Here is a 115343-nt window from a genome sequence, read left to right on the forward strand (position 1 = left end):
AAGACAATCGCTGATTTAATCACCATATCTAAGTTAGAATTGATAACGGAATCTTTTAAATGGTCTAAATCTAGGTTAAACTGTAAGTGAGTCATTTTATTTCCTCTTTTCATTGTTTATCGTCGCTGAAAACAGTGTTGCCAAGAGTGAATAAAATGACTCTTTCTTTTTACACAATTATATGGACTTTATCCAATAGCCGGAAATTCTCCGCCTATGATTTCTCAACCCTACACGAAAATCAACAATGAATAATAACCAGAGCCTTTAATAAAATAAAAACGCTATATAAGACACAAGGCAGCCTTATTTAGCGTTGTAAATCCTATTTGACCTTTACAAACGTATCAAAGAACTCCTTTCTTTTTCCATCATCGCCAAGAATAGGGTTACTAAATTTCTCATGCCATGTTCTTTCCTCTACACTTAGTTCCTCTACCTTAAATCCTAAATAGTCATTGACCTCTTTACGATCTAAATCCACGGAATATGTTTTCCCGCCATAAGGTAAAACCATTGAAGTGGAGTCTAAATCAGGAAATTGACGCAGCAGCCTTACATTTTCACCTACAAAAATCTTTTCAATTGCATCTCCTGTTTCAAAATACCCTTTGTACTCTTCCTCTGTTAATGGGCTGTCTGGTTTAGCTTGTTTAAATTCATCATAAGAGCCGTAAAATTTTATTAAACCTTTGTTTTCTGTGACTGAAATTGTTTTAATAAAAGTACGACCCATAATATTTTGGGCGTACGCTTTAAATGCTTCTTCATCTACAGTTTTCGTATTTTCTTCCTCTTTCACTTCTGTTGTATCTTCTCCGCCGCCAAAAATGGCATAAACGATAATAACAGCAATAACCCATACCCACCACTTTTTATAAAATGGTTTTTTTACTTTCTCTTTTTTACCCAATATGTACCACCCCCTCCAATTTATAAACATCTTTATTTTGCCATTTTTAGAAAAAATTATGAATATACGTAACTGTATTTAGTACCTTTTATTTTACTCTTTGACAATCTTTATCGATGAAATGCCGCGAAAAAAAAACAGACGTTACTCCTTGCTGGAATTACGTCCGTTGTTAAAGATGTTCTTTATTACATTTTATGATGTTTGCGTGCAGGGGCAGAATGTACCTATACACAAGAAAGAAAATAGGAATACTAAACAGATGGTTCCAATGAGTAAGCTTCATATACCCTGCCTTTGCCACCGCCCATTCAATTAAGAAAGAAAGAACTGTAAATATAATAGCCAATTTCCATTTATGATCTCTTTTAAAATAATTCAAATAAATAACTGAGAGTGATGAAGGAACGAAGTTGTATGTGATAAATTCACCTATTCCTACAATATTTGGGTCACCGAAATCAACCAAATCTAAATACTTTGCAAAGATGCTATCCGACACCCAAGTGGCAAAGCCAATCACCCCTATGGTAATATAAAGCTCTCTCCAACTGATCTCCTTCTTAGGCATGAGAAGAGCATATGCTAATAATACAATCCCAAGTAAAACTGGCAGCCAAAGTCCCTTTGCGTTTAGATCTAAACTCTTAATAATCGACTCCATAAGAAATCCCCCAACACAAGTTAATAATAATAGGGTTTCCAAATTAAAGTAAATTACAAAAAAAATCTGCTTTGTTTGAAATACCTTAAACTTTGTCGGGGATGAATAGAAAAATGACCACTGTTATGTTACAGTGGCCAAGAATGATAGTATTTTTCTATTCTAATGCTGCTTTGACTTCTTCTACCATAGATTGTGTTGAAGTAATCCCATTTCCTGCGATGTACCAGTTCACTGCGTCTAAGTATACAATCTTTCCATTTTTATACGCATTTGTTTTCTGTACTAGCTCATTTTCGATGGTTTCTTTGGCTCCTACTTCCCCGCCAACTGCGGCAGATCGGTCGATAACAAAGAGAACATCTGGATTTTTTTCTAAGATATATTCAAACGTGACACTTTGACCGTGCTGTGAAACTTCAAGGTTTTCGTCGACTGCCTTGAAACCAAACACATCATGCACAAATCCATAGCGTGAACCTGGTCCATAGGCACTTACTTTTCCTTCATTCGCCAATAAAATTAATGCTTTGCTGTCATCTGCAGAAGCTTCTTTATTTAGCGTTTCAATGCTTGCTTTTAACTCATCCATTTTAGAATTAAGCACGTCTTCCCTTTCAAAAACCTCAGCTAAGAGCTTGAAATTCTTTTCAAGGGAGGACATGTAGTTTGCATAATCTACTTCTACAAACACCGTTGGAGCAATTTCTGCAAATTGATCATATAGCTCTGCTTGTCTTCCTGAAATGAAAATAACATCTGGCTGTAATTCGTGCAGCGCTTCAAAATCAGGTTCTTTTAAGCTCCCGACATTCGTATATTCAGAACCTGCGTATTTCTCCAAAGTCTTTGGTACGATTGCTTGTGGAAGAGCTGCTATTTCAACACCAAATGTATCCAATGCGTCAAGTACTCCAAAGTCAAAAACAACTACTTTCTTAGGGTTCTTCTCAATGGTAACCTCTCCGTATTTATGAGTGATTGTGACTTCTTTTGTTTTTTCTTCTGTTTTTTCTCCTTCAGAACCTGAAGATTTGCTGGTTTCCTCTGTGCTGCCGCAAGCAGCTAACAATAAAATCAATGTGAACATAATAGATATAAAACGTAGTTTTTTCATCCTTTTCGTCTCCTTTTTAATGAAATTTAACCAAAATACTTATGTACAGTCGTTGTGTATCGACCATTCTAGCTGGTTAGAAAAATCTATCTGTCTACCAAATAATTCTATATCAGCCCCTCTTTATTTTCATTCTAGTTGAAAATGATTATCATTATCACAATTAATATAATATATTTTCAGACAAATCATGTCAATAGGTAATTGAGAACTATTTTCATCTAGTCCTTAGGGCAGATCTCACGACTTATATTATAGTTAATGCCGGCCACAAGATATGTCTCCACAGCTCCGCAAATAAAAAAAGGGTGTGCTAAGCACAACCCTTTACTGACTTTTCCAATTATATTATTATATGAAAAATTAGCTTTCGGCAGAAACCCACACCAGCCTATTTTCCCGCAAACTCCCAATGAATTTCATTTGAAGTCAAACCATCACCAAATGCGAGGTGGTATTCTTTGTCTTCTAAGGCATCATAGACGATTTTCATTGTAACGGTTTGATTTGGTTCGATGAATTCTACTTCGTCTGTAATATGAACGGCAATTGCATAGATTTCTTCATCAGATAATGGGATTACTCTGCCATCACTATAAACAATTGAAGAAGTCTCAATAGCCTTGTCAGAAACATTTTTAAAGTGAATGGTTGCTTCGATTAGTTTTCCGTAGCTAGAGGTCTTTCCTTCAATACTGTCGATAAAATCGACACTTTCAGGAGTAACTTCATAGCTTCCGATAGTAGATTTAATTAATCCTGTTTCACCCATTTTCAGGTACTTAATCTCGTCACTTGGGCTTACTTCTGAATCACTGCTCTCGTCTCCGTCCTCTTTGCCAGAGTCAGTTGTTGTACCTTCACCGTCTTTTTCTGTTCCTGTTTCTTCGGTTTTTGTACCTTCATCTTTAGATTTAGAACCTTCACTATCCTTTGAACATGCTGCTAATAAAGAGAATACTAGTATGGCTGCTAGTAAGAAGTATAGTTTTTTCATTTGTTACCATCCTTTACGCTTTTATTAGATTAGTAAAAAAATCTCTTAAGCCTTTTCGGTCCAATGCTATCTTTTGTAATAACATCGCAGAAATATTATCTGCAGCGTCCTTTTGTTGATTGGCCAGTTCCACCAGCTCATCCGTGATCGACTGTAAATTTACTTTTTTACTTGTTCGACTTAGAATGAGATTTTCGATACTAGAATCAGAAAAAAGAGAGTAAAAACCATCGCTGCAAAGTAAGAAAATATCTCCTTCGTTACTATAACCTTCCTGAACAAATACATCAAGACCGGGTTCGATGCCCAAACATTGCAACAGGACATTTCTCCTAGGGTGCACTCTTGCCTCTTCTCTGTTTAACCGGCCCTTTTGGACCTCTGTCTCTACCCATGAATGATCATGAGTAAGTTGAATCATTCCTTCTAGATTACTAGAGTTTACAGGTTTTTGATTACACGCATTTTCAGTTAATACTTGAGTCGGCAAGCATTGATCACTGAGCGGCTGTGTAATCTCATAGGCATATTCACTCATTTTACGAGTTGAGCAAATCTTTTTGGCAGAAATCTGATAGATTCGACTGTCTCCTACGTGACAGATACCAAATTGATTTTGGTGGAATAGAATGACAGATAAGGTGGTTCCGGCCATCACTCCATCCTGATAGCTTATCTGGATTAACTCCTCATTGATTTCAAAAAAAGCAGCTTTTAAGCTTTCGATACTCGCAGATAGAGATAACCTTCCACTTACGATGTGAGTAATATTTTGATCCCACCATTGTTTAATCTTAGAAATAGCCAATTCACTTGCCTTATCGCCTGCTTGGTACCCGCCCATACCGTCAGCCATTAGGGCAATCGCATAATCCTGCCCTTTACCTTGAGTAGAATAACGAAAAAATGATCGATCCTCATTGACCTTTTTTACAGGACCAACATGTGTTGACAACCCATATTCCCAAACACTTTTCATGTTGTTTTAGAAACCTTTACGAAAGGTATATTGTTGTTTAGCAATGGTAATCAGATCTTGGTCTTTTAATGGGTAGATGGTATGAGGGACAAGTTTTTGATCATTCAGTTTCGTTCCGTTACTAGAGTTTAAGTCTCTTATTCCATATTCCCCGCTCTTCAAAACAATTTCAAAATGTGTCCGCGACACTCCATTCACTTGTATCGTATAGTCACACGTGTCAGGGTTTCTGCCAAAGATAAAAGCTTCTTTATCAATGGTCACTTTTTGAATGCCCCCCGGTTGATTCAGTTCAAGGTAAGGGTACGGTTTGCTCTGACTATTTACATCCGATAGAAGTACAGTAGCCGCTATTTCTTCTTTTACCACATTGGGCTTCGATAATAACGTTGTTTGATTTTGCAGGTTTTGATAATACTCATCAGGATTTTGATACAGCACCTCATTGGAAAGAGTCCCATCTTGTGAGCTGCTGCTTGCGATTTCTTTTGGTACGGCGTCATTATTTTTAGTCTTCTTGCTTTTCTTTTGTTTTGCTACTTTCTCTTTTTTCTTCCCTTTGGAGTGTTCACTATCTTGCTCAGTCGTACTTCCTGGCTTAATAATCGCTAGGATAATAAAGGCAAGATCAACCGTTAATATGGATAATCCACTAGAAATGAATAGTAAACCTTCACTAGGATTGTCTATATACATTTTCCAAATTAGGGCTATGACTAAAATGGATGCAGAAATCGTAATGAACTTGACCCTTTCTGAAGACATTTTAGCGTTCCCGCTTTTTACAGCAGCATCCGAAACCTTAACCTGCTTTTCATTAATAGGCTTACCGGGTGCTGCAACCTTTTTCTTGCCAAACGCAAGCTTTGGTTGTTTGTGACTACTCATAGAAGGGTTTACTGGCTGCTGTACAGGCACCCTTTCCTCCTGCGCTGGAATGTTTTTGTCATATTGAGGAGTGTGATTGTAGCTGCCAGCAGTATGAATATGCTTATCCAGAAGCATACGCAGTTGATCCATTTTGAAATCAGAACGTTTCAGGTAATTTAAGATTTCCTGAAAGCCATTCCCTGTTAGATTCGTGACATTACCGATAAGGTGAATCATTAATTCTCGAAATTCATCTTGAAAAGCGGGTTTAGAATGAATTTCTTTTAGGGGAATATACATAAAACGCATGTCGTCAAAACTATTTCTTACATAAATAAAATCACTGTTAATGACAAACTTACTTTCGTCCAGCAAGTATTCTTTGCTTTCTTCCAATTTCATTAAGATCTTATTCAGTAATTCGAAGAATTCTTTCGCACTAATCTTCCTGTTTTGAATGTAACTAGATAAAGGCTGCAGACCCGTAACCTGATAATGTAAGGTTACATCTAAATTAATTTCTTCCATTTCTAAAGGTATTAATAAAGGAATCGAATTAGCCTGAATCATTTTGACAGATAAATCATCTAATTCCTGACTAGTAATGGAAGGTTTATCTTTATAAACTTCAATAAATGTATTTTGACCACTTTCATATTGTCGGTAGTCTAAAGAATAAAGCTTGCTCACTAATTCTCCCCCTCCTTTTTATAAAATGACATAATAATAGGTTGTAATCATTCCTGGAATTACGGCGTACATGAATGGAAAGGTTAATGCCTCTTTTTTCTTGTACTCCTCTAATACCTCTTCTTTAGTAGAAGAACTCTTTAATTCTAGAATCTTATAAAAAACACCCAGCATCCGTCTGAAAAAGTCTCTTCGAAGAATTAACAGTACGAGACCAATCAATCCTGCATAGATGACAGAGTACATAATTCCGTATAGTGTAAACTCAATTCCAGAAAATGCACCAATGGCTCCAAATAGTTTTACATCTCCGGCACCAATGGCTTTGAATAAATATAGAATTAACATAAGAACAAATCCAGCCGCGAGCCCGATAACAGAAAATATCAGTCCATTTATACCATTTAACACAACATGGAATAGTAACCCCAGCACCGCCCCGCTTACAGTTAACCAATTAGGGATTCTCCCGAATCTTCCATCAAAAAATAAGGCAGTAAGCAGGAAAATGATGAATGGATAAAAATATAAAGCCATAAGGTCAATCCTTTCTACTTTCCAATCCAAACATGCTCATAGGCTTGTTTTTTTATTTCTAACTGTTTTTTTACAAATGGCAGGGGAAGGTCAACTTTATAGGTTACTTCCATCCCAAAGTAAGGAGAGCCATTACTAGTTAACAAATTCGGCAATTCTACCTTTGTAACTTTCAAGTCCTCTTCGTTGGATATATTCACATCCATGTAGTGGAGAACTAAGGGTTCAAATGCAGCTGCTGCTCCACCGGTAAGCGGGATTCCTGAGTTAAGGAGCTCTTTCAATTTATCAAAAGGTATGTTGTAGTATTTTCCAATGGAGGAATTAAACATTCCGCTCAGGAGTCCTACATTACTATCCACTTTTGCCTTCATATCTTTGGCAGTATCTGCGTAATACTTAAATTGCTGCCCCACATGCGTGCCTTCAAAAGCTGTTTTGGCCATATCGTTAATCACAACCACTGGGTACACATGTGTTGCAATCTGTTTTGTTGCTTCCGCCGTAGCATGGTCAACGGCTCCATCGTAGATACCTAACTTGACCATACTCGTTAGAAAGATAACAAATAAAAGGAATATGGGGAGGACTAAGGAAGCCTCTACAATAATACTTCCGTTTTCTTTTTTGAGTAGTAACAACTTTTATCCTCCTCCTTAATAAGAAAAAGCACCCTTTTTCGTAAATTCAAAACGGTCCTTATCCACTACTTGACCATTTAGTACGCCTGTCTTTCCTAAGAAATCTGCAACTCCTGGCAAGAACCACAAATCAACCGAGCTTGTTACCTCGCCTACAGCCTGAACAGGCCGCTTTGATAAATCCACTCCCGTTTTAAAATCCGTAACGGCTTGAGTTCGCATCATTTTATTTTCATGTTTTCCATTCGTTAAGAGGAAGAATCGGATATGGTCTCGATAACTAACCATAAATTCAGCTCCAAACTTACCGAATTTTTTTGCAATGAATGGCGGGAAAAACTCAGTTGTTCTGCCCATATCCGTCATCAATCGCATGTCCCTTACTGTACCTGTTAGGGCTGCTGCAACAGCTACAATAAAGATTAAAGCAGGATGTCCTAATGCTTTTGTTGCTGGATCCATTAATTGGCTGACCATATGCATTGCAAAACGCATACCGAATAACTGTGAATAAGCGGCCGCATAGTTGGCATAGGCCATCGGGAATCCATAAATAATGTATTCTACTTCTTTTTTAGCAAAATAATAGGATTCTTTATTGGTAATCGAATAAGGTTCACCAGTAGTGAAATTTCTCAACACATACTCATTAAAATAGATTTCATCTCTAAAGGAATAAAGGCCCTTACTGATAGAACCCATGATGGCATCCATAATACCCATGGCGGAATCAGCGGCTTTATTATAATCGTCTAAATCTACCTCTGCCGCTTTCGCCTCAGCAATACCATTATTTACGCTTTGGTATGCTAAAAACTTATCATGGACTGCTTTATAAATGGCATCTTGCTCCGCTAAATCGGCGACCATACCAACAGCCTTATCATGCTGCTCTTTTGCAGCATCCATTTCTTTTTCAGCTGCCTTTTCTTTTTCATCCTTTTGGTTCTGTTCCGATTCAGACAATCTTTGCCTGTTCGTCATAAAATTACTGTGGAAGGCTAACACACTTGGCTTGGCAGCATTATAGCTATCAGCAATGTCATGGATTCCAATTAATCCTGCCCCTAATTTTGCAACAAGCGTATCCGCTTTTTCCCAATTTAGCTCCCCATTAAAAGCATTTTTAATCGAAGTAGCATTCAATGCTACTTGGTCAACATCATCACTAGCTTGGGATAATAAGTCTTTCCACTTGGTCATAATTTTGGGGTCATAGTACATTTCTGTCAGGTTAATTCCCTCAGTAGATCTGCCTCTGCTTGCTACTTCCTGATCTACCAAACTCTTAATTTGGTCGTTTTTCTCAATGGCAATATTTAATTGTTGAACTGCCTTTGATAATTGGTTATTGGCAAGATTTTGAAAGTGCTTCTCCACTTCCCCTGCCAATTTCATAGAATTCTTTTTATAGTCATCCACTAATTTTTTCAGATCGGCGATTTGCTGTTCTATTTCCTTTATCTCTTCTTCTCTTTTCTTCTTCTCTTCTTCTGTCTCCCCTTCAGGAGCCTTCTCTTTTTCCTTTAATTCCAGCTTTTTAATGCCAATCTCACCAACGGCCAATGCTAGGATATCCAACTGAGCAATAATATCCTGTAGGACTTGGATTACCCCTAATGCCTTCCAATTTTGCTCATTCGCTGGTACATCTTTTCGGGATGTGGTAATCTTGTCGGCCATATCTTTGTTTTCGATACTTGTTTTGATTTGACCAATCAGGGTTTCCACCTGATCTAACGCCTTTTCCCTATCGTTATAAAGTGGTTCTACCTGACTCATTACATCAACAAAAGCTGAAGCTCCTGCCACATCTTGCTGCAATTTATCCATATTAAATTTTTCAAGAATAATCTTTGTATATTCAATAGGAGCAATATACTTCATATTTTGCAAGACTTGTTCTTCGTACACATCGAGATTCGCTAGTGTGAAATCCGCTCCAGACTTCGCTACAGAAGAACTCTCTAATTTAGTATCGACAAATTGGAAGTCTGCATCTTTGACGTCTAGATTTTTCTTGACTACATCCTCAAAGATTTTCTTCGGATCTTCCTTCATCCCATACAGTCCGTATGGAAGAAGTGTTTTATCAAAGGCAGCCATGGCTGAGCGTACACCTGTTTTAACCGCACGCTCCGTTTGTTTTTCAGCAATAAAAATTCGGGCGTAATCAATTAAAACCGCATTAAAGATAAATACAACTAAAATAATTAAAATCAGAAAGATGGAAACAACACCCTTTTCAGATTTAAAAAGAGTTTTCAAATATATCCCTCCGTACTACTGGAAAACGCCTTATTTTTACTTGCCTCCGCCAGTTTGTTCATTGGCCTTTTGGCTGTTAAGGATTTGTACATTTCCTTGTAATTCTTTTGCATAAACCTTGATTAGTTCGACAGTACGGATAAACTCAACTGGGTCAGTGATCGTTGCACTTGCTTTGACTTTTACATCGCTGCCAAGAAGTTTTTCAACGAAATTTGGAAAAGGGAGCTGCTTATTCAACTCAACATACACTCTTTTTTCGGCAATATCGTTTTCATAATAGACTTTACCCGATACCGAACCAGATAGGGCAGAACCAGTAATCTTAGAAAGCTTTCTACTGACAAGGTCACCGCCTGAACCTGAGCCAAGCGTAACGGCAGAATTTGATCCGCCGCTTCCAATTAACTGACCAAGTAATTGATCATCCGTTAAACGCCAATATAGACCATCACTTGCGCCTGGTGAATCTAATTCACCTGTCACAATATCCATATGGCTATTTGTCCACACATACGAAATTCGGTTTGCAGCCTTATTGGCATAAGAATATAATTGGACATTTTCATAGATATAGATACTTAAATATAAGATCCCTATAATAATGAAGAAAATAATCGGAAAAATAAGGGAAGCTTCAATAACAAAACTTCCCTTATCATTATGTTTTAGCTTTTTAATGAAAGGGCATAACATCGATATAACCCTCTTTCTTTTTAAAGAATACTTTTGTTTTATCTACTTTAACAAGTCATCCATTTTATCATTGTTACTCTTGAAGATCTTTTCAACCATTGAGGTAATTTGGTCTCTAAAAATGAGTGCTAAGCCAATAATTACGGCAAGAATTAATAGGATTTCTACAATTCCAAGACCTTCCTCATCGTTCCAGAACTTCTTAACCATTTCTTTTACCTTTTTCATTTTTACTTCCTCCTCTAATCTCTCTAGATTCTATATATTTACATCATGGACATCGCCGGGTACCCAATAATAACGAGTACCACGATAAAGATGATAACCATTGGAAAAACTAGTTTTGTTGAAGCTTGCTCACCACGTATTTTTGCAACGGTCTTCCGTTTTTCCCAGAGTTCACGTGATAAGTGCCTTAAAGATATAATCAGTTCACTGCCTCGTTTGTAGTTTAATAGAATCGTAGAAGTTAAGACAGAAACCTCCTGCACGCCGCAGCGCTTATTAAACTGCTCCATAATTTCTGCAAAATTACCATTATTATTAATCCCTGCCGCTACTTCTTTTAGTTCACGATACAAGGGATGTGTATTAGCATCTTTTCTTTGACTTACGGTTCTTACAATCGCCTTTTCGATATTAGAGCCGGCATTCGCCAAGAGAATAACCTTACTAACAAACTCCGGTAACTCTATGATAATATCTTCTTTTCTCTTCTTGATTTTATCGTCAAGCTGTTTATTGAGTAAGATGGGTAATAGAATGGCTAATACCAATCCAAAGACAATCATTTCGAACCCGCCATCGGCAGCCCCAAATAGAGCGCTAAACAATAAACAAACAAATGAAATAGAGATGAGTTCAGCAATATGCATTTTCGTAAACCCAGGACCGCGGCGATAGTCATAAACTTGAATCACTTTTTGATTCACGCCTGTAATTTGACTAGAAAAGCGTTCAATAATTTTTAATTTATCAATCATCGAAAGCGCCATCGGGGCAAAAACAGTAAACTTAAAATCAGCCTTATATTCTTCGATAAATTCCTTATAGTTCTTTCTGCCACTTACATAAAAGGCTAAAAAGATAATCAATAAAACCCCTAGGTAAATATAGATTCCTAGCATAACTCACACCCTAATATCCATAATTTTTCGAAGCACCCAATAAACAAAACCCAAGACGGCAATACAAGCAGTCATGATAACCGGTCCAGCTCCAGGGAATTCGTACAATGGATCCATGTATCCATTTCCTGCAAATGACATAAAGGCGATAATCCCTAATGGCGCCAGAATTAAAACGTTAGACTCTAGCTTTTTCCCAGAGACTAGGATTTGTATTTCTTGCTGTACTTCTAGTTTTTCACTAATAATGGTGGACGTTCTGCTAATAATTTCTACAAGGTCTCCACCCGTACTCGTACTCGTAATGAATACGTCGGAAAAATTCGTAATATCATCGCTATCGGCTCTGTCACTGAAATCCTTGATTGCACTTACAATATTATCGCCGTTTGCAATTCTTCTATTGATGAGTTCTAATTCACGGATGATGTATGTATTCGGGTCCGGATATAATAAACGAAGGTCTTTTACAATTTCCTTAAAAGCCTGATCAACCGATTTTCCTGCAGAAAGGGCGGAGGAAAGTGAAAAGAGCATTTGTTTAAATTGCAATGTCAGTTCCCTTTTTCTTTTATCTCTGAGTTGTACTCTTCTAATCTTAGTAAAGTAGAATCCTAGTAATGAAAAAATTGCGGCAACGATTACATTCATATAAAAGAGATAGCCTACTAGGAAACAGAAAAATGCGCCAACTAAAATAGCTGTTATTTTTTCATTTTTTGACAAGTGATATACAGAGTAATCAATAAGTTCCGGGCTGTTACTCTTTTTTATATTTAAATCAGACGAACTCGTTTCTTTTGACCCGGCATCACTATTTTTTTTACGTTTATCCATCAAGACAAAGATTAATCCGGTTATGCTCACTGCTGCTACAGCAAAAATAATGATTTCCATCTATCCACTTCCTCTAGTACTTTAAAGTATCAGGGTTAATACCTGCCATTTTTAGTTTGAAATCATGGATGATTTTATTACCTGTGGGCTGTAAGCTTCCAATCACTTTCCCGTCCACTTCACCTTCTTCAATAAATTCAAACAAGGGATTCAGTTGAATTTCTCCATTCACAACATCCAACACTTCACTGATGGCAATTACTTTTCTTGATTTATCCCGCAAACGCCCTAAATGGACCATGATGTCAATCGCAGAACTGATTTGTTTGCGGATTACCTGTATGGGAAGGGCTGCCCCGCTCAATACCATGGTTTCTAAACGACTTAACATATCTACAACGGAATTGGCGTGTCCGGTGGATAAGGAGCCATCATGACCAGTATTCATTGCTTGCAGCATATCAAGGGCCTCTGGACCCCGTACCTCACCCACAACAATTCGGTCTGGCCGCATACGGAGAGAGGACTTGATTAAATCACGAATATTGATTTCCCCTTTCCCCTCGGTGTTGGCATTACGTGTTTCCATGCTTACTAGGTTGGGGACATTCTTAATTTGTAATTCGGCAGAGTCCTCGATTGTAATAATCCGTTCGTCCTTTGGGATAAAGTTGGACAACACATTCAGGAAGGTTGTTTTACCGGAACCTGTTCCGCCGCCAATAAAGATGTTTAATTTAGCCATAACCAATTTTTCAAGGAAATCTGAAACCTCCTGCGGCAATGCACCCCATTTAATAAGATCTTGGATGGTGACCGGTTTCTCTGGGAATTTACGAATCGTCATGGTTGGCCCTTTAAGGGCAATAGGAGGTAACACGACGTTAACACGTGAACCATCGAGCAATCTCGCATCGACAATCGGACTGCTTTCATTGACAATACGATTGACTTTACCTACAATTCTTTTGATAATTTGATCCAGCTTTTCTTCACTTTCGAATGCAACTTTTTCTTGATAGACTCGACCGTCTCGTTCAACGAAGATTTCCTTATGACTATTGATCATAATCTCGGTAATGGAAGTGTCATCAATTAAAGGCTGGAGAACATCAAGTCCGCGCAGTGTCGCATAGATACGGTTGATGAGCTGAAGTTTCTGCGTGGCCGTCATGTAGGCCTCTTTGGAAAATTCCAGCACTTTGCTTTCTACTAACTCAAATACCTTTTTGTCTCCATCTTCACCATCAAATCGATCTGTTGAAGTGATGATATCGTGAATTTCCCCTCTTAGCTTTTCTATTTGGCTTTCATCAATCAACTAAGACACCTCTATTTTTCTCTAAAAGCTTTTGGTATAACTTATTTATTTGGTCATTATAAAAGCGATGTGAAGTAAGTGAGTCACCATCGCCAATTGTCTTCCATTCCGAAACATAAGGCAGTTGATAATTGATTTCCAACCCATATTCTAATAATGGGGAAGGAATATTATTTTCACCTAAGTATTTATTAAGAATAAACTCAACCTTAAATTGAAAATCATCATCTTGAAGAATCCTTTTATACCCTTCAAGAGCAGACTTTGACTTATGGAAACTTTGGACATCTAACACAAGCGGCCATAACGTTACGTGGCTCAACTTTAAGCTGGCAAGCACCCGCTCATCTAGGGATGAGTCTAGATCGATGATAATATAATCGTAAACTCCTCGGTTCTTCAATGAAGTGAGAATATTCCCGATATCTTTTTCGGTTGTATCATAGATTTCTTCTGGGCGGGATTGGATATTAAAGTAATCCACAGTGTGACCATCTTTACGAATCAAGGTCTCCAGTTTCGTATCCAATTGCTCACCTTTTGCTTTTGAAAAATAAAAAACCTCAGAAGAATCGGCTACTCCTTCAGTATCAAAGAACAATGGCAATGAACTTACTAGTTCTAGATTAAAATAAAAAACACGCTGCCCCTGACTTGCAATGCAGCGTGATAAATTAACTGCTATTGTTGTTTTACCTGAACCGCCAATGGGAGAATACACAGAAATAATCTTTGCAGAAGCATTAGATGACCGTGTAATTTTCTCGACTTTGTTTTGTTCATAAAACTCTGCTAAGGCATTAGTTAATAACATCGTTAAAGGTTGATATTTTAATAATGCTGTGTGGGACTTATATTGGTCCGTTTGAGTTTCGGAAAGGACGATAAGTGTTTCTATCCTTGAAGTATCGAGAGGGATTAATTCTGGCGTGGTTAGTAAGATATTGGTTTTTGATTTTCCTTGCAAATATGTATTCAAATCTGATTCATTGTCAAAATATTTTACTGCAAGCTGACTGCTAAAATCAGATGTTCGTATGAAACTAGAAACAGATTTTATATAGTTTAGATCATTGTCTGCAATGATTACGCTGACTCTACTCATAACAACCCCCAAATTAGCCTTATATCAATGATATGTTTATAGAATTAGATAATGTTTAGTATTTTAGCTATACCGCCAATGATAAGAACAGCAGATAAAACACCTAATAGCACTGCGATACGCACGGACGTTTTTTTATCCACATTCACCCTCCTAAGCAACCAAAATGCATAAGTACATTATAGTATTATTACATTCTCATGTCTCTAGTCCCGAACTCCTAGTTATTTCCATGAATTTTTATTTCACTATACTATTTTTCCTATTACATTTTTAATAGGCTAGAGAAGAAAAAATTAAGCTGTGTTAAATGGTCTGTTGATTTGCACTCCAGGCACTTCGCTTTCCGCGGGCGGTCCGGGAAGCCTCCTCGGCGCTAAAGCGCCTGCGGGGTCTCCCCAGACCCGTCCTCCCGCAGGAGTCTTCGTGCCTTACGCGCAAATCAACAGAGTGCCAATACCAACATTCGCGTTTAACACAGCCAAAAATTAAAAGAATGCACTCGAAACTGAATTCGAGTGCATTTCTTTTTTGTATACTATTCTTCTACTGGCTGTTTTTTCTGTTTGCGGTAGACAAAAAGTCCTGCTAGTGCAATACCTAATCCACCTATCCCTCCGAGAGATCCTGCGAACAGCGGTGTATTGTTGTACCAGCGAACTAAGAAGTTGGTTGATACGATTAGCTCATTAACTCCTTTTGTAAGTTCGTTTCCTGCCGCATCGACAGCAACAATCTTAACCTCTTGTTTCTCGTTAGAATTCGGGATACTGAAAGTGAAGTTCTCCCCATTTTCTTGGTGCTCTACTTTTTTATCATTCAAGTAGATGGCTGCACCTTCAAGAACCAGGTTATCCTTTATGGAGATGGTTACATCTTTGTTGTCCACTGGATATTGTTCGCCACTTTCAATATCGATTGGAACGATAACCGGTTTCGTTTTGTCGATACCGAATGAAATTTCTGCTTTTTTCGTTTCATCAATGTTTTCATTGATATTTCCAGCAGCATCTTCTGAGTAGATTGTCACAGTATAGCGGCCATCGCCAGTAAATAATTCCTTTTTGACCACATACGTATATTGACTCCACTTACCTTTTCCGCCTGTTTCTGTTATGGTGAAATCTTTCCCTTTCACCAAGTCAGTTGGTGTCCCATTCTTAGTCACTTTTATCGTAATGGATTCGGGTTTTAAGTTGTCAACATTTGTTTCCGTTACAATGACATCTTTTTCTTTCTGAACAAATTTACCATCAATACTCTTCAAGTTTTCTTCGAAGGAATAAACAGAACCGAAACGGTTAACAGAGAAAGTAATCTCTTTGGTTGATACGTTTCCTGCCAAGTCTGTAAGAGAGGCGGATAATGTATAAAGGTCATCCACTTCCTTCGTTTTTTCGAAGTTCTTGAACGTATAAACCTGACCGTTGGCTGCATCACTGTAGCTTCCATTTAAAGCAACTGAACCTCTGTTTGACCCTTTCAAGCTAATGCTTACTTTATTTTTATTAAAGTTTGTATCCGAATAGGAGATTACGGGAATAACATCGCCATTATTGGCTGTCTGGTCAAGAACGCCTGTAATCTTTAATTCAGGTACCGTCTGGTCCACAATAAATGTATCACTTGCATAATCATCCGCGGCATTTCCTGCCATATCACTATACTCTATATCAAAGCTGTACTTTGCATCGCCAGAATACTGGATGGTTGCTGTATGAACATCACCTTTTGTAGTCCAACGGCTTACAGCAGGAAAGGCTGCTGCACTACCATTATCAGTTGCGGTGCCTGTCACCTTAATACGACTAGTTTCAAAGTTATGCTCGGTAATCGATATGGTTGCCGTTCTGCTAGCTTTATAGTAATTTCCGTTGGCAGCAGTGTTATTGTTATACGATACATTTATAACCGGTTTCGTTTTATCGATTGTAAACTTATCCTGAGCAACTGGGGCCGCAGCATTTTGGGCGTTGTCACGATAGTTAATATCAAATGTGTAATCACCGTCTGCTGTGTAACTGACGGTTGCAGTATGAGTCGTTTTATTTGGATCCGCATTATTGACCGCGGTTTTCCAACCTGATAAAGCTGGAACTGCACCATCTTTGTTCGTAATCAAATGAACCACATCACTAGCTTTGAAATTACGCTCTGTAATCACAATCGTTGCGGTACGATTCTCTTTGAAATAATCAGCATGTTGAGGATCTGCTGTGTTGTTATCATACGTAACCTTGATCGTCGGAAGTGTCTTGTCAATGCTGAAGGTAATTTCATCCTCCGAAGTGTTTCCTGCACGATCTGTAATCTTTACCTTTACGACAATACCATTACTGTCATTGTTAACATGAATCGTTTGGGTCATTTCCTGAACGAGATTCTTATCTGTCTTGGTTACAAGCCACCCATCAATCTTATTGTCCTTCTTAAAGGTTTTCTCATGGTCAATTTCAGTGGTATTTCCCACCTGATTCTGAGCCCTATCGTTTGGAGCGGTAACCGACCATTCAACCTTGCTAAGACCTGAGTAAGTGTCCTTAACACTTAACTTTACAGGAACGTTATGGCTATAAAGGTCTAAATTTTTATTATCTTTATAGGTTGTTTTTTGTCTATCGAACGTAATATGTTCTTTTTCACTATCATGCTTGGCTTTATCCTCTATAATCGCACCTTTTGGTGTTTCAAACTCTCCCATGTTATCAACATGGTCAATGGCCTTTGCAAAAATCCGCCCTTTAAATGAAGCTGGAACAGTAAAAGTTACTTCACTTGTGGTTAAAACTGGCTCAATATTTGCAATTTCTGACTCTTCAACTAGAGAAATTGGACCTGATGCTGGTACGGCATAGAAATTACCAGTCTCATAATCTTGTAAATAAATAATCATCGATTTTACTTGCGTAGCTGCCTCATTTGGCACATCTGGGTCTTCTGCTTTTACTGTAACTTGGGTGGACTTTTTGAAGTAGTAACCATAGTCATCCAGCTCAATAATGTCATTAAGCTCGCCATGAATACCAGTCTTTTCACCATCAGCTGTAAAAGTGAAACCAGAGATAACAGGGTCACTACTATCGATAAAAATTGTTTTTTCTAGTTTATGAGAGTTTCCTGCATTGTCAATGACTTCAACAGAAACATCATATGAACCATTCTCATTAACAGGAATACCCATATCAAAGAGTTGTTTTGTACTAAAAGAATCGATTTTTGGATGATGCTGCTTTTCTGCAAGGGCGTCATAATAATATTTATATTTATCTGCTTCTGTTAGAATTTCTTTTCCATTCACTTTAATGACAACCGCATTTATACCAGAATCGGTATCTTCAACATTCACATTAAACGTTACAACACCGCTATAGAATTCCGTTTCCTTACCAGTGGTCTTTTCAATACCCACATATGGATTGCGTCCATTTTCAGGAGAAACGGTAATCGCTGCAGCAGGTTTATTTTTCTCAATCAAGACTACTCCGCTGTTACCCGACGCAATGTTTGAGTTTGCAGAGGTAACGAGGTATGGTACCTCACTCTTGTTGTTTACATTGTCTGTCACTTCGACAGAAAATGTACCATTAAAGCTTGATGCATCAAACCTAAACTCTGCAACTGCTGTCAAAGCGTCCTTTTCGACTTTCTCCGGAGTGATAATCTTTTTATCATCTGTTCCCTCTTGGGCAGCAATCAACACGATATCCTTAATTCCGGAAGCATCGTCCTTAACATTGGCAGTGATTTTAATTTCTTTATTGAAGAACGTACCAAATGTAAGGTAATTTAAGAATTTAGCAATGGAGCTCTCATTCACCACTTCAAAGTGAACCGAGTCTTTACCTTTTGCAAGGGTTGGATTGATTTCGTCGATATAAAGAGTCCTCTTTACGACCTCTTGTTTATTCGTGTTACCTGCATTATCCTCTACCTCGACAGAGACATTGAATAATCTTCCCTCTTCCACAAGTGAACTTGTTTGAATATGGTCAATCGCTGGATTCTTTTGCCTTTCGCTAAGGCTTGAGAAATCGTACTTCTTGTATTCCTTATTGTTAATATCAATACTAACGTTATTAACACCAGAATGCGGGTCATTTGCCTCAACATCTAACTGAACATCTTCACTGTAAAATTCAGTGGTTTCCCCAGTTGAAACATGAACACCTTCATAAAAATCCACATCTTTTCCATGAGTGACATTGATTTTAGCAGAAGGAGCAACTCCGTCAATCATAAATAGCCCTTTCCCTTTTTGGGGAATATTGGAGTTTCCGTTTGTTATAGCATAAGACTTTTTATTGTTAACATTGTCGGTTACTTCTACTGCAAGATGTCTTTCAAAGCTCTCGACATCCAGTTTGAACGTTACTTCACCTGTTAAAGAGTCGTTACTGTAGGTTTCTGAAACCAACTTCGGGACTACTTTCTCGTCATCTGGATTTACCGGATTCGTAACAAGGGCAACATGTTTAATCCCAGCTGCTTGATCCTCGACTTTTACGGTAACTTCGAATCCTTTCGTAAAGAAACTTCCAAATGGCAAGAATTTCATTAAGCTATCTAATTCGCTAATTTCTTCAACAGTAACTGATTTGCCAGGGGCAAGCGTTGGAACTTCTTTATCGATCACAATTGATTTCGTTTTTTCTTCACTTTGATTTCCTGCATGATCCTTCACATTTACAGAAACATCGTATGCTTTATGCTCACCTGCTGTAGTTTCTGTAGCTATAGGAGCAAGTGTTGGGCTTTTTTGCGTTTCCTTTTCTGTCGAAAAATCATAATCTGAATGTCTCTCGTTGTTAATATCAATAGTAACGGCATTTACACCAGCATCAGCATCATATGGTTTTACACCTATCTGAACATCCTGGCTATAAAACTCCGTTTGATCTTCACGGACATAGGAAGTTACGTTTTCTTTATGATTTACATGTATTTCGGCACTAGGAGCTTTTCGGTCAATCATAATGATTCCATTACCATCAGGATTGATATTCGAATTCTTACTAGTTACCTTATATGTTTCTTGGTTGTTCACTTTGTCAGTAACCGTTGCTTTAAGCGTTCCGTTAAAGCTTTCTTCATCGATGATGAATGACGCTTGTGCGGTTAAGCCATTGTTGATAAAACTGCCATCCACCAATTTGGGAACGACTTTTTCATCGCTGGTTAGCAATGAAATACCTTTAATTCCTGAAGCCTCATCACTTGCCTTAACAGTCACTTTCAATCCTTTATTATAGAAAGTTCCAAACGTAAGGAAAGAAATGATTTCAGCTGCTATGCTATCATTTATTTTTTCAATGGTAACGGCCTGTCCTGGTGCGAGTTTCGGCTTGGTCTTGTCAATATGAATAGGGACGATTTGTTCAGCAGAAACATTTCCTGCTTTATCCTCTGCCCAAATCTTATATTGACCTTGATAATCAGCGTCTACTGTTTTAAAAGAGTAAACACCTGTTTTACTTTCCAGCTTCGTTCCCTTATCATCAGGATCAGCCATATTACGATAATAAACATTCGCTATGTCAGAAGAGTAATCAATCTGACCCACAGACTCCTTGGCATTATCAATCCCGAACGAAACGGAAACAGCGTCACTGAACCACAAAGAGTCATTTATGGTTTCCTTGTTTGGTCCGTCTAATGAAGGAGTTTGAACAGTAGGACTTTTTTTATCAAAAGCGATCACTAAATCGCCGGGCAAATCCACCTCCACCCTTTTATTTCCAATTAATCCTGGCACTCCGGCAGAAGATCGTACAATGATCTTACTTATAGTAGTGGAGCTATTGATGGAAACGGAATCCACAAAGGATCGGGAAATATCTACTTGGTCGTATGGTGCTTTAGGTGTTATTTCTACAGCTGCATCTGTTGAGTAAACAAGAACTTGATTATCTTCACTGTCAAAATAAGAATCAACTAAATGCCCTGATGCAGGTGTAATAGCAACGTATTTCTCCCAAGTTCCTTCTAAAACCCGCACACCTTCGAAGCCGACCACTATATCAGCAGGTCCTTGAATATCGCTTAATGTATACGTGTAGGTAACACGCTCACCGTCTTTGTTTTCAGTATAATCATCGACAGGTTTTCCATTAACAGTTAAAGCGGCAATTTGATAGGAGGAATCTTGTGGTGTAATGGTAAAAGTCACGTCACCGTTATGCGTTACTTCCTTCGTACTAGGTGTAATTTCCCCATAACCACCTTTTACAGCTGCCTTCACTTCATATGTGTTAATCTCAAAAGTCACGACCACACTTTGATTTTCTGTTACTTTTGGAAGTTTAAACTCACGTTTTACAGTAGACTGAGTCACTTCTGTTGGTTTTAAAAGCTCTTTATCACCAACTTTAACACTTTTAACATGATATCCTGTTTTCGGGCTAATAAGAATGGACGGTTCTGAACCATATTCCACTGTGATACTTCCGCCGTCTGAAGTGATGGTTTCATTCTTATCAACATCTTTTATATCACCTAAATCACGATTATAGTTAAAGGTTATCGTATGCGTGTTAATCGCAAATTTGACGTTAACCCTATGGTGGTCATCCACATTTTTAAATGTGTACGCATATCCGGTGCCCGTTAGTGTACCATTTACATCAGTCTTAAGATTAATCTCAACACCATCAATGGTAATTTTATCGATATGGTAACCAGTATCTGGCGTAACAGTAAACGATGCATCAGTATTAGGCAGAATAGTGTTGATTCCGCCGTACTTACTGATAGCTTTGCCTGTACTTCCCGTTACCGTACCGTTGCGATAGGCGTCATATGTAATGAAATAGGTCTTTTTAACAAATACAACTCTAATACTTGTATCGTTAGAAATAGCAGGGATGGTTTCTGCGAACTTCCCTTTGTCTGAAACTGTTTTAGATTTACCGCCAATGGTGACAGAGCGAATTTCATAGCCTGCCTCTGGGATAATGTTTACTTCAACATCTTCACCCTCCACCACTGAAACAGGTTTCGTGTACTCAGAGCTGTTGATTTCAACCTTCCCCGAACCAGACTGATATACTGTTACGTTATAGGTAACTTTCTCAGGTTCTGGTGCTGGTGTGGGCTCTGGTTCTGGTTCTGGTGTCGGTTCCGGTGTCGGTTCCGGCGTTGGTTCCGGTGCAGGCTCTGGCGCTGGTTCTGGCACTGTCTCTGGCACTTGCTCTAGCACTGGTTCTAGTGTTGACCCTTCGGTTTGTTGTGTCGCATCATTTGTGATGGCCATAACTGGTAGATTATGGAGGACCAGCATGAATGCCAAAATCACGGCCAAGATGCGTGTGACCTTTGACTTCTTCCTAAACATCTCTCTCTCTCTCCTTCTCTCTACGACTGTAAAACAGTATGAAGTCGTTTTTTTACTTGATAACCTCGCTGGAATGGGTGACTTTGATGTCCTTTACTTTCTTAAAACCAACTGCTGGAATGTTTGCCTCATCAGAGGAATCTGATAACAGGGTAGTTCCCTGCTTGTCTCTTAAAACTTCACTCTCATCAAGCAATAATTCCGTTGCAGCCATCCCATTCACCAATACTTCTGAATCTTCCGACAGGATTTCAGTTGCCTCTGGGTCTGTTAAAATTTCTGTTTCAGCCATCATTTCTGCCGGCAGCTTATGAACGGGTAATGGTCGAGACGTTTCCTCCGTCTTTCCCAGCCAGCCTGACCGTGATGCTAACTGCCTGGAGAATATTCCCTTAAGGACGTTAGGCTGTGAGCGTTTAGTACCGTTCATTTTATGCTGTTCCCGGATTTCCTGAATCTGCCTGGCTGCTGTTTTGCCCGTCAAATCCCAAATTATAGCACGTATATGCATCTTGAAAAATAGGACAATTGTTATAATTAGCAATACTCCTGCAAGGGAGTACCCGATGATGGAAATGATTAACCATGCTGTTGCATCCATTGTAGTACCCCCTATTGATTCCTATATGCGTTATTAACTGCTTTTTCTGTAACACCAAAACGATTGATGACATCATCTTTTATTTGTTGTGTTTTGTCTGTGGTAACTGAAACATTATTTGTACTTTTTTTCACAGACTCTATGACAGAAGAGATATCATCTTCCTTAATCCCATCCAACTTAAATTTCCTAGCATAGGCTTCGATCGAGTACATAGTCAATTTATAGAGTTCTAGTTTTACAATTTCACTTTCATCCGGACTATTTTCAATCAGTTTTAGCAATTCCTTTATATTTTTCCAATATGGGCTATATTTTCCCTTATCCGATGCTTCCTCAATGTGAAGGGTGATATCTTGATTGAACTTACCGATATCCCGGTAGACGTTAGCCATTCCGTAATAATTCCGATCTTTACTGCCATATGTAACAGCATCTTCAAACCACTGAACGGAGCTCTTCATCCGGGTAATTCCATTGTCACTATCACCGCTTTTCCCATAATCGTAGTAATACCAATACACCTTTCCGACTTCAAAGGCAAGGTCACCATAATCAGGATTTTCACGGAATTGTGCTAAATGAGGATTAATTTTTTTCTTAAATTGCTCTTCTTCCTCTACGGTAAAAGCCGTATCATTTTTAAAGGCATCCATTAATCCTAGATAGGCATCATTCACAGTTGGTTTTATATCAATGGCTCTTAAGTAATAGTCAATTTTACTCTGATCTGAGGCAGCTTTCTCCGCCATCAGAATATTATTATCATAATCTGCATTATTTGTATGATTTTTCATCGCCTGGGCAGATATTCCTACACCTAAGCTCAATAGAGCCGCACCAGCAACCATACTAAAAGTGCGAAGCTTCGACTTTTGTTTTGCCCGGTATGCATCATCTTCTTCTTCATAATGATGGAGAGCATATAGCAGCTCGGCACAAGATTGATAGCGATCCTCCGGGTTAAGCTGTGTACACTTTTGGATTATTTTCTCAAGACCGCCAGATAATTGCGGATTCCACTCCCTGATCCTGCGTAACTCATACGGCGGCTCTGTTGGGTTATGTCCCGTTACCAAGTGATACAGTGTAACACCCAGACAGTATACATCGGTCCTTGGATCCGTCTGACCTTTTCCACCGAATTGTTCAGGCGCTGCATACCCCTTTGTGCCCAAATTAACAGTATCCGCTATATTTTCTTGTTTGTATTCTCTAGCAATTCCGAAATCTACCAATTTTAGATTTCCATCAGGTTTCATCATGACATTGGCCGGTTTCATGTCGCGATAAATAATAGGTGGATCATATGTATGTAAATAATCCAGCACTTCGCTAAGCTGTTTTGCCCATTCAATCACAATTTCCTGCGGCTGCGCCCCATATGTTTTCAAAATTCGATCCAGCGGCTCGCCTTCAATGTAATCCATAATGACATAAATAACATTGCTTTGATCAATAATGTCTACAATACGCGGCAATGAGGGATGATCAAGCTTTTTTATCAAATGTGCTTCAGCAATCGCACTTTGAATGACCACTTCGTTATGTTCATCTCTAGCCCTTTTTTCAATCTCTTTTACCGCCCACTGTTTGTTCAAGCGTTTGTCCATGGCTAAGTAAACCTTTGACATACCGCCTTCTCCAATCAGCTTCAATATTTCATATTTACCTTCTATTACTGAACCTATTGCAGCCAAAAGAAATCCCCATCCTTACAAAATTTTAATAAGCAGCACCGTGATGTTATCAGTTTCCTTCCTTTGCTTATTAAGTTCTACCAATGCTTTTGCCTTTTCTTCCATAACACCTTCATTGACCAAAACTTGTGGTGAAAATGAATGATAAATCTCGTTCTCCGTAATCATATGACGAAAACCGTCCGAACACAGCATATATACTTCACCTGGAACAGGTGTACCTTGAATAAACTGTGGTTCCACTATTCTTGATGCACCGATACACTGCAAAAGAACATTCCTTCTTGGATCTAACTTGGCTTGTTCAGGAGTTAACACTCCACTTCTGACATCTCTTCCTACGACTGTTTGATCCTCCGTTAAAACCTCAAGTTTATGTTGTATACGATAAACTCTTGAATCCCCAACATGACCTATCAACATGAACTTAGAATCTATTAAAAGCAAGGCTGTCCATGTTGTTCCAAGCTGAACATTATTATTCCTGCCATATTCAGCTATTTTCTGATTTTGCTCTTGAATCAGCTGCTCCCACCGATACTGGATGTTACTAAGCTCATTTTTAGCAAGATAGGCTGGCAGCTCCTCATCAAACCAATCAGAAAAAGTATTGACTACAGAGGCACTGGCCACTTCGCCCTTAGAAAGTCCGCCCATTCCGTCACAGATGAGTGCTAAAACAACCATGCCGTGAGAAGTTTCTGCAACCTTTAAACATAAGCTGTCTTGATTTGTTTGTTTCGAAATTCCTATATCTGTATATACTGCAGTTAAGACTTCCATCCTCTTACCTTCCTTATGTAAATAAGTATTCAAACTGTATATAAGTATTCAAACCATTACCTTATAATTCTCCTAAAATATGGGTATAAACTAGTAAATTATCTATCTAGCAATTCATTGGCGGTGTACGGAACATTAGTCCCTAACATTTCTAAAAAAGGTATATTTTACCACAATACACACAATAGTATAACAAATAGATTACAACATATGACAATAATTTGTCGATTTTATCTTACTAGAAAAAACTTACAACGGGTATGTCTTATGCTGGAATTAATCATAAAAACCCATTCCGGCAAAAGCCAGAATGGGTCCTATAGTCTATCTAAAGCAAGAAGTTATGGTCCATTAGGAGCATCTATACAATTGGTGTCTCAAACACATCCACGGTTTACCAGTTTGTGTGAAAGACTCCTGTTAGATCGTTGCGTTCATAGGTATGTGCTCCGAAGTAGTCACGTTGTGCTTGGAGCAGGTTAGCATTTGAGTTGCCTCTTCGATAACTATCAAAATAGGTAAGAGAAGCACTTAAGCATGGAAATGAAATGCCTGAATTGATTCCTTCAACTACTACTTTTCGCAAGCCCATTTGGTAATCAATCACCTTCTCAGCAAAATATGGAGAGATTAATAGATTAGCTAGGTTTTGATCTGCTGAGTAGGCTTCACTTATGACATTTAAGAATTCTGCACGAATGATACAGCCGCCGCGGAAAATCAGCGCAATATCTTTTAACGGCAATTCCCAGCCGAAGTTTTCGGACGTCATTTTATATTGAGTAAATCCTTGTGCGTAGGCGCATACTTTTCCCATATATAAAGCCTGCCTGATGTAGTCAATCCACTCGTTTTTATCCAATTGGTTCTGCTCAGTCTTAAGGCCTGTTAGGATTGATTGTGCCTGTACTCGTTCTTCTTTTAATGCAGAGATGTATCGGGCAAATAAAGACTCTGTAATAATTGATGCTGGGATGCCGTTATCGATAGCTTGGATACTGGTCCACTTACCAGTGCCTTTTTGGCCCGCCTTATCCAAAATCACATCAATGAGCGGTAAACCTGTGATTTCATCCTTTTTTCGTAAAATTTCTGCCGTAATCTCGATTAAATAACTTTTCAGCTCACCTTGATTCCAGGTATCAAAAATGTCGGCAATTTCCTCAAGTGGCAACTCCAATTTTTCACGTAAGAATGTGTAAGCTTCGGCGATGAGCTGCATATCAGCATACTCGATCCCGTTATGTACCATTTTTACAAAGTGACCGGCACCTTTTGGACCCATATAGGCACAGCAAGGAACACCATCCACTTGAGCTGCTATTTTTGTAAGAATAGGGGCTGCTTTTTCATAGACGTCTTGGTCTCCGCCCGGCATGATTGAAGGTCCCGTTAATGCACCCACCTCGCCGCCAGAAATCCCGATTCCCAAATACCCAATTCCTTTAGACTTTAACTCATCGTATCTGCGTTCTGTATCTTCGTAATGGGAATTACCGCCATCCATAATCACGTCGCCTTCTTCAAGGTGCGGGACTAACGACGCAATCACCGAATCGATTGCTTTGCCGGCAGTCACCATCATAAAGACTTTTCTTGGAGTCTCTAAAGACTGTACAAAATCTTGTATTTCGTAATAAGGAGTAATGCTCTGTCCATCAAGCTTTTCTACAAGCTGATCCGTTAAATCCCTTGTGTAATTATAAACAGCCACTTGTTCCCCTTTATTCGCCATATTTAAAGCGATATTACTTCCCATAACTCCTAAACCAATAACACCAATTGTATTTACCATTTATTTTTACTCCCTTTATTTAAGATGAATAGGCAGTAGAACCCCATATATCTCGCGGTTATACTGCCCTGAAAGTTTTATACAAATAAGCTTAGTAGTAAAATAAATCCTAAACCAGCTACTGAAATAATCGTCTCAAGCAGCGTCCAAGTAGCAAATGTTTCTTTCATGCTTAAGCCAAAGTACTCTTTAAACATCCAGAAACCAGCATCGTTTACGTGTGACAGAATAACACTTCCTGCACCTGTTGCAAGAACGACCAGTGCCAGGTTAACATCACTTTGACCTAACATCGGAATCACTAAACCAGCTGTTGTTAATGCCGCTACGGTTGCAGATCCTAATGCAATACGTAAAATGGCTGCAATCGTCCATGCAAGGATGATCGGCGAAATAGCAGTACCTTTGAATAATTCCGCTACATAATCACCTACGCCGCCGTTAATTAATACTTGCTTGAAGGCACCGCCGCCCCCGATGATTAATAACATCATACCAATGTGCAGAATCGCTTGTTGACAAGACTCCATAACATCCTTCATCGGAATCTTTCTTGCAATACCCATTGAATAAACAGCAAATAATAGCGAAATCAACATCGCCGTACCCGCATCACCGATAAATCGGATAACAGCTAATACGGAATTATCTTCAAAGCCCATCGTTTTTTGAAGCAAAGTAATAATCGTTGCAATCGACATTAAAATAACAGGTAGTAAAGCAGTGAAAACACTGATACCGAATTTAGGTGTATCTTCGAGTTTAAATGTTTTTAGTTCACCTAATGAGGCAATGCTGCCCATTTTAGTAAAGGATTCTGGTACAAGTTTTCTCGCAATCTTTGTGAAAACTGGCCCGGCTAAGATAACAGTAGGGACAGCAACAATGAAACCATAAAGTAATACTTCCCCAATGTCAGCACCAAGTTCACCAGCAATCGTTGTTGGTCCTGGGTGCGGTGGCAAGAAACCGTGTGTAACAGATAAAGCGGCTGTCATCGAAATACCAAGTGAAAGAATAGAAACTTTTAATTCTCTTGAAATCGCAAAGACAATTGGAATCAATAATACTAAACCTACTTCAAAGAATAACGCGATACCGATAATGAATGAGGCAACAACAACTGCCCATTGTGTATTTTTTTCACCGAATTTTTTTACAAGCGTCATCGCAATTCGCTGCGCACCGCCTGAATCAGCGATTAACTTACCAAGCATCGCTCCAAGTCCAAAAATCAAACCAATGTGACCAAGTGTTCCGCCTAATCCGGCTTCAATAGTTTTTACCACTTCTTCTAATGGCATTCCAAGGGCTAACGCAACACCAAACGATACGATAATTAATGAAATAAAGGTGTTTAGTTTCAAACCCATGATTAAGATAAGTAAGGCGATAATTCCTATCGCGACGATAACTAATGGCATGTTAATTCCTCCGTGATTGTTCTAGTTATGTGGTGTAAGCTTTCGTTGATAATTGGCTATCATTGAGTAATCTTCTTCTAATACTCTTGATAAGTGAATAAAGATTGGCAGCAATTGCCTGTATTCTTTTGCAGCAGCTTCTTCAGGTGAATGTGTAAATGTACTGCCAACCATGTCAGAAACAACTTCAAATGAATCGATTTTTCCTGTTGCATAAAGCCCTAAAATACAAGCGCCCAGGCAGGAACTTTCGTAGCTTTCGGGAACAACAACCTCCGATTCAAAGATATCGGACATCATTTGCCGCCAAACCTCCGACCTTGCAAAGCCTCCCGTCGCTTGAATTCGGGTAACAGGAGCTTCCATACATTCCGTTAAGGCTAGAAAAACAGTATATAAATTGTAAATAACTCCTTCTAACGCTGCTCGAATCATATGTTCTTTCTTATGTGACAGTGTTAAACCGAAGAATGAGCCGCGTACGTCTGGATTCCATAATGGCGCTCGCTCACCCGCAAGGTAGGGGTGGAATAACAACCCATCTGCCCCTGGCCTTACTCGTTCTGCAATTTTGGTTAATACTTCGTACGGATCAATTCCTAGTCTTTTTGCGGTTTCTACTTCTGAAGAAGCAAATTCATCCCGAATCCAGCGAAGCACCATTCCGCCATTGTTTACCGGGCCGCCAATCACCCAATGCTTTTCCGTTAACGCATAGCAGAAGATTCTTCCTTTTTCATCTGTTTGCGGCTTGTCAATAATCGTTCGAATCGCACCGCTTGTCCCAATCGTGACAGCGATTTCGCCTTTTCCAATCGCATTGACGCCGAGATTAGAAAGGACGCCATCACTGGCACCGATGATAAAAGGAGTTTGTGGATCGATACCAAGTTGTTTGGCGATGTCAGGATCACAGTTGGTGAAAGTTTGCGTTGTAGGAACGAGTTCAGATAATTGATCACGCGTCACACCGGCGATAAGTAATGCTTCTTCATCCCAATCCAAGTTTTCCAGATTCATCATGCCCATACATGAGGCAAGGGAATGATCGACTACATATTGATTGAAGAACTTTTTAAAAATAAATTCTTTAATTCCGATATATTTTTTCACTTTGACAGCGATCTCAGGAGTGTCATGAGTGATCCACGTAATTTTGGTTAATGGTGACATCGGGTGAATCGGAGTTCCAGTCTTTTTGTAGACTTCATGTCCGTTCAACTCATCCTTTATTTTATGCGCCCAAGCTTCACTGCGATTATCCGCCCAGGTGATACATGGTGTCAGGTGCTGGTCGTTCTCATCCATCGCAATGACACTATGCATCGCACTGCTAAATGAAATGAAGGAGGGCTTTTTATCATAATGACGTTTTGTTATAGCGGAAATCCCTTGTAACACAGCTTGATAAATCTCATTTGGATCTTGTTCAGCTGTCGACATATCCGGTGTGTAAAGTGGGTATCCATGATTTTCTACCTGAATGACTTCCCCTTTTTCCGTAAATAATACCGCTTTGGTACTGGTTGTACCGATATCAACGCCTAACATGTAGTTAGTCATTTTTTTGTACAGCTCCTTTAGCTTGCATTTGTTGCGACATCCATAGGTCATCTACTGTTCCTTGAACTTGAACGTCATCGAAGTTTAGATGCAGTGATTCAAGCATGAGGTTTCGATCTTTGGATTCAATCGCTTCTATATAAATCTCATGATTTCTAATAACCCTTGTAAAGTCTTCATATTCTTCTTTTACACGCAACCGCATCGACAAAAGAATTAAGCATTCCATAACAGGCTTTAGATTATCCCAAATCATCAGCATATAGGAGTGGTTAATCGACCGAATAATACTTTCATGAAACAAGACATCCTGTAAGGCAAATTCATCTGCATCACGATATTTTATCGCGACCTTCATCATTTCTAGTATTTTACTAAGCTCTCTTGCTAGTTTTTCTGTATCCATTTTAATAATCCGTTCAAACACAAACGTTTCAATGAGCAGGCGAACATCATAGATCTCTTGTATTTCTTTTTCAGTTAACCCAATCACCTCGGCACCCATTCTTCCTAAACGAATGAGATTTTCAGAAGCTAGTATTTTTAATGCTTCACGAATAGGTGACCGGCTCACGGCATAATTCGCAGCTATTTTATTTTCAGATAAGATGGTGCCGCTTTCAATTACCCCTGAAATAATACGCATTCTAAGCTCACATGCTACACGTTCACCAGCCGAAGCTTTTAAAAGAAACTTTTGTGGATAATGAAATTCCTTTGATTCTATCATTCGTTCACCTTCTTTTTTGTAATACAAGGATACTTGTATACAAGTATTATAAACGAGATTGCTATGATTGCAAACGCTTTTCAATTTCCATTTTTTGATAATGTATAGGTCTTGGCGTACTTTTGGGCTATATTACTGTAGTTTCTTTATTTCCAAAACCAATCTAAAAAGCCGAAAATAGGCAAGGTAGAATAACCTCGAATATCTCCGGCCGATTAATTTAAATACATCTCCCCTGCTATTCTAATACCCGTAAATAGCTGCATTCTGATTTTGTAAAACAAACCGATTATTGTTCCATCCTAATGTGTTCAAAACATACCCTAAAGAATCTGCATTATATCTTCCTGCAATTTTTTGATACGCCAATAGCTCATACACTTTATTAGAATCAAAATCAACAGGATATAAGCCGCTTAACGGATTTACAAAACCAGTAATCGGGCTTTTCAGTTTTCCGTTTGCATCATAGATTTCGTTTAAATAGTCAGCATCTCTTAATGAAATATCAATCAAGTACTTTTTATTATTGACCCTGCTCACTACCTCCACTTTATAATGGTCTTGATACGTGACCTCATATTGATACTGCTGATTATAGACATTGAAATCAAATAGCAATTGCGGATTATTTTCCACAAAGGAATAAATGTAATGATACATGATTCCCCCGCTGCCGCCTGTAGCAATACTTATTAAAATATCCTCTACTCCATTGCCAGTAAAATCTCCTAAAAATATCGCAGGATTGTAGCCGGCATTTTTACGCAGCGGAACACTTTTCACCCCGCCAGTCCTTCCATCTTGAACATGCAGAGTGATATTTTGAGTAAATGGACTATCTGGAGTCTTTATTCCGGTTAAATAGACAGTATCAGGTACTGTATCCCCCGTAACATCACCACGTGCAAACGCAACAATACTTGGCTGATTTATATTTGTCCTAGAATAATAATTAAACATAACCTACTCCTTTTTACGGTGACGACCATCATTTTTACTGGACTTCATAATGTAATATCTAAACTTCAGTGTCATAAAATTTTATAAGGCCATCTGAATGTAATTAAAATAGTATACGCTCTCGCCACTCGAAGTTTCCGAAGGATTGGTTTTCGTTCATGAATCATCATAATGGAGGGGAAAAAATGAAGAAATACGCTTCTTTCTCTGGTACAGTTACCATGATCCAGGATCATTTTGTAAGTTCTGATGAGGAGTTAAATGGATGTTTTAAACTAATGTCCTTATTAGGAGAAGATGGTTCCATCATAAATTTCGTGATAAGTCCAACCACCTATTTCCTAGACCGTGTAGTAGTTTCAGTGGGAGACATTGTAACGGGATATTATGATGTCAATGTACCCGTTATCCTTATATACCCGCCACAATATCAAGCACTCATCATCGTAAAAAATAACCCTTATCAAAATGTAAAGGTAGACTACTTTAACAGTCAGCTCGTAAGTAGTGATGGTCAATTACGACTGAATCTCTCTCCTTATACTCCGATTCTATTACAAAACGACCAGCCCTTTACACTTAGTCCTGCCAACCGAAACCTTCTTGTTGTATATGGTACCGCCACATTCAGCATTCCAGCCCAAACGACTCCCTATAAAATCATTGTATTGTGTTAGAAGATGAATATCGATGTTTTTCAGGAGAATAATTTGCCGAAAAATGCGGAAGGTAATTTTCACCCAAAACGAGAATTATTAAAGGATTTGTAAAATTTAGATTAGAGGGAAATGAAATGATCATTTTAAAAGAAGTAAATAAACAAAACTGGTTGGATATTATCAGAATGAGCAGTGCGGAAGATCAAAAAAACAGAGTATTCGAGAAAACGATTGCCTCAAATTGTTTATCCTTAGCGCAAGCCAGCATAGAAGAGAATTGGACAGTGAAGGCGATTTACCAAGGTGACACGCCAATCGGCTTTACCATGTATGGGTATTCGGAAGAACTTTCTGGCTATGAAATATGTAGAATTATGATAGATTACAAGTTTCAAGGAAATGGCTATGGTAAGCAAGCATTACTCTTAGTCATTCAAGAAATGGTGAATCAATACCAGTGTGAAGAATTATTTATATGCTTTGGTCCTGAAAATGAAAAAGCAAAACAACTTTATTTATCAGTTGGTTTTAAAGATACGGGGAAAGTCATAAAGGCTGTTGAAGATGAATTAATCTACTCTATTAATGTTAAAAATTCATAATCCCAATGAAAAGGAATCCGTTCCAGTAAGAATGGATTCCTTTTCACGTCGACAGGGACAGTTCTCATGGTCTTTTTAGACCAGAAGAACCGTCCCCGCGGCTTCCCACGGCTTATCGAACATGCATGTCGTTTGGATGTGATCCTCTGCGTCGATTGCGGTTTAGTTTATTGATTTGGTCCATTTCATCCGCACTTAGTTCGAAGTCGAATACGTTAATGTTTTCTTCGATTCTTGATGGTGTAACGGATTTCGGGATGACGATGGTGTTGTTTTGTAAGTGCCAGCAGAGTACAACTTGAGCTGGAGATTTGCCACGAGCCTCAGCAATTTTTTGAATGACTTCGTCCTGCAGCACTTCTCCTCCCTGATCAAGAGGACTCCACGCTTCTAGAAAGATATTATGTTTGGCACAAAACTCTTTTAATTCATTTTGAGCCAGGTATGGATGACACTCAACCTGGTTCAGCACAGGCACAACTTCACATTCTTTTAAAATGCGCTCTAAGTGCTCAATTTCAAAGTTACATACTCCTATTGCCTTCACACGGCCATCGTGATAAAGCTTTTCTAACGCCTTATAGGTATCAACGTATTGATCAAAGTTAGGAGTTGGCCAGTGTATTAAATACAAATCAACATAATCTAGTCCTAATCTTTCTATGCTTTCATCGAATGCACGTAAGGTTTTTTCATAGCCTTGGTCACTGTTCCAAACCTTCGTTGTAATAAATAACTCTTCACGAGGAAGTGAAGAATCAGCAATCGCTCTACCCACGCCTTTTTCATTCTTATAAATCATTGCGGTATCAATAGAGGTGTAGCCAACTTTTAAAGCGATCGATACTGCCTCTGTCGCTTGGTCGTCCGGAACCTGCCAAACACCAAAACCTAGCTGCGGCATTTTTAACCCGTTATTTAGAGTTACAAAGTTCATGCTCCATTCTCCTTTACAATTGATATGTATTTACCCTTTTAGGTTTATATCGTATCATACCTGTTAATTTATTTACTATTTTTTGCCTTTCTATTCATTAGGATTCTATGCTTAAACGCCGAGCATTTAGAAAACGGTGGAAAAAATGCATGTGTCTAACCTTATAAAACACGCTATATGTGAGTTCTAGGATATAATACCCGACATGATTTAATCCAAAAAAATGATGTATTACACTATGGTTCATACATAAGAACCAATTTTAAAATGGGAAATGCTGTTTTTATCATTGATATCATGATTACCCATATAATTAGGTTACACCACTAATTAAGGGGGAATTGGTTATGAATCAACAAACCTTAATATTGGACCTGGATGATACTCTAATCCACTGTAATAAATACTTTGAGAAAGCTAAAAACGAATTCGCTAAGAAAATAAAAAATTGGGTAAAAGCACCATCCGAAGAAGAAATAAAACAAAAGCAATTAGAAATCGATTTAAAAGGTGTCGAGATATACGGCTTACTTTCGGAAAAATTTACTGAATCGCTTGTGGCCACCTATTTTTACTTTTGTCAAAAGTATGGTAAGGGAATAAAGGCAGATGAAATCGAACAAGTACGAAGGATTGGAACCAATGTTTTTGAAAGGGAAGTGGAGCCCTTTCCACATATGTATGATGTCCTGAACAAGTTACAAGATGACGGCCATCAACTTTACTTATTCACGGGCGGCGATGTAAAAAACCAAAGCAGAAAGATTCTTCAATTAGGTTTAGGAGCTTACTTTGATGATAGAGTGTTTATTTCTCAACATAAAAACAACAAAGCTTTACAAAAGGTTTTAAATAAGATTCCTGCTAATAAGAACTCCATTTGGATGATAGGCAATTCACTTAAAACAGATATACTGCCCGCATTAGAATTAGGCATAAATGCGATTCATATTCCATCTGAAATCGAGTGGAGCTACAATATTGTGGATATAGATATGGAGAAAAAAGGGACTTTTGCTGAACTCCCTTCACTGCTTGATTTGCCCGTATTTTTTAGAGAATACGTTTTTTACAATGAAGCAATGTGATCAATTAGAAACGACTAATCTACAAAGGATTAGTCGTTTCTAAGATTATAGACTTCAAATTTTCAAAGTACTGCTATCATTACTATTACTAGTATTCTTAGGTAAGCTACACTTTAGGAATTGCCCCCATTTTTTACTCTTAGAATAAATTTTGTAAACCAATATGAACTAACTACGATGACTATATCTATAAGGAAAAGGTAAAATTGATTCATTCCTTTTCTAAATTCTACAAACCCCATATATTGTTCAATAGAAGCAAAAATGAAAGCAAAGCATGCACTTACAATCAATGTATATAAATAGAAGTTTTTTTGTTTATTCGTACAGTATTGATAAAGAAGTAGGAAACCAACTGGCAGCACAGAAGCTGTCATATTGGCTGCGTTTGGCAAACTGGGTGTTAAAAAGTAATGGTGTACAAAGTAACCGTTTCTACCAAGCGCGATATCAATATAAGTCCAGAGAATATGTATCGTATAACCAAAGAAAAACAACTCAAATATCCTTTTTCGGTCAACTGTAAAAAACAAAACGAGCAGAGGAATGACTAGTAAAGCTAAAACCACCCAAAATTGCCACGTTCCTAAATGGGAAAATTCTTTCCAGTAATCTGAATAAAGAGCATTTACATCAGTATTTTTCTGATAGATGAGATCCCAATACTTCTTATATTCCATAAGTTCCCCCCCAGTCTAACCCTATTATTTTGTGCAGAATTTTAATTCTTATGTATAGCTTAATGTCATGTATTTAAAAAATATGGAGATAATACCAGTGCAATACCTCAATCGTAATCATAGGGAGTGTACAGATGATTTCACTAAAAGGGAAGAACGCGATTATTACAGGAGCTGGCAGAGGAATTGGCCGAGCTGCGGCCATTGCATTAGCCAAAGAAGGAGTAAATCTAGGATTAATTGGCTTAAATATGTCTAACCTTGAAAAAGTAGCAGCTGAGCTAGCTTCATACGATGTCAATGTTTCTGCAGCAGCGGCCGATGTTGCCGATCTTACATCCGTTCAACACGTGGTAGAGCATATCCAATCAGACCTAGAGTCTATTGATATTTTAATTAATAACGCAGGCATTGCTAAATTTGGCGGCTTTTTAGAGCTGTCCCCCGAAGAGTGGGAAAGCATTATTCGAGTAAACGTAATGGGTGTCTATAATGTTACTAGAGCGGTCTTGCCTGGGATGATTGAAAGAAAATCTGGGGATATTGTTAACATTTCATCTTCTGCCGGCCAAAAAGGAGCCCCTCTTACAAGTGCCTATAGCGCTTCTAAGTTTGCTGTTCTAGGACTCACAGAATCACTTATGCTCGAAGTAAGAAAACATAATATCCGAGTGACCGCATTGACACCAAGCACAGTTGCTACAGACTTGGCCTACAATACCAATCTGATAACCGGCGACCCAGAAAAAGTCATGCATCCTGAAGATTTAGCGGACCTGATTGTATCAGGCTTAAAGCTTCATCCAAGAGTGGTACTAAAAAGTGCTGGACTATGGTCGACTAATCCATAAAATTAGGGAACGGTTTTCACAGTTTTTAGGTCCACAAGGAACCGTCCCCATGGTTTTCCTAGGATTATTTTCTCGATTAATTTGATAAAGGAAGGGTATTATTAGGGTGAGGTGATAAAAATGAAAGTTACATTTACACTAGATGCAAGACAGCATCTTCTAAACCAACTTGGTGATGAGCCAACTGTTAAACTTCTTGAAATCCGAACTACTGGTTGAGGTGCCACCTATGAGTACGAACTTGCTCAGGTTGAGCAGGTAAACGATGAAGAAGTTTTTAATGTCGATGGAATCACAATTTTGATTGACCCATTGGTGGTTAGTCATCTAGATGAAGATATCGTCATTGACCATAAAAAAAATTATGGATTTATTCTCAAAAATAATTATGAAATTTTAACTTTTGGGATGAAGTTTAGTAAGAAATCCTAAGGCAGTAAAAAGCCACTGTTCCATACCTGGAGCAGTGGCTTTTTTGTCTATTTTGTATTTCAACAGATAGGTGACTTCGACAAGAGCAGCTAATATATCTTCCAATCAAACGTTTGATTAAAAGTGCATAAAACCCTTATAAAAAACAATCCTGTCTTATTTCCGAAGAAATATTTTGTCGAGGATTGCTTGTAGCTTGGTTTCACAATACATGATAAGCACCTGAAATTATACAATTTAGGACTGGAAATGACATAGACACCGCGAAGTGTGTTCTAGAGGCTAAAATGCTGCTAGAACCATTATAGGAATTTATTAAAGGTTTTATGTAGAACGATACAGGGAATGTAAAGGACAAGCACATTAATAAAGGAGTGATTTTCATGGACAAACAGTTAGATGAGAACAAAATAGAAAACCAAGTTTACAAAAATGGAGATGTACTAACAAGTTTTGGCGAGTTCAAAGAATATCTTAGCGGGAAGGTCAGCTTGGGTAAAAAGCTAGGTATGGATGAAGAGCAGTTAGCCAACTCTGCTCAGAAATTGGCCGATTACCTTGCATCACAGGAACCGCCAAGGAACTCCGAGGAGCATTTATTGCAACAGCTTTGGAAAGTGGGAACCGAGGAAGAACAGCATACACTGGCTCATATGCTTGTCCGTTTAGTGCAGCAATAACAACTTTGGGGACGGTTTTTACAGCTAACAACAGCTGCCAAAACCATCCCCATTGTCATAATCTTATGCCCAATTTCCATTTCTAAACAATGGAACTTTTCTTCCATCATGATATTCAGCTTCAATCTCTAGATCGGCTGATCCAATCATAAAGTCAGTGTGTCCGTTGCTATGGTTGATTCCTTTATCTTCATATTCATCCAAGCTGATATTCTTTGCGTCATGAAGTGCCATGGAAATCGCGTTTCCAATAGCCAGGTGGCACGATGCATTTTCATCAAACAAGGTATTATTAAAGATGATTCCAGAATTCGAAATCGGTGAATCATGTGGGACGAGCGCCACTTCACCTAGGTATAACATCCCTTCATCCATACTAACCAACTGTTTTAAAGTCTCGTATCCTTTTTCTGCAGAAAAATCCACCACTTTTCCATCCTTAAAAGTCAGAGAAAAGTTTTCGATTAAGTTTCCTAAGGCAGATAATGGCTTTTTACTTGCAACAGTACCGTTAACTCCATATTTATGTGGAGTCGTAAACACTTCCTCTGTTGGAAGATTTGGAATATAGGTGGTGCCAAAAGTAGAAGGATGTCCGCCGCCGACCCATTTATGGTCTGGATGTAGGTCGATGGATAGATTTGTTCCTTTTGATTTATAATGGAGCGTCTTAAACTTTTGTTCATTCAGATAATCCACTTTTTTTGTAAGAGTTGCTGAATGTTCCTCCCACGCTGCGATGGGATCTGGCTGATCGACTCTGACCGTTTTAAAAATGGCTTCCCATAAAGCAGCAACTGCTTCCTCTTTATTCAAATCAGGGAATACACTGTTTGCCCAGCCTTCCGTTGGCACACCGATAATCGCCCAAGGCACATCACCTTTTAATCTCTTTTGAGACAGGGTTTGTAATTTCTCAGCCCCATTTTTTTGAACAAACATAATTCGTTCAGGCGGAATGTTGGCATACGCACTTGGGTCAGTACCAGCAATATACAGCATACAGTCATTCTGATCTGCCAGGCTGTTGAACTTTTCAATCTCCCACGGCTGGATGAAATCCTTTAACACTTCCTCAGATGCGTTTAAATAATGAATTCGATTTAAATCTGTGTCAACCCAGTCGACAAACACTCGTTTACATCCATGTTCATACGCATATTTCGTGACTCTCCGTGTGAAATCAGCACTTTCAATAGGAGAATTAATCTGTAATCTCTGACCCTTTTGAATGTTAAGTCCGATTTTGACCACAAGTTCTGCATATTGATCTAATTTTTCTTCAAAACTTTTCATGTTTAGCCTCCTAAAAATAAAATAGACCCACGAGTTTATTATAAATCATCTTACGATATGTCGCTTACTATGAATTCTTTATAGAAAATAAACAAATAAATAAAATGACCTTACAATTTCTATTTGTTACCAAGTTGGTTTCCAATTTTCTAATAGAAATAAATCTTGGGGGGAGTTTTTGACATGCGAATGGAGCATTTCATCCTGCTTTTAATGTGGCTGTTTGGCTTTATTGGCTTCATTCTGTTTATTCCAAAGAAAGATTGGCGCAAGGGATTCTTGGCATTTATGATGTTTCATGCCATTATCTGGCTTTGTGATATGCCTGCCTTTAAATATGATTTATTAAGAGCACCTGTACGTGAGCTGCCAAAAGCGGCAGACCTTCCCCTTACCATTGATTACTTTTTTTACCCTGTATTGTTTTCAATCTTTTATGTCCATAGGAGAGTAAACGGCAGTCCAGGATCTAGAATAACCTATTTTTTGGTTTGGGTTTCTGCCGCTTCCTTGCTTGATATTGTGATCGAAAGGTATACGGATTTATTGGAATATGAGTTTTTGACGTGGTATGGGATGTGGATGTACATAGGGTTTCTTTTTTACATCAGTCAAGTCTGCTGTAATTGGTTTTTTAAGGACAAAGCCAAGTTTTTAGGCGGAGCGGTGGGGAACGAATGAAAATTGAATGGTGGCTGTTAGTATCTGTGTACGTAGTGGCAACTGGAATTCTTTGTTTTATACCTAAGAATAAAATCCGCCTGGGTGTTGTTGCTATTTTGTTCCAACAGATGATTACGTTTCTTATAGGATTAGTGGTTGTAGAGTTTGGACTGCTTGAATATCCTGTCCGATTCTTCGCGTCTATCAACCGGACGAGCTTCACTTTTGAATATTACGCTTTTCCAGTCGTATGTGCTGCCTTTAATGTCTGGTATCCCAATCATCGTAGTATTCTAATCCAATCGGGTTATTACGCTGGTTTTAGTTCTGTATTGACGTTTGCTGAAGTTTTGATTGAAAAGTATACCGATCTCATCACCTACTTACATTGGGAATGGTATATTTCTTTGATTTCGATATTTCTTGCTTTATTGATCGCACGTTTATTTTGTGTCTGGTTTTTCGCAAAAGAGGGAGGATTCTAGCAGCTAGAATCCTCCCCGTTTTATCACCATGAAACAACAATCCACTCATCCTGCATTTCGATTGAGAAATCATCAACTTGAATACTTTCTCCCGTTTGTGCCACCGTGTTGATATTTTCTATTATTTTTTCAGGTGCTTTTTCTTTATGTACCATCACATCGCTAAGAATATCTAGATGGTTGGGAGCAGCACTCGCAACTCCAGTACTCATACCGACGAGTACCTCTCCATCTTTTACAATGGCAAAAACATCGGAATACGGAATGGCATAAAGCGCTGCCCCATATTTCTCCGCAATGGTAATCCAGTCTTGAAATTTCTCTTCATGCATCAAATTAACAAATTCAGAATCTCCGATGACAATAGAATCCGCGGCAGTTGGTTCTCCCTTCTCCTCTGCTGGGAGTTCCGCAGGTTCCTGGGATAGAGTTTGAATTTCATCTTCTTCTGCCATCTCAGTAGAAAGAAGATTTTGTGTTTCAACATTGTTATTGGTTTCACTGTTTATCAGTTTAATATCTTGATTGCTCTCTACTAATTCATTTTCAGTAATCAATTGAGTTGGTTCCAAGGTGATCGTTTGTGGAGATAATTCATTGGTTGTATCTGCTTTGCTCTCTGTAACATCTTTAGAAGAACACGCAGCCATTAACATCATAAAAGTGATTACCATTAAACCATGCCTCAACATATTATTACCCCCCAATAATTATCTCTATCTATTAAACGTTTTAAAATTGAAAATGTTTCCTATTTTCTTGAAAATAGTTCAATAGTTACAATAGAAATTTCTATCTATTATGTTGATACCCCATTTTCATGAATTGAAACCTTCCATTTCCAAATTCCAGCTAGTCCTTTTTGACTGTTTTTATACTAGATGACTCCACATTTGAAGAAAATCGTATAAGGTAGGTACGGCCGGGACGGTTCTCCCGGCTTTTTTCTGTTTTTCTTATACCACAAGAACCGTCCCCTTGGCACTTTGGCATCCCTTGGCATCATTTTCTATTATTAAGGAGCGTATCGACCCCAGCGTTGATTTTATTTATGCTTTTTAATGGTGCAATCTCCACATGGATGTCTTTTTTATTTAATGAAGGGAACGTTCTGCTGGCTTGGAGTGACTTCCAATCATCGTGCATGTATCGGTACAGATAGTCTTCAAATTGATAGATATCCCCACCGATTTTTTGACTTTTCTCATAGGCAGCATATACATCTTTCCTTATTTCTTCTTGAATCTGTCTTTTAATCTTGGGGGCGAGAATCTGTTTGCTGGATTCTCTGACAATGGCAGAGATTTTTATATCTAAACCTATCCGTATATCATTTTGGTCTTTATTCACCACTCTTTTCATCTTTGGATTCAATAGTTCGATTTGAACAAATTCTCCCTTGCTATCTTTTAAAGTGACGGGGGAACGCACTGTATTCACCCGAATAAAGCCACCGAGGTCACTTTCTGTTAAATGACCTTTCAACTTTGTTCCATTCATAAGATAAGCACCATTAAAAATGGTCACAGGCAGTTTTTCCTGCTCCACCTTAATAATCGTATCTTTCGTGGATATACTTGGGACTAGTATGGTTTTTGCTGGTTCATGTATTTGATAAATAAGTTCCTGCAGCGACAAACTCGGAATAGAGGAATCTTGCTGCTGCATGTATTCTGGCTGAACAACTCTAGCATTTGTGTAGGGATAATTAAACGGAACCTTCGTAGTAAAAATCTTGTTAACATGTTCCTCCGTACCGTAAACCCAGCCCGTTAGACGAATATTGAAATTCGTATCCAACGCATCCACAGTCTCACTTAATCTGTTTTCTAATACAGACTTCCCAAAAACAAATATACTTAACTGATCGTAATTGACCGGAATTTGAATGCCATGGTAGATTTTAATAATCGCATCTTCCACCGTTTTTCCTTTTCCTTCACCAAGCCAGACCGGGCTGGGTTGATCACTTTTCCCCTGCTCTGTTTTCGCAACATTAGAAAAATCTAGGAACTGGAGCACAACGTGATATTCGTCATCCTTATAATCAATACCAATCCCCACCGCATAGGCTTGAAATTGAATCTCATGAATTTTTGTACAACCCGTTATAACCGAAAGAATACAGAAAATAATTAAAAATTTTCTCATCTATTCACCTGATCTTGTGTCATCTTTAATCTGTAGAGATGCGTTCCGTTTTTTCATAAATGGAAACGGGATGCGGAAAAAAGTATAGAGGAGATCTCTACCTTGTCGAGAAGAGATATCCGCCAAAAAAGGAACCCCAAAGGATTTCAACCTTGTTAAATAAAGGAAAATAAACATCAGACTGATGAAAAATCCATAAATCCCCATAAAGTAGCTAAAAAGGACAACAAATACTCTCAAGAGAAAAACATTACCGGTTAGAGACTGGTTAACAAGAGTAAAGCTAGAGATCGCTGTGATTCCAATAATAACGAGGCATGTCGGTGATGTAATCCCCCCGCGGATAGCTGCATCCCCGATGATTAACCCTCCAAGAACGGCAACGGTTTGTCCAATTCCCTTTGGCAAGCGTGCCCCTCCTTCTTTAAATAACTCAAACATAACGAGCATGAGCAGGACTTCAATTAATGGTGAAAATGGCAATCCTAACCTCGAAATCGTGATCGTTGCAATAAGCGGAAGAGGCAATTGTCCTACATTATGTGTGATTAATGCCGTATAAAAACCAGGCAGGAACGTTGTCGTAAATAGACCGATAATACGCAAGGTTCTTTCCATTGAAGCATAATAAAAACTCGTATTTTCATCTTCAGGAGTCTTAAATAGAAAAGACAGATCAATGGGTGCAATCAATGCTGTCGGTGCTCCATCCACGATAATCGCAAACCTCCCTTGATTGACGGCTTCTGCAACAAAGTCTGCTCTGCCTGTATAATCAATGAGAGGAATAAGCGTAAATTTATTGTCCAATAAATGTTCCATCAACATAGAAGAACTTGTTAGAATATCTATATCTAATGCGTTGAGACGGCCATGTATATCGGTTAAAATCTCTTCACTTATAATATCCTTTACATAGAGCAGAGAAATCTTGGTATTCGTTCGTTTGCCAATCGTGTAATCTTCTACTACGAGTGATTTCGTCCGTAACCTTTTGCGGATTAATCCCAGATTTATCGTGATATCCTCAACAAATCCATCCTTCGGTCCGCGTACCGAAACCTCTGCCACCGACTCATCTGGCTGTCTGGATGGAGATTTACTAATGTCATAAAAAATAATACGATCTCCGGGAGGTATCACCATCAGCTTCCCTGAAAAAATTGCCTCCTCTATTTTTTCAGAATCGATATCCTTTTTGTTTGTAACCTCCATCTGCAACGATTGATAAATGGAGTTGGAAGTTACCATAGAAGCCAAAACAAATGAGGGAATCAGACTCGTATCACATAAGGGTTTACAATAGACAAAAATAAAAGATTTTCCGTTAGAAAGTTCTTCTTTTATTTCGACATCAGATGATTGGTTAAAAAGCTGCTGCAGATTTACTATTGAAAACAAGTGCTCGTTCATGATTCAATCTTGCCTCCTGACCACTTCTGCTTGTTTTTCACGATATATACCGCCAAGATTGAGATTTGTATGGTTAAGAAAAAGAACGACAGCGGTCTGTAATATCCATAGATAATGGTAGAAAATGTGCTTTGATTAAAAGGATACATACAGGCGGCAAAAAGGATAAGGTATAGAAACCTTACGATCTTTACCTTCGCCGCTCCCTTGGTAAGAATTCGAGAGGCGATGTATACAAATAAGCTTATTCTTATTACTCCACCTGAAAGCCACTGATAAATCGCAAAAAAATCTGCATGAGAAAAATATCTCCCAATTGAAATTAAGCGCCACTCTTCATAAGCAGGATATCGATAATCTGAAGCCTTCTCTGGCCCAAACTCAACAATCGCCGCCATAGTAGGTCCTAGCGTTAACCCGATGATAAACAAGCCAACATAAAATAATTGCTTTCTTGAAACAGCCTTTTGTAATACTGGAGTTAAAAAAATGATGATAAATAGCTCTAAGATGGGTAACGAAGTATAGAGAAGCCCCTTGGTCATGGGTAAATAACCATCCGTAAACAATGGGAACAACAGTTCATAATGTTTTTTCTTCATATTAGCAGTTGAAATAAATACACCTAAGAATAGAACGATGGGACAAAGGACACTGCTTAAGAGCCCAATCGAAAACAAGCCAGACTCCGTACATAACAAACAGAAAAGAAGGAGCACCAGTGCCAGTGTAAAACTGCTAAATCCTTGCATGTAGCTTAATTGTGACCAAAAAATGATATCCTGTGCCGTCACAAATGCATCAATCAGCAAATACATGGCTAATGGCAATAGAAGCAGGTAATAACTAAGCGTGCCCCCTTTATCCTTTAAAAGCTGAATGATGGAAGTTTTGTTTATGATTGCGACAATCTTATAAAGAACATATATCCATAAAGGCAGAATGAAGAGCGTTGCTAGGATACTAATCCAAGAATCTCTTTTGGCCGCCCTTAACAGAAAGGGAATGATCTCCACATGCGCAAACAGTCCCACAGAAAGTAAAATCATGTACACAATTGAAATAAACCGTAACTTATTCTGCATTGAGTAATTTCCTTTTTTTACATATTATTCATCTAACGTCTGAAACCTATGCAACGGGTTTCCATGCCGTAGGAACGGTTCTTCCGGCTTTTTTATTTACACATTGCCACAAGGACCGTCCCCATGGTCTCTCTCATCAATTTCTAATGTTCCTATCCTTTTATTCTCATTTTCGCTGGATATAGTGTAAGTGTAGAAGAAAACAACACAAGGAGGAAATAAAAATGAAAAAGAAAATGATGATCGGTGGTTTATCAGTATTATTACTGTTTGGCGGTGCAGCTGCTGTTGGTGCTTCAAAAAGCGGGACTCAGCCAGATGATTCTATTCATGCAGATGACAAAAATACCTCTACTATAGTGGAGTCACAAAAGTTACCTGAAATTTCCGCAGGACAAGAGATTGAGTTAGAAACGGAGCATGGCAAAACGTTTTATAAAGTAGAGACAGATGATGATAGCAGCAATTCTTCCACTCAAAATGCCAATAGCACTAGCATATCCATTGACGAAGCAAGTAAAATTGCTCTTAACAAAGTAAGTGGAACGATTACTGAAGTTGAAAAGGAAATGGAACATGGCAGACTAGAATATAAATTTGAAATTCATTCTAATCGCGGCGAAGCAGACGTACGGGTTGATGCGGAGACTGGCAAAGTAACAAGAGTTGAGTTTGACGATGACGATCACGATGATTTTGATGATAACGACGATGATAATGATGATGGTGATGGTGATGACCGCGATGAGTAATAGTCGTCATTTCGACCAATTCCATTTTAAAAATATCCAATCAAACGTTTGATTAAAATAACCTTATTTCTTTTCCCTAAAGAATAATTGTATATTTTCCAGGAAATTTTTTGTCGAAGTATGGGTAGTGTTTCATCCCTCATTTCATAACCAATCGACAACTTCCTTACCCTACTAAATAATCGCGATTAGATAGCTTAAAAGTTCCATTTCGAGGTGGTTTTCTTAAAATAATAACAGTCGTATCGGCCATCGATATGGGTATATAAAAAGTAAAAGTCGCTTTAGACTCGTACCAACAATAATAGACAGTATAGTGAGCTTGGGGGACTTGAGTTCATATCTACTGGACTCATGTCCTTTAATTTTCGCCTCATTTTTAGAGTAACCAGCAAAAGTAAGATAAGCGGAGATATTCCGGTTAAATGCATTATGGAGTTCATTTCGGGGTAAATAAGCGGAGGATTTCCGCTTATGCAAAGCAAAATCGCCTATTTTCAAATTTATTGAATCAATAGACGGAATTTCTCCGTCTATTGATGTTTTTTTAAATTATATTTATTAATTAAACGGAAATTTTCCGTCTATTTATCAGCTCATTTGCTTACTCGCTCCCCCAACCGATATATACAAATGCACCCGAAAACAGAATCCTTTATGTCCAGCTAACACCGTTGTCTCCTATATATTTTCCTGCTTTAAGCTCTCGATGATATTGTCATTTTTTATTTTTGAAATTGAATAGAGCATTGCAGAGCCGACAATTAGGAATATCACAACAATGACGAACAGTATGCTCATCCATGGCAGCTGAAATCCGTATTCAAAGGTATAGTTTGTGGAGCGGTGAATCGCTAACATAACGAGGACGCTGATGGGCAGTCCATAGGTAAGGGCCTTTACTCCATAAAAAATACTTTCATATTGGATCATTTTATTAAATCCTTTTGGGGTCATACCGACCGAGCGCAGCATCGCAAATTCCCGTTTCCGCAGCGAAATGCTGGTGGATATGGTATTAAAGATATTGGCAATCGAGATAAGCGAAATTAGCGTGATGAACCCATAGGTAAAGACAGACATCAGCAAAATCATCTGTTCATCTTGCTGTCGCTGCTGGTAGACATTGAATACATATACGTTTGAATCTTTCCGGTCTTCAATCATCGTTTGTGTCGCCATTGGGTCTGAACTATTGAGATACACATAAGGGTACGCCTCAATGTCCGTATTCGCTAACAAGGAATCCATTGTATCTTGTGGGACGATAAGAGTCACGCCGCCGACGACAACGGAACTGATGCCCATTGGCATTTTGTCAGTCAATGCACCCACTTGAACGGTGGCGAATACTTCTTGTTTCGGTTGTTCACTCTCCGTATCCCCTGTTGGCATTGTAGCTAAGTCGATTTTCTTCCCCACTTCTGACTCAATCGATTTTGTTTCAATGATTTTTCCGCTACTGCCATCTTCATAGGTAATTTGGTCAATGACAATGGCTCTTGGTGCGTCTTGTTTCGAAAATTCTTTCGGGTCCACACCGACTTGCGCTGCATAAGCATTAAAGCTTTTTTGATCCAAACCATGCAGCATTACATAATAAAGATACTTTCCATCCTGCGCTTCCAATTGGTTTTTCAGATGATCAGGTACTTCTTCTTTCCCGATGAGCGCTGTCAAGCTTGCTTCCTCTATGATGGTAGATTTGGTCACATAATCAAGCTTTGTGTAGTCTGCCAAATCTTCCTTCTCCACCTGGTTGCCGCTAATTTGAATATCATAGTTCAGTTCATCTTGTGACATGCTCAGTGATTTTTTTAGATTGTCAGTAAAAAAGGTGACCGTAAGGAATAGGACAATGCTAATCACGAGCGAGAACACAGTGGCCAAGTATTTTTTCTTATTTCTTTTGACATTCTTTAACCCGATTTCGGCTTCAAGCCCAAAGATTTTTCGGACAAGCTTTGATGTTTTCACCGCTTTTCCTGTGAGTTTGATGTCTTGGGTTTGCCGGATTGCATCAATCGCAGAAACCTTTGATGCTCTTTGTGCCGGAACGAAGGTAGATATAAAGATTGTCAGAATTGAAATCCCGCAGGCAATGAGAATCGATGATGGTGTGACGACCAATTCGAGATTTTCGGAAATTCCGAGAGCCTCTTCTAAAAGACCGTTAATTAAAACAAAGGTAATTCCAATGCCTGCTAGACCTGCCAGAATTCCAATTGGGATACTGATGGAACCAATTACCGCTCCTTCAAAAAAGACAGAATTCCGCTTTTGTCTTTTGGTTGCGCCAACACTTGCAAGCATTCCTAAATGTCTAGTCCGCTCGGATACACTAATCGAGAAGGCGTTATATATCAGCGCCACAGAACCAATGATAATGACGCTCATAATGATGGTGGTTAAAGAGAGAAGGGTCTTGTGTAATTGAGCATTATTTGTCACGCCATAGTAACGAAGCAATTCGCCATTATAATTTACTTTCTCAATCCCTTCCGTGGCAGCAAGACTTTTCGCATGTTTATAGAGAGAACGGTCGACTTTCGTTAACATAACAAAAGCATCGACAGTATTGGTATCGCTGACTTCTGTTTCATCAATAAAGCCAATCGCGGTGTAACCAGGTGACCATGTCGGTTCCCACGTAGGACGTTCAATCAATCCGACAATCGTGACCGTTTTGGTTTCATTGGTTCGTAATTCCTCAATGATACCGTCCTCATCCCGTTGGATAAAATCTGTCTGAGTGAGCTTTTTTTCCGTTACTGTGCTCACCCGCTCACCGATATCCACTGTGAGTTGATCGCCAATTTTAAGATCGACCTTTCCGTTTTTAATGATCGCTTCGGAAATCGCAATCTCATTCTCAGTGCGAGGAAGTCTGCCCTCGACCACTTCCATAGGAAAATGCTTCAACCCAGCCACATTATAATTTTGAAAAAATAAATAAGGTTTATCTTCATTTTCTGATTCTTTTAAATCCGAATAGCCAGTACTTGAGAGAATCATGGTTTTCGTCTCGCTGTCTTCTTCAATGGCTTTGATTTGGTCGTTGTTGACATCTTTATACAGAACATGCCATTCTCCATGTTTGGCGATATGCTGGCGGACCATTAAATCTAAAAAAGAATACCCGAGGGTGGTCACGGCGGTAATCATCGCCACCGAAATAATCACACCGATCATCGTTACCAGGGTCCGGCGTTTGTTTTCTTTCAAGTGCCTGACCGTGACTTTTTGGACAATATTCATGGACGAATCACCTCATCCCTGGCAACCTTGCCATCTTCAATGGCAATAATCCTATCGGCCTGCAGGGCGATACGCTCATCATGAGTGATCACAATCAGTGTTTGATTGTAAGTTTTGTTAAACATCTTGAGCAGTTCCATGATTTCCTTGCTATTTTTACTATCGAGATTTCCTGTCGGCTCATCGGCAAGCATAATCGCAGGATTGCTGATTAACGCCCGTCCAATCGATACGCGCTGCTGCTGGCCGCCGGAAAGCTGGTTCGGCAGGTGGGAAAGCCGCTCGCTCAAACCTAGGATTTCAACCACTTTGTTAAAATGACTGGAATCCACCTTTTGCTCATCTAGGAGCATCGGCAGCGTGATATTTTCTTCCACTGTTAAAATAGGAATCAAATTATAGAATTGATAAATCAAGCCGATTTGTCTGCGTCTAAAAATTGCCAGCTGCGTTTCATTTAAATCATAAATATCCGTCTGATCAATCATGACCTTACCGCTCGTGGGCCGGTCAACCCCGCCTAGTAAATGAAGAAGCGTTGACTTACCCGATCCAGACGGTCCGATGATGCAGACAAATTCCCCTTTTTTCACCGAAAAAGATACATCATCAAGTGCAGTAACCGCGGTTTCACCTTTGCCATATACCTTTGATAGGTTCTTTACTTCTACTATATTCATAAGAAAACCTCCATTATTTCTTTATCTTGAGGTTAGTATATCGAGCGAGTATGACTTTAAAGTGACTCTTAAGTGACTATTTATTCACATTGGGGGCAGTTCCATAAAAAGAAGCAGGCAATCTAGATTACCTGCTTGTAAAACTTTATCTGAAAAGTTGTGCCCGCACCAGGTTTGCTTTTCACTTCAATATCGCCATGCTGACTCGTGATGATGCTATACGCCATCGCAAGACCGATGCCGACACTTTCATCGCTCGCATTTTCCCCTTTGTAAAACCGTCTAAATATGTAAGGAAGATCCTCCTTTGGTATGCCTTTCCCGTTGTCAGAGATACTTATTTCTGTGAATAAAGCATTTTCGGAAAAGCGAATAGAGATTTCACCGCCTTCGGACGTGTGCTCTATAGCGTTTTTGATGATATTAATGAGAGCTTCCGCCGTCCATTTATAGTCTCCTAAAAAGGCTGCTTGCTCATCCCCATTGATTTTTAGCTGTTGCATCTTTATATCCATCGGAATCAGTAATGGATCTGTGGCTGCCAGAATAAGGGAAGCGACCTGGACCTTTTCCTTTTTAAAGGTAATCGTACCGGCGTCGATTTTGGAAAGTTTTAATAGAGAAGACACCAGCCATTCCATACGTTCAAGCTGCAATCTAAGATTCCGGGTGAATTCTGCCCGCTTTCCATCCTCTAAACCTTTGTCACGCAGCAAATCGGCCATGACAATCATTGAGGTAAGCGGCGTTTTTAATTGGTGAGAGATATCGGAAATCGCATTGGTCAATTTTGCTTTATCTTCGTGCAACACGGCTCCCTGTTCAGAAAGCATTCTTGTCACTTTAAAAATATCACTTTTTAAGAGGCTCAGCTCACCTTCATAGTTATCCCGGACGTCCAAGTGAAAGTCGCCGCTGCTTATTTTTTTTAAATAGCCTGAGAGTCTTTCAATTTCACGGTACCGCCATTTCGTAAAAATCATACTGCTGCTAATGAGTAAAATCGAAACCGCTAGCACCAAGCCGGCTGCCGGCAATGATACAAATAGAGCCCCTGCGGCTGTACCGATGACACTTATTGAAAGAAGAAAAGTGAGTAGAATTTGAATTTCTCTGTTGCGCAGCAACTCAATCACCCACCTTATAACCCATGCCGCGTACTGTTTTTAATATCGTTGGTTTCTGAGGGTCATCCTCTAACTTTTCCCGCAATCGTTTGATATAGACGGTCAAGGTATTATCATTGACGAAGTCCCCGGCAACATCCCAAATGCGGTCTAGCAGCTGTGCGCGTGTGAGAACTTGTCCAATGTGAGTGGCGAACAAGAGGAAAAGCCGATATTCTAAGGCGGTTAAGATGATCTCCTGGCCATTCTTGTAAACCTTTCCTTCTAATATGTTAATCTGAATATTTTCAAGATCAATGGTATTTTTCAGTTGGGAATGGAGGTTGTAGCGGCGATAGACTGTTTTTATTCTCGAAATGAGCTCTCGAATTCGAAACGGCTTGGTAATATAATCATCTGCCCCCATATCAAGCCCCATCACGACATTCACTTCATCATCAAAAGCCGTTAAGAAAATAACTGGGATTTCGCGGCGCTGCTTCACACTTTTACACAAGTCATACCCGCTTCCATCCGGTAAGGACAAGTCAAATAAACATAAATCGATTTCTCCGATACGCTGATGGATCACCTCTATTGCGGAAGCTGCGGTATGACAAAGCAGTATTTCATAGCCTTCCTGTTTCAAGGAATACTCCAATCCCGAAGCAATCGTCCGGTCATCTTCCACCACTAAGAGTTTCATTTGCGTTCATCCTAACATACCGTTTTCTTTAATCTTATTGGAACAGCGAGGAACCGTCAAAAAATCCGGTATGCGAAATGGGCTGGATGAAAATTTCCTTAGTAAAATACATGCCGAAATTTCGCAAAAGTAAATAAGCGGAGATATTCCGCTTAAATTCAAAATGGAGCTACTTCAGAGGTAAATAAGCGGAGTTTTTCCGCTTATGCACAGCAAAATCCCCTATTTTCAACTAATATGAATCAATAGACGGAATTTCTCCGTCTATTGAAGCTTTTTTTATCAATAGCTGCTAATTAATCGGAATACTTCCGTCTATTTAACTTTCAACATAATCATGATTGGTTTCCGTAGATAAAAGGAAAAGACGGATACCCATTCATAGGTCTTTTCCTGTTTCTTTTCATAAGAAGGTACTCGAAAAAAGACCATCTAATCTACTATTTAGAAGCCGTCACCAGCATCTGCATGTAAATAGACAATTAATGTTTCTGCAGCGTTTCCGTTCATTATTTTGATTCTTATTGTCTTCGGTATGATCGCAATCACTCTTTTTCATTTGGTCATTTTTATTTCCATTATCACTGCAATTTTTCTTTTTCTGCTGGTCTTGTTTTTCGTTATTGTCTTGCTTTTTACAGTTATCCTGCATACTGTTTTTGTCCTGCTTGTTACTGCCCTTGTGCTTGTCATTACTGCCTTGCTTATGACTGTCACCGTGCTTGTCATTCTTATCTTGCTTATGGTCATCATTATGCTGATGGCTTTGATCCTGTTTCCCATTACTGTCCTGCTGATCTTTACCATGATGATGCTTATGATGATGTTTCTTCTTACCTTTCATTTTCCTATCCCCTTCGGAACAAACGTTTTTATATAATAGTTTATTAAGAAAGTGGAAAATGGCTTGGACGAACATCTAGTACAACTACTTTTTTATTACTACGATTCATAATAGGTATTTAACTAGTCTTTCTCTAAGGAGACATATACCCCTGATAGTAATGCTTTGCATGAATGCTAAAAAGCAAGTATGCAAATAATGATAAAAATTTCACTTCACAAAAAAGAGGCTGGCACTAGTGCCAACCACCTCATAATAAATTATTGTTACTAACCTAACTGATACTTACAATTCATCTTCTATTAATTCCTTCAATTCTTCAATGTGACTGAGAAGCTCTTCAGCATATTCCTTGTGAATCTTTTTACCAGACTGCGCTTCAACTTGATTACTAAGAGCAATTAATCCATTCACTACTTCCTTTTTATCGCCTTGGTGTTTTTGGATCGTATCCACCTTAGCAAGCAAACTGTTCAAGATCCCATGATGGGCAATGAAACCTTGCTCATATGCCGTTTCTATTTCCTCATCTAAGCTAGCTATACCTATTTGAATAAATGTCTCCTTTAGGACAAGTGACTCTATTGCCTTTATTAGATTCTCACTGACTGCATTCACTTCGTCTTGCGTTGCTTCACTGTCAGCTAGAACTTTCTTCGCGTTTTCTAAAGCTTGGACAAACCCTTTCCAGCTTTCAGTCGTATAGTCTGACTCTACCTTCTCATTTGCAACTTCTACTGCCTTATCTAAGGCTGTCTTATCGATTACCGGCTTCTCATACTTCGGTGGTAATTCAATATCACCCGCTAGCCCCATCACTTCAAACTCATAAATACGGGCAGCCCGATCGTCCCCTTGGGTGGGTTTGTCAACCATTAGGCGAACATAACGTCCTTTTGTAACGGGAACTTGATCCTTGGATATACCACCCTTATTGTCAGTAACCTTGACTATTTCTTTAAAATTCACACCATCCTCACTCATGAGGACGCGGTAAGCTAACGTATTACTTGCTGATGGCTCTCCACCTTCTTCAGCATGCTTCATCACTATTTCACTTACTACATTGATTTCTCCTAAATCAACCGTTAATTGGTGTGTACCAGAACCATTACCACACCATTTTGTATTTACGTTCCCATCCACTGCATATTGAGGGCCTTCCGAGGGAGCACAGGATCTAGAAGCAGTAGCTGCTTTACCAAGGGCAAGATTGACAGTCTCTTTGTTTGCGAGATTGGTAACAGTTACAAGGTCTTCTTGAATCACTTCATCTATCCCAAGAGGGTTTTTACCCACAAGTTTAACGGTATAGATCCCTTCTTTTTCATATACAACTGTCGGGTTTTGTTCCGTACTTTTCTCGACCTTAGCCCCTTCAAACGTCCATTCTACTTCTTCCGTAGTAAGGGAACTCGTATTTTTTAACTGTATTTCTTCCCCTGGAACCACTAACGTTTTAGAGACTTCGAAAGAAGCAACTGGTAATGGGTCATATTCAAGGGCCTCCTTAATAAAGGCGAGCGCTGTTTCTTCAGAAACTCTATTCCCTCTATTTAGTGAAGGTAATCTGGCTTCAATTTGATTTTTTAATTCGGTATATTTATCATTCTCATTATTTTTTTTAGCGAGAACCAAATCCAACGCTAATTGATCGGTTTCCCCCAATAATTTTAGTTTGTCCAAACTTGCTTCAGCTTCAGATAAGAATTCTAGCGGCAATTCTTCCTTCAAGGTGTCTGCCGCTTTGACCATATCAGCAAACTCCTTTGTTAAAAAATTGATTTCTTGTGTTGCATCTTGTCTTTTGGATATCTTTGACCAAAATTGTTCCATTGTGTTTCGTACAAATACTGCATCTCCACGCCCAACACTCCACGAACCAGTCATCCGAGAAGAATGATTAGCGAAAGTTTTCATCTCAGGGGCAAGGTCTTGAAATAGGAGTTCAATGGAACGATTCCATGATTGATCAGAGTCATACTCTGAAATATTCCAAGAATAATCAGCCCCTGTCGCCAAGGAAATTTTAGAAAGATAGGCATGCTCCATGGGGTTCATGGTAAAGAAATCAAGTTTCCCTTCCAGTCCAGTATCAATATCAACTATCGGACCAAGGGCAAGCTTTGCCCTCAAATAATCCGAAACAGGATAATTCCACCAAATACCAATCCGGTCCCCATATACTTCACGCATAAATTCAACATTTTCTAACGGAAGTGACTCTGAAACAACCGCCTGCCCCGTCCACATGACCTTAATATCTTTATCAAGCGTCTCAGAGAACGCCTTCGTATAAGCACTTAACTCACCAATTTCACCCATTAAATGAGTATCATACTCTGTCGGAACAGTGATAAGAGGTTTCACATCATTTTTTACTTTTATAAATTCATCGTTAAAACGGTTTAATAGATTGGCTTGCTCAGCTCCTTGTTTATTAGAAATATCATCAAACAAGATTGCAAATCTTCGGACCCCCATATTGTAAAGTGATTCACTTTTCGAAAGCAGCGCTTGAAAATCTTCCTCACCACGTTCCCCATCCATTTGAATATCAATACCTGGAGAAATAGCAAATGTAAAATCCACCTTGTTTTCCCTTGCTGTATCAATTAAATCTTTCATGCGTGCCATCTCATTTTCCGGATAGGGTTCCCGCCATTTTTCACGATGATAAGGGTCGTCTTTCGGTGCATAGATGTAAGTATTCATTTTATAATCGCCATAAAACTTTATTTGATCGAGGCGGTCTTCATGACTCCATGGGTTACCATAAAAGCCTTCTATGATTCCTCTTACCTTCATTGACGGTTCATCTGTAATCAGTACATTATTAAATACGAGGGAGTCAGCTTGCCTCTGTGCAAGTTGAATCAGGGTTTTCACACCATAAAACGTACCGTCACCGTCTTTTCCCTTGATAAAGATGATTCCACCATTACTTAGATCATTTTCTCCAGAATTAACTGCTAACGCATAACCTTCAGCTTTTAATTCTGTCCCATCCGGAATGTTAAGCTGATTTTCTAAACTCTCTAGCTTTGATTCAAGATGATCTCCTTCACCTAACACAATCGTAGGTGCCTCACTATCGAAATCCGCATTAACCTCAACATGATTGGCTAGTAAAAATTCTTTTAAACTAGCTATTGCGTCTCGATCTGCAGCGTCTTCTCCTAAAATATTTACAGAGTCACTAATTTGTAATGATCCACTTTTCCCCTCAACATGTTGAGGCATTGGAACTACTCTACTACTACTAGTACTACTATCCCCTAAGGGCAATTCAGAGTTTGCTGCCTGAACTTCAGAAATACCACCAACTGATAAGGTCGAAGTCATAAGCAAAGATAAAACTCCACCGACCGCCTTTTTCCACATCATTTACGCCTCCTTTTGTGCCATGGGGACGGTTCTCATGGTTCGATTATAGTTAGGTATCTCTCAAATCTTAAAATGGTTCAATGAAAAATACCTTCACAGTATGTGATGCTGCTACCATGGCTGATAAACTTTTTTTGGCGAACCTAGAAGTATAGTAAAATTGCTTCTCACTACATGTACCATACTTATTTGTATTCTCGTTTCATTTATACATATTGATGACACTTACTAGGTAGGTGCCATCAATATCAATACCACCAATTAAAAAGCCATTAGAACCGTCCCCGCGGTCTTAGTTTTGTCTTTCAAAAACGCTGATTTCGTACAATGAATATCCCCAGCCGCCGGCTCGTTTGATGCCCTGCATTTTAACATATCGGGCATCGACTGTTGGGAACTGAATTTCATCGATTCCGCCGTTGCTGTTTAGTTCTGTGTGAACGTCTGTCCACTGGCTGCCGTCTGTTGATACCTGAATTTTATATTGTTTTCCATAAGCTGCTTCCCAGTTTAGTTTCACTTTATCAATGGCATACACCTGCCCTAAGTCAACAGTTATCCATTGATTATCTGTGTACAGGGACGCCCATCTGGTGTTATTGTTGCCGTCTACAGCCAGGTCTGGTGTCAGCCAGTCGACTTCGCTTGATGATGCCGTGGCCTGTTTTCCTTCCGCTAAATTCTTCCCGTTAAGCGCACGGTCTAGGAACGTCGGAACTACACCTATACTTAACTTCTGCGGGATTTTGTCCATCGCTGCCATTGATTCCTGCAGAGCCAATTTTGCTGCAGCAGCTTCAGCACTATTCCCGCTCTGTTGAGCCAGCACCATGTTAACGGCATTTTCACCCGTTTGTCCAATTAACTCCAGTTTGTTTAAATATCCATCCACCTCTTTCAAGAAGTTCGGATTATTCACCTTATTACGCAGCTGGCCAGGCGCCTCCTTCAGCTTGCGGAATTCATCTAACAGAGCAGTGCCAGCCTCGGAAACTCCCTGACTGTCCTTGGCTTCCACTGAGGCCCAAAACTCCTGAATTAATGGCTTTAATCTCTCCGAAATTGGCTCCTGGTTGCTATTAAGACTAGTGGCATACGAGGCTTCCACTAAAAGATTTAATGGTTCGTACGCCGCTGGAGCAAATTCCATCAGGCTCCGCTTCAATGAGTCAATCGGGTCATAGGCTTCAGGATTCCACGTATAATCCGCAACGGTAAACAATGGGATCTTCGAAGCCTCTGCCTCATTCATCGGGTTAGCTGTTAGGCCAATCACTCCATGTTCCTCTGTTAAATCAGAGTCCCGGCCTGTCAGTGGTGCAAGGAACAACCGGTTTCGGTCAAAATCATTCACCGGATAATTATCCCAAATCAATAAATCGTGTTTGAAAATTTCATGGATTTTATCGGCATCCTCCGAGGTAATAGTAGGAGCAACGACACCAATTCCTGTCCATTGTACAATAATGTCAGGCTGAACCAGCTGTGCAAAACGTTCCCGGTAAGGAGTAGTACCCTCCTGATAATAATCAGTCGGCACCGTGATTAAACGCTCCGCACCCTCATGTTTTTGAATAAATTCTTCATTGAACCGATTTAATAGATATGCCTGTGCCGCTGCCGGCGGGTTTGGATCGCTGCCAAACATCGCTCTATCTTCAGGTGAACGGAGATTAGGATCAATATCATCGAGGAATAAAGCAAACGATCTCACGCCGATATCCCACATGCTTTGTGCCTTATTAATCAAAGCCTGAAGGTCAGCCTCACTGGAATACGTGATGGTATTCCCCGGCGAAATCGCAAAGGTAAAATCGACATGGTTATCGTGTGCTGCCTGAACGAGTTCGGCAATCTCCGCTAACTTATCCGCCGGATACGGCTCTTTCCATTTTTCGCGGTGGTAAGGGTCATCCTTTGGGGCATAAATATAGCTGTTCATCTTATGCTCGCCGTAAAATTCTAGCTGGCCTAAGCGGTCTTCATGGGACCATGGCGCACCATAAAAGCCTTCAATCGAGCCCCTGATTGGCATCGTTGGCCAGTCCTTAATTTCAACCTCAGGAATCCAGTCACTTCCTTTGCGCTCGACTATGATTTGTTCGAAGGTTTGTGACCCGTAATAGGTACCTGAATCATCATGTCCGGAAATGACAATATGTTTCTTATCCTGGGTCCCGTGCTTGGAAGCGACTATATACCCTTCTTTTTTCGTCATCTCCAAGTCCTCTAAGCCGGTGTGCTGCTGAATGGTTTTCAATTCGTCAGGGTCCGAGAACTTACCCAGCCAAATGATGACAGGTGCCTGAAGCTTAGGTTCATTGATATCACTCTCAACAATCGTGGTTACTCCTGCCTCCTTCAGGGCCTGCTTCAATTCGGCAATCGCCGAAGAATCGGTTCCTTTTTCTGTAACCAATCCTACTTTTGGATTGAGTGGAAAGCCTTTGCCTGTTTCTTCTAATGATTTCGGGATGGGGGATACAGTCATTTTGTAGTTTTCGCTCGCTTTTGCCTTCCCTATGTATGGAATATCCAGCGGTACCAATAACCCGGATACCAAACAAGCTGAAACAACGGCCTTTAACCTTTTACTTTTTGCCAACTTAATCACCTCTACTATTATCATTTTGAACAACCAGGGACGAACCTCAGGTTCAATGGTGCTCCGGCTCTCAAGGTTTTATGGAGAATTCCAGGAGAACCGTTTCCATAGACACGACCAAAAAAAGCAGGACAACACTAAGCAACGGGGAGATTCCCATCACTAAGCGCCGCCCTGCCTGATCGAATCAGTAACATGCGAATTAGATATTCATTCCTATACTGGGGATTATATCCAAAATGACAAGTTGTTCAAAGAGTCTATAAACCTATTTTTGTAAGCCCTTTCAAAGGTTTATAGGATATTTTTCATAGTCGTAACTTCACTTTCAAAATCGTTCCATGAATTTCTTTAACATAAACACTTACTGCCGCTTTATATACGTCTTGGTATAAATGCTTAGCATGAATGCACGAAGGCAAGTATGCAAATAATTATAAAAAATGGACTTTTTCCTGTTGGATTGAATTACGATGGGAATATCAGGAGGCAAGAGTATGGGTACATGTGAACTTTGTGAGCGAAGTGAAGTGGAGACGACAGTCCATCATCTGTTGCCGAAAGAAATGGGCGGCACCTTTGGTCCTACAGCAAACCTGTGTATTCCCTGTCATAAACAGATTCATGCTCTTTACACAAATGCAGAAATCGCGGCACGTCTAACAACCATACCTGAATTAAAAAAAGATGACCAACTATCCCGCTACATGAAATGGATACGGAAACAGCCCTCAACGAAAATCATGAAAATTAAAAAATCAAATGAACGGAAACGAAAGCGATAGACATGGATTGATCTCTGTAACAAGATAACTTTTCACAATGGAATTAAATTGTAAAAAAGTAATTTATTGTTTATGATGAGGCATATAATTAGAAAATGAGAAAAATGCTATCAGAGCCCCCTCTTCTCCAGACTTAACAGCTTCTCATTAGTTTTTTAAGATGTTTCTCTACTAATCTTCGAAAAAAATCCTAGGTCAAATTTTACAAGAGCATTGGTCCCAAACAATAAAATAGAAGGGGGGGCTTTTAAAATGGGATATATTTTTATTTTAGTAGGTTGTTTAGCCATTTACTACGGATATAAAATTTGGAATGATTTCCGGTCCGGGAAAACTTCATGGAGATCATATTCCTCAACAGAACTGAAAACAAGAAATGAAATGAATAGATACAAAGAAATACACAAAATGAAATATGAAAACCGAGAGTAATATCAAATGACTTTACCACAAGATTGCACCAATGCCCGACTAGTTCCTATCAACTAGTTGGGCTTTTCCACGTGCAAAACTTCCGATTGTTCCCTTAAGAATTGCCCCTGTACAATTCCATATTATGTTAAAATAAAAACAGAAAATGAAGGTCTTGGAGGGGTATAGATGAGTGGCATTGAAAAAAGGATCACCGCTGAAAGGTGGTTTAATGAATATTTTACTAGGGGTAATTTAGATGTTTTAGATGAACTGACAACACCTGACTTTTTATATCATTCAAGAAATGGTGATAATACAAGAGAAAAGATGAAGGATTTCATGTCATGGTATCGTTCAGTTTTTCAAGATGATGAATGGGTAATCGATGACCTTATTGAGCAAGGGAATAAACTAGTCGTTCGTTACACAGGCTGGATGACCTATAAGGGAGGCTGGTTCAACATCACTTCAGAAAACCAACGTGTCAAAGAAACAGGTATCATGATTTTCACCTTTGAAGATGGAAAAGTGAAAGAGCTTTGGTGTGAAAATAGTGACGCAGCAATCCTTTACGAACTAGGGGCATTAACCAAAAATACACATAAAGTTTTTTAATAGAAAGGCTCGGGGGAGGCAATGGGGACGGTTCCTACGGGTGCCTTCCACTTTAACCTTTCAATAATCACTGTCGACTAATTTATCGTAACCGTTATTATCCCGCAATATACTAATTTACTAGAAACCTGAAGAGAAAAAGTCTGTAGATACGTCCCCATCGTGTTCCCCTTCTCAATTGGAATAATTTTGTGTATAATGGGCATATACTAAAAAAGAGAAGTGCTAGTAACACTTCTCCATGCAGCTTCTACCGTAAGGGTAGTGGTAGTCAATGTTTATATTTTATCTGAACCACCCTTGTGCTTGCGACGGCGTAGGGTGGTTTTCCTGTCTTCAAGAACATTCTTCCGAAAAAGATATGCACCTACTTCACGCATAATCCCCTTTAGAACTTCTCGTAGAATTTCAAGAAATGTCTCCATGATTATCACCTCCTTTCCTAAAACCGAAAGAAGACGACAACCACCACCCCAACTTATTCAGCTGCACCTACAATTCTATCATTGTTTAGGTATACTGAAACCTATCCATCATCGACAAATATCGAGCTTCACCATGCACTCGTATTTATGATTTCTTATTTGCTCCCAGGTATATATCATAACCTAGAGATCAAAGTTCCTTCATATAAACTGCTGTTTGTGAATGAGGTCTCATCCCCACTGACTGGTATAACATATTCGCATTGGTTAGGCTATCACTGTCTACATATAATAGAACCGTTTTTTGATTACGTTGGTAAGCGATCCCAAAGGTATGTAGCAGCAATGCCTTCCCGATTCCATGTTTTCGATATTCTCGTTTGACACCGAGTAAGTCGATGAATAATCCATCCTCCTGCATTCTACTCATAAGAAATCCTACTGGCTCAGAGTCCTTCCATACTAGAAACCAAAGACTAGGATCGTACCCGTCTGCCTTTTTTTGTGAAATCCAATTGGAGAAATCCTTCTTGGTATACCCCCATGTATCCCGGAAGGTTTCGTCGTAAAGTGAGAATATCTTCTCTTCATCATGATTAGGTTGAAAAGGACGTAACGTCAAGCCCTCTGGTAAAGGGTGCTGTTTAGGCTGCTCTTCTAACTGTATTTTCATCCGTTCATACAGCCGGCTGAATTGATATCCCTGAGCCTCCACTAATTTTCTCGCGGTCTTATTGGTGAAGGAAAGCTGGTTCATTAACTTTTGCTCCCCCTCTTTTCCTTTCGCAAGAATATGGGCGCGCTCCTCCACTTTACTTAGTAAAAGCGAACCAATTCCTTGATTTTTAAACTGTGGGTGGACAAATACACATGTATCCATTCTGTTTGCCCCTGTTTCTTCAACAAACCCATACCCAATGATTTCGCTCGTTTCCGACAGTGCAATCCATGCATTTGTATCGATTGGAATGGAATTCCACATATCAAGAACATCTGACAAGGTAATATCCGGTTCACCAATGTCCTCGATATCACACAATGCCACCAAATCGGTAATGGCTTGAGCATCTTCTAATGTCGGATGTTTAATACTAAACTTCGTTATTTCCTTTTCCATCCTTTTCTCCCCCTTCGCCCGCGATAAATTAACTGTCTTCTCTTCAATCATAATTAGGGGCTTTACTACTAAAGATAGTTTTTCATATTCTATTTTAACTGAAAAAATAGCACTTATTTGAACTTTCCTTCTACAAAGAACAACACAAAACGACCTATTACAAAAGCAAACTTCAGATCAAATTTCTCATCAAAAAAAGAGAGCGGTGAACCACTCTCTTACTTAGTTAGGTGACTGAAATATTTACTTATCTTTCTACTAATTCTAGCTTCTCACCATTCGGACCCTGGAAAAAGGAGATCTTAACGGTATTGTTCAAAATGCTTCGAGGTTCTTCATCTACTAATTTGACGCCTGCTTCTTTAAAGCGTGCGAGTTCAGCTTCAATGTTTTCAACCCTAAAGGCCAAATGGTTCACGATTCCTTCATTCTCAACAGGGCCGCCATACACAAGCTCAACCTCTACACTCGGCTGCTCTGGAAAAAATAAAAATGCAAGCTCAATACTATCATTTAACCACTCTCTACTTCTTAACTCTAAACCAAGGATATTTTGATAAAAGTTTAAAGACTCATCCATGTCCTTAACCATAATCCCTACATGTTCCATTATCACAACGTATTCCTCCTTATATAAAATCCAGAGGGACGGTTCTTGCGGTACTCATAAATGAACACTGCATACTAACCGCTTCCATACCTGAGAATTCTTATACACTAAGAAAACTCTTGAGAAAAAAAGCCATCAGAACCGTCCCCACGGTTCACGGTTCACCCCAGCACTAACTTTTCTATCGCATAGGCCACTCCATTTTCATTATTGGATAGTGTATGGAATTGGGCTGCTTCTTTTACTACTGATACTGCATTGGCCATGGCCACGCCGCAGCCGGCGTATTCAATCATGCTTAGGTCGTTTTCGCCATCGCCGATGCAGATGACTTCTTCCCGTGTAATCCCAAGCTTTTCGGCTAGCAGTTTGACTGCATTTCCTTTGCTGACGCTAGGGTCAAGGATTTCCAAGAAGAACGGAGTACTTTTAACGAATGTATATTTGTCCCAGAATTCTTCAGGGATATTACCAATTATCGTATCCAAACGTTCCGGTTCATCAATAAACATTACCTTTGGGATCACCATATCCTTTGCTACTTCATCCATTGGCAGGTAATGAAGAGGAATTTGATTGATATGGGCTTCATGAATGGTGTATTTGCTGATCTCTCGATTAGGTGTAAAAAGATTTTCGGTATCAAAGAAATGGAGCGGTGAATTGAGTCTTAGACTTAAGTCGTATAGCTCTTTTAAGTTTTCATAGTTTAAGGTAATTTGGGATTCAACATCCTGGTTGTATGTATTTTGCACAAGCGCACCATTAAAGGTAATCACATATTCGTCTTCATCATTTAATTTCAATTCCTCAATGATCGATTGGACACCGACGATGGGACGCCCCGTACAAATTACCACCTTGACTCCTTTTGCCTTGGCCGCTTGAATGGCGTCATTTACTTCTTTTGTAATTTCTTTACGATCATTCATCAATGTTCCATCAATATCAATTGCTACTAATTTATACAAATCTTCTCCTCCTGTTTCTGGTTGTCAGTAAAGTATATACCCATACTACAAGAATGACTCTTATTAATCCAGACTATTACTAAATTCCTGAGCACCCAAACGGATTTTAAGGGATAATAGTGCTGTAAGCTTGACCCAAATTCCTTCTACTTCCAATGATGTCCAAACAATATATTGCAGCATCCCAGAAGTCTGTTGAGACCTAGTAGGAAAATTATCACTTTTCCTCCAATAACCTGCCTGGTTTCCATAAGATACATTCATCAAAGCTATATCTCTTCGAAGATACACAGCCTTTAAATGCTGGTATTGCAACTGAATCATCTGGTCTTATTTCTAACCTTTAACATTGGACAACTGTGAATATATTCCCTATAGTAAATTTTAAAAGAATACTAGGAGATTGGAAAATATGTACATTATGGACTACCATCATCATACTAACCATTCCTTTGACTCCACCGCTCGTATGGTAGATGTATGCAAAAAGGCGATAGAAAACGAGATTCAGGAAATTTGCTTTACCGAACATTTCTCGGTTAACCCACTGGCACCTACCTACGGTCACATCGTTTTTGAAGATTACTTGAATGAAATTCATTCTTGTCAGGAACAATTTCACAGCCAATTAATCATAAAAGCCGGAATCGAACTTTGTGAGCCCCATCTGCTGAAAGACCAATATGATGAAACACTACAGCCGCTAAACTTAGATTTCATTTTAGGTTCCGTCCATAATCTCAACAACCAAAAACTTCGTATTGCTCTCAAAGATCATAGTGTAGAAGCCTATACTCACTATTTCAACGAACTATATCAGATGGTATGTACAGCAGATATCGATGTGATCGCCCATTTCGATTTAATGAAACGGTACGCCTATAAGGAACACGGTCTATATGAATTTCTAGAACATCAAGAAATCATCGAGGCCATTTTGAAGAAAGTGATTGATAGAAACATAGGAATCGAGATTAATACCTCTGGACTCAAGACGAGTCTAAGACAGACAATGCCCTCCATCGAAATTATCCAGCTGTATAAAGATCTCGGTGGGGAAATCTTAACGATCGGATCTGACTCGCACAGCGCCGATACCGTTGGAGCCAACTTCTCCGACGCCCTATCACTGGCAAAGGATTGTGGATTCAACTATATCTACAAATTTGATAAAAGAAAGCCGATACCGGTAAAAATATAAACCGTGGGGACGGTTCTCGCGGTCAAATTCAAGGGCATCTGCTTCTCATATCGACACAACAATATGGGGCAATATCCCAATGTAAATTGCATTAGAAAATCCAAATAAGTAAAAAGGAACGGGGTCTTGCACAGCTAGTGTGAGCAAAAACCCGTTCCTTCTATTCTATATCCATTAAAAGTTTCTCTATTTGAACAAATTCATTGATGGGAGCCAACTACAGTGACTCCTTTATGCCTGGAAATCCCAATTTACTAAGAATCCCAAAGAGAAAAGAACCATCAGAACAATTCCAAGGTTACAATCACTTACGCTTTGCCAATCGGATGACATTCCAAGATAACTTAGGAAGTACCGCTGATACTCCGCCATTATCGGACTTGGCATTACCATTGGAATGTGGCTCAACAGGTGTTCCTTTTGCTGAGTTTCTAAGCTTAAGGTCATCATTTTCAAGAACGATATGTTCAAGGACTTCATAGCCTTCGAAGTTGCGGATATCTACCGCTAATTCCAAACCTTCTTCTAAATGGCGATTGACCGCAAAAATAGTCAGCTGTTCATTTTCCTCATTGTAAACCGCAGTAGATTCTAAGTAAGGAACATCTGTGAAGTCTTTACTATCATATTTAGGACTAGAAATGATAGGATTCAATGCTACCCCTCTGCCAAAAACAGACGCATGCATATATGGATAGAAAATCGTTTGTTTCCACGCTCCGCCGCCGCTTTCAGTCATAATCGGCGCAATGACATTCACCAATTGAGCAAGACAGGCAATCTTTAATCGGTCCGCATGCTTTAACATCGTAATCAACATACAGCCAACCAATAAAGCATCCTCAAACGTATAATGATCTTCAAGCTGTGGAGGAGCGATACTCCAAGGCTCAATCTTTTTATCTGCATCATTGCTGTGGTACCAAACATTCCACTCGTCAAATGCTAGATTAATATTCTTTTTGCCACGCTTTTTCGCTTTAATATAGTCAGCAATCGAAATCACAGAACGAATGAAATCATCCATTTCAAGGGAAAGCGCCAGGTAGTTGGCAATATCATTGTCTCGATTTCCATAATATTGGTGAAGAGAGATATAATCGACATGGTCATACGTATGATCAAGAACAGTGGCTTCCCACTCCGCAAACGTAGGCATGGTTCTGCTTGAGCTACCGCACGCAACGAGCTCAATCGACGGGTCCACCCATTTCATCACTTTTGCCGCTTCTTGAGCAATCCGTCCGTATTCGACTGCATTCTTGTGACCGATTTGCCAAGGGCCGTCCATTTCGTTACCGAGACACCATGTTTTGATCTTATGAGGTTCCTTCACCCCATGAGAGATTCGTAGATCACTATAGTAAGAACCGCCAGGATGATTACAGTACTCTACTAAATTCCTGGCCGCATCAATACCGCGGGTTCCAAGGTTCACCGCCATGTTCACTTCGGCATTCACCTGCTTAGCCCATTTCATGAACTCATTGGTGCCGATTTCATTCGTTTCAGTCGTACGCCACGCCAATTCCAACCGGCGTGGACGTGATGCCACCGGACCAACCCCATCTTCCCAGTTATAACCGGATACAAAGTTACCGCCAGGATAACGGATTAATGGAACCTGAAGTTCTTTCACCATTTCGATGACATCCTGACGGAAGCCATTTTCATCAGCCTGAGGATGCCCTGGCTCATAGATACCGCCATAAACCGCACGACCTAAATGTTCAATAAAAGAACCGTAAATGCGGTTATCAATCTCGGAGACTTTAAAGTCTTTTTCTAAAATCATTTTTGCTTTAGTAGTGGTCATGTATATTCTCCCTCTTAACTTTCATATAAAAATGGGACAAGAAGCAAGCTGGTTGGTCCGCAGGAACCGCCCCCCCTGGCTCCCGCTCACTACATTTCGATCCCTTGCAGTGTAAAGCAGTAGGTATATGTTCGGTTGGCGTACAAGGTAAACTCTGGATGTGTTTTTGCCCCCCAGCTATCGTCCCCTCCGACGCCCATTTGTTTATAGTTGATTCGTAGTGCGACTTTATCGCTTTCTGGTAATTTATATCCGTGGTCATGCTGCTCAAGCTCATGCGGGGTATATGGCAAAGCATTTACTTCAAGAGTGGGCAGTCCATTTATCAGCAGGCCGATTCCTTCATTGTTCGTAATCGCGGCCCATCTAACATCTGTTTTATTGCCACATTCCTGTGGTTTTAAATAAGGAACATACTGATCTTTTACTTTACCGCTATACGTCCCAATCTTAGCTCCTGTTGAGCGATCCCAATAACTTTCATGTGGCCCTTTCCCATACCATGTGATGTTCTCGAACGTTGGGTCAAGGGTCACTATCATCCCGATTTCCGGAATTTCCGGCAATCCTTCACCAGGGACAAGCGTCTGCGTCACCTGAATCTGACCATTCGCAGAAATCTCATAGGTAATGAAACATTGAGTTGGAACAGTCGTAGCTAACTGAAACGCTGCCTCAACCTGGACTCCGTTGCCCTTTTTGAAAAATTGAAAGTTCTTTAAGGCTCTATTTTTCCCTGCTTCTCTCCACGTTTGTGACACTACCGACATTCCAATGCCTTTGGCGAAATCATTATCTGTGGCAGCCCGCCAGAAGTTCGGTTCAAAACCACTCTTTAACAGCTCCTGTCCTTTATAGGAATACGACACCAATTCCCCCAGAACAGTATTGAATGCTGCAGCAAAATCCTTACCCTGTACCTGCAGCCCAGCATCACTTTCCACAACCTTTACCTCTGGGTACCCAAGGGGGCTGCTTGAAACCTTTTCAAAAGGAAAAACAAACTGTTCAAAGGCAACTTCATGGCCTTTTTCAGCCCAAGGTGTTTCCTCCTTTAAATGAAGAGAAACAGTTAAAATATATTCAGCCTCTCGTTTTACAGGCAAGGAATAGGAAAGTGTAACCACAGATGATTGACTTGGCTGTACCTCTACACTCATATCCCCTGTCTCACAGACCTGTCCGTTTTTCAATAATTCCCACTTCAGTTCATACTCACTAAGATCACTGAATAGGTTTTGATTGATGACTTCTACTTCACCTTTATCTAAATCCACAGCTTTAAACTTCACATTTTGATAGCACTTTTTGACTTCATAAATCTTAGGTGTAATCCTTCCATCTGCAAAAATCAGACCATTCCCCGAGAAGTTTCCGTCATTCGGGGTGTCACCAAAATCGCCGCCATAAGCCAAATACTCAATGCCGTCTTCTGTTTGAGTCCTTAACGCCTGATCCTTCCAGTCCCAAATGAACCCGCCTTGAAGAATCGGATATTTATCAAACAGATCCCAATACTTAAACAGATTTCCGCAAGAGTTCCCCATCGCATGGCTATATTCACAAAGAATATACGGTTTAGTCGGATTATTCCGCGCATATTTCTCGACATCATCAGGTCTTGCATACATCGTACTTTCAATATCAGAAGCGGCTTGTGACTTCCGGTGATGGAACACACCCTCATAATGCACAAGTCTTGAAGGATCATTTTCTTTAAAAAATTGGTGCATCTTCAGAAAATTATCTCCGCCCCACGATTCATTCCCGAGAGACCAAATTAAAATCGATGGGTGATTTTTATCCCGTTGAAACATAGAATTACAGCGATCCAGAACGTTTTCTGTCCATTCCGGCTTGCTGGCAGGGACGGTATCGCCTTCCTCAACTTGCCCATAGATCCAGGAACCATGCGTTTCAAGATTGTTTTCATCAATCACATAGAGACCATATTCATCACACAATTCGTACCATAATGGATGATTGGGATAATGCGAGGTGCGGACGGCGTTGATATTAAACTGTTTCATTAATTTGATATCGGCCAGCATATCCTCATAATTCACAGCACGTCCTTTTTCCGCTTCAAATTCATGACGGTTCACACCTTTAAAGACAATCCTTTGTCCATTGATCTTCATCAGTCCGTCTTTTAGCTCAAATTTGCGGAAACCGACCTTGCAGCTTTCCGTTTCAATGAGAGACCCCTTTTGATCTACTAAACTTAAAACAAGTGTATACAGATTAGGCTTCTCAGCACTCCACTTCAGAGGATTTTCTACTAGTTCAGATACGGTAACGTCCACTTCTGCTTTCCCATCCAGATTGGCAGTGAAGCGCAGTTTCTCAGCCAAAACTTCTCTCTTTTCCCCATCGTACAGCATCGCTTCAAATGTAATGCTGCCCACCTGACGTTCGAAATAGTTGCTTACCTTTGCTTGAATTTTCAACTGTGCATTTTCATAGTTTTCATCGAGATCAGTGGTAACAAAGAAATCTCGAATATGAACCTCTGGAGACGAGTACAAATAGACATCACGAAAAATTCCGCTCATTCTCCAAAAATCCTGGTCCTCCAGCCAGCTGGCATCACACCAGCGGTACACCTCGACCGCGAGAAGATTTTCACCCTCAATGAGATAAGGCGTCAAATCAAATTCTGCAGGCGTAAAGGTATCTTCACTGTACCCAACCAATTCCCCATTCACCCACACATAAAAGGCAGACTCGACCCCTTGAAAGTGAAGATAAACAGGCTGACTCTCCCACCCTTTCGGAACACTAAAAGTGGTTCGATACTGCCCAACAGGATTATATTTTGTCGGAGCAAATGGAGGCTTAATATCTTCCTTGCCTTCCCACGGGTAAGTAATGTTTGTATACTGCGGGTAATCATAACCCTGTAGCTGCCAATGGGAAGGAACCTTGATTTCATTCCAAGAAGTATCGTCGTATTCTGATTCATAAAAACCTCGAATCCGCTGATCTGGATTTTCAGAGAAGTGAAACTTCCAATCTCCATTCAAAAAATGATAATAGCTGGAAAAGTTCCGAATTCCTTGTAATGCTTCTTCCAGCGTCTTATACGGCATGAGGGTCGCGTGTGCATTTAAACGATTCAATTGAAAGGTTTCCGGATTATTATTCCATTCAGGATAACCGTTTTTAGGTGGAGCATACTGATATTTTTTTACTGTTTTGATCATGAGTCATCCTCCTGATTACTAGCTTCTACGTGCCTGTCACCACTTACTTTTCCGGCCAGATTTTCACCCCTGGCTCAAGCAGCCACTTATGTTCTTCTTCCATAATTCGGTCAGTCCACGGATTATGTTCGAGGTGTCGAATCATCCAGCAGAAGTACATGGCATAACCAGGTGCCGTCGCTTGTGGATGATCCAATTCACCTGGAATCGTGATGTAACTATTATGTTCGACACGATACGCTTCAGGTCCTACCATCGCACAACCAAATCCTTGTGGCTTATTAAAACGATAATAATACACTTCAGGCTGATCATGGTGATGCGGCGGGAAGCTGGACCAGCGGCCAGGGTATGAAATCACCTCTCCAATCACAAGATTGGAGTAGGGTGCAGTGCTGTAGTCAAAAATCGTTCGGATCACCCGTTCCGCCGTTCCATTCCATACGCCTTCACCTGCAACGGTGCTTTGGCAATCCTCAGGTGTGTATAGTTTTGCATCAAAAACAATATCATTATCTGTTTTTTGGACAAGGACCTCACTGCTGGAAAGCGCTGTGATCTTTACCTCAACGCCTTTTGGAATGTGCAAGCACCATGGATCTTCTTCAAAAACGCTATCGCGTTTGATTTCTTGAGAGTTTCCATTCCACTCTAGAATAACCTCGCCTTCAAGCGGAAGGATCGCTGACTCGTTCTTTCCATCTGAGAGTGTTACCGTTTCCCCTTTTGCTAACGTATAAATACCGATATCCTGAAGCATATCAGGATGCTTATCTTCCATATCTGTTATCTTTGTATATCCAGGCTGTAAGTCACCTAATTTTTCATACATTGAGTATTTCCTCCTTTACCCGCCCAACACTTTCGAACATTTCCATATGTTTTTTCACATTTTCTGCCGCAGCTGCAATCACGCTTTCATGGTAGGAAAAATAATCCTTAAATGGCGCCTGGGTATTAACAGCATCAACAACTCTATTAAAAGTAGCAGTCGCGACATTTATTTTTCGAATTCCATTAGAAATGCAGGTGCGAAAATCAGCTTCAGATATTCCCGAACCACCATGAAGAACCAATGGAATGTCTACTAAACTGTTAATCTCTTCTAATCGGTCAATTCGCAAGTTAGGTTCACCTTTATAGACACCATGCGCATTCCCAATCGCAAGGGCGAGTGCGTCAACCTTCGTCTCAGCAGCAAACTTCACGGCTTGTTCCGTCGATGTGATCAACACTTCCAAGTCAACCGATCCATCTTCACTGCCGCCTACCTGACCAATTTCAGCTTCCACCGTAGCCCCATATTCACGAGCAATGGCAGCCATCTTCTTCGTTTCCGAAATATTTTTATCCAGGGGATGATGAGAGCCGTCATACATAATGGAAGAAAAACCGATTTTCAGCGCTTCGCGAATTCTTTCTTCTGTTAAGCCATGGTCAAAGTGGACCGCAACCGGAACACTGGCATTCTTTGCTGCCGCCACCATCGCAGGGCCAATTATATGCAAGGGCGAGTGTTTCAAACGTACCTCCGCAATTTGTAAAATAAGCGGGGAGCGGAGTTCTTCCGCCGCCTTTACCGCTCCCATGACCATTTCAAAGTTCGCCACACTAAACGCCCCAACACCGTACCCATTTTCCTCAGCATGAGTGAGAATCTCTTTCATTTTTACTAATGGCATCTTACTTCTCCTTTATAGCCCGCTTTGCTCACGGATATAGTCTCGTGCTTTTAACGCATATTCTAAAGGGTTGGCCTTAGCTGGATCTTGTTCGGCCTCGACCACAAACCATCCTTTATAACCAGCACCTTCCAATTTTTCAAATACAGGCTTAAAGTCAATCACACCATCACCCGGAACAGTAAAAACTCCTTCTTTTACAGCTTGAAGGAAGCTTAACTTCCCTTCACGAACCTCATTGGCTACATCAATTCGAACATCTTTCAAATGAACATGGTGAATTCGATCCATATGCTTTTCCAGGACGTGCAAATGATTTTCTCCTGAAAAAACAAGATGTCCTGTATCGTAGAGGAGCGAAACCTTTTTTGGATCAGTGTCTGTCATCAGCCTGTCAATCTCCTGTGCAGTTTGGATCCCCGTCCCCATATGATGGTGGTACACAATTTTCATCCCTTTTTCTGCTGCAAGATCCCCGAGAAGGTGTATGCCTTCTACTAATAACGTCCATTCTTCCTCCGTGAAAACCGGTTTTTGCTCAAACAGAGGAGTCTCCATCTGACCTTGAATACTGTTGCCTTGTTCCGAAACGACAATCACCTTGGCACCCATTTCATATAAAAAATCCCGGTGCTCTATAAAGGCCTTCGTAGTTTCTTCATATGGCTTTGACGTTAAAAATGCACTGAACCAAGCGCTCGCAATTTCAAGTCCCCGCAGTCCTAAAGCCTTTTTTAATACTTCTGTATCACGTGGATATTTATTTCCTACCTCGCTGCCAGAAAATCCTGCAAGCGCCATTTCACTGACACATTGCTCAAACGTGATTTCTCCGCCAAGCTCCGGCATATCATCATTGGTCCAACCGATTGGCGCAATCGCCAGCTTCACATCTTGAAACATTTGTTTTCCCCCTCAAGTTAGTAAGCACGTGCTTTCACAAGATTTGATACTTTATTTTGATAAGCAGCTTGAATACTTTCTTTTTTCGAAACCTCAGCCACGCCGACATTCCACCAGGACTCATAGCCGTGTGTCATGGTTTTCGGAAGTACTTTAATATCAATTAAGGTGCTGACAGCCTGCCTTTTCGAATCAATAAGTGCTGCTTCTAATTCTTCCATGTTAGTAACAGAATAGGTTTTGACTCCGTAACCTTCTGCAACTTTTGCATAATCGATGGTCATGATTGGGCCATCCAGCTTCCCAGTTTCAGGATTGCGTTTACGGAATTCCGTCGCAAAGCTGCCCATGCCATTTTCCATTTGCAAATTATTAATACAGCCGAAGCCGGAGTTATCAAACAGAACGACATTGATTTTTTTGCCTTCTTGAACGCTTGTCACGAGTTCTGAATGAAGCATTAAATAACTTCCGTCTCCTGACATCGCGTATACTTCTTTTTCAGGCTGTGCAAGCTTTGCCCCAAACGCACCCGCAATCTCATATCCCATACAGGAATAGCCGTATTCCATGTGATAGGTATTACGCGCCTTTGAAACCCACATCCGCTGAAGGTCACCTGGCAAACTGCCAGAAGCACCGACAATGATGGAATTGTCATCAATAAGCTCATTCACCTTGCCAATGACACTCGTCTGTGTCAGCGCAGAACGGAATACCTCTTTATATTCAGGAAGCGTTTCATCCAAATGTCCTGCAACCTCTGGTGTGAAGCCTTCCCCGTACGTGATACTGGTGAGTCGGTTTAACTCCTCTTCCCATGCTACCTTCGCTTCTGTAATTTCATTTTTATAAGCACTGCGATAATCCCCAAGTTCATCCTTAATCGCTTCGAGTCCAGCCTTGGCATCTGCCACTACTTTCACTGCGTCGAGCTTCGCTGCGTGGAATTCTGAAATATTGATGGTTAAAACGTCCGCATGGGCAAACAGTTGCTTGGAAGCTGTTGTGAAATCAGTAAATCGAGTCCCGACTGCAATGATTAAGTCGGCGTCTCCTGCAATTGAATTGGCCGCTGAATTCCCAGTAACGCCAAGTCCGCCAAGGTTAAGAGGCAAAAAGCTTTCGACTCCGCTTTTCCCTGCCTGGGTTTCACCAAATGGGATGTTAAATCTCTTCGCAAATTGAAGGAAAGTCTCAGCTGCTTCTGAATAGCGGACACCGCCACCAAAAATCATGAATGGCTTCTTTTTGGACCGAATAAGTTGAACTGCATCAGTAACGCTTTCTTTTGATGGCTGGCGACGCTCGATTCGGTGTACTCTCTTCGCAAAGAATGATTCTGGGAAATCCCACGCTTCTCCTTGTACATCCTGTGGAAGAGAAACCGTAACCGCACCGGTATCAGCTGGATTTGTTAACACACGCATGGCGTTAATAAGCGCTGACATTAATTGCTCTGGACGACTAACTCGATCCCAATATTTACTTACAGCACGGAATGCATCATTGGTGGATATGGATAAATCATGTGTTTGTTCAATTTGTTGGAGAACCGGATCAGGCTGGCGGGTGACGAACACATCTCCAGGAAGCAGGAGCAGGGGAATATTGTTCGCTGTCGACGTCGCCGCAGAGGTAATCATATTCGCTGAGCCTGGACCCACTGAAGCGGTACATGCCATAATTTGTTTCCGATGCTTTTGTTTCGCAAACGCCATCGCGGCATTCGCCATTCCCTGTTCATTACGACCTTGATAGACTTCTAGTTCACCAGGATCTTCTTCAAGGGCCTGCCCAAGGCCAAGGACATTCCCATGACCAAAAATAGTGAATATCCCTTTTACAAATCGTTGTTGCTTGTTATCAAATTCTACATATTGCGCATTAAGAAATTTCACAAGAGCCTGTGAAACCGTTAAACGGATGGTACTCATAGTAGTTAAAACCCCTCTTATTTTGATATTTCGGGTACCAACCACCTCTTTTGGTGACCGCATTCCCCAAATCTACCTCTTCTCGGGCACCAAACACCTCTTTTGGTGACCGTGTTCCCCAAATCTACCTCTTCTTGGGCACCAAAAACCTTATCCTTTTCTAAAAATAAAAAAGGGAATAGAGCACGGATTGGCTCCATCCCCTATCAATGTTAGACATAACGAGCAGTTAGCATTTTCTTTCTTGTATAGAATTCAACGCCATCTGTACCATTGGCATGAAGGTCTCCGTAGAAGGAATCTTTGTATCCTGAGAATGGGAAGAACGCCATCGGTGCCGGTACTCCGATATTCACACCAAGCATTCCCGCATCGATACTTTCACGGAACTGACGAACAGCCGATGCACTATCCGTAAACAGACAAGCACCATTGGCAAATGAGGAGGCATTCGCCAATTCAATACCTTCACTTAAATCCTTCACACGAACGATCGATAAAACAGGTGCGAAGATTTCATCCTGCCAAATCTTCATTTCTTGCGTAACGTTATCAAAAATAGTCGGGCCAACGTAATACCCTTCACCATTCACCGCTTCGTCCTTGCGTCCATCACGAAGCAATGTCGCACCCTCTTCAATTCCAGCTTCGATGTAACCCAGGGTCCGCTGTTTCGCATTGTCACGAATAACCGGTCCTAAGAATACCCCTTCATCCAACCCATTACCGATCACAATATCATCAGCCGCTTTTTTCAATCTTTCAATTAATTCATCGGCAATCGATTCTTCCACTGCCACAACGGCTGCTGCCATACAACGTTCACCCGCAGAACCAAACGCGGCGCCGATAATTTGTGATGTAGCCACATCCAAATTTGCATCACGTAACACGATTGAGTGATTTTTTGCACCGGCAAGTGCTTGAACACGCTTCAAGTTGGCTGTACCTGTTTTGTATACATACTCCGCTACAGGCTGAGATCCGACAAAGGAGATAGCCTTCACAAGCTTGTGCTCTAACAAACCGTTTACGACATCATGAGCTCCATTCACAATATTTAAAACGCCTTTTGGAAGACCTGCTTCTTCAAATAACTCTGCAAGTCTTGCCGCTAATAGTGGTGTCCGCTCAGATGGCTTTAATACGAAGGTATTTCCACAAGCAATCGCTAGCGGGAACATCCAGCAAGGGACCATCATCGGGAAGTTAAAGGGAGTAATCCCGCCGACTACCCCAATTGGGTAACGGTACATGCCTGACTCTAAACCGGCGGCAATATCAGGAAGCTGTTTTCCCATCATGAGTGTTGGTACGCCTGCTGCAAATTCCACACACTCGATTCCGCGAAGAACTTCTCCGTGCGCCTCGGCAAAGCTTTTTCCATTCTCAATCGTTACTAATCTAGCAAGTTCATCCCAGTTTTCCACAAGCAGCTGCTGGTATTTGAATAGAATCCGACCGCGCTTTGGAACGGGTACCTGAGACCATGTTTTGAATGCTTCGTTTGCAGCTTGAACTGCCTTTTCAACATCTTCTTTGGTTGAAAGAGGGACAATCGCAAGCTCTTCACCTGTTGCTGGATTATAAACGATTTCTGTTTTATCGGAAGTTGATTCTACCCATTCGCCGCCAATATAGTTCTTTAACGTTTCTACAGTTGTAACAGTCATTTGAAAAATCTCCCTTTCGTTCGTAAAATTTAAGCTAGTTCATAAACCGCTGTTTCCATATGCTCTATAAGTTCTCCTTTTGTCGGCATCGCATCTGAACAACTGTGACGAGATATCACCAGTGACGCCGAAGCACTGCCCATTTTCATTGCTTCTGCTACATCTTTTCCGTTCATCAGTCCATAAATGAAAGCCGAAGCATACGAATCGCCCGCGCCAAAAGTCTTTAACACATTCGTGCGGAAAATACCGCTGCGGTGTGAAGCACCGTCTTTTGTATAGGCAATTGAACCGGATCCGCCGTGTTTGATGACAACCAGTTCCGCACGATATGAAAACCAGCGTGATGCCGTATAATGGTCATTGGATTCTTTTACATTCAATAATTTCTCCATCATGTCGAACTCTTCACGTGTTCCGATAATCACATCGCACTTTTCAGCTGCCAGGTTATAATACACAGCTGTCTCTGCCTCATCAGTCCACGTATAAGGGCGATAATCAAGGTCAAAAATAATTCGCACGTCGTGCTTCACCGCATACTCAAGGGCAAGGAAGACTGCTTCGCGAGAAGGACTTTTTGCAAGCGCGGTGCCTGACACCAATAACGTTTTTGATTGTTTAATATAGTCTTCGTCAATCTCAGATGGATGAAGCTTCAAATCGGCCACATTGTCGCGATACATTAAGATGCTGCAATCCTCAGGGCTTTTGATTTCCGTAAAAGCAAGTCCGGTCACTGCTCCCGTTTGATCAATCTTTACAGCAGAGGTATCAATTTGATTTTTCTCTAAATAGTCGGTAATAAAACGGCCCATTTGGTCATCCGATACTTTGCCGATAAAACCCGTCTTCTGTCCGAGACGCGCAGAACCAATCGCAATATTGGCAGGAGAACCGCCAACATATTTCGTAAAGGTGCGTGTCTCCTCCATCGGACGGTGAATTTCATTGGCATTTAAGTCAATGCACAGTCGCCCAATAGCGATCAGGTCGAAATGCTTGTTCTCGTTAAATTTGATTGAGTTCATATTCCTTCCATCCTTCCTTTTCCTAAGTGATTCCACAGTTTTTCGGAGGAATCCCGCCGGAGTTGTTGTAAATTCCGCCAACTTTAAACGAAATCCGCCGATTTCTACGAAAATCCCAACAACTTTCTACGTTATCCCGCCGAAATGTGCCAAACAGAGAAAAATAGATTAAGAGATTACTGCGGATGATTCTTCAATGGACTGCAGTTGTACCGGTGCACCTGTATCTAACGATTTCTTTGCAGCTTTGGCTATTCGTTCTGCCTGTAATCCGTCTACCCCACTGCAGATGACTGGTTTATTTTTCAAAATGGACCTTACAAACTCATTCACTTCATCGATATAAGCTTGTGTGTAACGCTCCAGGAAAAAGTACAGAGGTTTTTCCTTTGCCACGTGTTGAGCTGTGGAAACTTCAACTGTATTTGCGCGGTTGTTATCGGCTTGTGCTGATCCTTTATCGCCAAATACTTCAAGTCGCTGGTCATAGCCATAGGCAGCTTGACGGCTGTTATCAATCACGCCAAGTGCGCCGTTGGCAAATTTCAAGGTAATAATCGCGGTATCGATATCTCCTGCTTCGCCAATGTTTGGATCAACGAGGACAGCCCCGTTGGCAAACACTTCGACCACTTCACTGTCCATGATGTAGCGCGCCATATCAAAATCGTGGATCGCCATGTCCATAAAAAGTCCGCCTGAGGTTTTTATGTAATCAATTCCTGGCGGCTGCGGGTCACGTGAGGTGATGCGCAGAATATGTGGTGTTCCGATTTCACCCGTTTGAACAAGCTCACGAATTTTTCGGAAGTTTGGATCAAAGCGGCGGTTAAAGCCCACCTGCATTTTCACACCCGCTTTTTCAACGGCAGCAAGTGCTTCTTCTGTTTCTTCTACAGAAAAACTTACCGGTTTTTCGCAGAAAACATGTTTTCCGGCTGCAGCGGCCTCTTTAATCAGATTGGCATGTGTAGTAGTAGGTGAGCAGATAAAAACAGCATTGATTTCAGAATCATTTAAAATATCTTGGTAATTGGTTGTTAATACCTCTACCCCTTTTTCCTTCGCCCACTCTTCTAAATGGTCGATCGCCACGTCGGATACACTTTTCACTCGTACTTGTGAAACACCTCTTAAATTATCAACATGGATTTTTCCAATCCGTCCCGCTCCAATAACACCAACAGTTAATGTCATTCCCATCTTCCTCCCCTATTGTTGATTGCAGGCAGGTAAGGTTAAGCGCTTAACTTCACCGAAAAATACCTTCGCACTGCAATCATTTCTATGATTTAAATTTATCAAATATTCGTATATTTGTGGTTAAGCGCTTAACCCAACTATCTAAAGAGAAAGCTGTCAAAAATAGATTCAGACAGCTTTATACTTATTTACACTACTTATTCAAATCTCTCACTGATTCCCGTTCAATGAGTGTGGGAGCCAGCATAATCCGATTCGGCGGTATACTAGGATTCTCGATTGCATCAAGCAATTGTTCGATTGTATAGCTGGCAAGTTTCGCAATCGGTTGAGCAATGGTGGTTAAACCAGGATCCGAAATTTCGGCATGGATGGTATTATCAAAACCGATAATTGAAATATCCTGAGGTACCGATACACCTGCTTTACGCACTTCATTAATAAAAATGGCAGCAATTAAATCGGTTGAAGCAAAAACAGCACTTGGCCTTTTTGGCAATCGTAAAATTTGATTAGCCGCTTTTCTAGCTTCGTTAATCTTCGACTTTGCTTCAATGACTAGAACACCTTCGAGGTCTACTCCTTCATCAACAAGAGCTTTCTTAAAGCCCTCAACACGCAGCACACCACTGGCTCGTTGTGGTTCAGTAATGATCACAAAATCTCGGTGTCCTTTTTCAATTAAGTAACGGCCCGCTAGGTATCCTCCTTTTAGGTCGTCTGTTGTGACAACATGTGAATCAATAGCAAGATGGTCAATCGAAAACAGGACGCTCGGAACGTTCCTGTCATTAAGGCTCCGTAATTTCTTGAGATCCTTTGGCTCCGTTGCGATGATGATTCCATCCACTTGCTTTTTGATTAACAGCTCAAGATAATCATGCTCGCGCTCAAGCTGATAGTCTGTGCTGCACAAAATAATCGAGTACCCCATTTCTCGAGCATTATTTTCTAGCGCACGAGCGACCTCAGCAAAGAATGGGTTAGCAATATCAGGAACGAGCACACCGATCGTGAACGTCTTTTTCCCTGTTAAAGCGGTTGCAACGCTACTGGGTTGATATTCAAGCTCCTTCATAATCTGAAGGATTTTGCTTTTCGTTTTTTCGCTGATTCGTCCTGTATTGTTTAGAACTTTAGATACCGTAGCAATCGACACATTGGCCTCTTTGGCTACATCATAAATCGTCGGTTTCATGGCATACTCCTCTTCTCGTCTAATCATCCCCTATTACACGAAGTCAATTTTCTTCATTATAACTTAATTCGTTTATTAACTAAACAAATCTTCATGCTGCAGCACTTCGGATAGAAGTACAATTGCCAAAGCTTGACCATATGCGGTAGGTGCAAGAATGATTTTCTTATAATCTTCCTTTTCTTTGCCGATTGCTGTACCGGCCGAAACATTTAGAACCGTTCCGTCTTCGGCAATATTCGCCAAGACCGCTTCCACAGCCTTACGACAAACCTCCGTGTAGCTTGAATCCAATAGTCCCAATCGAATTCCTTTTAGAACTCCCGCAGCAATCGCACTGGAACCGGATACCTCGGTATAGCTGTCTGGATCATCGAGCAGCGTATGCCACAGCCCATTTTCAGACTGCAAGGAAACCAGTCGATCCACCTGGGCTTTATAGGTGTGAACAATGTTCTCATAGTACTTAGACGTTACCTGCCCTTTCAATGTTTCAATCAACTCCGGAGCCGCCAAGGTATACCAGCTATTCCCGCGGCACCAATGGGCCTCACTAAAGTGATGATCATGATTAAAGTCATAGCCATGATAGAAAAGGGATTCTTCTGGTTTGAAAATATGTTTAATATGAAGATTAAATTGGTAAACCGCTTCCTCTTTCCACGCTTGGTTATCATATTTGACACCCATTTTACTGAGAAACAGGACAACCATAAACAAAGTATCAATCCAGATTTCTCCTTCATGAAGCTTCAAATCATGTTTCGTATCACCAGACGTGACGTGCTGGAGCCCATTTTCTTTTGTCCTAGCTGCTTCATTCATCACCCAGTCTACCCATTCTAAGGCAAGGGGTTTCATCTCTTTTAAATCCATTAATGTTAACAATGGGGCAGTCGTATTGATATTTTTTAATGGTAAACCGCGCTCAATCTGATCCTCTGCCCATTTTTTAATAAAATCGCTGTAGTCTGGAAAGTCGTCATCGCCAGCTAGATTCTTAAGTCCGAGCAATCCAACACCTTGTGGCCAATCCCACTCTTCCATTCCAAAATCTCTTGGGAAGTAGCCAATCTTCTCAGCGTCGTCTGCTCCTTTTAAGGACTCTTCATCTGTAGGCCTTTTTAAATCTAACAGCTGGTTGGTTATTTTTAACACGGAAGCACGAACATCTGCCATAACTTTTGTCACTTTTAGGGTCACCTCTCTTTAGTCTTTTAATCCAGAGCTCGCTCCAGTATCCATAATGTATCGTTGGAAAACTGTAAAAATCAGAACCATTGGTAAAATTGAAATCACAGAAGCTGATAATAGCAGCACCCAGTCAATGTTATCCGCACCAACTATACTTCGGAGGGCAACCTGAACAGTATATTTATTTGGATCACTGATTACGAGTAATGGCCAAACATAGTCATTCCAGCGCCATTGGAAAGAAAAGATTGATAGCGTAATAATGATTGGTTTTGCAATAGGAAGCATAAGACCAAAGAAGATCCTGCCTTCATTTGCCCCATCGATTCGTGCTGCTTCTAATAAATCATCTGGAACCGTTTGGAAAAACTGTCTAAACATAAAGATACCAGTTGCTGTATTAATAGAAGGAATAATCAATCCCCATAAGCTGTCATAGAGACCGAGCGTCTGTATGACGGTAAAAGTCGGATTCATAATAACCTCGGTTGGCAGCATCGTGGTGGTTAGGATACAAAGAAAGAACACACTTAACCATTTGTAATTATATTTTGCCAAGGCATATCCACAGGATGCACTGGCTAATACCGTTAGGACAGTAGTGGCAACGGTTACCATCAAGGTATTCATTACATATTTCGTAAATTCCATTGTGGCCCAAGCATATTCATAGTTTCCAAAAGTAATTTCATCAGGGAAAAACTTTAGTGGATAACTAAATAATTCACTTCCCGGTTTAAAGGAGCTCAGTAACAGCCACAAAATTGGAAATAGATAAACAACCGCTAGAATTGCGACAATGGTGGTAAGGAGTATGCTAGTCGTTCTACTTTTCGCAGTCATATTTTACTCCTTTCTTCAACCTTCATATTAATTAAGGCGAACAAGAGCAGGATTACAAATAACACCATGGATACTGCACTTGCATATCCAATATTTCGCTGGTCAAACCCTGTTTGGTAAATGTATTGCACTAAGAACGTATTATCCGTTCCAGGTCCACCGTTTGTCAGGGATTGTACCATCGCGAATTCCTTCATGGAATGGATGACAGATAACAAGATGACCATAAACGTTGTCGGTTTTAAGGATGGAAGCGTAATATTCAAGAATTTCTGCCATCCATTTGCTCCGTCAATGTCGGCAGCCTCATAGTAGGATTTCGGGATGTTCATTAATGCAGACATCATGATTAACATATTAAAAGCAGTTCCTCCCCAAATCGTTGCAAATAACACAACCATAAGAGCCATGTTCCCATCTGATGACCAACTAATCGGATCAATCCCAATTAATCCTAAGGCATAGTTGATAAATCCAAAACTTTCTCCAAACATCCAACGGAAGATGACCCCCGCTACCAGCGGAGAAATCAACCAAGGGAAGAAGAAAATAATCTTGGCAATTCCCTTCCCTTTGGTATACTTATTCACTAATAGTACGGAAATGAGCAGGGAAAATACATACAACAACGGGACACTAAGGACAGTGTAAAGGAAGGTACGTCCCATTGCTTTATAAAAACTCTTGTCTTGAAAAAGGTTCACATAGTTTTCTAGTCCAATAAAGTTGGCACTAATTCCAGTATAATCGGTAAAAGAATAGTAAACTCCTAAAACTCCTGGCCAAGCAAAAAATAGAGTGAATAAAACCATGTTCACAATTACAAATGCCAATGCCCACTTGTGGTTTTTATCTTTTCTTCTAGTAGTCAAATTTGTTCACCCTCATTCGTTAGAGCTCAAGAAATTCGCATTCAACCTTATAACCTGCGTTATATTCGACCTTTTTCTGATTCACATATAGTTCATCCTGAATCATAGCTAAAGTACCGATGTGGTTATTTTGATAGAACCAGTCATTGTCATTGATCTCTATAGTAGATTCCAATTGTTCGTTAATAAATTGATTAAACGATTGATGTTCATGCTCTGAAGACATCGTAACGATTACTTTATGATTTTTCCCATTAGAACGTACTTCTCTAAAGGCTACGGCCCCCTCGGTAATTCTTTCATACCCTTCACTGAAGTAGATTCCGAGATACGTTTTATCTTTTCTTACAAACAACCAGTTGTTATTTTCAATCATTTCATCCAGCTTCCAGAAAGGTAAGTAGGCATGGATGAAGGGGATAAATGGATCTTGAATGCGATATTCTAGCAGCATGGTTTGTTTATACTGTCTAATATTTGGGCTATATCCATTACCAGCCCAGAAACTTGGACGATTCTCACCGCTATACACAGATTCTCCTGGATGGTTCAACCAAACCTGTGTATTGTCCTGACCAAGTGATAGATTCATAGAATGCTGCTGGTGGCCGCGATTAAAGGCATTGAAATGAATCGCTGAACTCATACAGTAGTTTTTCGTTTTAAAATTATAGGTATAAACCTGTTTAATTCCTTGAATATACTGAGTTAATATTGCTTTCGAGTCATCTTCAACAAAATACTGATCTAATTGCGGCGGAATATAGTCTGAGATGCAGAACAAGGCAGTCGATCTCATTGCTGTGTTTAAATTTCCTTTTTTCCACGTGATGAATGCAAGGTTTGAAACCTCACCTAATTCCATTGCCTTTAAATCATGTTCATAGACTCTTCCATAGGTTGTTGCCATCGTTTTTCCATGAAGATTAACCGCAATAATCTCAAAAGTTAAATCCAATGCTTTTTTTGCCAGATCCCGAATGTTTTCGTCTGGAGCTGCTTCATAAAGGCTGAAGAAACCGATTAGATCGATTGGCAGATAAGTGGTCGAGTTCCACTCAGAATAGCCATATTTAAAGAAGATTTCAAACCATTCTTCTAGGCGTTCCTTTCCTTTTTCATATTGCTCTTTCCCTGTTCGGTTACTTACCGCAAATAGCTTATCTTGATAAAGGTGACCGGCAAAATACTGAGAAACATGGAAGAGAAGGGCATGATTTTCACTAAAGTACCACATAACATCGTTTCCTGGTTCATCAATCCAATAACGGAAGTTAAGCGCTAACTCTTCCAGTTCTTGATGGAAATCCTGTGGGATCACATCATGATACTTGATGGTATACCCCAAGAGCGGTGCAAGTCTGAAATCTGCGCAATCACCCTTCTTCTGAATTTCGTTGAAACAGCTTCGAATATGTTCCTTGGCTTTTTCATCCACCTTGCCAGTAAGATGTGTCATTGCGATTCCAACGTTTAAGTCCAGCGTCTTGCTTTCAGTGAAAAACGCTAATGCTTGTTTTTTCCGTTCAGACAATTCATCGGAGAAAGCTCTTTCGGAATAATCCTTTGCCAGAATAGAAGCGACCATCCTGCGGCTGACCTCCACTTCTCCATCCACCACGACTCCGATGTCAAAATACGTTAAGCCATTCGTTGGAAGAGTATCCACTGGCATCAATAAATGTGGGTTGGCATTTGGATCAATCGCAATAACATAATCATATTTCGATTCAGTTCCATCCTCCGATTGTTTCACTAAGACAGGATTTAATAACTTGTTACGATTTACATTCATAAATAATTGTTCGGTATCATTTATATAGTCTCTGTCGAGATAGATTTCAAGGTTACCAGAATGATAAAGATCCTTTGAAAAATAAAGCGAAGTGAGTAATCCTTCTGCTTTCTTAATTTTTTCCGGTGATACATTCACTGGAAAATATCCTTCTAATTCAGTTTGTCCTGTGTACTTGAGTTCCATAAAATAATTGACATCACGCTCTGCTAAATCATCCATATAAAGGACGACTTCATTGCTGCCTTTTGCTAGAGTTAATTGTATTTCCTTGAAAGAAACTTGATTTCTAGTATACGGAGTCCAGCTGATTTGCTTTTGATTATTAACCCAAATTTCTACACTGCCACATGTGCTAATTGTAAAAGGGATAGTTTGATCATGTTCACTAATTAGGAATGTCTTAGCATAAACACTTAGTAAATGCGGTGTTGGAATAAATGATGAGAACTCAAACCGAGTATTCTCAAAGGGGAAATAGATATTCGTAAAGTTTGAATCTGTGAGTTGAATGTCCTCATTTAAGCGTTTGTCTAGGAATTGCTGACGACCTGGATAGACAATTTGTACATATTCTTCTGTAATATTCACCGGATGCTCAAATGTCGTTTTTTCTGATTGGAAAGGTTCTATTTTCAAATCAGTGTGAATCCATCGGTTAACGTGCTGGTTTGGTTGAATTTTATATGTATAGCGATACATTTTCCATTACCTCTCTTTTAAGGAAATAGGGAATATTTGTTTCAAATATTCCCTATTGATTTATTCATTACTTTGAGTAAGCTTTTGTTAATGCTTCAGCTGAATTCTTAATCGCATCGTCAATCGATTGTTCACCGTTTAACGCCTTAACGATATTATCTTTAATCGCGCTTCCAGGTGTTTTTTCAGAAGTTAATTGCAGGACATCACGTTCAGCCTTTAACTTAGCTGCGATTGGGTCAGAAGACGCCATTTCATTTTGGTAAATTTCATATGCCTTTGTTCCAGCCTCACCAACACCGTAATCTACCTCTGCACCTTCAACTACAGGAAGGTATCCGCCTAAGCTTGCAGCTTCTTGATAGTTTTCTTTTGTATATAACCAATCAATAAACTTCTGAGCTTCTTCTTCTACTCCAGAACCTTCGAACTTCACAATATAGTTACCGCCTAGGTTAGTTGCACGGACCTTTTCATATGGCATATAAACGGATGCCCATTCAAAGTTCTTGATGTTCTTTTCGAAATCTTTAATTTGCCATACACCAGAATAATAAGCTGCTACTTGTCCGCTCTTGAACATAGAAGATGGATCTTCACCAGCTGACCAAACTGCCTTTGGCATAATTTTGTTGTCATTTAACTTAAAGAAATATTCTAAACCCTTTTTGGTTTCAGGATTTGTTGTATACTTGCCATTTTCTTCGTAGAATCCTTTACTTCCAAATTGATATAACATGGTTGATAAGCGGTGATCGGATTGGTCCATAACCAAACCATATCTTGCATCCGTTTTATCAAGTACGGTTTCTAATGCTGCTACAAATTCATCCCAAGTCCAGATATCATCTTCTGTTTGAGGGTATTCTACGCCTGCCTTATCAAATAAATCTTTGTTGATAAATAGCCCAACAGCTGTCAAATCAATTGGAATGGCCTTTACCTTTCCTTCTTCATCCTTGATAGCAAGATCTTCACGAACACTTTTGTCTTTTAAAGTAGAATCTAAATCTCCTAAACTATCTTTCCAAACTGGATTAAATCCCGAAGTCCGTGCTAACGCAGGAGGATTTCCAGCTTGAACCATGTTTGTGATTCTTGTAGCCATATCGCTATACGGTACATCTACAACTTCAATTTCAACGCCAGTTTCATCTGTATACTTCTTAGCCATGGCTGCTAAAGCTCCACCTTCAACATTATCTCCCGATACAAAGAATTGAAGCTTCACATCTTTCTTACCATCTTTTGCGGTTTTGTCTGAGTTCGAGCACGCAGTTACAACTACCAGCATAAGAGACAACAATAAAAGCAAACTGATTTTTAACTTTTTCACTAGATTTTCCCCCTTAGTTGAATGGTACAGAGTTCGGGTAAGCGCTTTACCAAAGTTCTAAAAAAAATATAGATGTTCGTCTATATCTTTAATTCCTCTAAGGGAAAGCGCTTAACTTAATTAGATTATATTTTAACAATTTTCAAAATTCAACACATTTTTTCATAATTCTCTATGAATTTCTACTCTTATTTTGTAACTATAATAAAATTTATTAAACCTTCTTTTAGTATAACGCTTTTCCTCTTAGAAACACTATTTGCCAATAATACAAAAGTGGTGCCTGTTCACCAGTTTCGCTAAAACAGTTACTGCGCGGCTCGAGATTTTCGGTATTGGCTTGGCGGGATGCCTACTTGCTTTTTGAAGATGCGGTTGAAGTAGCCCGGACGATAGCCTACGCTTTCTGAGATGTCATTGATTTTCATGTCGGTGTTCAGGAGTAATTCTTTGGCTTTGTCAATTCTAAGTTGGGTGATGTAGTCGATAAAGTTGGTGCCAATGGCCTTTTTGAAGTATCGGCTAAAAGTGTAGGGGTTGGTTCCCACTTGATCGGCATAGCTTTCTAATGATAGGTCCTTCATATAGTTCACATGAATATCCTTAATCACCTGATCGACGATTTGTTTAAGCTCAGAGTCACTTCTTTCTTCCAGCATTTCAATAAACGGAACAATGATCTTGGTTTTGAACCAGCGAACAATCATTTTAGACTCCTGTATTTGCGATAATTCCTCAAACATATTTCTGCCTTTGAAAAGTTCATAAGGGTGAATACCTGAGTGGATAATCTCATGTTGAATGCTAGAAAACAGCAGCATAATGCCTGGTTGGATGTTAATTTCATTTATGCCCTTTTCGGAAAGTTTCTGTAAAAACTCAAACAGCAATCTCTCTACTTCTTCCAACTGACCCATGCGAATCGCCTGAACAATCTCTTTTTCAATATCAAAGGGATAAAAAATCTGATGGAGTGCATCCTCTTTCTTTAACTCTGCTAAATCAATAATTTGATTATGATTGTTGTACGTACGATAGCCCGCACCTTGTTTCACTTCTTCAAACATGTGTGGAATCTGTTTGATACTTTCAGTTGGTTTACTAATTGTGACTGTTACTTGCTTATTGAAATTATGATTAATCATTTCGGTAATTTGATGGATAAACTCGTATACATCCTCCCGAATCTCCTCCTGACTAGGGTAAGCGATTAACATCCCAACCGAAAGATCATGGAAGTCCATTAAGTTGTATTGCCCAAACATTTCGTCTGCAGTTTCTTCCAAAACATTCGTCACAGCCATAGCGATTAATCGCTCATCATTATGTTGATTGCTCTCATCCAGTTCAACAATCCCCGTTACTCGAACATCCACCAACATAAACAGGTGCTGGTCGACCTTCCATCCATAGTTTTCGAGACGCTCCCTTAACTGCTCCTCGGTCTGGTTGAACAAATATCCCTGAATTAATTGGCTTAAAAACCGCTTCAGCAATTGTGGTATCTGTGCAGATAATTGCTCCTGCAGGTTTCTGCTATCCTTTGCAAGGTCCTGAATTTGCTGCTCAATCAATGAAAACTCATCTTTGCCCTTCTGCCTTCTCCATTGACTTACTTCATCTTCTTTATCCATTAAATGAAGCAGTTTGGCCACTGGACGATAAATTCTTTTAGAGGCAAACCAGGCCATGATGAACGCAATGATAAGGCCCGTCCCGCTTATAGCGATAATTAACTTTGAGATAAAGATAATCGGCGAGGTAATGAAAGTCATCGGAGCCGCTGAAACATAGGTCCATTCGGAATTAATTCGTTTCTGGGTACCATGTGAGACAGAATACTTTTCCCCTTCATACTCAAAGGTAAACATTCCACTATCGCTGCCCCGCTTGTCCAACTCCTTCTTTAAAACGCTTACAATTTTGGGTGAATTCGTATGATTGGCCTCTACTAAAATTTGATTGTTTTGATTCACTAAAAACGCTGCCCCTTCTGGATATGGGTTCAACGTATTCACAATTTCGGTAAGTCTTGATTGGTCTATTTTTACAATAAGAGTCCCATAAGCAGAATTTGTTCGGAATCCAAGGTTGTGCACCAACATCATGGAGGTATGTCCCTTACTCTTAGAAGGTCCCTGTTCCACCCAATTGATACTTTTCTTTTTCGCTAAGATGTCGCGATAAAAATTCTTTACACTATCTTCTTTCACGGTCGTGTAATTGGGCCGAAAAAGAATAGGTGTTTCCTTATCAACAAACAATTCAACATTATCGATCAACGGCTGACTGCCTTCTAGAACGCCAAGAAACTTTTTGATTTCTCTGGTTGTGGTAAACTCCCTGACAAAGTCAACTTCATTCAACGTTTTGCGAAAATGCGGAGCAAATGCCCACTGAGCAATGGACATTTCAAGAACGTCTAATTGATCATTAATATTCTTGGCCCTTTCGTCAATTTGGTTCTCATGTAAGTGGGTTAGTTCGTTTTCAACCTTGCCGGCACCAAACAGATAGATCCCGACCCCTGAGATGAGTCCTGGTATAAAAGTAATAAGTAAGATGAGAACAAAATTTTTCCGAAAGTAACGACTTTTCCAGCCAACCCCCAGACTTTTCCTCGATTTCTTCAAAAATCTCAGCAACTGTTTCCCCCCTTAAGTTTGTCTAAATTTCTGAAAAATTAGCAAATTAAATATAATTATGTATTATAAGGGAGTAATGCGAAAAAATCATCTGGTTTTTAAGTAGTCAGACCTCTGAGGGTGCTGGCTATTTGTGACCCGGGCTCTTGGTTTCTACCACTCTTCAGGTACTAATAGAAGCTATTCGTAACCGTATTCTCGGTTTCTATTACTCTTCGGGCACAAATAGATGCTATTCGTGACCGTATTCTCGAGTTCTGACACTCTCCGGGCACAAATAGATGGTATTCGTGACCGGGTTCTCGGTTTCTACCACCTTTAGGGCACGAAAAGATCTGCAGAAAAAACCCATATCACTCTCAAGGTGATATGGGTTGGCGACTATCATATAGTGGCGAATACTCTCTGATAAGTGGGTTTACTCTCACATAACGGTATTTACTCTCGGATAAGCAGCTATTACTCTCACATAACAAAATTTACTCTCGGATAAGCAGCTATTACTCTCACATAACAAAATTTACTCTCGCATAAGCTGCCATTACTCTCACATAACAAAATTTACTCTCGCATAAGCGCCATTTACTCTCACATACTAGAAAAATACTCTCGTATGCCGACCAATTAGCAAATAACCCTCCTGCTAAAGCGTCGCCTTCTTCAAAGATATCTCCTCATTAAGCTTTTCCGCCAACTCTATCAATTCCATCGGTTCTTTGATAGTATACGTCGGCACTTCTGTTTCATCGGCAGGGCTCTTGGTGTATCTTGGCGCCCAGTCGATGAACACATTTTTAATTCCTAGTAAGTTTGCTCCTTTAATATCTCGTCGCAGGTTATTTCCGACCATTACTACACGGTCAAAGTCTTTTTCTGAGAGATCAATAGCGCCAATTGCCGCTTTAAACATGCGCGGACTTGGTTTCAATTCCTTGATATTTTCAGAGTAAATCATCGCCTCGAAGTAATCATATAAACCATGATCTGTTAACATATTTTTAAAAGATTGCGCCAATCCATCTGCCACTAATACAAGGCGGTATCCTTTGTCATGCAGGGTTTTCACCATAGTGTCTGCACCCGGAATCACGTCTGCTTTTACAACCACATCGTATTGATCCCTGATTTCCGTTCCTTCATCGATAATCGTGTCGCCGCAATCTAAAAAAATGATCAATTCCTTTTTTTTCATCAAACTCTACCTCCATAACTGGCTAGTTCCACTCTTCTGCCCTCAGCATGGGAAACAAGCGCCGCTTCATTGATCTGCGTCAATCGCCACATATCCTCCCGCGTAATACTAGGCTCACTAGCTACCTGGATTTGCTTCACCCACTGCTCCATTGCACTAGGCAATTTTGCAGGCAGTTCACTAGGCGTGAACCATTGTCCATCATTCACATGAATGCTTTTAATTTTCAAACCACCCTTTTCAATGATGATTTGCCCGTCCGTTCCGTGCAGCTCCAGTCTAAAGGAGTCATTCGAGCTAAAACCTGCCTCGATGATGCCTAGTACGCCAGAAGAATAATCGACTAAGACAGCAGAATTATCATCCACTTCATGCCCGAGTGTTGACTCTAATCTTGCATAAACCCCTTTTGGTTTCCCGGCTAAGCGATTGGTTAAATAAATCGGATGGGCACCCAAATCCATCAATGCTCCACCGCCGCAAACTTTCGGATCAAAAAAGTAGGGAGGAAGTTTCCCATATGGTTTCCCCTCAAGCGGAAGCCCCATCCCATGAGCCAGGCGGCAGCGAACACTGTTTATCCTGCCTAGCAACCCTTCTTTTACAGCTTTCTCAGCATATAAATAATAATCATCATTCAGCCGCTTTAACGATAACATCAAATGAACACCGTTTTCGTCTACAGCAGAAAAGATTTCATCGCAGTCATTAGTGGTAAACGCCAATACCTTTTCACTAAAAATATGCTTCTTATGTTTTGCCGCTTCGAGCATCACTTGTTTGTGCATAAATGTCGGAGTATCAATAATGACACCATCAATATCAGGATTTGATAGCACCGCACTCAAGTTTTCTTCAAATGGAACCCCTAACTCGCTAGCCCATTGTCTTCCTCGTTCAGGCTCTTCATCCCAAACCACCGCAATCTCAATGTCAGGGTTTGCCAAGGCCTCGCGGGCGTAATCATTCGCATGGACGTGCCAGCGACTCAACATCGCAACCTTTATCATACTTCCACCCCACTCATACTAATCGCCTTGTTTTCATCAGCAGATTGATAGATTGCCTGAACAAGATGCTGTAAGATAGCCCCTTGTTCTGGGTTACTGCTTGGGTGAACCCCGCCAAGGCAGCCGTTAACAAATGCCTCTATTTCTTTAACCCTTGGCTTCTCCCCCTGTAAATAAACTGGGGTTAAATCCACTAAAGTATCATGCTTTTCTTGATAGATTTTCAGCGGGAATACCTTCGCGCCGCCTTTGTCACCCAATAACTCCACTTGCATCACATCGTCTTCTTCAATGTTAGCGGCAAAAGCCGTTTCCAACAGGAGTGACGCACCGTTCTTGAATTTGATCATGCCAACAGCCAGGTCTTCAATCGAGAAATTCTCCCAATCCCAAGGACCACTTAATCCCACTCCAGGTTTGTTTCCTAGTTTCTGATACGTACTGGCCAATACCGTTTCCCCTTCAGGGTACCCCATTAAATAGAGGGCCGCGTCTAACATATGAACACCAATATCAATGAGTGGACCGCCGCCTTGGAGCTCCTTATTGGTAAATACCCCCCAGCCTGGAATGCCGCGTCTACGCATCGCCGTCACTTTTACACTATATATATCACCCAGTTCGTTGGCATCGACAAATCGTTTTAACGCCTCCACTTCTGGTGTATAACGATAATGGAAACCGTACGTTAGTATCTTTCCTGCTCTGTTTGCAGCTGTGGCCATCCTTACCGCTTCTTCATAACTCATTGCCGGAGGCTTTTCACACAAAACATGGCATCCGGCCTCTAATGCTTTCAGTGTGGCATCACAGTGAAACTTATTCGGTGTACAAATACTTACTGCATCCAATTCCACTTCATCGAACATGGTTTCATAGCTGTCAAATGCATGCGGAATGGAAAACTTCTCTGCACACTTTTGGGCCTGCGCAAGATTAACATCCGCAACTGCCACAATTTCAACTCTATCCGAGCACTTCAAGTAAGCGGGGATATGCGCTCCCATAGCAATTCCGCCTGTTCCGATAATTCCAACCTTCAACTTTCCTGCCATTCTATCTCCTCCTAAACAGGATCAGATCCTAAGATACTCTTTAGGATCTGATATACTGAATTATTTTTTCGCTTTGGATTTCTTTTGAGCTTCTTCATATTCCTTGGCAATCTTATCGCCGCCGCGTTTCTTCCATTCTTCTACGGCCGCTTTCCAGCCTTTTTCATCGAGCTCACCCATAATGAACTTTACGTGTGCATCATCGAGAAGGACCTCCAATTGCTCACCCATTTCTAAATACGTATCGGAAACAAGGGCCAATGTTGGATCTGAGACCATATACTGCTCGTTTTCCTTTGTTAACTTCAATTCTAATTCAGCCAACGGTGTTAACGTACCTTCCATCGCATTGTCAAGCGGAGTAAGAGTGGCTAATGGAGCACCATAAGCACCTACATCATCCGCATTCGTATCTGGAATTCTTTCCGCTTTACCGTCAACCACATTATAATGCACACCTTCAATACCCCACGCGAATAGGTTTGAACCTTCTTCACTCGCAAGATCATCGAAGAATTTAAGCGCCTTTTTCAACTCATCTTCTGTTTCGAGGCTTGCTTTAGGGAATAGGAAGAACCCGTTATGTCCGCCTTCCGCAAAAATTCGTTTTCCATTTCCATTTTCCAGGATGCTGAACATGCTGAACTTTGCATTCGGATTGGATTTCTGGGCACCTAACTCTATATTTTGAGTAGAGTTGGAGGTGTCAATCATGACCCCAGCTTGACCCGTTTCAACCGCAGCTGTCCACTCTGGACGATCGATAACCGTAAAGTCTTTATTCATAAGACCTTCTTCATTGAGTTGTTTTTGGAATTTAAGTGATTCTAAAAACTCATCCGTGGTAACATCGCGAACAAATTTGCCGTCCTTTTTTACTTCCCACTTATTAGGGGCGCCAAAGAATGGTGCATAGTACGTAAATGGCTGACCTTGGTTCATGACAATTCCGTACGTATCATCCTTGCCATTTTTGTCAGGATCGTCAAACGTGAAGGCACGTAACATTTTGTGGAACTCTTCGATTGTTTTTGGCTCTTCCATGCCAAGATTCTGCAGCCAGTCTTGTCGATAGATGAAAACCCTGCGCGCCATTGGACGAACCCTTGGGACACCATACGTCTTACCATCATATTTAATGTTTTCATAGATTTGACTATTAATTTTTGAAAGATTCTTAAACTCATCTAAATACGGTCCAATCTCCCAGAAAACTCCGCCTTGTACGGCATTTAACACATATGGATATTGCTGATGTCTTCTCGGAATCGGAACCGCATCCGGAAACTCACCAGAAGCAATCATAACCGGAAGTTTTTCTTCAAAAGCAGTACCTGGCAACGGATTAACCGTTAGCTTTGTGTTCGTCATTTCTTCAATGATTTTCTCAACTTCGTTACCTTCTTTTGGGAATTCAACACCATCAAAGTTAAACATTAGTGACATCTCAAACGGACCCTTGTCTTTTGCCCCTTCTTTGCTCTCCGTGCTTGCTTTATCATCTGAGCATCCTGCTGTGAAAAGTGTTAATCCTAATAGTGCAGTGCTTAATAATCCCAATCTCTTTTTCTTTTTTAACCCCTTCAATACACTCATACTGATTCCCCTTTTTCGCTTTATTTTTTTATTTAATGATGAGGTAAGGAACTCATCCTTTTACTGAGCCTAGCAGCACGCCTTTGGCAAAGTGCTTTTGTAAAAATGGATACAAGATAATGATTGGAAGTGTCGCAACGACAATAACTGCCATCTGGATTGATTGTCCGTGATAAGGAATGGTTTCAATCGATGAAGAGTCCCCGATTGCTCCCGAACTCAAGATAATCAACTGCCTTAAAATGACCTGAACCGGATAAAGTGCCGGATCTGAGATGTAAAGAATCGCATTGAAATATTGATTCCAAATCCCTACCGCGTAAAACAATCCAAATGCGGCGAGTGCTGGCAATGACAATGGCAGGACAATACGGAACAGAACCGTCAATTCATGTGCCCCGTCAATTTTTGCTGATTCCTTCAGCTCACCCGGGATACTTTGGAAAAAGTTCTTTAAGATAATCAGGTAAAAAGCAGAGATGGCATTTGGAATAATTAACGCCCATAGGGAATTAAGCAAACCTGTCTGCTGGACTACGAAGTAGGTCGGGATCATCCCGCCGCTAAATAGCATTGTGATCAACACCATCATCAAGAAGAAGCTGCGTCCTGGCAGATGGGTATGTGACAAAGAGTAAGCCATCAAGCAGGATAGTGCTAATTGGACAAACGTACCTACCAAGGTAACAAACACAGAAACGAGTAAACTTTTCGTGAATGTATCTGCTGAAAAAATATATTGATAGGCTTCAGTCGTAAACTTCGTTGGGATCAGATCAGATGTGGCACTAAAAGACGTAACGACAATGTACACAAAGGGCAAGAGCGCGATTAAACCGACAAGTAAGAGAAACGTATGATTAAAGATATCGAAAATCTTGCTGCCTAAACTTCTTGATTCTATCATCTCTAATAAACCCCCTCTTCTCCAAATTTTTTCGCCAGCCAGTTCGCTCCTAATACAAGGACGAAAGCGACGGCTGATTTGAACAACCCTACAGCGGCACTGTAACTAAATTGCCCCTGCTGCATCCCAACTCGGTAAACATAGGTATCAAATACCTCACCGACTTCACGATTCAGCGCATTCACCATAAGGAAGATTTGCTCAAAACCTAAATCTAGGAAATTACCAAGACGTAAGATTAACAGGATGACGATGACACTGCGGATCGAAGGCAAGGTAACATGCCATAGCTGTCTCCACCGAGATGCACCATCCATACTTGCTGCTTCGTATAAATTAGAATCCACGCCGGCTAGTGCGGCAAGGAAAATAACCGTTCCCCACCCAGCATCTTTCCAGACCATTTGCAGGACAATCATCGGCCTAAACCATTCAGAATCCGTTAAGAAATCAATGGTTCCAAACCCTAACTTTTCAAGGATGGCATTGATGATTCCTCCTTCTGTCCCGAAAATAATATAGAAGATCCCGACAACAACAACCCACGATAAGAAGTGTGGAACATATACAAAGGTTTGAATCGTTCTTTTAAAAACAGATTTTCGAATTTCATTCAGCATAAGCGCCAATATAATCGTAACGGGAAAGAAAATCACAAGGTCCAGCACCGCGATAATGACCGTGTTTTTCAATAACATCCCAAATTCCGGTTCAGTAAAGAAACGCTCAAAATGTCTGAAACCAACCCATTCACTGGCCCATAATCCCAGATGGGGTTGATAGTTTTTAAACGCCATCAACATTCCCCACATCGGAACATACTTGTAAATGATAAAATAAAGCAAACCTGGCAGCATGAACAGGTATAACCATCTTTCCTTCCAAATCCGGATCGCCAAAGGCTTCTTGGCTGCAACAATAGGTGTTGATACTGCTGATTCAGTAGGCAGTGCGTCTTTTGTTATGACTTGACTCATCCTCTTTCTCCTCTCTCTAGTAGACTTTCTCCTTTAATGGAAGGGTTTACATTATTGCTATTTGCTTTTCCAGCCAAACTCGCCGCAAGCTGCCTTAAACCCTTAATCACCAGAGGGATGAGACCACCGCTTGTCTGTTTTTCAATCCGTAAAAAAGCATAATAGGAGATGCCCATGATCACCAATGCCAGCATACTAACCACAAATAATGGGATAAGTCCCGGGATAAACATCAAAAATAAATAAAGTAGATAAATAGAGAGTATCATTAGGATCGTTAAAGGTATATTCATGATCCCAATCATCAGCGCGTATTTAAAATACTGCGACAGCTTCAACTCGAAATGAGCGTAAACCGGTACAATGTAAAGTAATAGAATCATATAGAAAATGCTCATCATAAAGATAAAAGAAACAATCAAGATATGAAGGAAAGGATTTTCAATCACATTGATATACTGGTAGTTCACATATAGAATCATTCCGATTATCGCAAGAATGAATCCAATGCCATTTGATTTGATAAATTCTTTCTTATATGTGGAAAAAAAGGTCTTTCCTATCTGTACATCTTCCTCCTGCTTCAGCCACTTTCGGGCAATGGTAAAGGTCGCGACGGTTGCCGGCATGACCCCAAATATACCCAATCCCAAAATCGTAAACAGGATCCAAAGGAAATTGAGATAAGCCAATTTCATAGCCCACTCACTAAATCGGAAAAGGCCACCCATGGCTCCGCTCATCTGCATACCACTTTCACCTCCTATGAAATTTAAAATCAACTTTTCTGATTACCCAAAATATAAAACGCTTACAAACCTGCAACAATATTCATTTTTTGTAATCATGATATCCAGAGTTACTTATTTGTTAAAAAAACCTTGATTTATCAAGAAAATAGGCACTATTTTGTAGCAGTGTCACATTCTTGCAGCTAGTTATTTTTAATTACTTCCAACCTCTAAAACATTGATATCGCGTATTTCTCTGATACTGTTAAAAATTTCGGAGGCATTTTTATGCTTTGGAACGTTCAACACCAATTCCATTTCATACTGACCTTCCTGCAAATCTTTAATATACACATCGTTCACTTTATAGTTTTGAAGTTTCATCTTTTCAATGATTCTTGAAATATCAACTTGGTTAATGATAAGAAATTTCACTTTTAATTCTTTAGAAGAGATCGTTTTCGGCATGAACAAATGAACAATAACCGGTAATATCTCAAGTGAAAACAAGATAATTCCGATGCTGATAAAAGCCTCATAATAAAATCCTGCACCAACTGCTATCCCGCAGCCTGATGCACCCCATATAATTGCTGCTGTTGTTAAACCAGAAATCTCATTATTTCTTCGTCTTAAAATAACACCTGCACCTATGAAACCAATCCCACTGATCACTTGGGCCGCTAACCGCATCGGGTCTGTTCGGATGTTGGAATTCATGCTGCTATACATTTCCGCCGACTCGATTGATACAATGGTAATCAAACAGCTGATCACAGAAATCACCACGCAAGTTTTTAACCCCAATGGCTTTTGCTTTAGCTCTCTTTCCAGCCCCATAATAATTCCTAATACGGCTGCCATTCCTAAGCGAATACTGATAGCCTCTAAGCTCATTTCCCCTCTCCTTTCATTTTTTCAGATATTATTGGACAGAAATCCACTATTTTGTTTCATGGCTTTCCAAAATAGCCTCAATGATTTTCATAATCTGGTGGCCATCCTTCAAGCATTCGCGGAAAAACCCGTTCCAATTATCCCGACCTTTACCACGCGCATATATTTCACCTTCTCTTTTTTATACTTAAGTAGAACTATAGTGTGGATTGTCTCTTGCAACAACAAGACATTTTTTCAAAGTTTTACATTGTTGATTTTTAGGGGGATTACTCAGTTTCTTGCATGAGTGGGATTTTTTTGCAATGCAGTGAAAACTATCAGGTGCAATAAAAACAGGATAGAGGACGGAAGGAATTTGAAGGGCTCACACTGAATGGATAAGAATAGGAATTTGAAGGGCGTCTATGAAGGGAGAGAAAAAGAATGAAGTTACAATACATACAAGCTGCTAAAACGTGGAACGAAGCACTTCCAATCGGAAATGGCCGGCTGGGGGCGATGATTTTTGGAGGAGTTTGTGAAGAACATTTGCAATTAAATGAGGATACCTTATGGTCCGGAGCACCAAAGGATTGTAATAATCCACAAGCAAAAGAACTGCTGCCAAAGGTACGGAAGCTGCTATTGGATGAGAAATATGAAGAGGCTGATCACCTATGTAAGGAGATGCTTGGACCATACACGCAATCTTATCTGCCACTTGGCGATCTGTACATTCACTTTCATCATGGTGAAAATATTCAATCCTATGAGCGGGGGCTAGACCTCAAAACAGGAACGAGTTATGTTGAATATGTGATAGATGATGTTACCTATACCCGTGAAATATTCGCATCCTATCCAGACCAGGTAATTGTCATCACTCTTCACGCCAGCCAACCTGGCAGATTGGATTTTACAGCAGAGTTAGATAGCTCATTGAGATTTCAGACTACTTTCGAACAAGATCAACTGATACTTCAAGGCATCTGCCCAGAGCATGTGGATCCGAATTATTATCATACAGACCAACCTGTTGTTTATGGGGATCCTGATTCAACGGACGCTATTAGATATGAAGGGCGTTTAGGTGTAAAAACAGAAAATGGTTCCGTTAAGGTTAATGAAGATAGCCTACATGTAACTTCCGCTAGCACTGTGACACTTTACTTCAGTGCTGCAACCAGTTTCAATGGCTTTGATAAGTCGCCAGCTAGGGAGGGAAAAAATCCTTCTATCGCGGCAAAGGCATTTTTAGAGGCAGCAATGGGAAAAACGTTTGAAGAATTACGGAGTTCCCATATCGAGGACTATAAGGCGCTATTTGACAGAGTAGAGCTTAACTTAGGTGAAAGGATTGCTCCTGAATGCTTACCGACGGACCAATATGTTTTAAACTATGGCGCAAGGGATCCAAAGCTGGTGGAATTGCTTTTTCAATACGGCCGTTATTTAATGATCGCGAGTTCAAGGCCAGGATCACAGCCCGCGAATCTTCAAGGAATATGGAATCAACAGATTCGCCCGCCATGGAGCAGTAACTACACATTAAATATAAATGCTGAGATGAATTATTGGCCCGCAGAAACATGTAATCTATCGGAATGCCATAAACCTCTTTTAGACTATATTGAAGAATTGGCGCAAAACGGGAAGAAAACCGCTGCGGTGAATTATGGCTGTCGGGGATGGGTCGCACATCATAATGCAGATTTATGGCGCCAAAGTGCACCAGTGGGTGATTACGGACATGGCGATCCTGTTTGGGCTTTTTGGCCATTAGGAGGAGCTTGGTTATCTCAACATCTGTGGGAACATTATAATTTCGGCAGGGATGTGGCATATCTTCGAGATAAAGCGTATCCGACTATGAAGGAAGCCGCTCTTTTCTGTTTGGATTGGCTGATGGAGGACGGAACCGGGAATTTGGTCACCGCTCCCTCTACTTCGCCGGAACATAAATTTGTTACACCAGATGGCAAGCTAGCTGGTGTCAGCATATCATCAACCATGGACATGTCGTTGATATGGGATACTTTCACCAATTGTATCGAAGCTTCTGAAGTTTTGCAGATAGATGAAGATTTTCGGAAAGTATTGACAGAGGTACGTAGTAAACTATTCCCGATGCAAATCGGCAGTAATGGAACTCTACAAGAATGGTTTAAGGAATGGGAAGATGAAGACCCCCATCATCGTCATGTATCACACCTCTTTGGAGTTTTTCCAGGACGGCAGATTACGGAAACAGATGGTAAGGAGTGGTTTGAAGCTGCCCGAAGGTCACTGGAGGTGCGGGGAGATGAAGGAACGGGATGGAGTCTTGCCTGGAAGATTTGTTTGTGGGCTCGATTCAAAGATGGTGACAGAGCACATAAATTAATATCCAATCTCCTGCAGCTGGTAACAGAAGATAATAGCATCTCTCAAAAGGGGGGAGTCTATACCAATCTGTTTGATGCACATCCTCCTTTTCAGATTGACGGGAACTTTGGATTCACCGCTGGGATAGCAGAAATGCTCGTGCAGTCGCATCATGGAGAAATTCACTTGCTCCCTGCCCTTCCGTCCGGGTGGTCAAGTGGATATGTAAAGGGATTACGAGCTCGAGGAGGATTCGAAATCGACCTTAAATGGGAGAATCATAAAGTAGAATCTGTTAAAATACATTCCCATTTTGGCGGAATGTGTCAATTGCATATCGGTGATGACAGAATTTCATTTAATACAGTCAGGGGGACGGTTCTTGCGGTTCAACTATGACTCTTTCCAGGTAGCCAGGGGGACGGTTCTCACGGTCCAATTATAGCTCCATCCAAACTTACGTAATTGCCAGTTAAAAGAGAATTTAATCTCTGTGAGGCACATTTTTAAAAATTTCCCCAAAAGAACGTTTCACTGATTATTGACGGCTAAAAAAACCCCCTCAGCTACTTTTAGTAGTTAAGGGGGTACTTAAAAAAAGAGCCAAGTTAACCTTCTCCAAGTTTAGTTTTTAAGCAGTGTTAAGTGTCCGACGATTTCCTTTGCTTCAGATTTTTCCATGGGCGGGAGTGCAATAACAGTCAATGAACCTGATTTAATCTCGGTTAGGCCGCTGTCACGAATACTGAAATATCCTCTTTTTTCTAACTTTTCAAGCTCGGCTTGCTTACCCTTTAAGATAATTTTTTTCATTCCGGTCTGGATCCATTCTACAAAATCATCGTGCCTTTCAGGAAAAGGAGATTGCGAAGACATCAGGTTAATCGTACTTAGAGTTGCAGCATGAGCCACTTGGGCTGCTGTTTTCCCCTTTGACATTGATAGATCTTTATTTACAATAAAATATTGGACGAGATCTCGTTTTTCCATCTTTTTTATCATTCCTCTTTTAAAACTTCTTTAAAGTCTCAGCATTTATAATGTTCTACCTAGCTGGAACTAGCTTCCCTATCTAATTAACTCCTTATACCCACACACTATAATCCCATTATTTTTTATCTTCTTATTCGTTTATATCTATATAGTAGACAAAACGACTGTTTTCTACTAATTCATTTTCTCGACAATTTTCTTCCTGCTAAAGAGGAGTAAACCCAGTATTATCAGCACATAATGCAATTCTAATCAAACGATTAGTTAACTCAAAATCTACTCATCAAACGTTTGATTAAATAGCGGGTAAACCCCTTTCTTAAATGGTTTTTTCTTGATTTCAGGAAAGGTATTTGTCGAAAAACAGTTAAGATACTAGAAACTACTAAAATACAAAAACGGCGTTAATCAAACGTTTGATTAGTAAGAGGTTGAATCAGTTGCTGATTTGGAGAAATTTCAAACTTTGCCATCAGAACTGTCCCTAATGTCCTCCAAGTAAAGAAAAAACTAATCAATCGTTTGATTAGTTTTTGTAATCTTTGATTATAGTCCATATAGTATTAGATGCTTCTTCCGCTCTCACTTTATCATTATTTTTGTAAGAGTCATATGTGATTAATGCCTTCCACAGAGCCCATCCCCGCGCTCGATTCCAGGTTCCTTCGTCAAAATTCAATTCATTCTTAAATACTTCTCTACTGGCATCATCAAAGAAGTTCCAAGCTATTGCAGCATCACAAGAAGGATCTCCTATTCCTACTATTCCAAAGTCAATAACGGCACAGAGCTTTCCATCCTTCACTAATAAATTGCCTGTTGCTATATCACCGTGCAGCCAAACAGGATCTGACTCCCATTCAGAATCTAAAGCTAAGCTCCAGATTTCACGCAGCAGACCACCATCAAAAGTGTCACTGTTGTTTTCAATGGCATTTCTAGATTCTTCATTGTATATAGATAATGAACTGCCTCTATAGAAATTATGCTGACCAGCTAGCGGACCCCCACTAGCATCAATGGCCTGTAACTCTTTTAAAAATGACCCCAAGTCCTTTGCTAGATGATTAAGGTTATCAATATTGTTGTGAGATAGAGTGTCTCCCTCAAGCCATTTATAGATGGACCAGGACCACGGATATTCTTTATTCGGTTTTCCTTTTGCGATTGGAGTAGAAACGGACAATGAAAGTTTTTCAGCAATAATGGGAAGCCACTTTTGTTCCTTTTCCACCTGTGGAGCATAGGCCGCTGCACTAGGTAACCTGACACTCATATGATTACCTAAATGAAATGTTCTATTATCATGTCCACCATTGTTTACCGGTTTGATAGTTAAATGAGACCACTCTGGAAACTGTTCGTCTATTAGTCTTGCTACTAAATCGACATTGATAATCACTATCTCGCTCCTTCCTTTTTCAAACTCATAGAAAGAAGATGCCCTAAACGCCTAAGCACCTGTGCAGCTCATCAATGGTACTAAAAGATAAAAAGCCATCAGAACCGTCCCTATGGTCTATACCTATGGTCTAGGTATGAGAAACAATCAACTCACAATTTCCGTCGATTTCAAATTCTCCTAATCCCACTGGAATAATGAGATGGGTTCCTTTTTTTAATGGATAACGCTCTCCGTCATGAACAAGGACCCCATCTCCCTTAATGACACTAAGAAGCAGATATTGATCAGTAAAAGAAAATACAGATCTTCCGCCAATATCCCATTTATATACGGAGAAAAACTCAGATTTCGTAAACATGGTTATCGTAACATTTTCCCGTTCTTCAACCACCGGTGAAAAACCTGTTTCATGATGGGGTACAGTCGTTACATCAATTGCCTTTTCTAAATGAAGGTCGCGCAGATTCCCCTCCGAATCACGACGGTCATAATCATATACGCGGTAGGTGGTATCAGAGCTTTGCTGCGTTTCCAAGACAAGCGTACCTTCACACAGAGCGTGAATCGTTCCACTTGGTACATAGAAAAAGTCACCGGGTTTAATTTTCACTCTTCGGAGCAATTCGTTCCACTTTCCTTCACTTATTTGCTGGATTAAGTCTTCTTTTGTTTTTGCATTATGTCCGAAAATCATGTCGGCATCTTTTTTACAGTCGAGAATATACCAGCATTCAGTTTTACCAAGCTCACCATTTTCATGAATGTTCGCATACGCATCTTCTGGATGGACTTGTACCGATAAATCCATGTTGGCATCCAAGATTTTTGTTAAAAGTGGAAACACTTCTTCCTTTGAGTTTCCGAACAACTCTGGATGCTTACTCCATAGTTCATCCAAGGCCATACCTGCATAAGGGCCATTTTCAATAATAGAAGGACCATTTGGATGGGCAGAAATCGCCCAGCATTCTCCTGTTTGATCACTTGGAATTTCATAACCAAATTCCTCACGTAAAGTACTTCCACCCCAAATTCTTTCTTTAAAAACTGGTTTTAATAATAATGGCTGCATAATTTATTCCTCCCAAATTCATTCATTCTCAGCTTGCAATGCTTGATGAGCGAGCATAAGCGCGCCAGTTATCCCCGCATTATCACCTAAGCTAGGACTGACTATATAATCAGTAAGCTCCGGCAAAGCTACATACCCATTAATAAATTCATTTAAATATCTATTAATAAAAGTAAATACTTGTTTCTGTTTCATTACTCCACCGCCGAGGATGATTTTTTTCGGCGATAGAATTAAGATATATTGCATTAGAGCCTGCGCAAGATAGTAAGCTTCCAACTCCCAAACCTCGACTTGGTCTACAAGCTGATCACCTTTAACACCCCACCGGTTTTCAATCGCTGGTCCAGCTGCAAGCCCTTCTAAGCAATCGTGATGATACGGACATTTTCCTTTGTATGGATCATTAGGATGACGTCTAACAATGATATGTCCCATTTCAGGGTGTGAAAGCCCTTGGAGGAGTTCGCCTTGAACAATCGCCCCTGCTCCAATTCCTGTACCAACCGTAATGTACAAGCAGCTGTCCAATCCTTTAGCAGCGCCAAAGGTTGCTTCTCCCAATGCAGCTGCATTTACATCGGTGTTGAATCCAATAGGTACTGAAGATGCCTCTTTTAAAACCTGCACAAGAGGATAATGGTTCCAACCTGGTTTTGGTGTGGAGGTTATGTAACCATAGGTAGGACTTTCCTTGATCACATCAATCGGGCCAAACGAACCCACCCCGATGGATGTTAAAGGATATTTTTTAAAAAATTCAATCACCTGCGGCATTGTTTCAGCAGGGATTGTCGTTGGAATCTGGATTCGTTCTATTATCTGCCCCGTTTCATTACCGACTGCACAAACGAATTTTGTCCCTCCTGCTTCAATGGCACCCAACATAGATAATACCTCCCAAACTTATAATTGATTAGAACGAAGTACTGAAACTTTTTTCGACTTTCTCCAAATCATATAGAGTGATGGAATCATAATGACATATACAATCGGAAAAAGACTAAACGATATCGGTAAAAGCTGGTCAAAATTAAGGTATTTTCTCATCACTAAAAACAAAGCTACACCGATGATTCTTCCTATTCCAAGTGGAATTTCACGGATAATGATATAATCTAACCGCTTTTCCTTGTAGTCTGGATCCTTCTCAATCGCCTCGTAAATCATCGCGCTCATCGAGTTCGTAATCATATTCTGTGCTAAAGGTGAGATGACCCCAAAAACAACCAGCGAAAGGATGACAGGAAAAATGGATAACAGAACAGAACTCAAGAATATACTGACCGAACCAATCGTATAAATGGCGAGACGATATTTCGGATTAGAGTACCTAGCGAGTACATAGAATGTAGCAATCGCAACAAGTTCTGCGGCTGTATTATAAATACCTAGACTCAACTCTCCGCCAGCGACTTTGAAGGTAATCATTGTAATTAAGAAGGTTCCGTACACGCCCGATACAATCCCATCAGCAAACATGACCTTATACATCTTCTTCCATTCCCTCGATGGATTCTTGATGACTTCCCAAAAGTAACTTTTGGTGGTAATCGGATGACCCTTTACCTTTAAAGAGGTTAAAAAGGCAATAAAAAAGAAAACACAGGTTCCAATAAAAACAACATAATAACCAAACATACCCTCAAATTGTGAGATGATAATCCCTGACAGAACCGGTCCGATGACACCGCCGATGGTAAATAAAATTCCTTGTACATATAAAAATTGATCACGGTTATCGTTCGTAGTTAAATCCAACACCGCCAAGTGCATGCCGACATAATATAGGCTCATAGCCAACCCATTTGAAAACCCTAACAACATAATATGATCTCGTAATGTATCATGGAAAATAAGCATAATTAAATAGGTGATTAGGTAAAAGACAAAGCCTAATCGCATCGTAATCATTGGGCTCGTCTTCCGAGCAAGCCACCCGCAAAGTCCAAAACAAAAAATGAGTGCAATCGACCAATACAAACTATAATGGGCCAGCAAGGAATAAGTTTTATCCAGCTTCCATAGGAAAACACTTTGAAAAATACCTGACAAAACTCCCCCAAAGGAAAAGAGGGCATTCATCAGTAAATAAAACTTCAATTCTGTAGAAAAAGACTTAAATACTTGAAACATTCGTTTGTTCTCCTTTTAAAGCTAAGTTGGCTAATGGCCGCCCCTCCTGCACCTAGTGATTAATTATCGCTTTTGAAACACTAAGCCTCGGAAAGTTAGCCATCGCCTCAGGCAGATCCTCCAATGTAAAACGATGAGAAATGAGCGATTGAACATCAATCACTTTTTTATCAATGAGTGAAATAGCTTCATCGTGCGTAAATGGATTAACAAATGACCCCTTTATGCTTAGTTCCTTTGAAAAGATTTCAAACGGTGAAACAGAGATTACCGTTTCAGGAGCCGCGACCCCAAAGAGTAATACTTGGCCGCCCTTACCTGCTGATTTAACCGCTAATTCCATACTCTCCGCTCTGCCTACACATTCAATTACAACATCCACCGCTAGATTAGCAGCCTTTGATGGATGAATTACTTCATCCGCACCTAGCCTATAGAGAAGCTCTCTTTTGTTATCTGCAGGTTCACTAACGATGACCGACTGTACATTTTGATGTTTAACCAGTTGTAAAAACAATTGTCCTATAAAACCGCCGCCAATAATGAGAACACTGCTTAAGGATGAAAGTTGAATCTTCTTAAATCCATGTAAAACACATCCCAAAGGCTCAACAAGTGCTGCCTCTTCAAAGCTCATTTCATCGGGGATTTTGTAGCAATTAGCTTCCGGCACTACACAAAACTCCCCCATCCCGCCATCTCTTGTTACCCCTACTGCCTGAAGATGGTTACATAAATGAGCTCGATTGCTGCGGCAATACTCACATGTCCCGCAATAAATGTTGGGATCAATGGAAACACGATCTCCTACCGCGAAGGACGATACTTCGGCACCGACCTCCACGATTTCCCCCGCCAATTCATGGCCGAGGACAATCGGGTGCTGGACTTCAGCAGAACCGGGATGACCATGATAAATATGTTGATCGGTTCCGCAAATGCCGCAGCTTTTCACCTTTACAATAACTTCCTTTGCTGACAGAGATGGATAATTCCACTCCATTACCTCCAACTGCTTTGTCCCTTGTAAAACAGCTGCTTTCATCCTTATAACCCCCTTGTTTTCACACTATTAATCGCTTTAACCCTCAATGTATCCCAAGGAATTGGTTTACCTTCAGCCTGATGTACCTTAATTCTTCTTTTCCTATTTGGTAATAAGTCAAAGAAATTATCCTCCAACACCAGCTGTTCCATTTCCATTTCAATGGTCACCATCCGAGCAAGTACATTCGTAGAAAATATCAATTCATGATTCTCATGGTCCACCGAAACACTAATTTCAGCGTCTTCAAATTTAACATCCTTTTGATCACGGAAATAATAAAAGTCTTCTTCAACACTATTATTCTTTGAAGTGATGACCATAACAGCACCTTCTGGATTCAGTCCACATAGCGCTTCTTGTTCTAAAACAACTGATACCTGCTTAGATATATTGGGTTCAACCGAAACCTTCCAAACTTTTGAGAATACCTTTTCGCCATTGGTTTGATAAACAGCCAGCTCAATTTCATCCTCATAGACTTCTAGAGTGTCATTTACAACCCAAACCTTTATGTCTTGACCTGGCTCATAATCCAGCGTTAGCAGGACCGGACTGTAGAACTTTCTTGCATAATGATACGAAGCCTTTGGCAATAAATAATAGTCAATCACCGACCAGCTCGTGCCCGGCCAGCAGTCATTTAACTGCCAGAACAAAGCGCCGCTCGTGTTTGGTTTATTGCGTCGATAATGCTCAATTCCATATTTCAATCCTTCTGCCTGCGTTAACATGGAAAAAGAAATGTATTCATATAAATCCTTGGGAACTCCTGTATAGCCTTCCATGAGTAGTATTCCTTTTGGATGATGGATATCTTTATTGCGGTACGCCATTTCTTCGCTTCCCCAGAAAAATTGATCCTTGGGAATATTTCGTTCTAATGTATAGGTGTTGGATGAAGCATGCATACCAAATTCACTCGCAAATTTAGTGGTATCATTTTTGAAATTTTTAAACGACAGGCCTTCTACACTGTAATTAACCGATTGCGGCTCACCAAACGTTCTAGGCTCAATATTTCCGTGCCACACCTGCCAATTATGTGTGTCACCCTCTTCTCTTGAGTTATGGTCGTTCCCTCCAAATGGAGAGCTTGGCCAAAACAAGCGAGTCGGGTCAAGTTCTTCTAGTAATTCTGGCATTAATTCATGATAGATTTTCTCGCCGTAAAACGGATGATGGATTTCACCTGAGGAGTACAACGCCTCATACAGCCAATCATTTTCATTGTTTCCGCACCATAGCGCCAGGCACGGATGATTCCGCAGACGCTTTACTACATGAATAATCTCCTCAGTGACATTATCCATAAAGTTCTTATTGTAATCAGGATATAAAGCGCACGAAAACATGAAATCCTGCCAGACTAATAGACCAAGCCGATTGCACTCATCGTAAAAGATCTCCTTTTCATAGATACCGCCGCCCCAAACACGAAGCATATTCATATTCGCATCTTTAGACATTTTGATTAAGTGAAGGTAACGTGAATCTGGAACAGCTCCTATGAAACTATCAATCGGAATCCAATTCGCGCCTTTTGCAAAGATTTTTTCTCCATTTAAAACAAAAGTAAAACAATGATTTCCATTTTCATCTTTTCGAAGTACTTCAATGGTTCGAATCCCGAAGTCTTCTAAACTCTCATCCACTTTCACACCATCAGCTACTAGTTCAACCTTCAGCTGATAAAGATGCGGTGTACCGAGGTCATGGGTCCACCAAAGCTTAGGATTTTCCACCGCGAGTATAACCTTTGCTTTTTTACGATCTACCTTCACCTTTGTTGAAAAAGCTTCCTCTCCAAGTGAAAGATTTACACGGACTTCATACTCTTTATCCTTCGTAAAAGACGCAATATCCACTTCCACCTCGATAAGTGCCTCTTCTTGTGTGATGGATTTGGTTTTAGCAAATACACTATCGATTTTGGCTAAAGTCCTTTTCTCTAAATGAACATCCTTCCATATCCCTGCTGCAACTAAGCGCGGACCCCAATCCCAACCAAAGTGACTTTGTGCTTTACGAGTCCAAATCCGCTTTTTGCTAAAACCAGACCAATAATATTGCACCTTGTCTTTTACATGAACGTGAACGGGATCAAACTTTACAGCTAATACATTTTTCCCTTTTTTAAGCTCTCTTGCTACTTCAAAGGTATGACTGATAAACATATTCTCTGTTGAACCAAGCTCCACTCCGTTCAAATAAACTGTCGCAAACGTATCAAGGCCTTCGAAGATCAACTCATACCGGTCGTCTTTACTGATTTCATCATGGAACTCAAAGGTATTGCGGTACCACCAGACCTTTTCCTCCACCCACTGACATTTCAAATCATTGTGGCCGTAAAAGGGATCTTCAATTAACTTCCTGTCAATCAAGGTGGAATGAACATCACCTGGAACAGCTGATGTCATCCAGAAATAATCAATATAGTCAGGAGAAGCCACCTCAAGATCACGTGCAGCCCCAACATCAAAATGCTTTATCTTCCAATTATCATGAATCTTCATCTATACTTCACCTGCCAAAGTTATGTTAAAAATGCCAAAATCAATAGAGCGATTTTGGCATTCTTCTCGTTATTATAAATAAGTCAATGAATCTAAGATTTCTTGTAAGCTGAATTCCGCACAAGCCATGGATGTATCCGCAACACCGTAGTACATTTTAACAACATCGCCTTCAACAACTGCACCACATGAAAATACAACATTTCCAAAGAATCCTTCTACCTCATAATCTGCTTCAGGCTCGATAATCGGCTGGTTCGAGCGGGCAATGACCTTTGTTGGATCTTCCAGGTCAAGTAACACAGCACCCATACAATAGCGGTGATCGGAAGTCGCACCATGGTACAGTTCAAGCCAGCCTTTCTCTGTTTTAAAAGGAACAGCTCCTCCGCCCATACGCGCACTATCCCACATGCCTTCACGTAAGCCTAGTAAATGCTTGTGGTTACCCCAATGCAAGAGGTTTGTAGATTCTGCAATCCAAATTTCTGGCTCCCCGACACTTTTCGGTACCGGACGATGAAGTGCATAGTATTTTCCGTTTATTTTTTCAGGAAAAATTAATACGTCTTTGTTTTCTGGTGCAAAAATCATTCCGTGATGTTCTGTTGTCACAAAGTCTTTTGTGGAAACCATGGATTCTCCAACACCGACTGGTGAAGCGGCACTAAAATAAATATAGTAAGTATCTTCAATTTTGGTAATCCTTGGGTCTTCAATCCCAAAGGTCTCTAGCTCATTGGATGGATATACAAACGGTTTTTCATCAATCGTGAAGTGATGTCCATCCTTGCTTCGGGCAATCCGCAGGTAGGATAGGGAAGTTAAATAAACAAAACCATGTGGATTTCCGGCTTTCTTAATCGTACGCGGATCTGAAAAATCATACTGAGGGTCATCTAAATTTAATTCCAAAATTTCAAGCTCGCGCGTTTTGTGATTGTATATCGGCGCCTTGACGATATTAGGATCTTCACTGATTGGACGTTCCGCTACACGCAGAAGCATAATAATCTCATCGTTATACGTGGTTATCCCTGCATTAAATGCACCAATCACTTCAAAATCCGGGCGATGTGCTGTTACATCCATCGGAGTTACCAATGGGTTCTCTTCATATCTATATATATTCATTTTCAGGTCTCCTCTATTCAAAGTTCAACTTACTTTTCATATGGTAAAAATGGATCCACGATCGTTATTTTTTGAGCTTCGGCGTCACTAATCCCTGCATAAATATCAGCACTTCCGTCACTTTTCCGAACTAGACCGCCGCTAAAAACAACATCCTCTAGATCTGGGCGTTTCGATGGACCAGGAAGGAAATTGCTTCTTGTAGCAATTAGCTTCATGTCAGAAACTTCACCTGTTTCGGAATCAAGGGCAAATACCATCGGATAATAATGGCGATTTCCATCTTCATCAAAGGAAGCAACATGGCCGAGAACACCAACAAGTCCATTTTTTAAGAGATGCGGCTCGTTTGCCCCGCCCCACTCTTCATCAATAAACTGATTTTCCAGCAAAGGAGCCTCATTGATTACATCGAGAGTCAATTCAGCTAATGAAGAAATTCGAGTCCAGCCAATCTTTCCTCTTCCGCCTTTTTCCCCTTGAGGTCTTGTCAATACGCCAATACTTCCGTCCTTTAACTCCACAAGACGTAGGTCCTTCATACCGTCCGGACCTTTTGCAAATTCCTGTAAGTCTGCAATACTCTGGCCTTTATAAAACACCGTTCTCCAGCCAAGTTGACCTTTATTAATCGGATGTGGGAAGATTTGAACCCCGCCTACGATTAACTCTCCTGCAATGGTAGTAAAGAATGGGTCCTGCAGTTCAAGAACAGGTGAATTCTCTCTTGGCACCCACTCTCCATTTCGCTCGACAAAGAAATATACGTTGGAGTGCTCACTGTCACGAGACTCCACTCGTCCTGCAATCACAAGCTCCCCTTCGTCCTCAAAAGGTGCGCAAATATTATAGACATCTTTTTCACCAACGCCTGTAAAAACAATCTTTTCTGCGTGTACAGGTTGAGAATCCGCCTGAAATTCTTCCAACAATTGTTCACACGTTTTGACATTCCCTTTATTTAAAACAGCCATAGATTAATTTACCTCCTTCAGAATCAAGACTTCATTCTCGAGTATCGTGATAGTATCGTTACACTCCAAACACTTCCGCTTATTTGATAAAAGCAATTCGCTCTTCATATCGATTTCAAAACTTTTTGGTTGAGCAGAAAAGTTCAAGGCTACTACTATTTTTTCTGCACTGTCCTTCCTGGCGAAGGAGATCATGTTATCTTCAAACCTTAGAAATTCATAATTCCCATTGGTGAGAGCAGAATGAGCTTTTCGCAGTCTCATCAATTTTTTATAAAAAGTAAGCATGGAATCCGAGTCCTTTTGCTGGTTCTCGACAGTAACTTTATAAGCATTCTCAGGAATACTGATCCACGGCTCCTTTTCTGAAAATCCAACATGGTGTTCAGCACTCCACTGCATAGGAGTTCGTGATTTATCCCTCGACTTTTCGTTGGCAATGACCAACGCTTCCTCTTCGGGCTGACCAGCTTGTAAGGCAAGCTGATAGTGTGTAATGCCTTGTATGTCCTTCATTTTGGAAATATCATCACACACATAATCTCGCATTCCAATCTCATCACCTTGATAAATGAACGGAACACCCTTAGCAGTGAGCATAAAAGCTGCGACTAATTTGGCTCTGTCCTCATCACCGCCAAATCTAGAAAAGTGCCGGGACATATCATGACTCGAAAAGAACAGAGTTGGGATTTGTGACTGATCATAAACGTTCTCTGTTTCAACGACCTGTTGAAATAGCTTTTTCACATCAAAGCTCTCAATGCTGCCTATGTTAAAATTAAAAACAACATCTAATTTGTTAAGGCCGGAATATTGTTTTAAAATGGCTAGGTCTTCCGAACCCACTTCACCAACTAGAAATTTATCTGGATACTGATGAACAAATTCAGCAATTTCCTCAATGACTGCTAAAATTCCATCTTGATCTTTATCGTATAAATGGATTTGTTCATTATTTTCCACATCAAATGGGTTGTCTTGGAAGTTATCATTTACCTTTAAGAAATTAATGACATCAAGCCGGAAGCCGTCGACTCCTTTTTCCAGCCAAAACTTCATACAATCCATCATCGCTGCTTTCACTTCATGATTGGCCCAATTCAGGTCTACCTGCTCTTTAGCAAAGGCATGGTAATAATATTGGCTGGTGTTTTCATCGTACTCCCAAGCGGATCCGCCAAAGAAGGATTCCCAATTGTTCGGTTTATCGCTCCAAATATACCAATCTCGTTTCGGATGGTCCTTACCTGACTTTGACTCCTGAAACCATTGATGTTTCGATGAAGTGTGGTTCAACACTAAATCGGCGATCACCTTGATACCGCGCACATGTGCTTCCTGAATGAATAGTTCAAAATCCGCCATACTTCCATAATCAGGATCAATCCCATAGTAATCGGAAATATCGTAGCCGTTATCCACCTTTGGGGATGGATAAAAGGGAGTAAGCCACAGTCCATCAACCCCCAGCTCCTTTAAATAGTCGAGCTTTGAGGTAATACCAGCAAAGTCCCCGATTCCGTCACCGTTTCCGTCTTTAAAGCTAGGCATATAAATTTCATAAAAAGTAGATTGTTTCCACCATTTAACCATTTTGTATAAACTCCAATCTTGCAAAAACTTCTATTTACTTGGCTCTGTTATTATTCATTGTTGATTTCTTGTAGGATTGGGAATTCATAGGCGGAGATATTCCGGCTATTGTTTAAAGCGGACCCTTAAGAGCAGATATAAGCGGAGATATTCCGCTTAACTGTTTTAAATAAGACAAATTACAAGGTTTTAGAAACAATAAGCGGAAAAACTCCGCCTATTTTTAAGGAAACTATAAAACTCCCCAATTTAAACGGAAATTCTCCGCTTATTTTCCAAACACAGTGAAATCAACATTCAGTTTTAACAGAACCTTTTACTTAAGTGTAAATTGCATACCTTCTTGGAACTTTTTCGCAAACAGCAAGAAGATAATAATGATAGGCAGTGTTAACAACACAGATGCTGCATACATCGGACCTGGATATCCGCCATATGGGCCGAACATTTGTGATAACAAGACATTCAACGTCAGCATATTGTCACTCTTGGCCACTAACATATCCCACAGGAGCTCTGTCCATCTTTCCATAAATAAAAATAAGAAGATAACCGTCGTAATCGATTTAGACATCGGCATCACGATTTTGTACATGATTTGAAGCTCACTCGCTCCGTCCAATTTTGCTGCTTCAATAAATGTATCTGGGATGGCTTTAAAGAAGTTCGTATACATAAATACAGCCCATAAACTCATTGCTTTCGGCAAAATCATTCCCCAATAAGAGTCATACATTCCGATTCTTTGGATAACAAGGAACGTTGGAATTAACAAAATGATGGCCGGAAAGAACATTTGAAATAAAATAAAGTTATTGATGGTGTCCCTGCCTTTAAACGGCATCTTTGCAAGTGCATAGGCAACCATAATGGCGGTTACCATCATTAAGAAAGTGGAAGCCCCTGAGACGATAAAACTGTTAAAAAAGGCATTAAGCCATGGTCTTGGAATGACCGCTTCGCCGCCGCCTAACAGCCATTGATATGATTGCAGAGTGTACTCTGTCGGAAATAGCTTTTTATCTACTTGATCCCAATCGGCAAACGAGTTTAGGACCATATAAATATACGGAAAAATCATAATCAGTAAGAGAACAACCGCAAGCAGGTAACGAAACCATAATCCTTTTTTCTTAGCTCCACCCATTTCGTTTCCCCCACATTTCTAGAAGTTTTCGAATGATAAATATTGAAATAAACGTAACTACAGATGCTATAATGGCAATCGCTGAAGCATATCCTGCTTGAAGATTCGAGAATGCTCTTGTGAAAATCTCCATCTGCCATGTATTGGTTGCAAAATTTGGTCCCCCGCCTGTTAATTGATACACCTCGGTAAAGATACCAAACGTAACACCAATCGATAAAATTAATACTGTAAATAAAGCAGGATATAGAAGTGGAAATGTAATTTTCCAAAAACGCTGCCACGGTGATACTCCATCAATCATGGCTGCTTCGTATATTTCGGTACCAATGCTTTCAAAACCTGATGTTAAAATCAGCGCATAATACCCAGTGAATTTCCATGCAATAATTACTGCAACAACAAACAATGCTGCAAATGGACTGCCAAGCCAGTCAATATCTAAACCCCATGCGTTCCGCAGGAATTCATTTACAGGACTGTTATATGATAGAAGCCCTTTTACAATTAGCGAAGAAACAACCCCTGACGCTAGGTAAGGGAGGAAAAAGCCAATTAAAAACAGCCCTTTAAACCTTGGTAAGCCCTGAACGATTAATGCAACAACAATCGAAGAAGCGACAACCAATGGTACAAATACAGCCATAAATTTAAAAGTTACCCAAAAGGCACTTTGGACCCCTGGACTTTTGAGTGCTTCCGTATAATTTTCGATACCAACAAAACTAAAAGTTGGTGAGATTAAATTCCAATCCGTAAACGATAAGAATAGTGACCACACAAGTGGGATCAAGAAGAAGACTAATGCATATATAAGATAAGGACTGGCAAATAGCCAGCCCATCCTTCCTTGCTTTGTGCTCATTATTTAAGAGCCCCCTCAATTGCCTTTTGCATGTCCTTCCATCCAGTTTTTGGATCCTTTTCACCTTTTACCACTGGATTGAAAGCATGTTGACCAATAAATGTCTGAATATCATTGTATTTCGAGTTATCCATTGGCGGGATACCATTAGGAACGGCAGCTGCATATGGTTGTAATGCTGGATTTTTATCAAAGAACGCTTTAAATGTATCATTCGTTGTTAAATCATCACGAGCTGGCGGTAAGCTTGTTTTTTCAAGCCATTTCAAATCATTATCAGGATTAGAATAAACCCAGTTAATGAAGGTCATGGCTGCTTTTTGTTGTTCTTTTGTTGCAGACGCATAAATAACTAAACCTTTTGTATCAGCAAACGTTTTAACATTTTCAGTATCCATGCCGTCTGGAACTGGCGGTGCTGCTAATGTGAAGGTTTCATTAAACTTTAATTCCGGGAATTTTTCTGCCCAATATGGAATCGTCCAAGGACCAACATCTACGAAAATACCTAAGCCGCTTTCAAATGGATCTTTTGACTGTCTTGTTAACAAAGCATCTGCTTTACGTAAATCATCCATTAAACCAAGTACTTGTTCGCCGGCTTTTTCTTCACCTGTGAATTTAGTACCTTCAACAAATTTGTTACCATTGGATGCTGCATCATATAACATGAAGAAGTCAAACCATCTCTTCCAAGCTGTTGGGTCGGCAAGGTCTGCCTTAGCCCATAAATATTTATCAGGATATTTCGCTTTTAATTTTTCTGCTACATCTAGCATTTCACTATATGTTTTTGGCGGTTCGTTATAGCCAAGCTCTTTTAAAATGTCTAATCTCCAGCCAAATAACATGGCATTTGAGTAAATGGGCAATACATATTGGTGACCGTCGGCAAATTCCCAGCCATTCATAGTTTCAGTCATATTACGGCTTTCTTTTACCTCGTCCCAGCCTTCTAACTCATCTAAGGCTACAAGCGCTTTACTCTCAGATAGCTGCGCTGCAAATCCACGGTTAATATTTTCTGAAATAGTAGGTGCGCTCCCACCCGCTATGGCTGATTGAATACTTGCTTCAGATGTAGGGCTTTCCTTCATCGGACTGACATTTACCTTAATTTTCGGATTTTCCTTCGTGAACTCCTCCGCTACTTCCTTCCAATACACTTGCTGTGTTGGATTTGGAGCCGCCCAGAATTCAATTGTTGTTACGCCATTTTTATCGGTGCCGCTGCTTTGTTCCTTATTACCTGTCGAGCAGGCAGCTAGACCAGCGACAGTAAGAGAAGCTGCGAATAGGATTGAAGCTGCTTTTTTCATTTTCATTCTGAATTCCCCCAATTTCTAATTATTGTTACCTATCTACATAATGGAAATGCAAATACCTTACGTGAATGTAATGATAAAACAATTATTCTATTAAAGTTCGAAAGTGTAATGATCCTTCACACCATTGCGCGTAAACGCTGTCATTGCTGATAAAAAAAAGTATAATAGGGATAGTCTAGAGTTTTAAAGGTAAGCTATACATCTTTGTATCCTAACCTAACCCATGACAACAA

Annotated in this window: 91 protein-coding genes and 1 pseudogene; 12 read left to right on the forward strand and 80 right to left on the reverse strand. The window is 40.2% G+C overall.

Going from position 1 to position 115343, the window contains the following annotated elements; genetic code table 11:
* Positions 1-325: 325 nt before the first annotated feature.
* The 24 genes from H0184_RS03750 to H0184_RS03865 form a co-directional block, all read right to left on the reverse strand.
* Positions 326-913, reverse strand: coding sequence for a hypothetical protein (locus H0184_RS03750; protein WP_260631425.1), 588 nt, complete (start codon positions 911-913; stop codon positions 326-328).
* Between the two features lie 172 nt (positions 914-1085).
* Positions 1086-1577 (reverse strand): hypothetical protein, encoded by a 492-nt coding sequence (locus H0184_RS03755; RefSeq protein WP_221821307.1) that lies wholly within the window; start codon positions 1575-1577, stop codon positions 1086-1088.
* A 157-nt stretch (positions 1578-1734) separates the two neighbouring features.
* A complete protein-coding gene (locus tag H0184_RS03760; RefSeq protein WP_221821309.1) occupies positions 1735-2694 on the reverse strand; it encodes a siderophore ABC transporter substrate-binding protein in 960 nt (319 codons plus the stop codon).
* A 391-nt stretch (positions 2695-3085) separates the two neighbouring features.
* Positions 3086-3691 carry a hypothetical protein gene (locus tag H0184_RS03765; protein WP_221821311.1) on the reverse strand — a complete coding sequence of 202 codons (606 nt, stop codon included), beginning with the start codon at positions 3689-3691 and terminating at the stop codon, positions 3086-3088.
* Positions 3692-3704: 13 nt separating this feature from the next.
* The gene (locus tag H0184_RS03770; RefSeq protein ID WP_221821313.1) at positions 3705-4670 is read right to left on the reverse strand and encodes a PP2C family protein-serine/threonine phosphatase; all 966 of its coding nucleotides are present in this window, start codon (positions 4668-4670) and stop codon (positions 3705-3707) included.
* Between the two features lie 6 nt (positions 4671-4676).
* Positions 4677-6230: a DUF6382 domain-containing protein gene (locus H0184_RS27955; protein ID WP_221821315.1), complete on the reverse strand. Its 1554-nt coding sequence runs from the start codon at positions 6228-6230 to the stop codon at positions 4677-4679.
* Between the two features lie 18 nt (positions 6231-6248).
* Positions 6249-6767: an A24 family peptidase gene (locus H0184_RS03780; protein WP_221821318.1), complete on the reverse strand. Its 519-nt coding sequence runs from the start codon at positions 6765-6767 to the stop codon at positions 6249-6251.
* Between the two features lie 14 nt (positions 6768-6781).
* A complete protein-coding gene (locus H0184_RS03785; RefSeq protein ID WP_221821320.1) occupies positions 6782-7408 on the reverse strand; it encodes a TadE family protein in 627 nt (208 codons plus the stop codon).
* A 15-nt stretch (positions 7409-7423) separates the two neighbouring features.
* Positions 7424-9676, reverse strand: a complete 2253-nt coding sequence (locus tag H0184_RS03790; RefSeq protein ID WP_221821322.1) for a DUF5702 domain-containing protein — start codon at positions 9674-9676, stop codon at positions 7424-7426.
* A gap of 36 nt (positions 9677-9712) precedes the next feature.
* Positions 9713-10372 (reverse strand): TadE/TadG family type IV pilus assembly protein, encoded by a 660-nt coding sequence (locus H0184_RS03795; RefSeq protein ID WP_221821324.1) that lies wholly within the window; start codon positions 10370-10372, stop codon positions 9713-9715.
* Positions 10373-10414: 42 nt separating this feature from the next.
* Complete coding sequence (locus H0184_RS03800; RefSeq protein WP_221821326.1) at positions 10415-10600, reverse strand: Flp1 family type IVb pilin; 186 nt, start codon at positions 10598-10600, stop codon at positions 10415-10417.
* A 38-nt stretch (positions 10601-10638) separates the two neighbouring features.
* Positions 10639-11499, reverse strand: a complete 861-nt coding sequence (locus H0184_RS03805; protein ID WP_221821328.1) for a type II secretion system F family protein — start codon at positions 11497-11499, stop codon at positions 10639-10641.
* 3 nt (positions 11500-11502) lie between these two features.
* Positions 11503-12396 (reverse strand): type II secretion system F family protein, encoded by an 894-nt coding sequence (locus tag H0184_RS03810; RefSeq protein ID WP_221821330.1) that lies wholly within the window; start codon positions 12394-12396, stop codon positions 11503-11505.
* Between the two features lie 13 nt (positions 12397-12409).
* On the reverse strand, positions 12410-13654 hold the full coding sequence (locus tag H0184_RS03815) for a CpaF family protein (RefSeq protein WP_396953575.1): 1245 nt from the start codon (positions 13652-13654) through the stop codon (positions 12410-12412).
* Entirely contained in the window at positions 13650-14762 is a 1113-nt protein-coding gene (locus H0184_RS03820; RefSeq protein ID WP_221821334.1) for an AAA family ATPase, read from the reverse strand. The genes H0184_RS03815 and H0184_RS03820 overlap by 5 nt, the downstream gene beginning before the upstream one ends.
* 538 nt (positions 14763-15300) lie before the next feature.
* On the reverse strand, positions 15301-22092 hold the full coding sequence (locus H0184_RS03825; protein WP_221821336.1) for an InlB B-repeat-containing protein: 6792 nt from the start codon (positions 22090-22092) through the stop codon (positions 15301-15303).
* 52 nt (positions 22093-22144) lie between these two features.
* A complete protein-coding gene (locus H0184_RS03830) occupies positions 22145-22693 on the reverse strand; it encodes a hypothetical protein (protein WP_221821338.1) in 549 nt (182 codons plus the stop codon).
* Between the two features lie 11 nt (positions 22694-22704).
* Positions 22705-24393 carry a serine/threonine protein kinase gene (locus tag H0184_RS03835; RefSeq protein WP_221821340.1) on the reverse strand — a complete coding sequence of 563 codons (1689 nt, stop codon included), beginning with the start codon at positions 24391-24393 and terminating at the stop codon, positions 22705-22707.
* Between the two features lie 15 nt (positions 24394-24408).
* Complete coding sequence (locus H0184_RS03840; RefSeq protein ID WP_221821342.1) at positions 24409-25176, reverse strand: PP2C family protein-serine/threonine phosphatase; 768 nt, start codon at positions 25174-25176, stop codon at positions 24409-24411.
* Positions 25177-25570: 394 nt separating this feature from the next.
* Complete coding sequence (gene gnd, locus H0184_RS03845) at positions 25571-26971, reverse strand: decarboxylating NADP(+)-dependent phosphogluconate dehydrogenase (protein WP_221821344.1); 1401 nt, start codon at positions 26969-26971, stop codon at positions 25571-25573.
* A gap of 77 nt (positions 26972-27048) precedes the next feature.
* The gene (locus H0184_RS03850) at positions 27049-28395 is read right to left on the reverse strand and encodes a GntP family permease (protein WP_221821346.1); all 1347 of its coding nucleotides are present in this window, start codon (positions 28393-28395) and stop codon (positions 27049-27051) included.
* 21 nt (positions 28396-28416) lie between these two features.
* The gene (gene gntK / locus H0184_RS03855) at positions 28417-29958 is read right to left on the reverse strand and encodes a gluconokinase (protein ID WP_221821348.1); all 1542 of its coding nucleotides are present in this window, start codon (positions 29956-29958) and stop codon (positions 28417-28419) included.
* Entirely contained in the window at positions 29951-30688 is a 738-nt protein-coding gene (locus H0184_RS03860) for a GntR family transcriptional regulator (RefSeq protein WP_221821350.1), read from the reverse strand. The genes gntK and H0184_RS03860 overlap by 8 nt, the downstream gene beginning before the upstream one ends.
* Positions 30689-30931: 243 nt before the next feature.
* The gene (locus H0184_RS03865; protein ID WP_221821351.1) at positions 30932-31651 is read right to left on the reverse strand and encodes a VCBS repeat-containing protein; all 720 of its coding nucleotides are present in this window, start codon (positions 31649-31651) and stop codon (positions 30932-30934) included.
* Positions 31652-31836: 185 nt separating this feature from the next.
* Between H0184_RS03865 and H0184_RS03870 the strand changes: the two genes are divergently transcribed.
* Positions 31837-32328: a hypothetical protein gene (locus tag H0184_RS03870; protein WP_221821353.1), complete on the forward strand. Its 492-nt coding sequence runs from the start codon at positions 31837-31839 to the stop codon at positions 32326-32328.
* Between the two features lie 116 nt (positions 32329-32444).
* Positions 32445-32912: a GNAT family N-acetyltransferase gene (locus H0184_RS03875; protein ID WP_221821354.1), complete on the forward strand. Its 468-nt coding sequence runs from the start codon at positions 32445-32447 to the stop codon at positions 32910-32912.
* A gap of 112 nt (positions 32913-33024) precedes the next feature.
* On the opposite strand, the gene H0184_RS03880 is transcribed toward H0184_RS03875, so the two are convergent.
* Positions 33025-33849, reverse strand: coding sequence for an aldo/keto reductase (locus H0184_RS03880; protein WP_221821357.1), 825 nt, complete (start codon positions 33847-33849; stop codon positions 33025-33027).
* A gap of 347 nt (positions 33850-34196) precedes the next feature.
* Between H0184_RS03880 and H0184_RS03885 the strand changes: the two genes are divergently transcribed.
* Positions 34197-34937 (forward strand): HAD family hydrolase, encoded by a 741-nt coding sequence (locus H0184_RS03885; protein ID WP_221821360.1) that lies wholly within the window; start codon positions 34197-34199, stop codon positions 34935-34937.
* A gap of 113 nt (positions 34938-35050) precedes the next feature.
* Here the strand turns inward: H0184_RS03885 and H0184_RS03890 are convergent, their stop codons facing one another.
* Positions 35051-35617, reverse strand: a complete 567-nt coding sequence (locus H0184_RS03890; RefSeq protein ID WP_221821363.1) for a hypothetical protein — start codon at positions 35615-35617, stop codon at positions 35051-35053.
* A gap of 134 nt (positions 35618-35751) precedes the next feature.
* Between H0184_RS03890 and H0184_RS03895 the strand changes: the two genes are divergently transcribed.
* Both H0184_RS03895 and H0184_RS03900 read left to right on the forward strand, forming a co-directional pair.
* Positions 35752-36468 carry a 3-ketoacyl-ACP reductase gene (locus tag H0184_RS03895; RefSeq protein WP_221821366.1) on the forward strand — a complete coding sequence of 239 codons (717 nt, stop codon included), beginning with the start codon at positions 35752-35754 and terminating at the stop codon, positions 36466-36468.
* Between the two features lie 815 nt (positions 36469-37283).
* Positions 37284-37580 (forward strand): DUF3243 domain-containing protein, encoded by a 297-nt coding sequence (locus H0184_RS03900; protein ID WP_221821369.1) that lies wholly within the window; start codon positions 37284-37286, stop codon positions 37578-37580.
* Positions 37581-37643: 63 nt separating this feature from the next.
* Here H0184_RS03900 and H0184_RS03905 read toward each other — a convergent pair whose 3' ends face one another.
* Complete coding sequence (locus H0184_RS03905) at positions 37644-38876, reverse strand: aminopeptidase (RefSeq protein ID WP_221821371.1); 1233 nt, start codon at positions 38874-38876, stop codon at positions 37644-37646.
* Positions 38877-39059: 183 nt separating this feature from the next.
* Between H0184_RS03905 and H0184_RS03910 the strand changes: the two genes are divergently transcribed.
* Both H0184_RS03910 and H0184_RS03915 read left to right on the forward strand, forming a co-directional pair.
* Positions 39060-39557: a CBO0543 family protein gene (locus H0184_RS03910; RefSeq protein ID WP_221821373.1), complete on the forward strand. Its 498-nt coding sequence runs from the start codon at positions 39060-39062 to the stop codon at positions 39555-39557.
* Positions 39554-40024, forward strand: a complete 471-nt coding sequence (locus H0184_RS03915; protein ID WP_221821375.1) for a CBO0543 family protein — start codon at positions 39554-39556, stop codon at positions 40022-40024. The genes H0184_RS03910 and H0184_RS03915 overlap by 4 nt, the downstream gene beginning before the upstream one ends.
* A gap of 23 nt (positions 40025-40047) precedes the next feature.
* Here the strand turns inward: H0184_RS03915 and H0184_RS03920 are convergent, their stop codons facing one another.
* From H0184_RS03920 to H0184_RS03935, 4 genes are all read right to left on the reverse strand, one after another.
* Entirely contained in the window at positions 40048-40716 is a 669-nt protein-coding gene (locus H0184_RS03920; RefSeq protein WP_221821377.1) for a hypothetical protein, read from the reverse strand.
* Between the two features lie 310 nt (positions 40717-41026).
* Positions 41027-42175: a Ger(x)C family spore germination protein gene (locus H0184_RS03925; RefSeq protein WP_221821379.1), complete on the reverse strand. Its 1149-nt coding sequence runs from the start codon at positions 42173-42175 to the stop codon at positions 41027-41029.
* Positions 42176-43588, reverse strand: a complete 1413-nt coding sequence (locus H0184_RS03930) for a spore germination protein (RefSeq protein ID WP_221821381.1) — start codon at positions 43586-43588, stop codon at positions 42176-42178. It abuts the gene before it with no gap.
* Positions 43585-44673 (reverse strand): endospore germination permease, encoded by a 1089-nt coding sequence (locus tag H0184_RS03935; protein WP_221821388.1) that lies wholly within the window; start codon positions 44671-44673, stop codon positions 43585-43587. The genes H0184_RS03930 and H0184_RS03935 overlap by 4 nt, the downstream gene beginning before the upstream one ends.
* Positions 44674-44897: 224 nt before the next feature.
* On the opposite strand from H0184_RS03935, the gene H0184_RS03940 reads away from it, so the two are divergent.
* Positions 44898-45425: a PepSY domain-containing protein gene (locus tag H0184_RS03940; RefSeq protein WP_221821390.1), complete on the forward strand. Its 528-nt coding sequence runs from the start codon at positions 44898-44900 to the stop codon at positions 45423-45425.
* Positions 45426-46106: 681 nt separating this feature from the next.
* Here the strand turns inward: H0184_RS03940 and H0184_RS03945 are convergent.
* The 7 genes from H0184_RS03945 to H0184_RS03975 all read right to left on the reverse strand — a co-directional run bounded on the left by H0184_RS03945 (position 46107) and on the right by H0184_RS03975 (position 58011).
* Positions 46107-48683: an ABC transporter permease gene (locus H0184_RS03945; protein ID WP_221821391.1), complete on the reverse strand. Its 2577-nt coding sequence runs from the start codon at positions 48681-48683 to the stop codon at positions 46107-46109.
* Positions 48680-49363 carry an ABC transporter ATP-binding protein gene (locus H0184_RS03950; protein ID WP_221821393.1) on the reverse strand — a complete coding sequence of 228 codons (684 nt, stop codon included), beginning with the start codon at positions 49361-49363 and terminating at the stop codon, positions 48680-48682. Before H0184_RS03950 ends, H0184_RS03945 begins: the two co-directional genes overlap by 4 nt.
* A gap of 122 nt (positions 49364-49485) precedes the next feature.
* Entirely contained in the window at positions 49486-50490 is a 1005-nt protein-coding gene (locus H0184_RS03955) for a sensor histidine kinase (protein WP_221821394.1), read from the reverse strand.
* A 1-nt stretch (position 50491) separates the two neighbouring features.
* Positions 50492-51175 (reverse strand): response regulator transcription factor, encoded by a 684-nt coding sequence (locus H0184_RS03960; RefSeq protein WP_221821397.1) that lies wholly within the window; start codon positions 51173-51175, stop codon positions 50492-50494.
* Positions 51176-51629: 454 nt separating this feature from the next.
* Positions 51630-52019 carry a hypothetical protein gene (locus tag H0184_RS03965; protein ID WP_221821399.1) on the reverse strand — a complete coding sequence of 130 codons (390 nt, stop codon included), beginning with the start codon at positions 52017-52019 and terminating at the stop codon, positions 51630-51632.
* Between the two features lie 285 nt (positions 52020-52304).
* On the reverse strand, positions 52305-55406 hold the full coding sequence (locus tag H0184_RS03970; RefSeq protein WP_221821464.1) for a beta-N-acetylglucosaminidase domain-containing protein: 3102 nt from the start codon (positions 55404-55406) through the stop codon (positions 52305-52307).
* Positions 55407-55698: 292 nt separating this feature from the next.
* Positions 55699-58011, reverse strand: coding sequence for a beta-N-acetylglucosaminidase domain-containing protein (locus tag H0184_RS03975; RefSeq protein WP_221821524.1), 2313 nt, complete (start codon positions 58009-58011; stop codon positions 55699-55701).
* A 497-nt stretch (positions 58012-58508) separates the two neighbouring features.
* Between H0184_RS03975 and H0184_RS03980 the strand changes: the two genes are divergently transcribed.
* Together H0184_RS03980 and H0184_RS03985 are read left to right on the forward strand one after the other, a co-directional pair.
* Positions 58509-58796: an HNH endonuclease gene (locus H0184_RS03980; protein WP_221821526.1), complete on the forward strand. Its 288-nt coding sequence runs from the start codon at positions 58509-58511 to the stop codon at positions 58794-58796.
* Positions 58797-59396: 600 nt separating this feature from the next.
* Positions 59397-59825, forward strand: a complete 429-nt coding sequence (locus H0184_RS03985; RefSeq protein ID WP_221821527.1) for an ester cyclase — start codon at positions 59397-59399, stop codon at positions 59823-59825.
* A 278-nt stretch (positions 59826-60103) separates the two neighbouring features.
* Here H0184_RS03985 and H0184_RS03990 read toward each other — a convergent pair whose 3' ends face one another.
* The 5 genes and pseudogenes from H0184_RS03990 to H0184_RS04010 form a co-directional block, all read right to left on the reverse strand.
* On the reverse strand, positions 60104-60250 hold the full coding sequence (locus H0184_RS03990; RefSeq protein ID WP_221821530.1) for a hypothetical protein: 147 nt from the start codon (positions 60248-60250) through the stop codon (positions 60104-60106).
* A 190-nt stretch (positions 60251-60440) separates the two neighbouring features.
* The gene (locus tag H0184_RS03995; protein ID WP_221821532.1) at positions 60441-61367 is read right to left on the reverse strand and encodes a GNAT family N-acetyltransferase; all 927 of its coding nucleotides are present in this window, start codon (positions 61365-61367) and stop codon (positions 60441-60443) included.
* 247 nt (positions 61368-61614) lie between these two features.
* Positions 61615-61977 (reverse strand): VOC family protein, encoded by a 363-nt coding sequence (locus H0184_RS04000; RefSeq protein WP_221822419.1) that lies wholly within the window; start codon positions 61975-61977, stop codon positions 61615-61617.
* 161 nt (positions 61978-62138) lie between these two features.
* The gene (gene yidA, locus H0184_RS04005; protein WP_221821534.1) at positions 62139-62948 is read right to left on the reverse strand and encodes a sugar-phosphatase; all 810 of its coding nucleotides are present in this window, start codon (positions 62946-62948) and stop codon (positions 62139-62141) included.
* Between the two features lie 107 nt (positions 62949-63055).
* Positions 63056-63167, reverse strand: a pseudogene (locus H0184_RS04010) (nitroreductase family protein); the annotation flags it as partial.
* A 193-nt stretch (positions 63168-63360) separates the two neighbouring features.
* Between H0184_RS04010 and H0184_RS04015 the strand changes: the two are divergent.
* Positions 63361-64149, forward strand: a complete 789-nt coding sequence (locus H0184_RS04015; RefSeq protein ID WP_221821536.1) for a histidinol-phosphatase HisJ family protein — start codon at positions 63361-63363, stop codon at positions 64147-64149.
* Between the two features lie 304 nt (positions 64150-64453).
* Here the strand turns inward: H0184_RS04015 and arfA are convergent, their stop codons facing one another.
* The 24 genes from arfA to H0184_RS04135 all read right to left on the reverse strand — a co-directional run bounded on the left by arfA (position 64454) and on the right by H0184_RS04135 (position 96550).
* Positions 64454-65965: an arabinosylfuranosidase ArfA gene (arfA, locus tag H0184_RS04020; protein ID WP_221821537.1), complete on the reverse strand. Its 1512-nt coding sequence runs from the start codon at positions 65963-65965 to the stop codon at positions 64454-64456.
* Positions 65966-66054: 89 nt separating this feature from the next.
* Positions 66055-69171, reverse strand: coding sequence for a beta-galactosidase, LacZ type (gene lacZ, locus H0184_RS04025; protein ID WP_221821539.1), 3117 nt, complete (start codon positions 69169-69171; stop codon positions 66055-66057).
* Between the two features lie 43 nt (positions 69172-69214).
* Positions 69215-70003 (reverse strand): 5-deoxy-glucuronate isomerase, encoded by a 789-nt coding sequence (locus tag H0184_RS04030; RefSeq protein ID WP_221821541.1) that lies wholly within the window; start codon positions 70001-70003, stop codon positions 69215-69217.
* Positions 69996-70853 carry a class II fructose-bisphosphate aldolase gene (locus H0184_RS04035; RefSeq protein ID WP_221821549.1) on the reverse strand — a complete coding sequence of 286 codons (858 nt, stop codon included), beginning with the start codon at positions 70851-70853 and terminating at the stop codon, positions 69996-69998. The genes H0184_RS04030 and H0184_RS04035 overlap by 8 nt, the downstream gene beginning before the upstream one ends.
* Before the next feature lie 12 nt (positions 70854-70865).
* A complete protein-coding gene (gene iolE / locus H0184_RS04040) occupies positions 70866-71756 on the reverse strand; it encodes a myo-inosose-2 dehydratase (RefSeq protein ID WP_221821552.1) in 891 nt (296 codons plus the stop codon).
* A gap of 17 nt (positions 71757-71773) precedes the next feature.
* Positions 71774-73693 carry a 3D-(3,5/4)-trihydroxycyclohexane-1,2-dione acylhydrolase (decyclizing) gene (gene iolD / locus H0184_RS04045; RefSeq protein WP_221821554.1) on the reverse strand — a complete coding sequence of 640 codons (1920 nt, stop codon included), beginning with the start codon at positions 73691-73693 and terminating at the stop codon, positions 71774-71776.
* Positions 73694-73905: 212 nt separating this feature from the next.
* On the reverse strand, positions 73906-75366 hold the full coding sequence (locus tag H0184_RS04050) for a CoA-acylating methylmalonate-semialdehyde dehydrogenase (protein ID WP_221821556.1): 1461 nt from the start codon (positions 75364-75366) through the stop codon (positions 73906-73908).
* A 29-nt stretch (positions 75367-75395) separates the two neighbouring features.
* Positions 75396-76397 (reverse strand): 5-dehydro-2-deoxygluconokinase, encoded by a 1002-nt coding sequence (gene iolC, locus H0184_RS04055; RefSeq protein ID WP_221821559.1) that lies wholly within the window; start codon positions 76395-76397, stop codon positions 75396-75398.
* Between the two features lie 168 nt (positions 76398-76565).
* Positions 76566-77600 (reverse strand): inositol 2-dehydrogenase, encoded by a 1035-nt coding sequence (iolG, locus tag H0184_RS04060; protein WP_221821560.1) that lies wholly within the window; start codon positions 77598-77600, stop codon positions 76566-76568.
* A gap of 193 nt (positions 77601-77793) precedes the next feature.
* Complete coding sequence (locus H0184_RS04065) at positions 77794-78798, reverse strand: LacI family DNA-binding transcriptional regulator (RefSeq protein ID WP_221821562.1); 1005 nt, start codon at positions 78796-78798, stop codon at positions 77794-77796.
* Positions 78799-78873: 75 nt separating this feature from the next.
* Positions 78874-79989, reverse strand: a complete 1116-nt coding sequence (locus H0184_RS04070) for a glycoside hydrolase family 88/105 protein (RefSeq protein ID WP_313771708.1) — start codon at positions 79987-79989, stop codon at positions 78874-78876.
* An 18-nt stretch (positions 79990-80007) separates the two neighbouring features.
* A complete protein-coding gene (locus tag H0184_RS04075; protein WP_221821563.1) occupies positions 80008-80835 on the reverse strand; it encodes a carbohydrate ABC transporter permease in 828 nt (275 codons plus the stop codon).
* Positions 80832-81707: a carbohydrate ABC transporter permease gene (locus H0184_RS04080; protein ID WP_221821618.1), complete on the reverse strand. Its 876-nt coding sequence runs from the start codon at positions 81705-81707 to the stop codon at positions 80832-80834. The genes H0184_RS04075 and H0184_RS04080 overlap by 4 nt, the downstream gene beginning before the upstream one ends.
* A 19-nt stretch (positions 81708-81726) precedes the next feature.
* The gene (locus tag H0184_RS04085) at positions 81727-84204 is read right to left on the reverse strand and encodes a hypothetical protein (protein WP_221821620.1); all 2478 of its coding nucleotides are present in this window, start codon (positions 84202-84204) and stop codon (positions 81727-81729) included.
* 67 nt (positions 84205-84271) lie between these two features.
* Entirely contained in the window at positions 84272-85540 is a 1269-nt protein-coding gene (locus H0184_RS04090) for an ABC transporter substrate-binding protein (protein WP_221821622.1), read from the reverse strand.
* A 308-nt stretch (positions 85541-85848) separates the two neighbouring features.
* A complete protein-coding gene (locus tag H0184_RS04095; RefSeq protein ID WP_221821624.1) occupies positions 85849-88185 on the reverse strand; it encodes a helix-turn-helix domain-containing protein in 2337 nt (778 codons plus the stop codon).
* Positions 88186-88828: 643 nt separating this feature from the next.
* The gene (locus H0184_RS04100) at positions 88829-89377 is read right to left on the reverse strand and encodes an HAD family hydrolase (protein WP_221821626.1); all 549 of its coding nucleotides are present in this window, start codon (positions 89375-89377) and stop codon (positions 88829-88831) included.
* Complete coding sequence (locus H0184_RS04105; protein WP_221821628.1) at positions 89377-90387, reverse strand: Gfo/Idh/MocA family protein; 1011 nt, start codon at positions 90385-90387, stop codon at positions 89377-89379. Before H0184_RS04105 ends, H0184_RS04100 begins: the two co-directional genes overlap by 1 nt.
* The gene (locus H0184_RS04110) at positions 90384-91442 is read right to left on the reverse strand and encodes a Gfo/Idh/MocA family protein (protein ID WP_221821630.1); all 1059 of its coding nucleotides are present in this window, start codon (positions 91440-91442) and stop codon (positions 90384-90386) included. Before H0184_RS04110 ends, H0184_RS04105 begins: the two co-directional genes overlap by 4 nt.
* 60 nt (positions 91443-91502) lie before the next feature.
* Complete coding sequence (locus tag H0184_RS04115; RefSeq protein WP_221821632.1) at positions 91503-93038, reverse strand: extracellular solute-binding protein; 1536 nt, start codon at positions 93036-93038, stop codon at positions 91503-91505.
* A gap of 52 nt (positions 93039-93090) precedes the next feature.
* A complete protein-coding gene (locus tag H0184_RS04120) occupies positions 93091-93945 on the reverse strand; it encodes a carbohydrate ABC transporter permease (RefSeq protein WP_221821634.1) in 855 nt (284 codons plus the stop codon).
* 2 nt (positions 93946-93947) lie between these two features.
* Positions 93948-94922 carry an ABC transporter permease gene (locus H0184_RS04125; RefSeq protein WP_221821636.1) on the reverse strand — a complete coding sequence of 325 codons (975 nt, stop codon included), beginning with the start codon at positions 94920-94922 and terminating at the stop codon, positions 93948-93950.
* On the reverse strand, positions 94919-95671 hold the full coding sequence (locus H0184_RS04130) for a YesL family protein (protein WP_221821638.1): 753 nt from the start codon (positions 95669-95671) through the stop codon (positions 94919-94921). The genes H0184_RS04125 and H0184_RS04130 overlap by 4 nt, the downstream gene beginning before the upstream one ends.
* A gap of 195 nt (positions 95672-95866) precedes the next feature.
* Positions 95867-96550: an MgtC/SapB family protein gene (locus tag H0184_RS04135; protein WP_221821640.1), complete on the reverse strand. Its 684-nt coding sequence runs from the start codon at positions 96548-96550 to the stop codon at positions 95867-95869.
* A gap of 426 nt (positions 96551-96976) precedes the next feature.
* Here H0184_RS04135 and H0184_RS04140 point away from each other — a divergent pair, with 426 nt between their 5' ends.
* Positions 96977-99295 (forward strand): glycoside hydrolase family 95 protein, encoded by a 2319-nt coding sequence (locus H0184_RS04140; protein WP_221821651.1) that lies wholly within the window; start codon positions 96977-96979, stop codon positions 99293-99295.
* 225 nt (positions 99296-99520) lie between these two features.
* Here the strand turns inward: H0184_RS04140 and H0184_RS04145 are convergent, their stop codons facing one another.
* The 13 genes from H0184_RS04145 to H0184_RS04205 form a co-directional block, all read right to left on the reverse strand.
* Positions 99521-99886 carry an aminoacyl-tRNA hydrolase gene (locus H0184_RS04145; protein WP_221821653.1) on the reverse strand — a complete coding sequence of 122 codons (366 nt, stop codon included), beginning with the start codon at positions 99884-99886 and terminating at the stop codon, positions 99521-99523.
* Between the two features lie 529 nt (positions 99887-100415).
* Positions 100416-101294: an aminoglycoside phosphotransferase family protein gene (locus H0184_RS04150; RefSeq protein WP_221822423.1), complete on the reverse strand. Its 879-nt coding sequence runs from the start codon at positions 101292-101294 to the stop codon at positions 100416-100418.
* Positions 101295-101421: 127 nt separating this feature from the next.
* Entirely contained in the window at positions 101422-102366 is a 945-nt protein-coding gene (gene manA / locus H0184_RS04155; protein ID WP_260631426.1) for a mannose-6-phosphate isomerase, class I, read from the reverse strand.
* 18 nt (positions 102367-102384) lie between these two features.
* Positions 102385-103254 (reverse strand): ROK family protein, encoded by an 870-nt coding sequence (locus tag H0184_RS04160; RefSeq protein WP_221821655.1) that lies wholly within the window; start codon positions 103252-103254, stop codon positions 102385-102387.
* Positions 103255-103272: 18 nt separating this feature from the next.
* Positions 103273-104502 carry an MFS transporter gene (locus tag H0184_RS04165; protein ID WP_221821656.1) on the reverse strand — a complete coding sequence of 410 codons (1230 nt, stop codon included), beginning with the start codon at positions 104500-104502 and terminating at the stop codon, positions 103273-103275.
* Between the two features lie 52 nt (positions 104503-104554).
* On the reverse strand, positions 104555-105547 hold the full coding sequence (locus tag H0184_RS04170) for a zinc-dependent alcohol dehydrogenase family protein (RefSeq protein ID WP_221821660.1): 993 nt from the start codon (positions 105545-105547) through the stop codon (positions 104555-104557).
* Positions 105548-105549: 2 nt separating this feature from the next.
* Complete coding sequence (locus tag H0184_RS04175) at positions 105550-108066, reverse strand: beta-mannosidase (protein ID WP_221821661.1); 2517 nt, start codon at positions 108064-108066, stop codon at positions 105550-105552.
* A gap of 72 nt (positions 108067-108138) precedes the next feature.
* Positions 108139-109200: a BtaManbiosPhlase gene (locus H0184_RS04180; protein WP_221821663.1), complete on the reverse strand. Its 1062-nt coding sequence runs from the start codon at positions 109198-109200 to the stop codon at positions 108139-108141.
* 29 nt (positions 109201-109229) lie between these two features.
* Positions 109230-110174, reverse strand: a complete 945-nt coding sequence (locus H0184_RS04185; RefSeq protein ID WP_221821666.1) for an MTP-1 family protein — start codon at positions 110172-110174, stop codon at positions 109230-109232.
* 3 nt (positions 110175-110177) lie between these two features.
* A complete protein-coding gene (locus H0184_RS04190; RefSeq protein WP_221821668.1) occupies positions 110178-111770 on the reverse strand; it encodes a glycoside hydrolase family 13 protein in 1593 nt (530 codons plus the stop codon).
* Positions 111771-112086: 316 nt separating this feature from the next.
* Entirely contained in the window at positions 112087-112917 is an 831-nt protein-coding gene (locus H0184_RS04195) for a carbohydrate ABC transporter permease (RefSeq protein ID WP_221821670.1), read from the reverse strand.
* Positions 112904-113782 (reverse strand): carbohydrate ABC transporter permease, encoded by an 879-nt coding sequence (locus H0184_RS04200; protein WP_221821672.1) that lies wholly within the window; start codon positions 113780-113782, stop codon positions 112904-112906. Before H0184_RS04200 ends, H0184_RS04195 begins: the two co-directional genes overlap by 14 nt.
* On the reverse strand, positions 113782-115101 hold the full coding sequence (locus H0184_RS04205; RefSeq protein ID WP_396953576.1) for an extracellular solute-binding protein: 1320 nt from the start codon (positions 115099-115101) through the stop codon (positions 113782-113784). The genes H0184_RS04200 and H0184_RS04205 overlap by 1 nt, the downstream gene beginning before the upstream one ends.
* Between the last annotated feature and the right edge of the window lie 242 nt (positions 115102-115343).

It is taken from the genome of Neobacillus niacini, from assembly GCF_019749295.1.
Lineage (GTDB): Bacteria > Bacillota > Bacilli > Bacillales > Cytobacillaceae > Neobacillus > Neobacillus niacini_D.

Coding starts and splice junctions, on each gene's coding strand:
- H0184_RS03755 (WP_221821307.1), bottom strand. CDS start 1,577: ATGGAGTCGATTATTAAGAGTTTAGATCTAAACGCAAAGGGACTTTGG.
- H0184_RS03760 (WP_221821309.1), bottom strand. CDS start 2,694: ATGAAAAAACTACGTTTTATATCTATTATGTTCACATTGATTTTATTG.
- H0184_RS03765 (WP_221821311.1), bottom strand. CDS start 3,691: ATGAAAAAACTATACTTCTTACTAGCAGCCATACTAGTATTCTCTTTA.
- H0184_RS03770 (WP_221821313.1), bottom strand. CDS start 4,670: ATGAAAAGTGTTTGGGAATATGGGTTGTCAACACATGTTGGTCCTGTA.
- H0184_RS03780 (WP_221821318.1), bottom strand. CDS start 6,767: ATGGCTTTATATTTTTATCCATTCATCATTTTCCTGCTTACTGCCTTA.
- H0184_RS03795 (WP_221821324.1), bottom strand. CDS start 10,372: ATGTTATGCCCTTTCATTAAAAAGCTAAAACATAATGATAAGGGAAGT.
- H0184_RS03800 (WP_221821326.1), bottom strand. CDS start 10,600: ATGAAAAAGGTAAAAGAAATGGTTAAGAAGTTCTGGAACGATGAGGAA.
- H0184_RS03805 (WP_221821328.1), bottom strand. CDS start 11,499: ATGCTAGGAATCTATATTTACCTAGGGGTTTTATTGATTATCTTTTTA.
- H0184_RS03810 (WP_221821330.1), bottom strand. CDS start 12,396: ATGGAAATCATTATTTTTGCTGTAGCAGCAGTGAGCATAACCGGATTA.
- H0184_RS03820 (WP_221821334.1), bottom strand. CDS start 14,762: ATGAGTAGAGTCAGCGTAATCATTGCAGACAATGATCTAAACTATATA.
- H0184_RS03825 (WP_221821336.1), bottom strand. CDS start 22,092: ATGTTTAGGAAGAAGTCAAAGGTCACACGCATCTTGGCCGTGATTTTG.
- H0184_RS03830 (WP_221821338.1), bottom strand. CDS start 22,693: ATGGATGCAACAGCATGGTTAATCATTTCCATCATCGGGTACTCCCTT.
- H0184_RS03840 (WP_221821342.1), bottom strand. CDS start 25,176: ATGGAAGTCTTAACTGCAGTATATACAGATATAGGAATTTCGAAACAA.
- gnd (WP_221821344.1), bottom strand. CDS start 26,971: ATGGTAAATACAATTGGTGTTATTGGTTTAGGAGTTATGGGAAGTAAT.
- H0184_RS03850 (WP_221821346.1), bottom strand. CDS start 28,395: ATGCCATTAGTTATCGTCGCGATAGGAATTATCGCCTTACTTATCTTA.
- gntK (WP_221821348.1), bottom strand. CDS start 29,958: ATGACTAACTACATGTTAGGCGTTGATATCGGTACAACCAGTACCAAA.
- H0184_RS03860 (WP_221821350.1), bottom strand. CDS start 30,688: ATGATAGAATCAAAGGAATTTCATTATCCACAAAAGTTTCTTTTAAAA.
- H0184_RS03865 (WP_221821351.1), bottom strand. CDS start 31,651: ATGTTTAATTATTATTCTAGGACAAATATAAATCAGCCAAGTATTGTT.
- H0184_RS03870 (WP_221821353.1), top strand. CDS start 31,837: ATGAAGAAATACGCTTCTTTCTCTGGTACAGTTACCATGATCCAGGAT.
- H0184_RS03875 (WP_221821354.1), top strand. CDS start 32,445: ATGATCATTTTAAAAGAAGTAAATAAACAAAACTGGTTGGATATTATC.
- H0184_RS03880 (WP_221821357.1), bottom strand. CDS start 33,849: ATGAACTTTGTAACTCTAAATAACGGGTTAAAAATGCCGCAGCTAGGT.
- H0184_RS03885 (WP_221821360.1), top strand. CDS start 34,197: ATGAATCAACAAACCTTAATATTGGACCTGGATGATACTCTAATCCAC.
- H0184_RS03890 (WP_221821363.1), bottom strand. CDS start 35,617: ATGGAATATAAGAAGTATTGGGATCTCATCTATCAGAAAAATACTGAT.
- H0184_RS03895 (WP_221821366.1), top strand. CDS start 35,752: ATGATTTCACTAAAAGGGAAGAACGCGATTATTACAGGAGCTGGCAGA.
- H0184_RS03900 (WP_221821369.1), top strand. CDS start 37,284: ATGGACAAACAGTTAGATGAGAACAAAATAGAAAACCAAGTTTACAAA.
- H0184_RS03905 (WP_221821371.1), bottom strand. CDS start 38,876: ATGAAAAGTTTTGAAGAAAAATTAGATCAATATGCAGAACTTGTGGTC.
- H0184_RS03910 (WP_221821373.1), top strand. CDS start 39,060: ATGCGAATGGAGCATTTCATCCTGCTTTTAATGTGGCTGTTTGGCTTT.
- H0184_RS03915 (WP_221821375.1), top strand. CDS start 39,554: ATGAAAATTGAATGGTGGCTGTTAGTATCTGTGTACGTAGTGGCAACT.
- H0184_RS03920 (WP_221821377.1), bottom strand. CDS start 40,716: ATGTTGAGGCATGGTTTAATGGTAATCACTTTTATGATGTTAATGGCT.
- H0184_RS03925 (WP_221821379.1), bottom strand. CDS start 42,175: ATGAGAAAATTTTTAATTATTTTCTGTATTCTTTCGGTTATAACGGGT.
- H0184_RS03930 (WP_221821381.1), bottom strand. CDS start 43,588: ATGAACGAGCACTTGTTTTCAATAGTAAATCTGCAGCAGCTTTTTAAC.
- H0184_RS03935 (WP_221821388.1), bottom strand. CDS start 44,673: ATGCAGAATAAGTTACGGTTTATTTCAATTGTGTACATGATTTTACTT.
- H0184_RS03940 (WP_221821390.1), top strand. CDS start 44,898: ATGAAAAAGAAAATGATGATCGGTGGTTTATCAGTATTATTACTGTTT.
- H0184_RS03945 (WP_221821391.1), bottom strand. CDS start 48,683: ATGAATATTGTCCAAAAAGTCACGGTCAGGCACTTGAAAGAAAACAAA.
- H0184_RS03950 (WP_221821393.1), bottom strand. CDS start 49,363: ATGAATATAGTAGAAGTAAAGAACCTATCAAAGGTATATGGCAAAGGT.
- H0184_RS03960 (WP_221821397.1), bottom strand. CDS start 51,175: ATGAAACTCTTAGTGGTGGAAGATGACCGGACGATTGCTTCGGGATTG.
- H0184_RS03965 (WP_221821399.1), bottom strand. CDS start 52,019: ATGAAAGGTAAGAAGAAACATCATCATAAGCATCATCATGGTAAAGAT.
- H0184_RS03970 (WP_221821464.1), bottom strand. CDS start 55,406: ATGATGTGGAAAAAGGCGGTCGGTGGAGTTTTATCTTTGCTTATGACT.
- H0184_RS03980 (WP_221821526.1), top strand. CDS start 58,509: ATGGGTACATGTGAACTTTGTGAGCGAAGTGAAGTGGAGACGACAGTC.
- H0184_RS03985 (WP_221821527.1), top strand. CDS start 59,397: ATGAGTGGCATTGAAAAAAGGATCACCGCTGAAAGGTGGTTTAATGAA.
- H0184_RS03990 (WP_221821530.1), bottom strand. CDS start 60,250: ATGGAGACATTTCTTGAAATTCTACGAGAAGTTCTAAAGGGGATTATG.
- H0184_RS03995 (WP_221821532.1), bottom strand. CDS start 61,367: ATGGAAAAGGAAATAACGAAGTTTAGTATTAAACATCCGACATTAGAA.
- H0184_RS04000 (WP_221822419.1), bottom strand. CDS start 61,977: ATGGAACATGTAGGGATTATGGTTAAGGACATGGATGAGTCTTTAAAC.
- H0184_RS04015 (WP_221821536.1), top strand. CDS start 63,361: ATGTACATTATGGACTACCATCATCATACTAACCATTCCTTTGACTCC.
- arfA (WP_221821537.1), bottom strand. CDS start 65,965: ATGACCACTACTAAAGCAAAAATGATTTTAGAAAAAGACTTTAAAGTC.
- lacZ (WP_221821539.1), bottom strand. CDS start 69,171: ATGATCAAAACAGTAAAAAAATATCAGTATGCTCCACCTAAAAACGGT.
- H0184_RS04030 (WP_221821541.1), bottom strand. CDS start 70,003: ATGTATGAAAAATTAGGTGACTTACAGCCTGGATATACAAAGATAACA.
- H0184_RS04035 (WP_221821549.1), bottom strand. CDS start 70,853: ATGCCATTAGTAAAAATGAAAGAGATTCTCACTCATGCTGAGGAAAAT.
- iolE (WP_221821552.1), bottom strand. CDS start 71,756: ATGTTTCAAGATGTGAAGCTGGCGATTGCGCCAATCGGTTGGACCAAT.
- iolD (WP_221821554.1), bottom strand. CDS start 73,693: ATGAGTACCATCCGTTTAACGGTTTCACAGGCTCTTGTGAAATTTCTT.
- H0184_RS04050 (WP_221821556.1), bottom strand. CDS start 75,366: ATGACTGTTACAACTGTAGAAACGTTAAAGAACTATATTGGCGGCGAA.
- iolC (WP_221821559.1), bottom strand. CDS start 76,397: ATGAACTCAATCAAATTTAACGAGAACAAGCATTTCGACCTGATCGCT.
- iolG (WP_221821560.1), bottom strand. CDS start 77,600: ATGGGAATGACATTAACTGTTGGTGTTATTGGAGCGGGACGGATTGGA.
- H0184_RS04065 (WP_221821562.1), bottom strand. CDS start 78,798: ATGAAACCGACGATTTATGATGTAGCCAAAGAGGCCAATGTGTCGATT.
- H0184_RS04075 (WP_221821563.1), bottom strand. CDS start 80,835: ATGACTGCGAAAAGTAGAACGACTAGCATACTCCTTACCACCATTGTC.
- H0184_RS04085 (WP_221821620.1), bottom strand. CDS start 84,204: ATGTATCGCTATACATATAAAATTCAACCAAACCAGCACGTTAACCGA.
- H0184_RS04100 (WP_221821626.1), bottom strand. CDS start 89,377: ATGAAAAAAAAGGAATTGATCATTTTTTTAGATTGCGGCGACACGATT.
- H0184_RS04105 (WP_221821628.1), bottom strand. CDS start 90,387: ATGATAAAGGTTGCGATGTTGAGTCGCTGGCACGTCCATGCGAATGAT.
- H0184_RS04110 (WP_221821630.1), bottom strand. CDS start 91,442: ATGGCAGGAAAGTTGAAGGTTGGAATTATCGGAACAGGCGGAATTGCT.
- H0184_RS04115 (WP_221821632.1), bottom strand. CDS start 93,038: ATGAGTGTATTGAAGGGGTTAAAAAAGAAAAAGAGATTGGGATTATTA.
- H0184_RS04120 (WP_221821634.1), bottom strand. CDS start 93,945: ATGATAGAATCAAGAAGTTTAGGCAGCAAGATTTTCGATATCTTTAAT.
- H0184_RS04125 (WP_221821636.1), bottom strand. CDS start 94,922: ATGAGTCAAGTCATAACAAAAGACGCACTGCCTACTGAATCAGCAGTA.
- H0184_RS04130 (WP_221821638.1), bottom strand. CDS start 95,671: ATGCAGATGAGCGGAGCCATGGGTGGCCTTTTCCGATTTAGTGAGTGG.
- H0184_RS04135 (WP_221821640.1), bottom strand. CDS start 96,550: ATGAGCTTAGAGGCTATCAGTATTCGCTTAGGAATGGCAGCCGTATTA.
- H0184_RS04140 (WP_221821651.1), top strand. CDS start 96,977: ATGAAGTTACAATACATACAAGCTGCTAAAACGTGGAACGAAGCACTT.
- H0184_RS04145 (WP_221821653.1), bottom strand. CDS start 99,886: ATGGAAAAACGAGATCTCGTCCAATATTTTATTGTAAATAAAGATCTA.
- manA (WP_260631426.1), bottom strand. CDS start 102,366: ATGCAGCCATTATTATTAAAACCAGTTTTTAAAGAAAGAATTTGGGGT.
- H0184_RS04160 (WP_221821655.1), bottom strand. CDS start 103,254: ATGTTGGGTGCCATTGAAGCAGGAGGGACAAAATTCGTTTGTGCAGTC.
- H0184_RS04165 (WP_221821656.1), bottom strand. CDS start 104,502: ATGTTTCAAGTATTTAAGTCTTTTTCTACAGAATTGAAGTTTTATTTA.
- H0184_RS04170 (WP_221821660.1), bottom strand. CDS start 105,547: ATGAAAGCAGCTGTTTTACAAGGGACAAAGCAGTTGGAGGTAATGGAG.
- H0184_RS04175 (WP_221821661.1), bottom strand. CDS start 108,066: ATGAAGATTCATGATAATTGGAAGATAAAGCATTTTGATGTTGGGGCT.
- H0184_RS04180 (WP_221821663.1), bottom strand. CDS start 109,200: ATGAATATATATAGATATGAAGAGAACCCATTGGTAACTCCGATGGAT.
- H0184_RS04185 (WP_221821666.1), bottom strand. CDS start 110,174: ATGGCTGTTTTAAATAAAGGGAATGTCAAAACGTGTGAACAATTGTTG.
- H0184_RS04190 (WP_221821668.1), bottom strand. CDS start 111,770: ATGGTTAAATGGTGGAAACAATCTACTTTTTATGAAATTTATATGCCT.
- H0184_RS04195 (WP_221821670.1), bottom strand. CDS start 112,917: ATGGGTGGAGCTAAGAAAAAAGGATTATGGTTTCGTTACCTGCTTGCG.
- H0184_RS04200 (WP_221821672.1), bottom strand. CDS start 113,782: ATGAGCACAAAGCAAGGAAGGATGGGCTGGCTATTTGCCAGTCCTTAT.
- H0184_RS04205 (WP_396953576.1), bottom strand. CDS start 115,101: ATGAAAAAAGCAGCTTCAATCCTATTCGCAGCTTCTCTTACTGTCGCT.